The sequence below is a fragment of the Enterobacter sp. Bisph1 genome, assembly GCF_000814905.1.
Taxonomy (GTDB): domain Bacteria; phylum Pseudomonadota; class Gammaproteobacteria; order Enterobacterales; family Enterobacteriaceae; genus Kosakonia.
This window is the reverse complement of sequence record NZ_JXAG01000054.1, coordinates 1-112144: the sequence shown is the minus strand read 5'-3', so window position 1 is coordinate 112144 and position 112144 is coordinate 1. Positions and strand designations below refer to the sequence as shown.

Below are 112144 nucleotides of genomic sequence, written 5' to 3'. Positions count from 1 at the left end.
TGTATGAACCGGCCACATGGGTAACACTTTAAACCGGGCACATGGGTAACAGGTTATAACAGTGCGGTAAGCATCTGATGGAGGTTTACCGTGCCCTGGAATGAGACTGTTACCATGCAACGTTTGCAGTTTGTTGCGGCCTGCCTTGAAGGCAACCTTCCGGTTGCCGAGGTGTGCCGCCGTTTCAATATCAGCCGCAAAACCGGTTATAAATGGCTGGCCCGTTTTTCCCCGAATGATGCCTCCTCTCTTGATGACCGTTCCCGGGCGCGTCATCAACAAAAATGCACACCGGAGTCTATGACTAAACTCCTGCTGGAGACGAAGCAGCAATATCCATTATGGGGGCCTGAAAAAATCAGACAGCTCCTGCTTAACCTGAATGTCAGTAACGTGCCCGCAGCCAGCACGATTGGCGATCTGTTCCGGTTGCACGGTCTGGTTAAAAAACGCAGGCAACCGGCTTTTAAATCCACGCAACGTCCTGAACTGCATACACCTGCCCGACCCAACGATGTCTGGAGCGCTGATTTTAAGGGTAAATACACCCATACCGGTGGGCGCTGGTGTCACCCTTTTACGCTGACCGACAACTGCAGCAGGATTGTACTGGCCTGCGATGCCACCTATATGCCTGATGGCCGGTTTGTTATTCCCTGTCTGGAGCGTGTTTTCCGTGACTGCGGCATGCCTCATGTGCTGCGTACAGATAATGGGCCACCATTTGCTGGCGCAGGTTTGTGGGGGCTGAGCCAGATGTCTGTCTGGCTTATAAAATGCGGCATCCTGCCTGAGCGTATCCGGCCAGGTAAGCCTACGGAGAATGGGCGGCATGAGAGAATGCACCGGACCCTGAAGGATGCACTAAAGGGACATGCAAAGTTCACTTCTCTGGAGGAGCAACAGATCTGGCTGGATGCCTGGCGCGAGGAATTTAATGAAATACGCCCGCACAAGGCGCTGGGCGGAAGAACTCCGCGCTCAGTCTGGTACCCATCAGAACGAATTTACACCGGGCCGCTTAAGACAATGCCTGTGCCGGAGAATGCCCGCGTGCTGCGCGTATCAATTAAAGGTGACTTGTTTTTTAACAGTACCCGAATATTTTTATCGGAGGCGCTCAGAGGAGAATGGGTATGGATGAAGCAGGTGAAAGAAGACCTGGATGAAATTGGTTTTGGTGATCTCATACTGGCCCGGTATGACAGACGAAACCATCGTATAATCCGGGCCGATTAGTTCAAAAATTGTCACCCATGTGACCGGTCAGATCTGTAACCCATGTGGCCGGTTCATACACGGTCCCCCCCTTTTCCCGTTCACGTGTAATGAATCGCAAGTGGCTGCCCAACATAAAGTGAACGGAACAATTCCACTTAAGCGAACGGAACAATCCCACTAAACTGAACGGAACAATTCCACTACACTGAACAATTCCACAAAACTGCTCAACCCCACCCCCATAAAAACAAAAAAAAGCCCGCTTTTCCGCGGGCAAACAATACTGGAAGCAATGTGAGCAATGTCGTACCAAATACCCGAGTCATCGACTCAACTATTCGGTAATGAGAAAGATAATCTTTATCATCAACGCGGTCAACCCCATCTTTCGTACGCCTTCATCCCCCCAAACCGCCCCCTAAAACTACCCACCAAAAAGCAAACGAAACGATAATTCTTGCTCGATTAAGAAGAATGAGTATAGTTCTCATTCTCTTTAGTGTTTGTGGGCGCAGCAAGGAGATTCCCCGCAAAAACAGTAAGTCTTCACTTACAGGGAACACTAAACATCGTGACGAGCTGCGCCGGGTTCACACGGCCCTGATAAACGATCGCGCACCTGATGCGCGGCGCGGCCGCTCGTCTACCTTGATGACATAAACGGTAAAGGATCCTCCCGATGAAAATGAAAACGTCCGTACTGGCTCTGCTGGCAGCTATGGCACTGGCGGGTTGCAGCACACATAACACCACTCAAGCACAACCGGTCGCTCAGGCACAAAAACCGGCGGCGCAGCTGCCTGCAAATGTCGTTAAACGCGAGCTGGCGAGCGGACTGTATGAAATGAGCCTCAGCCCACAAGGCGACGCGCTGTACGTTGCCAGTGCGGAAGGCTTCAAAGATGTGCAGGGCGGGGTGGTCTACAAACTGGATCCGACGACGCTGAAAACCCTCGGCGCAACCCATACGGATTTGAAAAACTTCGGTATGACGATTTCCCCGGATGGCAAAACTGTCTACGTCACTAACTCCCTCGACGGCGGCGTGAGCGCCATCGACACCAGCACCGGCAAAGTACTGGCCCGCGCGCTGTTCCCGGAACGCAACGAGAAAGACAAGCCCTTCGGCGCGCGTGAAATTCTGCTGCATAACGGCAATCTCTATATCGGTGCGGTTGCCGATCCGGCGCTGGTATGGGTCGTTAATGCCAAAACGATGAAAGTCAAAGCACGGATCAAAAACGCCGGCAAATGGGTGACCGGTCTGCATTTCTCCGAACAGACTCAGCGTCTGTACGTGGCGAACGGTGCGGGGGAAATTCTGGTGGTCAACCCGCGTAATAACCGTATCGAACAGCGCTGGAAACCGCTGGGCGATAAACCGGCGCTGCTGCTGAATATTGCTGAAGATGCGGATACCGGCCGTCTGCTGGTAACGGATAACTCAAAAGCCAAAACCACGCTGGTGCTGGATATTCACAGCGGCAAAGTGGTGAAAGAGATTGCGGGCGATGCGCTGGCGGTGAAATTCAACGCCAAACGACATGAAATCTATATTACCCAGCGCGACTCCGGCAAAGTGCTGAGCCTCGATGCAACAAGCTACGCGGTAAAACAGAGCTGGGATCTGCCGCCGCACCCGAACAGTCTGCTGCTGTCCGCTGACGGCCAGACGCTGTTTGTTACCGTCAAACAGGGCTTTAACAAAGATCACTCCACCACCGGTCCGGATAGCGTGGTCAGAATCGATCTCAACAAATAATAACGTCGGCCCGGCAACGGGCCGTTTCTTTGGTCTCTTAACGACGCATCATGATGAATAACAAAAAAAATCCTGCCACACCTTTGCGCAAGACAGTGCTTGCGCTGGTCATCGGTTCGGTTAGCTATAGCGCGCAGGCGGCGACTGACGCCAGCGCGAAGCCCGCCGGGGAAGAGACGCTGGTGGTGCAATCCACCGCGAACAGCGAGTTTACGCCGGGCGGCAATGATCTGGTGCCCGCCTTTTTGGATGGACAAATTGCGCACGGCGGCCGTCTTGGCATGCTCGGCGAGCAAAAAGCAATGGATGTGCCGTTTAACGTTATTGGTTACACCTCAAAGCTGGTGCAGGATCAGCAGGCGAAGACCATTGCCGATGTGGTCAGCAACGACGCCGGTGTGCAGGTAGGGCAGGGCTACGGTAACTTCGCAGAAACCTACCGTATTCGCGGTTTCGAACTGGATGGCGACGATATGCTGATGGGCGGGCTGGCGGGTATCGTGCCGCGCCAGATTGTCGATACCCAGATGCTGGAGCGCGTGGAGATCTTTAAAGGCTCGAATGCGCTTTTGAACGGTTCAGCCGGGTCCGGCGTCGGCGGAATGATCAACCTTGAACCGAAACATGCGGAAGATACGCCGCTTACCCGCGTCGGCGTGGATTATACCAGCCGCTCACAAGTGGGCGGATCGCTGGATGTCGGTCGCCGCTACGGTGATAACAACCAGTTTGGCGTGCGCATGAACCTGCTACACCGCGAAGGCGATGCGGCGGTGGAAAATGATCACCGCCGTACCACGGTAGCTTCTGTTGGTGTGGATTATCGTGGCTCCCGCCTGCGCACCTCGTTGGATCTGGGTTACCAGAACAAAACCGTCCACGGCGGTGAAATGGGCGTCAATATCAGCGCCGTCGATTTCATTCCCACGCTGCCGAATACGCGCAAAAACTACAGCCAGCAATGGGCGTACAGCGATATGGAGAACGAGTTTGGCCTGGCGCGGGCGGAGTACGATCTCACGGATGACTGGACGGCGTATGGCGCGTTCGGTGGCCAGCATGCCCATGAAGATGGCACCTATGGCGCACCGAAACTGTTTAACAACAATGGCGACGCCACGTTTAGCCGTATGGATACGGTGCGAATTTCTGACTCGTGGAGCGGCATGGCGGGGCTGCGCGGCAACTTCGCCACCGGTTTTGTCACCCATAAAGTGAATGTCGGCTACTCGGCCAATATCAAACGCGACCGCGTGGCCTGGACCCAGTCGGATCAGAAAAAACTGCCGGTGGTGAATATCTACGACAACAAGGATATCCCGCTACCGGAGAATGTGACCCACAGCGGCAACTACGACGATCCTCTCACCACTGCGCGCTATCGTTCCCAGGGTTATACCTTAAGCGACACGCTGGGCGTACTCGATGATACGTTGCTGTTTACCGTCGGCGCGCGTCATCAGAAGCTGTGGGTGCGAAACTACAGCAACACTACCGGGGAGGAAACCACCACCGCGCGCTTCACCCAGGATCGCTGGATGCCAACCTACGGCGTGGTGTACAAACCCTGGGACGTCGTCTCTTTCTATGCCAACCATACCGAAGCGCTCCAGCCGGGCGGCGTTGCGCCGAAGACGGCAGAGAACCGTTATCAAAGCGTCGGTATTGCCCACTCGAAACAGAATGAAATCGGGGTGAAAACCGACTTTGGCCGCGTGGGCGGTACGCTGGCCTTGTTCGAGATTAAAAAGCCGACCGGCATTCTCAACAGCACCACCAATATGTATGGGCTGGATGGCGAGCAGCGTAACCGTGGCGTGGAGTTGAATCTGTTCGGTGAGCCGGTGCTCGGTCTGCGCCTGAACGGCAGCGCGACCTGGCTGGATGCCGGGCTGACGAAAACCAAAGATGGCGTGAATCAGGGCAACCGACCAATTGGCGTGGCGAATTTCTATGGCGTGATTGGCGCGGAGTATGACATCAAACCCGTTGACGGTCTGACCGCCACGGCACGCGTGAACTATACCGGCTCGCAATATGTGAATAACGCCAATACTCGCAAACTCGACAGCTACAGCACGTTGGATCTTGGTCTGCGCTATCGGATGCATCTCAACGCCGATAAGAATCAGATGGTCTGGCGCGTCGGCGTCGATAACGTCACTAATGAGAAGTATTGGGCCAGCGTCGAGGACAACGGCACCTATATTTATCAGGGCGATCCGCGGACGGTAAAAGTCTCCATGAGCTACGATTTCTAAGGCCTGGCTGAGCAGGCGGGCGTCCCTCCCGCCTGTTGCAAAAAATGGCGCTTTCGAGCGCCTGACTTTTTTTCGACAACAAATGAGCAGCAGATCGGTTACACTCGCGGCACAGAAAAGCCACATGACAGGAGGTTTATATGTTGGAAAAACTGCGTACCCGCGACGGGAAAAAATTTCTCACCGCGGTGGTGATTGTGTTTCTCATCGCCGTGAGCGTCATTTCGAAAGTGACCTTTGAAGGCGTTGAAGATCAATACAACCTGCCAATGGAAGCCTGGACCGTCACCATGTTTATTATGCAGGGCGCGTGGGTGGCCATTTATAGCCTGATGTTCACCATTATTGGTTCGCTGCCCTTTGGTTTTTACTTTCTCGGCCCGAAAGACGATCGCGGCTGATGCCCTTTGCCCCGGTCTGTCACCGGGGCTGCCTGCTTGACCAACGCGTTCCTTTATCCCACCCCAGTATATTATCCTGTTTTAAGCCTCATTAAAGGTTTTGTTAACTGTCGCTAAAATTCACTGTTTTGCAGCCCATTGTTTCCTCTCAGAAAAGGACGCTTCGACGTCGCAATAACCATTCTATTAACAATTAAAGATCAAAAATTAATCGCCGATAGAGAAAGTTAAGGGAGCCCGTGCTTGAAGGACATTAACGATATAAAAGGCTGACTCCAGGAGAGCCGTAATGGCGAGAGAATCTGTAAGTAAAAAAATGAGCACCCGCGCGCAAATGCTGCTGACGGGCGCCATCACCATCACCCTCGGTTTTGCCGTCACCATCGGTGTGTTGAGCTGGCAGTCCAGTAGCGAACAGAAACATCGCGCTGAACAGTATCTGCAGAAAATTGCCGAAAGCGAGGCGCTGGATATCCAACAGCAACTCAACTATGCGCGCGATGTGGCACATAACCTGGGTCACAGCATGATTGCCCTGCCGGAAGCCGGCATCACCGATCGCCAGGTGGCGGATAAGCTGCTTATCTCCGCCCTGCGCGATAACCCCGATTACCTCTCCGTGTCGGTGATATTCGAAGAAAACGCCTTTGATGGTCGCGACGCAGAATTCGCGGACAAACCAGGCCAGGCACCGAAAGGCCGCTATGCTTTCTTTACCGATCGCGATCAATCCGGTAATTTTAAACTCCATCCGCTGACGTCAATTTTTACGCCGGGTCAGGGTGACTACTATCTGCTGCCGCAGAAAAGCCAAAAAGATACGCTTATTGAGCCCTACAGCTATGCCTATAACGGCGTGCCGACGCTGCTCACCTCTGTGGCCACGCCGATTGTCAGCGGTGGCAAACTCCATGCGGTCCTCACCTCGGATATCTCGCTGGCATCCTTGCAGCAGAAAATCAATCAAATCAAGCCGTGGGAAGGGAAGGGCTACGCGGTACTGCTCTCGACCGCGGGAAAAGTGATCTCCTGGCCGGATAAGAACCTTACCAACAAGCCGTACCCGGGCGACACGCATAATTTCTCCTCAGCAGTGCTGGAGCAGGACGATCCGATCCTCGGCGAGAAAGCGCTAATTACCTGGCAACCGGTGGCTATCGGTAACAGTACCGATAACTGGTATCTCGGTATTGTTGCACCGGTGAGTTCGGTGATGGCGGCGGCTAATCGCCAGCTAACCTACGCGGTGATCCTTGGCTTTATCAGTATCCTGCTGGTGTGCGCGCTGCTCGGCCTGCTCTTTAGCCGCAAAGTGCTTAAACCTATTGGCGGTGAGCCGCTGGAAGGGGCAACTATCGCGCTGGCGGTTGCCGACGGTAAGCTTGATAACCGGATTGTGGTAAAAGAGAACGATCGCAGCAGCCTGTTCTTTGCCCTGCATACCATGCAATCGCAACTGCGGCAGATTGTTGGGCAGATCAAAGAGGCCAGCGACTCCGTGCGCCAGGGGGCGGGAGAGATTGTCAGCGGCAACATAAACCTCTCTTCGCGTACCGAACAGCAGGCTGCGGCGCTGGAACAGACCGCTGCCAGTATGGAGCAGTTTAGCGCCACGGTGAAACACAACGCCGATAATGCGCACCAGGCGACGGCGCTGACCGCCAACGCCACTAAGATTGCCAGCCGCGGCGAAGCGCTGGTCAGTCAGGTGGTAGAAACGATGGCGAAGATCGACGATAGCGCGAAGAAAATTGGCGATATCACCGCCATTATCAATAGCATCGCTTTCCAGACCAATATCCTGGCCTTGAACGCCGCGGTAGAGGCGGCGCGTGCCGGTGAGCAAGGGCGCGGGTTTGCGGTGGTGGCATCCGAAGTGCGTAACCTGGCGCAGCGCAGCGCCGACGCGGTAAAAGATATCGGTGCGTTGATTGAGGAGTCCGGCAAGCGCGTTGAAGCCGGTGTGCAACTGGTAAACGATGCCGGGCATACCATGCAGGAGATGACACAAGCGGTCAATTCCGTGCAGACCATTATCAATGAGATAGTCAGCGCCTCCGATGAGCAGGCCAAAGGCATCGGTCAGGTCACCATTGCGGTTAACGAAATGGACGGTGTAACCCAGCAGAACGCCTCGCTGGTACAGCAAATGACCGCGGCGGCAACCTCGCTGGAAGATCAGGCCCAGCAATTGGCGCAGAGCGTCCAGCAGTTTAGCCTCGAAGCGTAACCTTAACGGGGAGTTCGGCCGAACCGGCTCCCCATCTTCTTTACCCAGCTACCAGTTCGATGCGGTTATTATCCGGATCGAGGATCACCGCTTCATAAAACCCATCTCCTGTCCAGCGTGCGGCGCTGGCTAAGCGGCCCTGCTGGCGAGCTTTTTCCGCCATCTCATTCACGGTGTCGACATTACCGACATTAATCGCGATATGTGCCCAACCGACAAATTCTGCCGTATCTGGCGCATCGGCGAGTTCCGGCACGCTCATCAGTTCAATGGTCGGACCGCTGGCAAGGGATAAAAAGTACGATTCAAACCCGGCGCGGTTTTTACTGACATATTTCTCGTTACTGCTGGCGGCGAAAAAGTCGTGCCAGAAGGTGCGCTGCGCGTCGAGATGGCGTGTCCAGAGTGCAACATGAGCGATATTCAAAAATAACCTCCAGGAAAGGTGCGTTGGATTAATAGATAGCCTGTTTATTCTGCATGATGATGTTAATTGATGCTCGGTATTGATTTATTTGAGCTGTTTAAATGCTCGATTATGTAAGTTTAAACCAGCACCGACACTCTTCACCAGCAAGGAAACGATCGTCTGGCGTTACGGTTCATTTCTTGCCAGCCCACAGCGGAGATGTTAAAAGGTGCCCCTTTAAATAAAACCAGAAAGGGGAAGGACGTGAAAAACGCGTCTCAGGCAGCGGGAAGTACACCCGATGCCGCGTCGGGAGCTGCGCCGACACTACAACGCGGTTTGAAAAACCGTCATATTCAATTAATCGCCCTGGGCGGCGCGATTGGTACCGGGCTTTTTCTTGGTATTGGGCCCGCCATTCAAATGGCCGGACCGGCGGTATTACTCGGTTACGGTATCGCCGGGATTATCGCATTTCTGATTATGCGCCAGCTCGGTGAAATGGTGGTTGAAGAGCCGGTATCGGGTTCGTTTTCCCATTTTGCTTATAAATATTGGGGGCCATTCGCTGGCTTTCTCTCAGGCTGGAACTACTGGGCGATGTTTGTGCTGGTGGGCATGGCGGAACTTACCGCCGCTGGCATCTATATGCAGTACTGGTTCCCGGACGTGCCCACCTGGATTTGGACCGCCGTTTTTTTTGTCATCATCAATGCGGTAAACCTCGTTAACGTGCGCCTGTACGGTGAAACCGAGTTCTGGTTTGCGCTGATTAAAGTGCTGGCGATTATCGGCATGATCGGTTTTGGTTTATGGATGCTGTTTACCGGCCACGGCGGCGAGCGCGCCAGCTTCGATAATCTGTGGCGTTATAACGGCTTTTTCGCTACCGGCTGGCACGGGCTGATTCTTGCGCTGGCGGTGATTATGTTCTCCTTCGGCGGGCTGGAGCTGATCGGCATTACCGCCGCCGAGGCCAGCGAACCGGAGACCACCATTCCGAAAGCGGTAAACCAGGTGGTGTATCGCATTCTGCTGTTCTATATCGGCTCGCTGGTGGTATTGCTGGCGCTCTATCCGTGGATCGATATTAAATCCAACAGCAGCCCCTTTGTGATGATTTTCCACGAACTGGACAGTAATCTGGTGGCATCGGCACTGAACTTCGTCATTCTTGTGGCTTCCTTGTCGGTCTATAACAGCGGTGTTTATTCCAACAGCCGCATGCTATTTGGTTTGTCGGTGCAGGGGAATGCGCCCGCTTTTCTCACCCGCGTCAGCCGCCGGGGTGTACCGGTAAACTCCTTGTTCCTGTCTGCTGCGATCACCTCGCTGGTGGTGCTGGTGAACTATCTGCTGCCGCAAAAAGCCTTCGCCATGCTGATGGCGCTGGTGGTGGCAACGCTGCTGCTGAATTGGATTATGATTTCGCTGGCGCACCTGAAATTCCGTGCGGCGATGCGCCGTAAAGGACGCGAGTCGCAGTTCAAGGCGTTAATCTTCCCGGCCGGTAACTATCTGTGCATTGGCTTTATGCTGATGATTCTCGTGCTGATGTGCACGATGGACGATATGCGTCTGTCGGCGTTGCTGCTGCCGGTATGGATCCTGTTCTTGTTTGTCGCCTTCAAACTGCTGCGCCGCACGCCAGCACGCGCGTAAGGCTTTCTCTGTCCCGGCGGGCTGCCGCTCGCCGGGCCGAAGATGTTGCCTGACGCTAAACTGTGGTAGCCTCAGGCTTTTCCCGCTAAACGCAGAATCAGTTGTTGTTATGTCCATTCAGAAAATTGCCAGGCTGGCAGGTGTCTCCGTTGCGACGGTTTCTCGGGTGCTGAATAACAGCGAATCGGTGAAGCCGAAAAATCGCGAACGCGTCCTGCAGGCCATCAAAGAGAGTAACTACCAACCCAACTTGCTTGCCCGTCAGTTGCGTACCGCCCGCAGCTCAATGATCCTCGTGCTGGTGTCCGACATCGGCAACCCGTTTTGCGCCGAGGTGGTCAAGGGCATTGAAGAGGAGGCGGAAAAGAGCGGTTACCGCATTCTGCTGTGCAACTCCGGCGCGGACATCGCCCGCTCGCGCTCGGCGCTGAATCTGCTGTCGGGTAAAATTGTTGATGGCATCATCACTATGGATGCCTTAGCACGACTGCCAGAGCTGACCACCCTGATAGGCTCTGCCCCCTGGGTGCAGTGCGCGGAATATGCCGACGAGGGAACCGTCTCGTGCGTGGGAATTAATGATGTTGATGCTGCCCGCTGTGTTATTGACCGGCTGGTTGAACGCGGCTGCCAGCGTATTGCGATGATCAACCACGATCTAAGCTATAAATATGCACGGCTGCGTGAAAACGGCTACCTGAGCGGCCTGCAGGCTCATCAACTCGGCTGGCAGAAGGTGGAATATGCCCGTGATTTAAGCTTTAACGCCGGGAAAACGGCCATGCAGAAGCTGCTTGCTGCCCCCCAGCGTCCCGACGCGGTATTTTCTATTTCTGATACCCTGGCAGCCGGTGCGCAGCAGGCTATTCAGGAAGCCGGGCTGAGTATTCCGCAGGATATCGCGGTGGTCGGTTTCGATGGCACCGACCTTGGACAAATGGTCACGCCGCCCCTTAGCACCGTGGAGCAACCTTCGCAGGCGATGGGCCGTGAAGCGCTGCGGCTACTGGTAAACCGCATCGATAACCCACAAGCCGCGCCGGAAAGCGTCTTAATGGCGTGGCGGTATATTTCCCGCGCCAGCGCCTGATAATTCAGGCATCATGCCAACCACGCTTTCGCCAGCCGCCACGCTGGCGTTTTTATTGCCCAGGGAGCTTTGCCATGACGCGACAACGACAAGCCGATCTGTTTTTGGTATTAACGACGTTGATTGCCGCCTGCGGGTGGATCTTCTCCCGCGAAGCCATTAGCGGCATGCCGGTTTTCGCTTTTCTTGGCCTGCGCTTTTTTTGTGCCGCGCTGGTGCTGCTGCCTTTTTGCTATCGACAACGCATTCCGCTGGCAAAAATGCGCCAGGTGGTGATAAGCGGCTGCTGGCTGGCGCTAAATCTCTGCTTGTGGATCTGGTCGGTTTCGACGACGCCGTCGCTGGGCGAAGGGGCGTTTATTATGAGTCTGTCGATGCTTTTCGTCCCGCTGGTGGCGTGGGGGATGATGAAAAACCGCCCGGCGCGCGCCTGGTGGGAGTGTTTGCCCGTCGCCATGATCGGCCTCGCGCTGTTAAGCCTGCAATTTCCCATCACCTTTCATGCCAGCCAGGGCTGGTTTCTACTGACCGCTTTCGTGCAGTCGATCTCCTTTTGTTATACCAGCCGCTGCGCCAGAGAAGTGCCGCTGCTGCCGCTCACGGCGGTGCAGCTGGCGATTACCGGCATTGCCGGGCTGACGATTTCCGCGCTGTTTGAAACCTGGACGCAGCCCGTAAGCAGCACCACGGCGCTGTGGCTGGTGGCCAGCATTTTGATTGCTACCAGCCTGCGCTTTGGCCTGCAGTTGCAGGGGCAAAAATACGCCGCCGTAGCCAGCGCCGCCATCATTATGGTGCTGGAGCCGCTGTTAACAGTCATTGCCGCCTCGATATGGTACGGCGAGCGGCTGCCGTTGCAAAAAATTGTCGGCGGCGTGCTGATATTGCTGGCGCAGATTTGGTTTCGCTGGCGGATGATCGCGCATCTACCAGCGGCAAAACCGTAGCCTTCCACTCAATGCCGGGTATGCGGTAAGCGCGCTTCTTTTCAGAAGCTTGCCGGGCAACGCGGCGCTAATTGCTGCCGCGCGCTGACCGCGGCGAGCGTCAGCATAAGCATCATCACCACTTCTGCTGCCAGAAAGCCCTTCAGCGCGGCGCTGTAATTACCCTGCGACTGGCCGACCAAATGCAGGAATAACCCGCCCAGCACCGCCGGACCCAGGCCGAGGGTTGCCTGTTGCAATGTACTGAGCAGCGCGCTCCCCGCCCCGGCGTCCTGGGAGGTGATATCGCGCATGCCGATGCGGTAAAAACTGTTAACGATCAACGCCTGGCCGTAACCAATCAGTGCCGTAGACGGGGCCAGCGCCAGTGCACCCACCGTGCGACCTGAGAGCTGCAGTGTGACAATCAGTGCCAGCAAACCGCTAACCTGAATCGCCAACCCGGTCAGTAAAATAGTGCGCATGTTATAGCGGGCAATCAGTTTTGGCGCATAGCCTGCAGAAACAAAATAGGCGATGCCAAGGGCGATAAAACTGTTGCCGGATTGATACGGCGACATGCCCATACCGGCCTGCAACGTTAGTGCCATACAGAACATAAATCCTGACCATGCGCTAAAGAAGAGTAACGCTACCAGCAGGCCGAAACGGACGCTGTGCAGTTTAAGTAAACGCGGTGGAAACAGCGGTGTTAATCCGGCCTGCTGCTGTTGCAATGCGCTATTGCGCAGCCACCAGGCCAGCGGCACCAGCGCCAGCAAGGCGGCGTGAGTTGGCCACGGCCAGTGAAGCTCCGGCCCCAGCGCCAGCGGGAACAGCAGGCAGCAGAGGATCAACGCCAGCGCAAGGGTGCCTTGCCAGTCGATGCGCGTGCGCGTTTCGCTGCGGGTTTCCGGCACATAGCGGCGGCTTAGGGCCAGTACCAGCAGGCAGATCGGCACATTGATAAAAAAGGCGTTGCGCCAGCCAAGACCGGCGATATCCGCCGATACCAGCCAGCCGCCGCCCATCTGGCCGATAATAAATGCCACGCCGCCAACGCCGCCATAAAGGCTGATGGCGCGGGCGTGGGCGCTACCTTTTAATGTCACATGCAGGGTGGCGAGGATCTGCGGCACAATCATCGCCGCACCCATCCCTTGCAGTGTGCGTGCAGCAAGCAACGCGGCGACAGAATTCGCCACTCCACACAGCAAAGAGGCAAAGCCAAATAGCGCGACGCCCCAAAGAAAAACCCGTCGGCGTCCCAGGTTATCCCCCAGTTTACTGCCCAGCGCCAGGCATACGGCAAAGGCCACGCCGTATAGTGCGACAATCAACGCCAGCTGGGTCGCGCTGGTGTGCAGCGACAGCGTGATGGAATCGAGGGCGACATTGGTGATTGAGGTGTCGATTAAGGGCAGCATCTGCCCGGTGAGCAGTAATATCAGGCCTGCCCGGCCCGGCGAAACAGCAGACGTTTTCATGGTCGCTCCATTGCGTCATTCATCGGATGGACGTAGCATCGCCTAATGGAAAAACGGGTACCAGTTCTTGCCTATACTGGTACTGACACTACCATGCTGGAGGTTGTGATGACGTTGATGGCCGAAAAACTGCCGGCGCAGGTGGTGCAGGATGAGAACCGCAAACAACTGGGGGCATTTTTACGTGCGCGGCGCGAAAGCCTCGATCCGCAGCGGCTGGGACTGCCGCGCAGTACCCGTCGGCGCACGCCCGGGTTGCGGCGTGAAGAGGTGGCTCTGCTGGCGGATGTCGGCGTAACCTGGTACACCTGGCTGGAGCAGGGAAGGGACGTTAACCCGTCCGCTGCGGTGCTGCAGGCGATTGCCAGCGCCCTGCAGTGTACGCCCACGGAAACCCGTCATCTCTTTTTACTGGCGGGACTGACGCCAACGGAAGCGTTAACCACGCCGCAGTGCGAAGGGATAAGCGAAGGCACCCGGCGCCTGCTGGATAGCCTGTTACCGCAACCGGCAAGTATTCAGAAACCCAATTTCGATATTGTGGCGTGGAATGTCGGTTTTGAGCGGCTGATGGGCGTCACCTTTAACGACATCCCCGAGGAAGATCGTAACTGTATCTATCTCTATCTGACCCATCCGCAATGGCGCAGCCGTCTGGGTTTTGACGACAGCGTGTTAGTGACCTTTGTGGCCTATTTTCGCGCGGCAATGGCGGAGCACCGTGGTGATGCCGAGTGGGAAGCGAAGCTGGCGCGCTTTTGCGCCGCGTCGGCGGAATTTGCCGCCCTCTGGCAGAAGCATCTCGACGTGCGCGGGGTGGAAAATAAGGTAAAAATCTTTAATCATCCCCGGCTTGGCGAGTTTTCCCTGCAGCAGATGTACTGGTATTCCGCGCCGCGCAACGGTTCGCGGCTGCTGGTGTATCTGCCGGTGGATGAGGCGGGCGAAAAGGCGTTGAGCTGGCTGGCTGCTAACCCTTAAGCGGGCGCAGGCGTTTTTGATCTTTACGCGACAGACCGTCGACCACGCAATCCCAGGAGTCCTGAATCAGGCTCGCGAGCAGGGATTCGTCGATATCGTCGCCGGCAAAGACCGAGATCCAGTGTTTCTTGTTCATATGGTAGCCCGGCTCAATGCTGCGGTAGATCTGCTGATTGAGCAGGGATTTTTGCGGCTCGGCTTTCATTGTCACCATTGGTCTGCCGTGGGCGGTGGTGGTCATCATAAAAATCTTACCGGCCACTTTAAACACGTCATGCTCAGGGCCAAACGGCCAGCAGTGTTCAGTAAACGGCAGCTCGAGCGCAATGCGGTGCGCGCTGGCATGTAGCGTTTTACCGTCCATCTTTCTCCTCAATGGCCAGCGCGCGCCACATCGCCTCAAAGCCGAGGCGTTTAAATTCTTTGGCGCGCGACGGGTCGCGGCTGGCAAAACTAATGGTCGTTTCCGCCATCGACAGAAAAATAGCGTCGCCGAAAGGGGAAAACTCCTCCGTCAGAAATACTGGCAGTACCGAGCGGTGGCAAAGCTCATGCAGCTCGGGAAAGATGTCGGTGACCTGCTGGCGGGTGGCGTCGGTGAGTTTGTCGCTGACGGCGATCTGGCGCACGGCGCAATGGCCGTTAGGATGACGGATCCCCCAGTCGATATAGCTGTTCCAAATTGAATGGGTGTGCTGTTTCGGATCCGTAAGCGAACGATCGAGGTTCTCAAGCATGGTGCCGCACAGATCGCTTTTCAGATGCAGGTAAAGTGCGTTGAGCAAGTCGTCTTTGGTGGCGAAGTAGCGAAACAGCGTTCCTTCCGCAACGCCCGCGTTGCGGGCGATAAGGGCGGTGGAGGCAGCGATGCCCGATTGGGCGATAGCTTCGGTTGCCGCATCCAGTAACGCCAGTTTTTTATCTTCACTCTTCGGACGAGCCACTACACTTTTCCTCTTTTACGGTAAAAACCACGATTGAATCATGCCCTTTAAGGCGCTGCAACGTCGAATATCAAAGAATGAAAATGATCTTGACGGTTGAGCAACCCTTTCTATAATGAGTGCTTACTCACTCATAATCAAGTGTTACCAGCATCGTCTCTACGGAAGGGAGCGATTTCGTCGGGTCAGGATATGAAGCGTCTTATTTTCAGCGTGGTTCTTGTTATGCTCGTTGCCTCCGCCGTAAGTTTACCTTTTGTGCTTAATGCCGGTTTTGGTCAGCTCCCGCAGGGCGAACAACTTACGGCAGTAGAAAAATCAGCCAACTACCGTGACGGCAAGTTTCACAACCAGCTGCCGACGCCGGGTTTTACCGGAAAGAAAAATATGCTGGCGGCCTGGTGGGAATTCCTCTTTACCAAACGGGAAAACGCGCGACCGCAGCAGCAATTGCCAACGGTGCACACCGATCTTGCCAGCCTGCCCCTTGAACAGGACACCATGGTATGGATGGGTCATTCGTCGTGGTATCTACAGCTGGCGGGCAAACGCATACTGATCGATCCGATTCTCAGCAACTATGCGGCACCGTTTTCCTTTCTCAATAAAGCGTTTGCCGGTAACGATCTGTGGACGGCGAAAAATATGCCGCCGATCGACCTGCTGATCATCTCGCACGATCACTATGACCATCTCGATTACGCCACCATCAAAGCGCTGATGCCGAAAATTAAGCAGGTGATCACACCCCTTGGCGTCGGTTCCCATTTGCGCTACTGGGGAATGGATCCGGCGAAGATTTATGAAGCGGACTGGCAGCAAACCGTGGCGGTCAGCGAGGATTTGGCGGTGCACGTGTTACCTGCGCGCCACTTTTCCGGGCGCGGCCTGAAACGTAACCAGACCTTGTGGGCCAGCTTTATGCTGGTGACGCCGCAGCAAAAGATCTACTACAGCGGCGACAGTGGCTACGGTCCGCACTTCAAAGCCATTGGCGAACAGTTTGGCGCTATCGATCTGGCGATTATGGAAAATGGTCAGTACGACGAAGACTGGAAATACATTCATATGATGCCGGAAGAGACGGCACAGGCGGCACTGGATCTTAACGCGCGCGGGGTTCTGCCGGGCCATGCGGGGCGTTTTGTGTTGGCGAAACATAGTTGGGACGACCCGTACAAGCGGCTGGCGGTAGCAAGCCGGGGTAGAGGTTATCGCTTATTGACACCGAGGCTGGGCGAACCGGTGCTTGTGGCTGATAAAGCACAAGTCTTCCGCGCCTGGTGGGAATAAACCCGTTTATTAATCGAAGAGCAGAGGGGGAGCGCAGTATGACTATTTCCGCTCAGGTTATCGACACCATCGTCGAGTGGATCGACGATAATCTCCATCAACCGTTACGTATTGATGATATTGCGGCCCACGCGGGCTATTCCAAATGGCATCTGCAGCGCTTGTTCCTGCAATATAAAGGGGAGAGCCTGGGCCGTTATATTCGCGAGCGTAAGCTGTCGCGCGCCGCACAGGATTTAGTAACGACCGATCAGAAGGTTTACGATATCTGTTTGAAGTACGGTTTTGATTCGCAGCAAACTTTTACGCGCATCTTTACTCGCACTTTTAATCAGCCGCCGGGAGCCTACCGGCGAGAGAATCATCAACAGACGCACTGAGACAAAACCGGCCTTTTCTGAGGCCGGTTTTTTTACTCCGTTACCGTTTGTTCGATACCTAAGCGGCTCATAAACCCGCAGATACCTTCACGCGCCAGCAATGTAGCAAGCTGCTTTTGTTCGTCAGGGCTCATGTTTTGCAGCACGTTGATAATTTCGTTAAGGGAGTGATTGCCGCTGGCATAGACCGGCGCGGGTTCAGCCATCGCATAAGGCGATTGATGATGGCGCATGGAGGGCGTTTTCATAATGAAGCTGCGCACCTCTTTGCTGATATGAATCAGCCTCGCGCGTCCGCCTTTCACGCCGGGTAACGGCTCCGTCGGCCAGCCTTGTTGACGGATCCAACGATTTACGGTTTGTTTGGCGACGCCGAGAAAATCCGCTAACTCTTCGGTGGTCATTTTGTTGGGTAGTTTCATCATATTATTTTTGTTCGCGGATCCCGAGACGCTGCAACAGGCCGGTAATGCCGTCGCGTAATAAGAGAGAAGAGAGTTGGTGCTGCTCTGTGGCGGTCATCTCTTTGGCCAGCTGCATTAATAACGTTTCAAGTGAGGAATCACTGGCATCAAGCGTGGCCGTTTGCGGGGCTTCACTGCGCTGCGCGCTGCGGATAAACGCGCGAACCTGTTCATTAACATGGACCAGACGCGCCTTTCCTCCTTGTACGCCAGGCTTTGGCGAGGTGACCCAGCCCTCTTTACGCACCCATTTATTGATGGTTTGCCGGCTGTATCCCGTCAGGCTGGCCAGCTCTTCTGGCGTCATTCGTTCCTTGAGCATGTAATTTCCCGAATGGTTGTAAGGGTAATTAGTGGCGTATGTTATAGCACCATTTTACGGGAAAATGTGACATGTTTAACTACTGGCTGCGAGCCTGCACGCAATGTCTCTTTTTTGCATGCTTTTTCAGCGGTTGGATAATGCGGCGCGATTTTGCCGTTGACACCTGGCAAGGGAATTCATATTATGCCGCCCGTCAACTCGACACGCTTTACGCGATGGGGCTATAGCTCAGCTGGGAGAGCGCTTGCATGGCATGCAAGAGGTCAGCGGTTCGATCCCGCTTAGCTCCACCAAATTCCGCACCCAACGGAATTGGCGCGTAACGACATTGTGGGGCTATAGCTCAGCTGGGAGAGCGCTTGCATGGCATGCAAGAGGTCAGCGGTTCGATCCCGCTTAGCTCCACCACCCTTCAAACCCTCGCGTTTACGCGGGGGTTTTTGCTTTTTATCTCTGCTGTTATCTGCTGAAAAATTAAACGTGGCTGCCCGGTCTGGCGACAGTAATATATGCTTTTCGCGCCGCGGTTAGAGTCTTTGATATTATGATAACTCTTTCATTCGGCTCCCTCTTTTTGACCGGCCAGGAGCGGCTAATTAACGCTGATGAAACAGAGTATTTATAACGTCGTCAGAAAATTTATCCTCGCGTTAATGTTATGCCTGGTAGCGATTCCTGTTTCTCGCATTATTTCTCCCCGCACCCTGATTGAAACCAATGAGGTTTATCTGGCGTGGCTGCCAATAAGCGTGATGCTGGCGGTGCTGTTATTATTCGGACGACATGGAATAGCGCCGATCATTTTAGGCTGTGGGTGGGTAAATGAAGTTCGCTTTCATTTGCCGTACCACGAAGCGGCGGTGCTGTTAGGCTGCCAGTTATTTTCAGTTTTGCTGTGCTGTGGCATTGTGCGCTGGCAGCTGGGTTCGCGCTGGCGATATGGATTGCCGAATAAAAATATGGGCGTGCGCATCCTGTGGTTGGGCTTTATTGCCCCGATGGGAATTAAAGCGTCGATGTATATTGCCGGTGCCTGGTATCACTATCCGGTTAATTTAACGCTGTTTTTTGGCAACGCGTCGGTCATTTATTCTATTATCGATATCCAAAGTCTTATTTGTGCCGCGCTTATTTTTACCCTGCTTGTCTATTACCCACTGCGGATGATTCTCCACCCTCGCTTTGCCCGCACATTATGGCGCAAAAGCGTTAAGCCGTGTTTTTCCAGCAATAAGCGTCTCTTTACGCTGGGCTGGTTTCTATCGTTAAGCATCACGGTTATTATTTTATGTTCGCCCTATAAATCCGCCTATTTTGCCGGTTATCTGGTGCCGGTTACTTTTATTATCTTCACTTTAGGCATCAGCAAATTAAGCCCATCGCTGGTTTCAATAAGCTGGGGCGTTTCGACCTTTATGTTGCTGACGCACAACATTAATCTATTTTACGGCGCGCGTTCGGATTATTCGCTGGCCTTTGTTATGTCAGTGCTTATCTGTTTTACCGTCTGCATGCTGTATATGATGCGCGTTTTTCACCGCAGTGAATGGCTCAAAACGCGCTGGCAAGCACAGGCGATGAGCGATCCGTTAACCCATTTACCTAATTTGCGTGCGCTGGAAAAGCAGGTTGAGCAGCAGCCCAACGCCATTATGTGCTGCCTGCATATGAAAAACCTCGAGTTCCTGAGCCGCCATTTCGGCATGATGATGCGCGTGCATGTTAAACGCAGCGTCACGCGCGAGCTTCAGCCGATGCTGCATAAAGGCGAGCAGTTTTTTCAGCTGCCCGGCAGCGAACTCTTGCTGTTGCTCGAAGGGCCAGAAATCGTGGCGCGTTTGCAGCATATGGTGAACTACCTAAACAGTCGGCGCATTTTCTGGAATAAAGGCGCGCTGGATATCGAATTTGGTATCTCCTGGGGCGAGATGCAGGGAGCTGGCGCGCAGCTGCACCCTATGCTGGGCCAGCTAAGCTGGCTTTCTGAACAGGCGAGCGCGCAGCAGCAGGTACTGGCGCTGACCAACAGCCGGCAAGTGGTGACGCATCAGACCACGGATCGCGTCTTGCTGCTGAATAAGGTAAAAAGGGCGCTCGATGAAAATGGCATCGTGCTGTACGGCCAGCCAATTGTCGATGCGCAAGGGCAGGGTTACCAGGAGATCCTGACGCGGCTAAGGGTTGATGATGAATTGATTCCCCCAAACCTGTTTATCCCGGTTATCGCCCAGTTCAATCTTGGCGCGCGCTTTGATATGCAGGTTACAGAATGTCTGCTCGCGTGGATGCAGGCGCATCCCGGCCAGGGTGAGGGGGCACGTTTTTCGGTCAATCTAATGCCTCTCTCGCTGATGCAAAACGAGTTTGCCGCGCAATGGCTGGCGCTGTTCGCCCGTTTCGCGGTGTCACCGCGCGAGGTCATTATTGAGATCACTGAAGAGCAGGCTTTCTCCCATTCAGAAGCGAGCATTTACAACATTCAGCAATTGCGTAATGCCGGATTCAAAATTGCCATTGATGACTTTGGTACCGGCTATGCCAACTTTGAACGTTTAAAAGAGCTGCAGGCGGATATCATCAAAATCGATGGCTGCTTTGTACGGGATATCTTGCAGGACCCGCAGGATGCGATGATTGTAAAAGCGATTTGCGAACTGGCGAAGCCCCGATCGATGACGGTGGTGGCAGAATATGTGGAAAATGAAGCGCAGCGCGCGTTGCTGCTGGGGGCGGGTGTTGATTATCTGCAGGGCTATTTATCCGGTAAACCGCAGCCGCTTGCTTAAGAAATAAATAACCGGGGAAACCCCCCGGTTATTGAGCATTAAATCAGATAACCAGCGCGGCGATAGCGGCAGAGAGCACGCTCACCAGCGTAGAGCCGTAGACCAGTTTCAGACCAAAGCGGGAAACCACGTTACCCTGCTCTTCATTCAGGCCTTTAATCGCACCGGCGATGATGCCGATAGACGAGAAGTTGGCAAAGGAAACAAGGAATACAGACAGAATGCCTTCTGAGCGCGGAGAGAGGGTCGCGGAGATTTTTTGCAGATCCATCATGGCGACGAATTCGTTCGACACCAGTTTGGTCGCCATAATACTCGCCACCTGCAGCGCTTCATGGGCCGGAACGCCCAGCACCCACGCAATTGGATAGAAGATATAGCCTAAGATCCCCTGGAAAGAGATACCCAGTACGGCGGCGAACAGGGCGTTAAGACCGGCAATCAGGGCGATAAAACCAATCAGCATCGCGGCAACGATAATGGCGACTTTAAAGCCCGCCAGAATGTATTCACCGAGCATTTCGAAGAAGCTTTGACCTTCGTGCAGCTTCGCCATCTGCAGGTTTTCTTCGCTCTCATCCACGCGATAGGGGTTGAGAAGGGAGAGCACGATAAAGGTACTGAACATGTTCAGCACCAGCGCCGCGACGACATATTTCGGCTGAAGCATGGTCATGTACGCGCCAACGATGGACATCGACACCGTCGACATTGCGGTCGCGGCCATGGTGTACATGCGGTTGCGGGACATTTTGCCGAGGATATCTTTATAGGCGATAAAGTTTTCCGATTGACCCAGAATCAGGGAGCTGACGGCGTTAAAGGATTCCAGTTTGCCCATGCCGTTCACTTTCGACAGCACCGTACCGATCGCGCGAATAATAATCGGCAGCACGCGAATATGCTGCAGGATACCAATCAGCGCCGAGATAAAGACAATCGGGCACAGCACTTTCAGGAAGAAGAACGCCAGTCCTTGATCATTCATCTTACCGAAGACGAAGTTGGTGCCTTCGTTGGCGAAACCGAGCAGTTTCTCAAACATTTCGGAGAAGCCTTTCACGAAGCCGAGGCCGACATCTGAGTTCAGGAAGAACCAGGCCAGTAAAACTTCAATCACCAGTAGTTGTATAACAAAACGAATGCGGATCTTCTTGCGATCGCTGCTTACGAGCAGGGCAAGCAGTGCCACCACAGCAAGCGCCAGGACAAAGTGCAAAACGCGGGACATATTTGCTCCAAATATGAGACGGGTAGGATTTTCGTGCACATTCTATGAAACAAGACAAAAGAAAACGAGATCAAACACACAGTATATTAATGAGCTGTGACCGGACTCAAAATTAGTGATCCATCATCTATTCTTGTTATGTTACGTAAAAGCGTGAAAAGTTGTGTCTTGCTGCTAGACTCTTAACATAACGCTGCGGCAAATGTTGTCGTTGCTGTCACCATCCTTGCATTCAACCCTTCTATTGTTTCTGTCTATCAGAGAAATCAGGTGAATCCAAATAAACGATCTTGATAATCATTCTCATTTTGTTAGCATGAAACATAGCAAAGGCTATATTTAGGGGCAAAAAATGAACAGTAGTCGCGTTGAGAATAACAGTGGGCGGGCAGCGCGCAAACTACGGTTTGCCTTGATGGGCCCGGCGTTTATTGCCGCTATTGGCTACATTGATCCCGGTAACTTTGCCACTAATATCCAGGCCGGCGCGACCTTCGGTTACCAGTTGTTATGGGTGGTGGTGTGGGCCAACTTTATGGCGATGCTTATCCAGCTACTGTCCGCCAAACTGGGGATTGCCACCGGCAAGAACCTCGCGGAGCAGATCCGCGATCGCTATCCGCGCCCGCTGGTGTGGTTCTACTGGGTGCAGGCGGAAGTTATCGCCATGGCAACGGATCTGGCGGAGTTTATTGGTGCCGCCATCGGTTTTAAGCTCATTCTCGGCGTTTCGCTGCTGCAAGGCGCGGTGCTCACCGGGGTGGCGACATTTTTGATTTTGATGCTGCAACGGCGCGGGCAAAAACCGCTGGAGAAGGTGATTGGCGGCCTGCTGCTGTTTGTCGCCGCCGCCTATATTGTCGAACTGGTGTTTTCACAGCCTAAGCTCGGGCAACTGGCGAAAGGGATTGTTATTCCCAGTCTGCCGGGCAGCGAAGCGGTATTTCTTGCCGCAGGCGTGCTGGGCGCGACTATTATGCCCCACGTCATTTATCTGCACTCTTCCCTGACTCAGCATCTGCATGAAGGCTCTCGCCGTGAGCGCTACTCTGCAACCAAATGGGATGTCGGCATTGCCATGACCATCGCCGGGTTTGTGAACCTGGCAATGATGGCGACGGCGGCGGCGGCGTTCCACTTTAATGGACATACGGGCGTGGCCGATCTCGATCAGGCCTATTTAACCCTGGAACCGCTTTTAAGCCACGCGGCGGCCACCATTTTTGGCCTGAGCCTGGTGGCCGCGGGGCTGTCATCAACGGTAGTGGGAACCCTTGCCGGCCAGGTGGTGATGCAGGGGTTTGTGCGCTTTCATATTCCGTTGTGGGTGCGGCGAACCATTACCATGATGCCCTCATTTATTGTTATCTGGCTGGGGCTCGATCCGACGCGCATTTTGGTCATGAGCCAAGTGCTGCTGAGCTTCGGTATTGCGCTGGCGCTGGTGCCGCTGCTAATTTTAACCAGCGACAGCAAACTAATGGGTGAACTGGTCAATACGCCGCTGGTGAAGCGTGTCGGCTGGGTGATTGTCGTGCTGGTGGTGGCGTTAAATGGCTGGTTGCTGATTGGTAGCCTGGCTGGCATCTAACCGGTAAGACAGAAAAGAGAAAGGAGCGCGTGCGCTCCTTTCTCGTTTAGTGGCGGTGTTTATGTTTATGCCCGTGACGATCGTCGCGGTCATTCCAGCCTTCGCGGTAGCCGCGCTCGTAAGCATCACGTTTATCCCACCCGCGATGCCAGCCACGATCGTGCGGACGCCAGCGATGGTCGCGCCACTCGTAGTGACGGCCCCAGTAATCACGGTCGCGCCAGCGGCCACCGTCCCAGTAATTACCGTAATTATCGCGATCGCCAATTTGTAATTTTACAGACGGCAACAGGGTGATTTCGCCAGCATTTACGACTAGCGGCGCAGACGCCATTAATACAGCTGCCAGAATCAGTGACCTGAACATAGCTCTTCTCCTTCACGATCGGGCCGAAACGGCCTGTTACAACAATATTACGGGGCGGCGAAACCCCGCATTATTGGCGGAACTCCTAAATCATGAATAGCAGCACGTTTTGCTAAAAAGAAAGTTATTTTGCGCCACGGAGAATGGTCTCAATTTCATTGCATTCCGCCGTGCTGAAATGGCGGTTTGCCAGCATCCCAACCGCATCATCAAGCTGGCTTATCTTGCTGGCACCAATCAGCACCGAGGTCACGCGATCGTTGCGTAACACCCAGGCCAGCGCCATCTGCGACAGCTTCTGTCCACGCCGTTCCGCCAGCGCATTCAGGGCGCGAACGGTGACCAGCTTCTCCTCGGTGAGCTGATCCGGATTAAGAAAACGGCTGCCGCTGGCGGCGCGGGAATCTGGCGGTATACCGTGCAGGTAACGATCTGTGAGTTGTCCGCCCGCCAGCGGTGAAAAGGCGATCGACCCGACACCTTTTTCCTGCAGCACTTCCAGCAATTCCGCCTCCACCCAGCGCTCAAACATCGAGTATTTAGGCTGATGAATCAGGCATGGCGTGCCGAGATCGTTCAAAATGTCGATGGCTTCCCGCGCTGCCGCAGCCGGGTAATTGGAAAGCCCGATGTACAGTGCCTTGCCCTGACGCACAATATGATCGAGGGCGCGCATGGTTTCGCGCAGCGGCGTTTCAGGATCCGGGCGGTGGTGATAGAAAATATCGACATACTCCACCCCCATGCGCCGCAGGCTCTGATCGAGGCTGGCAATCAAATACTTACGTGAGCCCCAATCGCCGTACGGGCCATCCCACATGGTATAACCCGCTTTGGTCGAGATAATCAGTTCGTCGCGCCACGGCAGAAAATCCTCCTGCAAAATACGACCAAAGTTGCTCTCTGCCGAGCCCGGCGGCGGCCCGTAGTTATTCGCCAGATCGAAATGAGTGATCCCAAGATCAAAAGCGTGCCGCAGCAGCTGGCGGCTGTTCTCCAGCAGGGTTGAATCGCCGAAGTTGTGCCATAAACCAAGGGAAATTGCCGGCAGTTTTAACCCACTGTCGCCGCAGCGATGGTAAGTCATTTTTTCATAGCGCGCGGCATCGGCCAGATAAACCATGCAGGGACTCCTTTTATCAGTGTATGCGTTTACACTGAATGAGCTTACACCGCCGCCTGTCGTAAAGCTTGCTTTCCACTTTCAATATCGTGTGCTTTCTGGACTCTCATCACAGTTCTCTAATACTCAGATAAAGTTAGTATTCGGAGACGCGACGCAATGGAAAATAACTATACAGTTGCCGATTATCTGCTCGACAGGCTTGCCGGTTGCGGCATCCACCATCTTTTTGGCGTACCGGGAGACTACAATCTGCAGTTTCTCGATCACGTTATTCAACATCCGGCAGTCCACTGGGTTGGCTGTGCAAACGAACTGAACGCAGCCTATGCTGCGGACGGCTATGGCCGTTGCCAGGGCGCAGCCGCGCTGTTGACCACCTTTGGCGTCGGCGAACTGAGCGCGATTAACGGCATAGCCGGTAGTTATGCTGAGTATGTTCCGGTATTGCAGATCGTCGGTGCGCCCTCCAGCCGCGTTCAGCAGCGGGGAGAGTTGCTGCATCACACCCTTGGCGACGGGGATTTCAGCCCTTTCAGACGCATGTATGAACCTGTCAGCGCCGCGCAGGGGCTGTTAACGGCGCAAAACGCCTGCTATGAAATTGACCGCGTGATCCGCACCATGCTCACGGAGTCGCGTCCGGGTTATCTGCTATTGCCCGTCGATATCGCCAAAATGGCGGCCGTCCCGCCTGTAAACGTTATCACTCCGGCGGCGCTGCAAAGCAATGAAGGGCGGCTGGAACGTTTTCGCCTGACTGTCGAGGCGATGATCGGTGAGAGCTCGCGCGTCGCGCTGCTGGCGGATTTCCTGGCGCAGCGTTTTGGTGTCCGGCACATGCTGCAAGGCTGGATGAAGGACTTCCCCCTGCCGCACGCGACGCTGCTGATGGGCAAAGGCCTGTTTGATGAAACGCAGCCGGGTTTCGTCGGCACCTACAGCGGCGCAGCCAGCCCGCCGCCAGTACGCGAAGCGATAGAGAGCGCAGATACGGTAATCTGTGTTGGCGTGCGCTTTAGCGACACAATTACCGCCGGCTTTACCCAGCAGTTGCCGCCAGGTCGCACTATTGATATTCAGCCTTTTGCCGCGCGGGTGGGAGAAGAGTGGTTTAGCGGTATCACCATGCAGGAGGCGGTGAATATCCTTATTGCGGTTTGTCGCAATAACCCGCGTTGCATGCTCGAGCCTGCACCGGAGCCCGCGGCGAATCATGCGCCACATCAGGGCACACTAAGCCAGCAATCCTTCTGGCAAACCCTGAATGCCTTTATTCGCCCAGGTGATATTTTACTTGCCGATCAGGGCACCGCCGCGTTTGGCGCCGCCTCTTTGCGCTTGCCTGCCCAGGTGGAATTGCTGACGCAGCCGCTATGGGGGTCGATTGGTTTTTGTCTGCCCGCTGCCTTCGGTGCGCAAACCGCTTGCCCGGAGAGGCGCGTTATCCTGGTGAGCGGCGATGGCGCGGCGCAGTTGACCATTCAGGAGCTGGGCTCAATGCTCCGTGACGGTCAGCGACCGATCATTTTATTGCTCAACAACGATGGCTATACGGTAGAGCGGGCGATCCACGGCGCGCACCAGCGTTACAACGATATTGCGCGCTGGAACTGGACGCAAATTCCCCAGGCCTTAAGCCTGGATTGCCAGGCCGAATGCTGGCGCGTCAGTGAAACGGTGCAGCTGGCGCAAGCGCTGGAGGCGGCAGAGCATCACCATCGGCTCGCGCTGATTGAAGTGATGTTGCCGCAGGCCGACTTGCCGGATCTGCTGCGCGAAGTCAGCCATGCGCTGGAGACACGCAATAGCGAATAACTACTTGTCGCGTCGGGGAACCATCATCATCGGTTTCCCGGCCAGCAGCAGCCAGGCGGGCAGCATGACGATGCACAGCAGCGGCAGTAAAGTGGTGTCCGGCACGACGACGGCGGCCAAAAATAGGCTTAACCAGGCATCGCGGGTGACCACTAAAACCAGCCCCAATACGGCGCAAGAAACGGTAACCGCCGCCGGAACGGCGTCGACATGCTCATGCAGCATTAAACCTAACGCCACCCCGGCAAACACCGCCGGAAATATGCGTCCCCCGCGAAAACCGCAGGCGGCAGCAATCACTAACGCCGCAAGTTTCACCAGCGCAAACAGCAGATAATCACTGACCGTTAAGGTTTGCGCGAACGCCAGCTGCTGGATCGCATCCAGCCCGTTAAAGAGCGTCACCGGACCGCCAGCAATGCCGAGCAGACCCAGCAGAAAGCCGCCGAGGGTCAGCGTTAGCAGCGGATTGTTACGCGACATAAGCTGGTGCAGGCGCGGCAAACACCACACCGCCACCATGCCCAGCGCAATGGCGAATACCGCGACCACCGCGCCGCTGAACACGTCCGCGATATGCAGCTGCGGATAATGAGGAATGGGTAATGAAAATGCGGGCTGCGAACAGAGCGCGGAGGTGAGCGCGCCTGCGGCGGCGGCCATTAACGGCGCGAACAGACGATCCCAGAGCGGTACGTCTTCACTGGCTTTTAAGGTTTGCGCGAAGATCAGTGCCGCCGCCACCGGCGCACCAAACAGCGCGCCGAGGGTGCCGGCGGAGGCGAGAATAGTCCAGTCCAGCGGCGCAACGCGGGGAAAGATACGTGCGCCGAGCGCGACCGCAAGGGCGATATTCATCACCATTACCGGCTGCTCAGGACCAAGGCTGACGCCGCCCGCCAGACCTAAAAGCATCGCCAGCACCAGCCCCGGCAGCGCGTTGATCGCTATCGGTGCGCCAATCAGCGGCACGCTGGCGGGATCCGGCCCGCCATGACCGTTGCTGTAACGCACCACTAAACCGACGGCCAGGCCGGTCAGAGTGAGAACAGTCAATATCCACCACGGCGAATCCGCGTCAATACCGAGCCGCCAGGGCAGGCCGCCCCACAACACCGATTGCAACAGGTCGGCAATTTTCATAACCAACGCTAATAGCAGACTTGACGCCACGCCAATGATAAGCGCAGGCAGCGCCAATAACAGTAGCGTTCTCGCACGCGGATGCAGCATCTTTTTATCCTTGCAACAAAGCCCGGCGGCAGAGGATGAAACCAGGCGTAAACCTATAAGGTAATCTGTGATGAAGATCTATAATCCTGGGGCACTCGTGATATGGTCATTGTTGTTAATGCGCCTTGTATTTACAGTGTGCCAAAGATTTATTCTGACTTTAGCGGAGCCGTATAAGAATGACAAAGTATGCTTTAGTGGGAGACGTGGGCGGCACGAACGCGCGCTTAGCGCTGTGCGATGTCGACAGCGGCGAGATCTCCCGCGCCAAAACCTATTCCGGCCTCGACTATCCAAGCCTGGAAGCCGTGGTGCGCGTTTATCTTGAAGAGCACGGCATTAGCGTTGAGGACGGCTGCATTGCGATTGCCTGTCCGATTACCGGCGACTGGGTGGCGATGACCAACCATACCTGGGAATTTTCGATTGCTGAAATGAAGAAAAACCTCGGCTTCGCCCATCTGGAAATTATTAACGATTTTACCGCCGTGTCGATGGCGATCCCGATGCTAAAAGCCGAACACCTGATCCAGTTTGGCGGTTCCGCGCCGGTTGAGGGCAAGCCGATTGCGGTTTATGGCGCGGGCACCGGCCTCGGCGTCGCGCATCTGGTGCATGTGGATAAACGCTGGGTGAGCCTGCCGGGCGAAGGCGGCCACGTCGATTTCGCGCCAAACAGTGAAGAAGAGGGGATTATCCTCGAAGAGCTGCGCGGGGAAATTGGTCACGTCTCCGCTGAACGTGTGCTGTCGGGTCCGGGCCTCGTTAACCTCTATCGCGCCATCGTTAAATCCGACGGTCGCCTGCCGGAAAATCTGAAGCCGAAAGATATCACCGAACGCGCGCTGGACGATAGCTGCACCGACTGTCGCCGCGCGCTGTCGCTGTTTTGCGTGATTATGGGCCGCTTTGGTGGCAACCTGGCGCTGAATCTCGGCACCTTTGGCGGGGTTTACATCGCCGGCGGCATTGTGCCGCGCTTCCTTGAGTTCTTTACCGCCTCCGGCTTTCGCGGCGGCTTTGAAGATAAAGGGCGCTTTAAATCCTACGTTCAGGATATTCCGGTCTATCTGATCGTGCATGATAATCCGGGGCTGCTCGGCTCGGGGGCGCATCTGCGCCAGACGCTGGGTTATGTACTTTAAAGATTCATCAACTGGCGAAACTCTTTAACTTTACTGCGGCTCACGGGCACCTGAAAATCGAGGTCCCGCAGCCGCAGAATATAGGTGTTATTAAACCAGGGTTCGATCTCGCGGATTTTATCCAGGTTGACGCAAAAAGAGCGGTGGCAGCGAAAGAAGTGCGCCGTCGGCAATTTGCTGCAAAACTCGGTGATGTTCATCGGCATCACATAAGATTCCCGCTTCGTATAAACGAAGGTCATCTTCTCGTGGGCTTCCGCATAATAAATATCGTCAATACTGGTGACGATAATACGTTCATCCTTTAATAGATTAATGGTCGCGTTTTCCCGTGAATGCGCGTTTGCCGCTGCGCCCGTTTGCTGCTGCCAGGCCGCTTCCAGCTTTTGCAGCATGTTGATAATGCGCGATTCCTGGTACGGTTTCAGAATGTAGTCGAAGGCTTCCAGCTCAAAGGCTTCCACCGCGTGCTCTTTCCAGGCGGTAATAAAGACGATAAACGGCTTATGGGCAAACTGGCTGATGTTTTGCGCCAGCAACACGCCATCCAGTGAGGGAATATTGATATCCAGAAAGAGGGCGTCGACTTTATTGTGCTGGAGATATTTCAGCACATCGAGACCGTCGTCAAAGGTCGCGACAATCTCCATCTGGCTATGGTTTTTTATCAGCCAGCTTAGCTCCTGTTGCGCCAGGATCTCGTCTTCCACAATGATGACTTTCATTCCATTCTCCTGTCAGGGCAACAAAGGGGCGGGCGTAGGCCGACGCGGCAGATAAAAAGCTATTTCGGTGCCCGGTGTTAAACGACGGATATGCAGCCCTTCGCCATACAGCAGCTTCACGCGCTGATGCACATTCAGCAGGCCTATTTTGTTGCCGGGCATTTCATCGGCCTCAACGCGGGCGATCATCTCCGGATCGATGCCGTTCCCGGTGTCGCGCACGGCGATGCGCACGCGATTGCCGCACTCTTCCACGCTGATGGTGACCACGCCTTTGCCTTTGCACGGCTGAATGCCATGCACAATTGCATTCTCTACCAGCGGCTGGATCAGCAGGCTGGGGATCGCGCAGCTCACCTCTTCGTCAATGTCATAAATCACCGTCAGCTTATCGCCGAAGCGCGCCTGCTCAATGGCAATATAATCTTTGATTTGATAGAGCTCTCTTTTGATATCGATTTGCTCGTCATCTTTTAATTCAATGTTGTAGCGCAGGTAGCGCGATAAATTAAAAATCAGCTGCCGGGCGGTGTCCGGATTAAGGCGAATGGACGAGGAAATGGCGTTGAGGGCATTAAACAGGAAATGAGGATTGATCTTGCTTTGCAGCGCGCGCAGCTCAGCTTTGTTCGCCATCTCCCGCAACTGCTCGGCGCGGGAAACTTCCAGCTGCGTGGAGATAATCTGCGATAAGCCTACCGCCATTTCCCGCAATAACGAGGTGATCTGGTGCGCATGGCAGTAGTAGATTTTCAGCGTGCCGGTGACAATGCCCTGTTCGCGTAACGGGATCACCAGCATTGAATGGATTTGCGGCGTGCGGTGGGCTTCGTCATTGTTTTTAATGATGATTTCACCGCTGTTAATCGCCTGGCGCGTGGTCGGGCTAATAATATCGTCGCTGTCGCGATAATTGTCCTCCCCGACGCCAACATAGGCCAGCACATGATCGACATTGGTAATGGCCACCGCATCGGCATCAATGTCGCGGCGGATAATGTCACACACTTTACGCAGGGATTCGCTATTAACGTTACGAAACAGCGGCAGGGTTTTATTGGCTATATCCAGCGCCAGCTTCGCCTGACGACCGGCAATCGCCTCTTTCTCACCCTCTACGCTTTGCACCAGCAGCACAATAAACCCGATGCAAACGCTGCCGAGAATCATCGGTACGCCGATTTTCGACACAATATCCAGCCCCAGCGCCGTCGACGGTGCCCATAACACCACCAGCGTCATGGTCAGGCTTTCGCAAATCATGCCGCCGATAATGCCGACGCGCCAGTGCTGCGCTTTCGGGACTTTGCGGTTAATAACCCCGGCCATCACCCCGGCGATAATACTGGTAATAAAGCAGGGGATCGCTGTGACGCCGCCAATATCAATCAGGTAACGATGCACGCCGGCAATGACGCCAGTAATAATGCCGACCCACGGGCCGAAGAGAATGCCGCCGGACATCACCGCGATAATGCGCACGTTCACCAGCGAACCTTCAACCGGCACGCCGGACCATGTGCTGAACAGGGCGAAAAGGGAGAAGATGGCGGTGACGCCGAGCAGCTCTTTAGGGGAGTGCGCCGTTTTATGCAGCAGTTCGCGGAAAAGGCGGATGCGGATCAGGAAAAACAGGCAGATCAACATCAGCGCTGCCCGGTCGAACACCGCCAGGAGCATGTCAAATATTTCGTGCACGGGGGACTCATTGCCTGGTGTCAAAAAGCTATGATAAAAAACCACAGCGCATATGACCAGCCAAAGCATTGATTCGCTGAATAGGGAAAAACCTTTTTTGTAAAAGGGGATTAAAAAAGTCAAAAGCCGGGGCGTAAGATCAGGCAAAACGGCGGCCTTTTCAGGTAACTATTTTATTATCATATTGTTAAATCTAATAAGCCGTTTTCTGCTATCTGGCTATGGTAGTTTTTCGCTCTGCGTTCAATGTTCCCCTTTTACCCGGCATCGTTATTTTTTTGTTAACCCCTCGACAGCGAGATTTTTTTCGGGCTATGTTCTAAGCACGCCGCAAGCGCGGCGACGTCGCTCGGACGGTCCGGGCGCTCACGTTACTCCGAGGAATCTATGGCTGACTTCAGTCCTGAACGCCGTTTTACGCGTATCGATCGTCTTCCCCCCTATGTATTTAATATTACTGCTGAACTGAAAATGGCTGCGCGACGTCGCGGCGAAGATATTATCGATTTCAGTATGGGTAACCCCGATGGCGCGACGCCGCCGCATATTGTGGAGAAACTCTGCACCGTCGCGCAGCGCCCGGATACCCATGGTTACTCCACTTCGCGCGGTATTCCGCGTCTGCGCCGGGCGATTTCCCGCTGGTATCAGGATCGCTATCAGGTGGATATCGATCCGGAAACCGAAGCGATTGTCACCATTGGTTCAAAAGAGGGGCTGGCGCATTTAATGCTGGCGACGCTGGATCATGGCGATACCGTATTAGTACCCAACCCGAGTTACCCGATCCATATTTATGGCGCGGTGATTGCCGGGGCGCAGGTACGCTCCGTGCCGCTGGTGGAAGGTGTCGATTTCTTCAATGAACTGGAGCGCGCGATCCGCGAGAGCTACCCGAAGCCGAAGATGATGATTTTGGGCTTCCCGTCGAACCCGACGGCGCAGTGCGTTGAGCTGGAGTTCTTCGAGAAAGTGGTGGCGCTGGCGAAACGCTACGATGTGCTGGTGGTGCACGATCTAGCCTATGCCGATATTGTCTATGATGGCTGGAAAGCGCCGTCGATAATGCAGGTTCCCGGCGCGCGCGATGTCGCCGTCGAGTTTTTCACCCTCTCCAAAAGTTACAACATGGCCGGCTGGCGTATTGGCTTTATGGTCGGTAACTCGGTGCTGGTTAACGCGCTGGCGCGTATTAAGAGTTATCACGATTACGGCACCTTTACCCCGTTACAGGTGGCGGCAATTGCCGCGCTGGAAGGGGATCAGCAGTGCGTGCGCGATATTGCCGCCCAGTATAAACGCCGTCGCGATGTGTTAGTGAAAGGGCTGCACGAAGCGGGCTGGATGGTGGAGATGCCGAAAGCGTCGATGTATGTGTGGGCAAAAATCCCGGAACCCTACGCGGCGATGGGATCGCTGGAGTTTGCCAAGAAGCTGCTGCAAGAGGCGAAAGTGTGCGTTTCGCCGGGTGTCGGTTTCGGCGATTATGGTGATACCCATGTGCGTTTTGCGCTGATCGAAAACCGCGATCGCATCCGCCAGGCGGTGCGCGGCATTAAAGCGATGTTCCGCGCCGACGGCTTGCTGGCGACTGCGCAGAAAAGCCCGGCGGAAGATCTCGAACCATAAGAGTTTTACCTGACAAAAACAAAAAAAGGAGCCTTTTGGCTCCTTTTTTGTACAGCATTATGCTCAGGTTAGATCATCAGGGCGAATGTGCCGGCCCACACAATAACCATCACCGAAATGCCCATAAAGAAATATTTCACGTTCATCGCTCCGCACACCTAAGTATGCATTCATGACCATTCAGGACTGAGTATAGAGAGGTGAAACTACGCCAAATCGAAAATGAGAATTATCTCCCTTTCGGCCACAGCTCCATCTCAGAATTTTGGGTGAATTCATCACCAAACGGGGGCTAATGTACGCCTAATTTTTTGCCCTTACAAGAGCCTTTTTTTCATTTAATTTTAGTGGTTTACGATGTGTCGGGCTTTGGCGACACAATACTTTCATTGCTAAATAAATTGCCGCTGAGCGACGAAAAATACCACGCAGCTGAAACGCTTCATTTCCGCTTGAATAATAAGGCTAATTTTTGAATCAGATCACAATTTACGCAAAAGATGCAGGCGTTGTGCTGCTAAGAGATCGTTCAGCAGGAGAAAGAAAATGGATGAACGTGCAGCCAAAACGACGCCTTATGCGGGTTGACAATTTTTCTATTATGCAAATATATGTCTATACAACCCATGACAAGTGAAGCCGATGACTGACATTACCTCTGCCGATCGTATCTGGCGCAACGCGCGCCTTGCCACAATGGATCCCGCCCAACCCCAGCCTTACGGCCTGCTTGAAGCCCACGCGCTTATTGTGCGTGACGGGCGCATTCGTGCCGTGGTGCCGGAGAGTGAACTGCCCGCTAATGTACTCAACTGCGAGGATCTCGGCGGGCGGTTGATAACGCCCGGGTTAATCGACTGCCACACGCATTTGATCTTTGGCGGCAACCGCGCGCAGGAGTGGGAACGCAGGCTTAACGGTGTTTCTTACCAGCAAATCAGCGCCGAGGGCGGCGGGATTAATTCCACCGTACTTGCCACGCGTAACAGCAGCGAAGCAGAGTTGCTGCACAGCGCGCAACAGCGCCTGCAGCGGTTGATCAATGAAGGCGTAACGACCCTTGAGATCAAATCCGGCTACGGGCTGGATTTGGCAACTGAAGAGAAGATGCTGCGCGTGGCGGGGGAGCTGGCGCAAACGGCGCAGGTGGAAATCAGCCGTACCTTACTGGCGGCACATGCCACGCCGCCGGAGTACAAAGAGCGTAGCGATGAGTACATCACGCTGGTCTGCGACACCATCCTGCCTGAATTGTGGCAAAAAGGTGTGTTCGAAGCGGTGGATGTGTTTTGCGAAAATGTCGGCTTTAGCCCGGCGCAAACCGAGCGTGTGTTCCTGGCCGCACGGGCGTCAGGCATTCCGGTCAAAGGCCACGTTGAACAGCTTTCATCCCTCGGCGGCGCGGAGTTAGTGAGCCGTTATCACGGGCTGTCCGCCGATCATATCGAATATTTAGACGCCGCTGGTGTTGAAGCGATGGCGGCGAGCGGTACGGTGGCGGTGCTGCTTCCCGGCGCATTCTATTTTCTGAATGAAACGCAAAAGCCGCCGGTGGAACAGCTTCGCGAGCACCATGTACCGATGGCGATTGCCACCGACTACAACCCCGGCACCAGCCCGTTTGCCAGCCTGCATCTGGCAATGAACATGGCCTGCGTGAAGTTCGGCCTGACGCCGGAAGAGGCCTGGGCAGGCGTAACCCGCCATGCCGCACAAGCGCTGGGGCGTCAACAGACCCACGGCCAGCTTGCGCCAGGTTTTGTCGCTGATTTTATTGTCTGGGATGCGCAGCATCCGGTAGAAATGGTCTATGAACCGGGGCGCAATCCGCTTTACCAGCGTATTTTTCGCGGGGAGGTGAGCGCATGAATCTTTGGCATCCCGTTGATCCGTCAGTCTGGCAAGGGCGTGATGACAGCGCCGAAGCGGCCAATGCCCTGCGCCTCTTCCAGACTATTAGCCAGCCCGGTGAAATTTCCGTGCAGTCGCAGCGCGGCAAGATTGCCTTGTTGGGCTTTGAGTGCGACGAAGGGGTAAAACGTAATCAGGGGCGGCCCGGCGCGGCGCAGGGGCCGGATATGCTGCGTAAAGCGCTGGCGGGAATGGCCAGCCACAAAGGCCATGACCAACTGGTTGATCTGGGCAATATCCGCGCCGAGCCGGATCGGCTGGAAGAGGCGCAGCAGGCTTTGCACGATACGGTGCTGGCGTGCCAGCAGGCGCGAATGCGTACGCTGGTGTTTGGCGGCGGACATGAAACGGCCTTTGCGCACGGCTCGGCGATTCTGGATGCGTTTCCCGGTGAGCAAATCGGCATTATCAATCTCGATGCCCATCTCGATCTTCGCCACGCTTCCCGTGCAAGCTCAGGTACGCCGTTTCGCCAGTTGGCGTTACATTGCGAGGCGCAGCAGCGCGAATTTCACTATACCTGCATCGGCGCAAGCCCGGCGGCCAACACCCAGGCCCTGTGGGACGAAGCCGCTCGGCGAAACGTGACGGTGATTGAGGATCTGGCGGTGTTAAACGCCTATGAAGAACAGGTAATGCCGGAGATCGCGCGCCATATTGCCCGCTTCGACCGTCTCTATTTGACTATCGATCTCGACGTTATGCCGTCCTGGGAAATGCCCGCAGTATCGGCTCCCGCCGCGCTGGGGGTTCCGCTGGCAGTGATATTACGTATTGTCCAGCCTCTCTGTCGCAGCGGTAAACTGCAGGCGGTCGATCTGGTGGAATTTAACCCGCTATTTGACCCGCAGGGCGCGGGCGCAAAAGTCGCAGCGCGGCTGGCGTGGCAGATTGCACACTGGTGGCAACATTAAAGGCTGCTGTAAATTCACGGTATACTCGCCGCCCAATGCTTTACTTAATTATAAGGAACATTCGCGCTATGTTTTCGCCTCGTCCCCGTTCGGTATCTGCCGGTACGCCGGTGCCGTTTTATGAAAAAGTGAAGCAGGCTATCAGTGAGAAAATCTACGACGGCAGCTGGCGGCCACACGATCGCATCCCTTCGGAGGCCGAGCTGGTGGCGCAGTTTGGCTTTAGCCGCATGACCATTAACCGTGCGGTGCGTGAGCTCACCGATGAAGGCTTGCTGGTGCGCCTGCAGGGCGTCGGCACGTTTGTGGCCGAGCCGAAAGGACAGTCGGCGCTGTTTGAAATCCGCAGCATTGCCGATGAGATTACCGCTCGCCATCATCAGCACCGCTGCGAGGTGTTACTCCTCGAAGAGAGAAGGGCGGATTTTACTCAGGCCGCAGCGCTGGAAGTGGAAGAGGGCACGCCCATTTTTCATTCGCGGATGGTGCATTTCGAAAACGACATCCCGGTGCAGATTGAAGATCGCAGCGTCAACGCCGCTGTCGTGCCAGACTATTTGCAACAGGATTACACCCGCACTACGCCGCACGCCTATTTATCGCTGATTGCGCCGCTTACCGAAGGGGAGCATATCGTCGAAGCCGTGCGCGCCTCGGCTGAGGAGTGCCGGTTGCTCCACATTGATGAGCACGATCCGTGCCTGCTGATTCGCCGCCGTACCTGGTCCACTTCCCACATCGTCTCTCACGCCAGCCTGCTTTTCCCCGGCCACCGCTACCGCTTACAGGGCCATTTCGGCTCCTGATCTCCGGCGTCAGTAAAAGCGTGATTGCTGACGCACTATTATAAAATTGTATCATTTTTGTTAAATCTTGCCTTGCGCGTAATTGTATAGACAAGTATATGTGTTTACCTGATAAGGTCATTTCCCAGGAGACACCGCCATGCCGCACACCCTCAACCGTCAGCAAATCGTCCGTGCCCCCCGAGGCACAACGCTGAATGCGAAGAGCTGGCTTACCGAAGCGCCGTTACGCATGCTGATGAATAACCTCGATCCCGATGTGGCTGAAAACCCGAACGCGCTGGTGGTCTATGGCGGCATTGGCCGCGCGGCGCGCGACTGGGAGTGTTTCGACGCCATCGTTGCGGCGCTGAAAGTTTTAGAGCATGACGAAACGTTGCTGGTGCAGTCCGGCAAGCCGGTTGGGGTATTTAAAACCCACGATAATGCGCCGCGTGTCCTGATCGCCAACTCCAACCTGGTGCCGCACTGGGCGACCTGGGAGCACTTTAACGAGCTGGATGCCAAAGGGCTGGCGATGTACGGCCAGATGACTGCGGGCAGCTGGATCTATATCGGCAGCCAGGGGATTGTGCAGGGCACTTATGAAACCTTTGTTGAAGCGGGTCGCCAACATTACAACGGTAACCTGCAAGGGCGCTGGGTATTAACCGCTGGTCTCGGCGGCATGGGCGGCGCACAGCCGCTGGCGGCAACACTGGCGGGTGCCTGCTCGCTGAATATTGAGTGCCAGCAAAGCCGCATCGATTTTCGTCTGCGCACGCGCTATGTCGATGAACAGGCCAGCTCGTTGGACGACGCGCTGGCGCGCATTAAGAAATATACCGCCGCCGGTCAGGCCGTTTCGATTGCCTTGTGCGGCAACGCCGCTGAAGTATTACCAGAACTGGTGAAGCGCGGCGTGCGCCCGGATCTGGTCACCGACCAGACCAGCGCCCACGATCCTCTCAACGGCTACCTGCCCAAAGGCTGGACGTGGGAAGAGTACCGGCAAAAAGCAGCGTCCGATCCGCAAGGCACGGTGCTGGCGGCGAAGCGCAGTATGGCGGAGCACGTCAGCGCCATGCTGGCGTTCAGTGAAGCCGGGATCCCGACCTTTGATTACGGCAATAATATTCGCCAGATGGCGAAAGAGACGGGTGTCGACAACGCGTTTGATTTCCCCGGTTTTGTCCCGGCCTATATCCGCCCCTTGTTCTGCCGCGGTATTGGTCCGTTCCGTTGGGTGGCGCTTTCTGGCGATCCGCAGGATATCTACAAAACCGATGCCAAAGTGAAAGAGCTGATCGCGGATCACAAATCTCTGCACCGCTGGCTTGATATGGCCCGTGAGCGCATCAGTTTCCAGGGCTTGCCCGCACGTATCTGCTGGGTCGGTCTCGAATGGCGGCAAAAACTGGGGCTGGCGTTTAACGAAATGGTGCGCACGGGCGAAGTCTCTGCGCCAATCGTCATTGGCCGCGATCACCTGGATTCTGGCTCCGTCGCCAGCCCGAACCGTGAAACGGAAGCGATGCGCGACGGCTCCGATGCGGTTTCCGACTGGCCGCTGCTGAACGCGCTGCTTAATACTGCCAGCGGCGCGACCTGGGTTTCACTGCACCACGGCGGCGGCGTTGGGATGGGCTTTTCCCAGCACGCGGGCATGGTGATTGTCTGTGATGGAACCGATGAAGCCGCGGCGCGTATCGCCCGCGTGCTGCACAACGATCCGGCAACCGGCGTTATGCGCCATGCGGATGCCGGGTATGAAATCGCGATTGAGTGCGCCGCTGAGCAGGGCCTCAATCTTCCTATGGTTGCCGCAACGCAGGGACATCGCAACGCATGAACACCTTAACCCTTACTCCTGGAAAACTGACCCTGGCGCAGCTACGCGACATCTATAGCCAGCCTGTGCATTTGACGCTGGATGACAGCGCATTTGCCGCGGTTAACGAAAGCGTTGCCTGCGTCAACGAAATTATGACGCAAGGGCGCACGGCCTACGGTATCAACACGGGTTTCGGCCTGCTGGCGCAAACGCGTATTGCGACGGAAGACCTGGAGAATTTACAACGTTCGCTGGTGCTGTCCCATGCGGCGGGCGTCGGCGCACCGCTGGATGATGCGCTGGTTCGCTTAATGATGGTATTAAAAATTAACAGCCTGGCGCGCGGTTTCTCCGGTATTCGCTTACAGGTAATCCAGATGCTGGTGGAAATGGTCAATGCGGGCGTTTATCCGTGGATCCCGGCAAAAGGTTCGGTAGGCGCATCGGGGGATTTAGCCCCGCTGGCGCATATGTCGCTGACGCTGCTTGGCGAAGGAAAAGCGCGCTGGCAGGGAGAATGGCTGCCGTCAACGCAGGCGCTGGAGAAGGCCGGTCTGCAGCCGATAACCCTGGCGGCGAAAGAGGGGCTGGCGCTGCTTAACGGTACGCAAACCTCTACCGCTTTCGCCTTACGTGGCCTGTTTGAAGCGGAAGATCTGTTTGCTTCAGCAGTGGTGTGCGGTGCGCTCACTACCGAAGCGGCGCTCGGCTCTCGCCGTCCCTTCGATGCGCGTATTCATCTTGCTCGCGGTCAGCGCGGGCAGATCGACGCGGCGGCGCTTTATCGCCATGTGCTGACGGAGGACAGCGCCATTGCCCAATCGCACCACAACTGCAATAAAGTGCAGGATCCTTACTCCCTGCGCTGCCAGCCGCAGGTGATGGGCGCGTGCCTGACACAGTTGCGCTTTGCCGCTGAGGTGCTGTTAACCGAAGCCAATGCGGTCTCTGATAATCCGCTGGTTTTCGCCGCCGAAAACGAGGTGATCTCCGGCGGGAACTTCCATGCAGAGCCGGTGGCGATGGCCGCCGATAATATTGCGCTGGCGATTGCCGAGATTGGATCCCTTGCCGAACGCCGTATCGCCCTATTAATGGATAGCCATATGTCGCAGCTGCCGCCATTCCTCGTGAAAAATGGCGGTGTTAATTCCGGCTTTATGATTGCCCAGGTTACCGCTGCGGCGCTGGCCAGTGAAAACAAAGCGCTGGCGCATCCCCATAGCGTTGACAGCTTGCCGACCTCGGCAAACCAGGAAGATCATGTTTCGATGGCGCCCGCTGCGGGCCGCCGCCTGTGGGAGATGGCCTCTAACACCCGCGGCGTGATTGCCGTCGAGTGGCTGGCCGCCTGCCAGGGCCTGGATATGCGCGAAGGATTACGCTCCAGCCCGCTGCTGGAGCAGGCGCGCAGCCTGCTGCGCGAGCAGGTACCGCATTATGATAAAGACCGCTATTTTGCGCCGGATATTGAATGTGCGATCGATCTCCTGGCCCGGCGTTCCTTAGCGCCGCTGCTGCCTGCGGTTTTGTGATTAAACGCTAATTACGCGTGACCAGGGTGTTGGCTGGTCACGTGCTCCTTATGACCACATCTTTGATGTAGTTATCCTTCACTAGCTTGTCGTATTCGCTGTGATTACGATTTCCGCTACGTCTCTACTCATTTCTATGTTTTAAATCAACGCTATACTGCGACTAATAAATAATTTGCCGGTTGTGTTAATTAGCAAAATATTTCACTGCACAAAGAAGATTCTGTGACACCTTAACTCTGGATGGCAGAGCAAATACCCGGTTTGAATTAAACGAAAATTCTTAATTATTTATTAAACGAAGAATTAAGATCTATTTATTTGATATTTTTTCAAATATTAATCTATTATCTCGGCCGTGAAATACCCAACTTGCTGGCATTTAGCTAACGGCAGCGCAGTCGAAAGGGATGATTGTTAGCACCCCTGGAAGCAACGTCGTATAGATTTCACAGTTGGATTCAGCGGATTTATGTATGCGGCGGTAGGGAGCTATATCATCCAGTGCTGGCAACTGTTTGATTTAAAAATTCGCCATCATCCACCCATGCTGCTTCGGGTGGTATTTATCCTGATCGGTTTATCTGGCTGGCTGAAAACCTGGGAGCCTTATTGGGTGTATGGCAATATCCGAATCAAATAGGCGCATGGGCGACGGTGCATGTCGGCAAATGGGGGCCTGGTCGCGGTTAGTGATGATGACCTTTACGATTACGTTATTTCTCAAGAATATCAAAAAGCGCATTCATATTGCGCAGTAAGTAGAAGGGGAGAATAAGCCACTATCAAACAGAAGTGACATTTTTTAATAATACGCAGTCTCTATTTCGCATAAACACGACTTTGAAAGGGATAGCAAAATGGCAATACCAGGTATGGAACACATATCATCAAATGATAACGTGATATTTAACGTTACGCCAAAATATAAGCTTTACAGCATCGGTGCCATTCTAATCGCCACGCTTTTCGGTTCTGTGCTGGCCGCAGGGTATTTAATTACCTGTAATTATCGACGCTTGGGTGAAAATGCCGCTGCTAAAAAAACTTTTATATTCGCTGCTGGCGTTGATTGTTAATATTATTGCATCTCGCTACTGTTTGTTTTCATGGATACCGTAGCGCCGGGCGCGTTATGAGAAATGTGAAGTGAAGGGGAATAAACCCTGGATCAGGCTTGCGGAAAGTGAGACCGGATTGCAGGTGAAATGTACTGGTGTCCCCTGCAGGAATCGAACCTGCAACTAGCCCTTAGGAGGGGCTCGTTATATCCATTTAACTAAGGGGACAGTGACGACGACGGTATGAAGATTTCCGCATTGGCTCCTATGCTACCGTAACTTTCCGTGATGCTTCAAGTTTTTAGTTCTTTAACTTTCCTGTTTGTTCGTTTGTGGTACGAAATTATCGCTTTGTTCACTTGCCATTGCGTACAGAATGTTAAAATGGTTGTGTACAGGAGTGATACCAAACTGCAAAGCATTAGCGGTAAACCCTATACCGGACCGGCAGAAATAATGGACGCAGAGGGTCTTAGTGCGCGTGTAACGCCAACAGGAACCGTAACATTTCAGTATCGTTATCGTTGGAATGGAACGCCCGTTCGTCTTACGATCGGGCGCTATCCGGCACTATCACTTAAAGAAGCCAGAGTGATGGTTGGCGCTATGCGCGCAATGTACAGTGAGGGGGTTAACCCCAAAATTATTTTGCCCATGAAGATGGCATACTGACGCTCAAAGAATGCCTGGATCTCTGGTGGCATACGTATGTCATGGGGCTAAAAAAATAACACAGACGCTTTACAAATCACTTGGATATAACACGATGTATACACTGTTTGAAAATTATCCGGTGGCGAACATTCAACTATTAGCGTGGGCTCGTTTTTTGACAAACAAGAAAGTCTGAATAAGAAAAAGCACGTGTTCTCCTCCTGCAGCTACGCTCTGTGATGAACTGGTGTATCAGTCGTCATCTACTCTCATCATGCGAGATTTTCAAACTCAATGTAAAAAACATTGGTAAAAAGCCCGAGGCGGGAAGCAGGGTGCTAACTTACACCGAACTGGCAAAAGTATGGCTGGCACAGAAAAATAATAAAATCGTTTCGTCTAATAACGTGCTTCACCAACTGTTATTACTCTGGGGCGTTCGTCTTTCAGAATTGCGTCTTGCTACGGTTTGAAAGTTTAACCAGTGCTGAATATACTTTTGAATATGAGATGGCGACTAATAAAGAAAAATCCAGCTTATCAGGTTTAAAAAAGAGGGGGCCTGCTAAGCCGGATGGATGAAACGAAAGCTGACAGACCGACAAGTGTTGATCTCAGAAGAAATCAGTGGCGCTGAAAGGGTGCCAGCGCCGCTTTTACTATTGTTTGATGATTTTTTGAAACGGCCTATAAAAAAGCAGATTCACAGCTTTTTTCACCTTAACCTTAGGAGAGCGGTTTGAATAAATAGCTTTCCAGGCCGCTGCTTTCTCTTCTTGTGTCTTTTTGTCGCTTCGATTACCGATGGTAGTGACACTCTCATACATACTATTTGTGCTGATATATTCAGGGATAACGCCAAATAATCGGATAAAACCGAACTCTATAAAAGTTTGCCACTGATCCGCTACACACCAAACAGGGAATAGCTTATCAAGGAGAAGGCGTGCTGCGGGTTTGTTTATAATATATGCATGGGAAAAAGCGGCATTGTAAACTTCATGAACCGCATGGCCATTAGATAAATTAAAAATCGTTTTGTCATTATAATGGTTGACGTGAGATAGCAAATAAACGCATGGAGTGTTTTTAGGAATGGTATTTTCTATCTCTTTAATAAACTGAGAAATATCGTCCGGCAAGAATATATCATCTTCAAGTACTAATGCGCAGTCATCATCGGAATCCGTTAAAGCTTTATAAACTGTCAAATGGCTTAGGGAACAGCCAATTTCTCCAGGCGTGACTGCGTAGCTGTGCTCTTTCCTTAAAATTGAGAGCAAGCCGGCAGGAAGGATTCTTCCGTCCACGGCCGGAATAAACTCATAGCGAAGCCCTGAGTTTTTAACCTGGGACTCCATTGATTCTCGCCGATCTTCAGCACTCTCCAGGTTGATGATGTAGGCCTTCATTTATTATTACCTTCTTCTTTCTGACCACAAACTACGCAGGAAAGTATGATTGTTGTAGAGAAAATCACTATTAACTCGATAGAAGTTAATAAAACATCTGTAGCACCATATAACAATATAGATACAGTAGATATGCCTACAGGTCCAATAATAGACGGTTGGCTTACTTTAAAGATAAGCATATAGAAAAAAGAGGCTAGCACAAGTATTCCAAAAATGCCAAATATTGATGCGTACTGAATAAATTCATTATGCAGGTGAATTTGTAAATACTCAGTTGCAGCAGATTGTTCTTTATTATCCTGTAAATAATGAATAATGCTATTATTGCGTTGTACTTCACTCTGACCAAAGGGGGAGTCGCTAAAAGTAATTAACCCCAGCTTCCACATACTGAACCTTACGCCCAGTGAAGTATTGACATTTCCAAGATTGTATTGCGTTATGTCCTGCATGGTAGAATCATATCGCGTTATTAGAATATTTGAATTGGCGACCATCACTACAATCAATGATAAGAAAGAGATAGTTAATACTTTTAGACTAAGAACTTTGTCTTTATACATCCATGTAAGCAGCAAAAATAACCCAAGCACAGGATGAATAAACATGGCTGCACGCGTCTGAGTCAGGAAAATAACATACGTTGAAACACCGAGGATAATAGATTGGAGTATATACTTATGCTTCTTTTTATATGTGAGCGCAATCAAAGAAGAAAAAGATAATGTAAAGGCGCTATACGCATATGCTGTTAACGTTGCCCTGTTAATCCCAAGTAAAATACGCTCGTCACTCGTCAGGCCTTGAATGATGCCAAATATACTTGCAGCGATAAAAGCTAAAGCCATTATGGATATTATTACTTTCGAGCTGGAGAGTAGTTTTAATTTCGTCTTTATATTTAAAATGTACAAGGCAATAGCCGCTGCAACTAACCATCTTTTTCCTGGGGTAAATAAGAGTTCAGAAGTGTCATTGGAAAAGTGTTTAGACAATACGGACCAGCCTAAGAAAAGGCACGTTAGAGATAAAAATACCAGGCTAATATTTTTCTGAGTAAGAGCTAGCTTGATTGTTAAAGCGTTAAACAATAATCCAATTAGCGATGAATAACCGCACCAATAAAATAAAACACGTGCTGTTTTTTCATGAATGAATGCTGTTGGTAGTACTAACAATAACAGTGTGAATGTTATCATATATAGTGCTTTGTTCACTACTTGCACTGGATGCGAACTGGTCATGTATATGCGTATCCTTTTTTACATCAAAATGAATTACTGTTTATTTGTTAATATTGGCACCAAGTTCTCGCATCTTATCGACAACTTTTTCGAGCTCTTCTTCGCTTAAGGCTAATTGTGCAGCTATAAAAAAGAGCATGTGCATTCCCATCACCCTTGGCGATTCACCACCCGTATATTTCCTCCAGTGGTTGCTGCCAGCCAGACCGGCCAGATCTGCCATTTGTGCGCCAGTCCGACCGAGAAATTCTTTCAATTGTGCAAGGTATTCTGGTGATGGTGGTGTGTAATCTTCAATCAATGGCATAACGCACCCGTTAGAAAAAACGATAAGTTTATTTGTCTGAATATGTTTCAGAAGAACCCTTGTACTGGCTGCTACAGCATCGATTATGCCGGATGCCCCATCATCGCATACCAGGCTAATTCCCGGTTACGCGTCGAAGTATCAGCTCTCAGCCTGACAATTTATGCATTAACTTTTGTTAATTATGTCAGGAGGATTTCGCTGGCGTTCAACGTTCTTCCTTGCGGGATGCACGGGTCTCAAATGATTATTTATCCGATGAATGAATGCTAGCCCTTTTGGGGCTTTTTTGTCAATTTAATCATATCTTGCCGGCTTCCGTTTTTAGCCTGAGTAGATCCAAGGAATGGGCGACAGCTAAAACCGGCCATATGACACTGGGCACAATGCGTACTGTTGCGATCCGAAGGCTTTAGGGCGAGTGAAACATCACCGCTACCGAAAAATACCGCTACTAAAAGCGTTAAGCTCCCGGACCGCCAGATGATTAATCTCTCACCGTTTATGCCTCATTTTCTTCGCTATCGCGCTGCCGGGCTTGCTCATCGGCGCGCGCCTTTGCTTCAGCTTTGCGCGCGTTGATCATATCGTTGCGGATTTGCGCGTGGCTGAGCAGGGCGAAAATAAAGGTACCGCCGCAGATATTCCCGGCAAGCGTCGGCAGGGCGAAAGGCCAGATAAACTCGCTCCAGTGCAGCGTACCGTTAAACACCAGATAGAAGATCTCAACCGCGCCCACCACAATATGGGTGGTATCCGCCAACGCGATAAGCCAGGTCATTAAAATGATCACCACGATTTTTGCCGAGCCCGCCGACGGGAACATCCAGACCATGGTGGCGATAATCCAGCCGGAAATAATAGCGTTGGAAAACATCTCCAGCGGCGTATTTTTCATCACATCCATACCGATTTTAACAAAGGCGTCGCGGGTCTGTTCATCGAAGATAGGCATATACTCGAACGCCCACGCGGCAATGGCCGTACCGACCAGATTACCCAGCAGTACCACGCTCCATAAGCGCATTAACAGGCCGGTGTTAACCCAACTGGGTTTTTGCATCACCGGCAGCACGGCGGTAACGGTATTCTCGGTAAACAGCTGCTGGCGCGCCATAATGACAATGATAAAGCCGAAGGTATAACCGAGGTTCTCCAGCAGGAATCCGCCGGGAATGCCGTCGAGTTGCACATGGAAAATCCCTTTTGCCAGCAGCGACGCACCCATTGATAAGCCAGCGGCAATAGCCGACCAGAACAGCGCCATGGCGTCGCGCTCGAGTTCTTTTTCACCGTCCTGACGAATATGTTCATGGATTGCCATCGCTCGCGAGGGCAGGCGCTCCTCATCAAGCTCAATCTTCTTGCCACTCTTCTTCTCGTCGCTCTCTACCTGTATGTCATCGCTGTGTTTGTCGATTTTCTCTTCCTGAAGGTTGTCCACGATGGCCTCGCTATTCTCTCTATCTATTGGCAACAAAATTTAAGCGTAGCGGGTTTCGTCCTGGCACCGGGACGGCATCGTCTGAAATTGGCGTAAAAGCAACAAAGGCAATACGATTTCCCTGAAGAGTGTTTAAAATAGTAAATTAGTCTTATAAGCGTGTTGGGTGCGGCTCAACGACATTCAGTCGTTGAGTAGATATCTGAATACCCACTGAAACAACGCGTCGCACATTACCTGCGCAAGCCGTTTAACGCCAGTGCGTTATTCAGAAAGGCATGTAGCGATGACCATTTTCTCCAGGGAGACACCTATGAAATTTCGCCTGTCAGCGCTTGCGCTGGCAACTACTGTGCTGGTCGGTTGTGCCAGTTCCGGTCAGGATCCGCAGGGACGTTCAGACCCGCTGGAAGGATTCAACCGCACCATGTACAACTTCAACTTCAACGTGCTGGATCCGTATGTTCTTAGACCCGTTGCGGTGGCCTGGCGTGATTATGTGCCGCAGCCAGCGCGCAATGGTCTGAGCAATTTCACCAGCAACCTTGAAGAGCCGGCGACCATGGTGAATTTCTTTTTAAAAGGCGATCCCTACCAGGGGATGGTGCATTTTACCCGCTTCTTCCTGAACTCCCTGCTCGGGATGGGCGGTTTGATGGATGTCGCCGGTGCGGCGAACCCGAAACTGCAGCGCGTTGAACCGCACCGTTTCGGTAGTACGCTGGGGCATTACGGCATCGGCTACGGTCCGTATGTCCAGTTGCCGTTCTATGGCAGCTTCACCCTGCGTGAAGACGGGGGCGATATGGCGGATACGCTCTATCCGGTGCTTTCATGGCTGACATGGCCGCTGTCGGTAGGTAAATGGACGGTAGAAGGGATTGAAACGCGCGCGCAGCTACTCGATTCCGATGGTCTGCTGCGCCAGTCTTCCGACCCGTACATACTGGTGCGTGAAGCCTACTTCCAGCGCCACGACTTTATTGCCAACGGCGGCAAGCTCAAGCCGCAGGAGAACCCGAACGCGCAGGCGATCGAGGGCGATTTAAAAGATATCGATGCGCAATAAGCGCTACCAATAAAAAAGGTGAGCCAGTTGCGCTCACCTTTTTTTATGCCTGATGGGTTATCAGAAGGCGTAGTTAAAGTTCACGCCATACAGCCATGCACGTCCTACAGACTCGAAGCTATACGGGCCTTCGGAGAACTTCACTTTCTGGCCATGCATATAAGAGACGCCAGCATCAACAGAGGCATCTTTATTAAAGGCATAGGTCGCACCGGTGCTCAGCCACAGGCGATCCTGATCCGGGATAGAGATGGAGCGTTTGTCTGCCGGAACCGGGCTGTCATCGTAGGCGATACCGGCGCGGAAGGTCCAGTTATCATCCATGTAATAAGTGGTACCCAGCGCGATGCGGTAAGCATCTTTAAAGCTTTCATCTTTATAGAACAGTGTCTGGCCATTGTTACCGGTGGCTTTCAGCTCCTGGAACTGGCTCCAGCTGGTGTACGTCAGGCTATAGTGAACCGCCCATTGTGGGTCAACGCGGTTATAACCTGAGACTTCCCACATTTCCGGCAGGTGCAGGGAGAGGGAACCATTGGTGGTCGCTCCGCCTGTACCATACGGCAAGCCCAGACCCAGCGCTGCGTTGATCGGATTCAGCGTAGCAGGCAGGCTGCTCTTATAATCGCCATCGAAGTCGACTTTGACTTCAGAGCGGTAGGTAAACCCGTAGCGGTTGTTTTTATCCAGCTCATACAGGATGCCGGCGTTCCAGCCAAAGCCCCACTCATCGCCTTTCAAATGAGCAATTTGTGTATCACGACCGATGCGACCCGCTTGAGAGGCAAGACCGGCGGCTTGCTGCGCGGTTAGCTGTCCAGATTGCACCAGGCCTGGCAGACCGGCACCAATGATTTGCGGCAGATCGCCCGCATAGCGTTCCACTTTCGCCCGTGCGTATACGGCGTCAAAGCCGAGGCCGAAGCTCCAGTGGTTATCCAGACGGTACGCGCCGCTCAGGTTGAGGTTCAGCGTTTCGAGATCGGTTTTACCGCCCATTGAGCCGGCTGCGTAGCTGTCGTTAAACTCCGTCGCCAGACCGTAGTTGGAGGTGACGGACGCGCCCCAGCCAAACTGCTCGTTGATCGGCGCGACAAAGTGCAGGTTTGGCACCCATGCCGTCGGGGCAATATTGTCCTGGCTGGCATTGTTGCCAATAACAGAACGGCCCTTCACGTTAACATCGGGATCGACAAATACCGCACCACCCGAGAAGGTGGGGCGATCGAACATGGTGATAAGGGCAGGGTTGCGGCTGACGTTGCCCGCGTCATCAGCCATTGCGCCTTCACCGGAATAAGCCCGGCCAAGGCCAGAAGCTGAAAACTCATTGAGTTGAAAGCCTGCGGACCAGGCCTGGGTAGAGACGATTGCCACTGCGACTGCCAGAGCAGACTTGGTAAACCGGGTTTTCTGGCTCATGACCATAACCTCATTCGAAATCGATTTATTTTTATTCAAAATTTGTTACGCACCGTAACAGGAGCGCGAAGTGTAGGGTCTGAGGTACTTCTCACAAATCAGACCAGTGGCGGAAGTATAGGTCCGACCAGCGCAAATGTTGCAAGTATGTATATAAGATTTTACCAATGTGATCTTCGAAACGGGATCTGCCCAGCAAAATTGCCCCCGGTGTTAATCAGCCGATTAGATCATTTTTGTTTTAGATCATTTTTAAGTGTGATTTCGGTCACTTAACGCCGCAGGCTGGATTAACGACTGGAGCCCGAATCAGTCGGGGAGTAAAATATGTACAACGTTTATCTGGCACCTTGGGTGCGAATTCAGAGGAAATTTTCAATGAGTAAATGCAGTGCTGATGAAACCCCGGTTTGCTGCTGTATGGATGTTGGTACCATTATGGACAACTCCGACTGCACCGCCTCCTATAGCCGCGTTTTCGCTGACCGTCGCGACGCGGACGAAACCCTGGCCGCGCTGAGCGCCAGAGCGCGTGGCGTAGAGTCCGATCCCTGCAAAATCACCCCGACCTTTACTGAAGTGGCCGACGGTGTGCGCCTGGATATCGATTTTGTTTTCGCCTGCGAAGCGGAAACCCTGATTTTCCAGCTCGGTCTGCGTTAAGTGTCCCGCCAACGCTCCCAATCTTTGGGAGCGTTTTGTTTAACAAACTCTGTGCCTTAGCTCCCATTTCTTTCCCCCTCCCATTGGCGAAATGTAAAAAATTGGTTAAGACTGTTATCAGGTCAGACCACTTAAAGTATTACGCTGTTAACAGGGGAGTGTTATGAAGGCATTACCGCTCGTCACCCGCCAGGGCGACCGCATTGCCATTGTCAGTGGGTTACGTACCCCGTTTGCCCGACAGGCTACCGTTTTTCACGGCGTTCCGGCCATCGATCTCGGCAAGATGGTTGTAGGAGAGATGCTGGCGCGTAGCGAAATTCCCCCCGACGTGATTGAACAACTGGTCTTTGGCCAGGTGGTTCAAATGCCTGAAGCGCCCAATATCGCCCGCGAAATCGTGCTCGGTACCGGCATGAGCGTCCATACCGACGCCTATAGCGTCAGCCGCGCTTGTGCGACCAGCTTCCAGGCGGTAGCCAACGTCACCGAAAGCCTGCTGGCGGGCACCATCCGCGCCGGTATCGCCGGTGGTGCAGACTCCTCTTCAGTACTGCCGATAGGCGTCAGTAAAAAACTGGCGCGAACGCTGGTGGATGCCAACAAAGCGCGCAGCATGGGACAGAAACTGCAGCTTTTCTCGCGCCTGCGTCTGCGCGATCTGCTCCCCGTGCCTCCGGCGGTCGCTGAATATTCGACCGGCCTGCGCATGGGCGATACCGCTGAACAGATGGCGAAAACCTACGCTATCAGCCGCGAACAACAGGATGCGCTGGCGCATCGTTCACATCAGCTCGCCGCGCAGGCCTGGACGGAAGGCAAACTGGCGGACGAAGTGATGACCGCCTACGCGCCGCCGTTTCGCGATCCCGTTGAGAAAGACAATAACGTACGCACCAACTCAAGCCTGGCGGATTACGCAAAGCTGCGCCCGGCCTTCGATCGTAAACACGGGACGGTAACCGCCGCTAACAGTACGCCGCTGACGGATGGCGCAGCGGCAGTAATTCTGATGACGGAATCGCGCGCTAAAGAGCTGGGGCTGGTGCCATTGGGCTACCTGCGCAGCTACGCCTTTACCGCCATCGGCGTGCGTGAAGATATGCTGCTCGGCCCGGCGTGGTCGACACCGCTGGCGCTGGAGCGAGCCGGATTAACGCTGGCTGATATAACCCTTTTTGATATGCATGAAGCCTTTGCCGCGCAAACTTTAAGTAACCTGAAATTGATGGCCAGCGATCGCTTTGCCCGCGAAGTGCTTGGGCGCGCGCAAGCCACGGGTGAAGTGGATGAGAGTAAATTCAATGTGCTCGGTGGCTCTATAGCGTACGGGCATCCATTTGCCGCAACAGGTGCGCGCATGATCACCCAAACTCTGCATGAGCTGCGACGTCGCGGCGGCGGTTTTGGACTGGTAACGGCCTGTGCCGCAGGCGGTTTGGGTGCGGCAATGGTTCTGGAGGCAGAATAATGACCACAACATCGGCATTTACTCTCCACGTCCGTCCCGACAATGTGGCGGTGGTGAACATTGATGTTCCGCATGAGAAGATGAATACCCTGAAGGCCGAGTTCGCCACGGAGGTTCGCGGGATTTTAAAACAGATCCGTGACAATAAAACGCTGCGTGGCGTGGTGTTTATTTCGGCCAAGCCGGACAACTTTATTGCCGGGGCGGATATCAATATGATTGCCCGCTGCCAGACGGCGAAAGAAGCGGAAGAACTTGCCCGCCAGGGTCAGCAGTTGATGGCGGAAATCCATGCATTATCGATCCCGGTGATTGCTGCAATCCATGGCCCTTGCCTCGGCGGTGGTCTGGAGCTGGCGCTGGCGTGCCATCTGCGAATCTGTACCGACGACAGCAAAACGGTGCTTGGGCTGCCGGAAGTGCAGTTGGGCTTGCTGCCCGGTTCTGGCGGAACGCAGCGTTTGCCGCGCCTGATTGGTGTGAGTACCGCGCTGGAGATGATCCTCACCGGTAAACAGTTACGTCCGCGCCAGGCATTAAAAGTGGGGCTGGTGGATGATGTGGTTCCCCAATCCATTTTGCTGCAAGCCGCGGTGGATCTGGTTGCCAAAGGTCGCCCTGTGGCGCGACAGCTGCCGGTGCGCGAGCGTATTCTTGCCGGGCCTCTTGGCCGCAGGCTGCTGTTCCGCATGGTGGCGAAGAAAACCGAGCAGAAAACCCAGGGGAATTATCCTGCCGCTTCGCGCATTTTGTCGGTCATCGAAACCGGTCTTACGCAGGGGCGCAGCAGCGGTTACGACGCGGAAGCGCGCGCCTTTGGTCAACTGGCGATGACGCCGCAGTCCCAGGCGCTGCGCCATCTCTTCTTTACCAGTACCGATATTAAAAAAGATCCCGGCAGCAGCGTTGAACCCGCTCCGCTGAAGGGGATTGGTGTGCTGGGCGGTGGGCTAATGGGCGGCGGCATTGCGTTTGTCACCGCCAGCAAAGCCGGTTTACCGGTGCGCATTAAAGATATCAGCGCCAAAGGCATTAACCATGCGCTGCAGTACAGCTGGCAGCAGCTCGACAAGAAAGTGCGTCGCCGCCACCTAAAAGCCGCCGAGCGCGACGGCCAGATGGCGAAAATCTCCGGCTCGCTCGATTATCGTGGCTTTGCCCATCGCGATCTGGTGATTGAAGCGGTATTTGAAGATCTGGCGCTGAAGCAGAAGATGGTTGGCGAAATCGAAGCCCACTGCGCGCCGCACACTATTTTTGCCTCCAATACCTCATCCTTGCCCATCGGCGATATTGCTGCCAACGCGGCGCGCCCGGAAAAAGTAATTGGTTTACATTATTTCAGCCCGGTGGAGAAAATGCCGCTGGTTGAAGTTATTCCCCACGCCGGAACCGATGAGCAGACGATTGCCACTACCGTGAAGCTGGCGAAAAAGCAGGGCAAAACGCCGATCGTGGTGGCTGATAAAGCCGGGTTTTACGTCAACCGTATTCTCGCGCCCTATATCAATGAAGCCATGCGTCTGCTGAACGAAGGGCAGCGCATTGAAACTATCGATCGGGCGCTGGTGAAATTCGGTTTCCCGGTAGGCCCCATCCAGCTATTGGACGAAGTTGGGATCGATACCGGCACCAAAATTATCCCGGTACTGGAAGCTGCCTGGGGCGAGCGATTTAGCGCGCCTGTAAGCGTTGTGAATGCAATCTTGAATGACGATCGCAAAGGGAGAAAAAATGAGCGGGGTTTCTATCTTTACCCGGCGAAAGGGCGTAAAAGCAACAAACAGCCGGACCCTTCCATCTATCGCTTAATTGGTGTTTCCGAAGGTCCCCAGCTCGCGCAGCAGCAGATCGCCGAACGATGTGTAATGCTGATGCTTAACGAAGCCGCCCGCTGTTTTGACGAACAGGTCATTCGCAGCGCGCGCGATGGTGATATCGGCGCCGTGTTTGGCATCGGTTTTCCGCCGTTTTTGGGCGGGCCGTTCCATTATATGGACGCCCTCGGTATCGGTGAAGTGGTGGCGACGATGCAGCGCCTTCAGGCGCAGTACGGCGAACGTTTTGCCCCTTGCGAACCGCTGAAACGCATGGCGGAACAAGGCGTAACTTTTTGGCCAACTGAGAAACTGGACGTGTCAGTGAGTGTCTAAAAAAGTAATTCTGTTATCCCTCAGGGCCTTTACGGTTATTTAATAATCAGTGATTGACTATACTTGCGCCATTGAGGTAAAAAACAGCGTTTCATTCAACGAATGGATCAGGCACAATGCCCGGCCATTAATATTTTCCGATGTCGTGAAATGATTTTGCGGTGAAAGTATTAATGATTCTGGTTAACAAAAGCGGTGCAATATGCAAGTTTTTATCATGCGTCACGGCGACGCTGCCCTCGATGCAGCCAGCGACTCGGTTCGTCCCTTAACCCCTTGTGGCTGCGACGAAACCCGTCAAATGGCAACATGGTTGAAAGGTCAAAAAGTGGATATCGAACGTGTTCTGGTCAGCCCATTTTTACGTGCTGAACAGACGCTCGATAAGGTAGGGGAGTGTATGAACCTGCCTGATAACGTGGATGTTCTGCCAGAACTTACGCCCTGTGGCGATATTGGTCTTGTTAGTGCCTACCTGCAGGCGCTGGCAAATGAAGGTACTTCTGCCGTGCTGGTGATTTCCCACCTGCCGCTAGTGGGTTACCTGGTGTCCGAGCTCTGCCCGGGTGAAGCGCCGCCAATGTTCACCACCTCCGCCATCGCCAGCGTCACGCTGGAAGGAGACGGTAAAGGTGTCTTTAACTGGCAAATGAGTCCCTGCAATCTGAGGATGCCGAAAGCCATCTGAATCGCCGGACCATGAAAGATAAAGAGCCGCTTTAAGCGGCTCTTGTCGTTTCTGGCGGTTAAAGCAGTTCCGGCGGCTGCCACTCTTCTACTTCGATTAATACCAGGATCGCCGCGTCTCCGCCGTACTCTTTCGGTGCCTGATGAAACGCCATCACATGCGGATGCTGCGCCAGCCACAGCGGCGTTTGCTGCTTAAGGATATGCTTGCCGTGGCCGTGCATCACGCAGGCGCAAAACACATGCTCGCGTCGGCATGCGGCAATCAGCGCGCCCAGCTCTTGCTTCGCCTGCTGCTGGGTTAAACCATGCAGATCGAGAAACAGCTCCGGCGAATAATCGCCGCGGCGTAGCTTCTTCAGCTCAAAATGGCTGACATCTTCGCGCACATATTTCACCGGGCCTTCAGCGTTCAGCAACGGCTGGAATTCGTCGGAAAAATAGTGGCTGTTATCGGCTTGTTCCTGCAATAAGCGTTTTACCGGCACTTCTGTCACTTTTTTGCGTACCGGGCGATGAACCACAGTGTCCTGCTTCATCTGGCGCGTACCCGTCATTAACTGCCGGAACAGCGCCTGTTCCTCCTCGCTCAAGGATGGTTTCTTTTTCATCTGCGCATCTCATCTTCTCTTTCTGTTAGTGTACCCGACTCGTTATGCCCGCGGTGCAGCAAAATCGATTTTTCCCTCACGCAGAGGAGAGAGGATGCTGATTTATCGCCGCCTTCGTGGCAAACTAGCCGCCGAATTTAATGCGTGCATGCGCCTGGGGGATACCATGGATAAAATTTTCGTCGACGAAGCAGTGAACGAACTGCACACCATTCAGGACATGCTGCGCTGGGCGGTGAGCCGATTTAGCGCCGCGAATATTTGGTACGGCCACGGCACTGATAACCCGTGGGACGAAGCGGTGCAGCTGGTGTTGCCTACCCTCTATTTGCCCCTCGATATCCCCGAAGATATGCGTAGCGCGCGCCTGACCTCCAGTGAGCGCCACCGCATTGTTGAGCGAGTGATCCGCCGCGTTAACGAACGTATTCCGGTGGCTTATCTCACCAATAAAGCCTGGTTCTGCGGCCACGAATTCTATGTTGATGAGCGCGTGCTGGTGCCGCGTTCGCCGATTGGCGAGCTGATTAACAATCACTTCGCCGGGCTGATTGACCATCAGCCGCAGCATATCCTTGATATGTGTACCGGCAGCGGCTGTATCGCCATTGCCTGCGCGTACGCCTTCCCGGAAGCGGAAGTGGACGCCGTGGATATCTCTATGGATGCGCTGGCGGTGACCGAGCACAATATTGAACAGCACGGGCTTATCCATCAGGTTACGCCTATTCGTTCCGACGTTTTCCGCGACCTGCCGAAAGTACAGTACGATCTGATTGTCACCAACCCGCCATACGTTGATGAAGAAGATATGGCCGATCTGCCGTCGGAGTATCGCCACGAGCCGGAACTTGGCCTGGCTTCCGGCAGCGACGGGTTGAAGCTGACGCGACGCATTCTTGCCTGCGCGCCGGATTACCTCGCTGACCACGGCATCCTGATTTGTGAAGTGGGTAACAGCATGGTACATCTGATGGAACAATATCCCGACGTTCCGTTCACCTGGCTGGAGTTTGATAACGGTGGCGATGGCGTCTTTATGTTAACCAAAGCGCAGCTTATCGCCGCCCGCGAACACTTCAGCATTTACAAAGACTAAACGACGCTCAACATTAACAAAAACAAGGGAGCCGTGATGGCAGGCAACACAATTGGACAACTTTTTCGCGTAACCACTTTCGGCGAATCCCACGGCCCGGCGCTGGGCTGCATTGTTGACGGTGTGCCACCGGGCATTCCCCTGAGCGAAGCGGATTTGCAGCACGATCTTGATCGCCGTCGCCCCGGCACATCGCGCTATACCACCCAGCGCCGTGAACCTGATCAAGTGAAGATCCTTTCCGGCGTGTTTGAAGGCCTGACCACCGGCACCAGCATTGGCCTGCTGATTGAGAATACCGATCAGCGATCGCAGGATTACGGCGCGATTAAAGACGTGTTCCGTCCAGGGCATGCGGATTACACCTACGAACAAAAATATGGTCTGCGCGACTATCGCGGCGGCGGACGCTCGTCCGCCCGTGAAACGGCAATGCGCGTGGCGGCGGGGGCGATCGCTAAAAAATATCTGGCGCAGAAGTTCGGCATCACCATTCGTGGCTGCCTGACGCAAATGGGCGATATTCCGCTGGCGATCAAAGCCTGGGATCAGGTAGAGCAGAACCCGTTTTTCTGCCCGGATCCGGACAAAATCGAGGCGCTGGATGAGCTGATGCGCGGCCTGAAAAAAGAGGGCGACTCTATTGGCGCAAAAGTGACGGTGGTTGCCGATGGCGTACCAGCAGGTCTTGGCGAGCCGGTGTTTGACCGTCTCGATGCGGATATTGCCCATGCGCTGATGAGCATTAACGCGGTAAAAGGCGTCGAAATCGGCGACGGCTTTGAGGTGGTGAAACTGCGCGGCAGTGAAAATCGCGATGAAATCACCAAAGCGGGTTTCCTGAGCAATCACGCAGGCGGCATTTTGGGGGGCATCAGCAGCGGGCAGCAAATTGTCGCCAATATCGCGCTGAAACCGACCTCCAGCATCACCGTGCCGGGGCGGACTATCAACCGCTTTGGCGATGAAGTCGAGATGATCACCAAAGGGCGTCACGATCCCTGTGTCGGCATTCGCGCCGTGCCTATCGCGGAAGCGATGCTGGCAATTGTGCTGATGGATCACTTTCTGCGTCAGCGCGGACAAAACGCTGATGTGATAACCACTGTTCCACGCTGGTAATGATGAAAAGAACGGCAATTATGTTGTTTGCCCTACTGGCGAGCGCCGCGACCGTCGCGGCAACGCCGTGGCAAAAACTCACCCATCCCGTGGCGGGTCAGCCGCAATCTATTGGCGAATTTGCCAATGGCTGTATCGTTGGCGCTCATGCGCTGCCGCTGCAAGCGGATAATTATCAGGTAATGCGCACGGATCAACGACGCTATTTCGGCCATCCCGATCTGGTGCTATTTATCCAGCGCTTAAGTACTCAGGTGCACGACCTGGGGCTGGGCACGGTGCTGGTCGGCGATATGGGCATGCCCGCCGGTGGGCGCTTTAATGGCGGACACGCCAGCCATCAATCGGGTCTCGATGTCGACATTTTCCTGCAGTTGCCAAAAGCGCGCTGGAGCGCGGCACAGCTGTTAAAACCGCAGGCGCTGGATTTAGTTTCCCTCGATGGTAAACGGGTCGTGCCTGCGCTGTGGAAGCCGGAAATCAGCAGCATGATCAAGCTGGCGGCGGAAGATAACGATGTCACGCGTATCTTTGTCAACCCGGCCATTAAACAGCAGTTATGCCTCGATGCGGGCAACGATCGTGACTGGCTGCGTAAAGTCCGTCCGTGGTTCCAGCATCGTGCCCATATGCATGTGCGCCTGCGCTGCCCGGCCGATAGCCTTGAGTGTAAGGATCAACCGCTGCCGCCGCCGGGCGATGGTTGCGGGGCGGAATTACAAAGCTGGTTTGAACCGGCGAAACCGGGTAGCACCCCGCCTGAGAAAAAGACGCCGCCGCCATTGCCGCCGTCCTGTCAGGCTTTACTGGATGAACACGCGCTCTGATGGAACTCTTTCAACAACTTTTTACGGTGTCGCCGCTGCTGCTGGCGGTGCTTTTCTTTGTCGCGCTGTTAGCCGGATTTATTGATGCGCTGGCGGGCGGCGGTGGGCTATTAACGGTGCCGGCACTGCTGGCAGCGGGGATGACGCCAGCGCAGGCGCTGGCAACCAATAAACTGCAGGCCTGCGGCGGTTCTTTGTCGGCCTCGCTCTATTTTGTGCGGCGTAAAGTGGTCAATCTCGCCGACCAGAAACTCAATATCCTGATGACCTTTATCGGATCCACCAGCGGCGCGCTGCTGGTCCAGCATGTGCAATCCGAGGTGCTGCGCCAGATCCTGCCGATTCTGGTTATCTGTATTGGTCTCTACTTTTTATTAATGCCGCGTTTAGGCGAGGAAGATCGTCAGCGTCGTCTGTACGGGCTGCCTTTTGCCCTTATCGCCGGTGGCTGCGTTGGCTTTTACGACGGTTTTTTTGGTCCCGGCGCCGGTTCGTTTTATGCGCTGGCGTTTGTCACCCTTGCGGGGTTCAACCTGGCAAAATCCACCGCCCATGCCAAAGTATTGAACGCCACCTCGAACGTTGGCGGGCTGCTGCTGTTTATTATTGGCGGCAAAGTGGTATGGGGCACCGGCTTTGTTATGTTGGCCGGGCAATTTCTGGGCGCGCGCATGGGCTCGCGCCTGGTGCTCAGTAAAGGGCAAAAACTCATTAGGCCGATGATTGTGATTGTCTCGGCGGTAATGAGTGCGAAACTTCTCTATGACAGTCACGGCCAGGAGATCCTCCAGTTTCTGGGGGTGAACGTATGACGCACCACTACCAACAGTTAATTGATCTCTTCGACGGCTGCTTTGCCGACGATTTTAATACCCGTCTGATTAAAGGCGACGACGAACCGATCTATCTTCCTGCAGATGCGGACGCGCCTTTCAACCGCATTGTCTTTGCTCACGGTTTTTATGCCAGCGCGCTGCATGAGATTTCCCACTGGTGCATCGCCGGTGCCGAACGCCGCAAACTGGTAGATTTTGGCTACTGGTATTGCCCCGATGGCCGCGATGCGGCAACCCAGGGCAAATTCGAAGATGTCGAAGTCAAACCCCAGGCGTTTGACTGGTTGTTCTGCGTGGCGGCGGGTTTTCCGTTTAACGTCAGCTGTGACAACCTGGAAGGGGATGTTGAACCGGATCGCATCGTCTTTCAGCGCCGCGTTCATCAACAGGTGATGACCTACCTGGAGCAGGGGATCCCGGCGCGCCCGGCGCGTTTTATTAAAGCACTACAGGATTATTATCAGACGCCGCCTTTAGCGGCAGCACAGTTCCCGTGGCCGGAAGATTTTTAAGGCCATATTTTCTAAAGAGGAAGAGAGATGATCGCGGAGTTTGAATCACGCATTCTGGCGTTAATTGATAACATGGTGGACCACGCCAGTGATGATGAGCTGTTCGCGGGCGGTTATCTGCGCGGCCACCTGACGCTGGCGGTGGCGGAACTGGAAGGCGGCGATGACCATGCGCCGGAAACCCTGCACGGCAAAGTCACTACCAGCGTGCAAACCGCGATTCAGGCGGGAGAGCTATCGCCGCGCGATCAGGCGCTGGTGCTCGGCATGTGGGAAAACCTGTATCAGCAGGCAAAATCCCACTAAGTGGCCATTTCCCTCTCTGCTGGAGAGGGAAAACCCTATTTCACCGCTTTGCCCTTCAGTAACTTCCTGACCCACAAACGATTAGGATTCATTGCCGCCAGCGTTTCAGCGTCCAGCGGAATGGGCTCATTACTCATTTGCGATGCCAGAATCTCAGCCGCCAGCGGGGCGCTACATAGCCCGCGCGATCCCAGCGCCCCCAGCATAAACAGCCCCTGATATACCGGCGCGCTTACCGCCGTGGCAGGCTGTTCAGCCAGCGTGGCATAGGCGCTCAGCGTGGCGGCGTAATCCGCGACGTTGCCGACCATCGGCAGGTGATCGCGCGTGGCGCAACGTACGCCGCTGCGCGCCTCGCCCGCACTCACATCTACCTCTTTAGCCCATTCAGCCTGCGGCAAACAGTCGAGCAAACGCTGACGGTTGTGCTGCTGATCGGCCTCGCTGTAGGCCGTTTCTACTGCTCCACGATGATAACTGGCGCCGATACAGTGCTGCTGGTGATGAGGATGTTGCGGGGTCAAATAGCCATCGTAGCAGAGCACCTGGCGCAATGAGGCGAGCTGTGGCGTGGTAGGGATATGGCTGACCTGGCCTGCGACCGGATATACCGGCAGCTTTTCCGTTTGCGCGAAGTCGCTGATACGGTGTCCGTTCGCCAGCACCACCGTTGCATGTTCTCGCTGCTCGCCATGGTGAAAATGGAGCTGCCAGCCATCGTTTTCAGGCATTAACTGCGCCATATCGTAGCCATAATGGATCTGTAAACCTTGCTCACAGGCAAGGGCCAGCACCGCTGCCGTTAACTGCGCCGGGCAGAGCCAGCCTCCGGCGGGGTAAGTGATGCCGCCGCAGCCGGTTTCGACACCGCAAAGGGCTTGCGCCTCTTCACTGTCAACGCGCCGGGCGAGTTCTGTCGGCAGATCCAGCGTCAGCATCTGAACGATTTTATGTTGGCTTTTCTCATCCCAGCCAAGCTGCGTGACACCACACCATTGATGATCAAACTCAATGGGCAGGGCATCGTACAAACGACGAGCAAAGGTAAAGGCCGCCGGGAAGAAACGGGCAAGCGCCGGATCGTGGGCGCTTAACAACGGGTAGAGCGCGCCCTGGCGATTGCCGGAGGCGCCTTGCGCCGGTGCGTCGTCGGCGCAATAGAGGGTGACCTGCCAGCCGCGACGCAGCAGCGCCAGCGACAGCAGGGCGCTGGCAATTCCTCCGCCAAGCACGGCAACCTCACGCTGCGCGGTAGCGCTGCGGGTAAACCATGGCGCACGGGCGGGTGAAGTAAGTTCTTGTTCCATCACCCCGGTCAACATTTCGCGTTTGCGGCCAAAACCTTTGCATTTGTGCAGGGTGAAGCCCGCTTCCTGCAAACCGCGCCGGACAAATCCTGCCGAGGTAAAGGTTGCCAGCGTACCGCCGGGCCTGGCCAGACGCGCCATCGCCTGAAACAGATTCTGCGTCCACATATCCGGGTTTTTCGCTGGCGCAAACCCATCGAGGAACCAGGCGTCAACGCACTGATTCAGTGAATCGTCGAGTTGGTCAGTGAGCTCGTTAATATCGCCAAACCATAAATCCAGCGTCACCCGGCCCTCATCAAGCAGCAGGCGGTGGCAACCGGCGAAGGCAAGCGGCCACTGGGCCTGTAATTTTTCGGCCAGCGGAGCCAGTTCCGGCCAGTGTGCGTGGGCTTTACGCAAATCCTGGAGAGTAAGAGGAAATTTTTCAAAACTGATGAAATGTAATCTTTCCAGGGTAGCGTCGGGGTGCGCTGCGCGAAAAGTCGCAAACGCCTGCCAGAGCGTGAGGAAATTCAGACCGGTGCCAAATCCGCTCTCTGCCACCACAAAATAGGGGCGTGGATGTTCGGGAAAACGTGCTTTAAGACGGTTTCCGGCGAGAAAAACATAACGTGTTTCTTCCAGCCCGTTATCATTAGAGAAGTAGACGTCGTCAAAATCTCGGGAAACAGGTGTACCCTCAGCGTTGAATTCAAGGTTGGCAGATTGTATAGCGGTTTGTTTCACGTAAGTTACTCGTGCATCAGGCAGTGGCACGATCTTAACGAGGGACTAAGAAAGGTGCAAATTTCCTCGGAAAATGTCTGATCGGACTTGTTCGGCGTACAAGTGTACGCTATCTTGCGACTCGAAACTTAATTTAGTGCGACTTAGGGGTATTGAATGAAACGTGCAGTGATTACTGGCCTGGGCATCGTTTCCAGCATTGGTAACAACCAGCAGGAAGTCCTGGCATCTCTGCGTGAAGGACGCTCAGGGATCACATTTTCTCAGGAGCTGAAGGATTCCGGCATGCGCAGCCACGTGTGGGGCAATGTCAAACTGGATACCACTGGCCTCATCGACCGTAAAGTAGTGCGCTTTATGAGCGACGCCTCCGTGTATGCATTCCTTTCGATGGAACAGGCGATCGCCGACGCTGGCCTCGCTGACGAGGTCTACCAGAATAACCCGCGCGTTGGCCTGATTGCAGGTTCCGGCGGCGGCTCACCGAAATACCAGGTATTCGGCGCTGACGCCATGCGCAGCCCGCGCGGCCTGAAAGCTGTTGGCCCGTACGTGGTGACCAAAGCGATGGCTTCCGGCGTTTCTGCATGCCTCGCGACACCGTTTAAAATTCACGGCGTTAACTACTCCATCAGTTCCGCGTGCGCCACTTCTGCACATTGTATCGGTAACGCGGTAGAACAGATTCAACTGGGTAAACAGGACATCGTGTTTGCCGGCGGCGGCGAAGAGCTGTGCTGGGAAATGGCCTGCGAGTTCGACGCGATGGGCGCACTCTCAACCAAATATAACGAAACGCCGGAAAAAGCGTCACGTACCTATGATGCGAACCGCGATGGTTTCGTTATTGCCGGCGGCGGCGGTATGGTGGTGGTTGAAGAGCTGGAGCATGCGCTGGCGCGCGGCGCGCATATCTATGCGGAAATCGTCGGCTACGGCGCGACCTCCGACGGCGCGGACATGGTTGCTCCGTCAGGCGAAGGCGCAGTGCGCTGCATGAAGATGGCGATGCACGGCGTCGATACGCCGATTGACTACCTGAACTCCCACGGCACCTCAACGCCGGTTGGCGACGTGAAAGAGCTGGGAGCCATCCGTGAAGTGTTTGGCAACAACAGCCCGGCTATCTCGGCAACCAAAGCGATGACCGGCCACTCGCTGGGCGCTGCGGGCGTACAGGAAGCCATCTACTCGCTGCTGATGCTGGAGCACGGCTTTATCGCGCCGAGCATTAACGTCGAAGAGCTGGACGAGCAGGCTGCCGGTCTGAACATCGTCACCAAACCGACCGAGCAGAAACTGACGACCGTGATGTCCAACAGCTTCGGCTTTGGCGGCACCAACGCTACGCTGGTGATGCGTAAACTGCAGTAACGTATTACAGATGACTGAGGGGAGCCTGAGGCTCCCTTTTTTTATGCGTTGACAATCCCCATGGCGCGCAGGCAAACTCCTTTCGCAACATTATCATTATGATAATGCGTAAGCGTTCAACGTTAACCAACGCACCTTAATCCTGACACTCAGGTAGAGGGGGCGTGGTATTTTCTCATCCCGCCTTACTCTGCGTTATGGAGTAATGCATGTCTGTTGAAACTCACTCTGTTGGTTCCTCGTCAGCGAATGTCTCGCTGTTTCGTATCGCGTTTGCGGTATTTCTGACCTATATGACCGTTGGCTTGCCGCTGCCGGTGATCCCGCTCTTTGTCCACCAGCAGCTTGGCTATGGCAACACCATGGTCGGCATCGCGGTGGGGATTCAGTTTCTTGCCACCGTCTTAACGCGCGGCTATGCCGGGCGGCTGGCGGATCAGTTCGGCGCAAAGCGCTCGGCGCTGCAGGGAATGTTTGCCTGCGCGCTGGCGGGCGTTGCGTGGCTGCTGGCGGCGCTGTTACCCGTTGAGCCGATAGTCAAATTTCTATTATTGATTGTCGGACGCCTGATCCTCGGCTTTGGTGAAAGCCAGCTTCTGACCGGCACGCTAACCTGGGGGATGGGGCTGGTTGGCCCGGCCCGCTCCGGTAAAGTGATGTCGTGGAACGGCATGGCGATTTACGGCGCGCTGGCAGTGGGCGCACCGCTGGGTTTATTGATTCACAGTCGGTTCGGTTTTGCCGCCCTGGCCGCGACCACTATCGTTTTACCTTTTGTCGCCTGGGCGTTTAACGGCAGCGTGCGTAAAGTCCCGGCCCATGCGGGCGAGCGTCCCTCTCTGCTTAGCGTCGTCGGACTTATCTGGCAGCCGGGGCTGGGACTGGCGCTGCAGGGCGTGGGTTTTGCCGTGATTGGCACTTTCGTCTCCCTCTATTTCTCCAGTAACGGCTGGCCGATGGCGGGTTTTACCTTAACGGCGTTTGGCGGGGCGTTTGTGCTGATGCGCATCCTGTTTGGCTGGATGCCGGACCGCTTTGGCGGCGTGAGGGTAGCGATTGCCTCTCTGACCATTGAAACCGTCGGCCTGGTACTGTTATGGCAGGCGCACGGCGCGTGGATGGCGCTGCTCGGCGCGGCGTTAACCGGCTGCGGGTGTTCGCTTATCTTCCCGGCGCTGGGCGTGGAGGTGGTGAAACGCGTCCCGCCGCAGGTGCGCGGCACCGCACTTGGGGGTTATGCGGCGTTTCAGGACATCTCCTACGCCTTTACCGGCCCGCTGACCGGTCTGCTGGCAACCTCCCTGGGCTATCCCTCGGTGTTTCTTGCCGCGGCCGTCGCGGCGGTAACGGGCATCGTCGTAACGCTTATTGCTTTCCGTTCACCTGCGAAGGTGAGTAGCGAAAGCTAAACTCTGCAACCGGTTTCACAAAACGCGACCGCGGCGATGTCATGTCGTCGCGGGCTTGTTTATCCTTTGTTCACCATTGAGCGAAAGGAGAGAGATATGTCTGGTTTTAAAGCAGACTTTTTATGGGGTGGCGCCGTTGCCGCGCATCAACTGGAAGGCGGCTGGCAGGAAGGTGGCAAAGGGATTAGCGTTGCCGATGTGATGACCGCTGGCGCACACGGTGTGCCGCGTGAAATTACCGACGGTGTACTGCCGGGCAAAAATTACCCCAACCATGACGCCATCGATTTTTATCATCGCTACCAGGAAGACATTAAGCTATTTGCCGAAATGGGCTTTAAATGCTTTCGTACCTCCATTGCCTGGACGCGCATTTTCCCGAAAGGCGACGAACTGGAGCCAAACGAAGCCGGTCTACAGTTTTATGACGACCTGTTTGATGAGTGCCTGAAATACAATATTGAGCCGGTCATTACCCTTTCCCATTTCGAAATGCCTTATCACCTCGTCACCGAATATGGCGGCTGGCGCAACCGCAAACTTATCGACTTTTTTGTGCGCTTCGCGAAGGCCGTTTTCACCCGCTATCGCAGCAAGGTGAAATATTGGATGACCTTTAACGAAATTAACAATCAGGCCAACTACCACGAGGATTTCGCGCCGTTCACCAACTCGGGGGTGAAATATAAGCCCGGTGAAGATCGTGAAGTGACCATGTACCAGGCGGCGCACTACGAACTGGTGGCGAGCGCGCTGGCGGTGGAAGCCGGGCATCAAATCAATCCGGATTTCAAAATTGGCTGCATGATCGCCATGTGTCCGATTTACCCGCTCACCTGCGCACCGAACGATATGATGATGTCGGTATCAGCGATGCACCGTCGCTACTGGTTTACCGATGTGCACGTGCGCGGTTCTTACCCGCAGCATCTGCTTAATTATTTTGCCCGCCGCGAATTCAAACTCGATATCACCGAAGAGGATTTGCAGATCCTCACTCGCGGGCGCGTCGACTATATCGGCTTTAGCTATTACATGTCCTTCGTCACCAAAGCGACGGAAGATAATCCGCAGCTGGATTATGACGAAAGTAAAAGCCTGGTGGCGAATCCCTATGTCAAAGCGTCAGACTGGGGCTGGCAAATCGACCCGGTTGGCTTGCGCTACTCGCTGAACTATTTTTACGATATGTATCAGCTGCCGCTGTTTATTGTCGAAAACGGCTTTGGCGCGATTGATAAGCCGGAGAGCGACGGGGTAGTGAACGATCAGTACCGCATTGACTATATGCGTGATCACCTGCGTGAAATGAAAAAAGCGGTGGTGGAAGATGGCGTTGATTTAATGGGGTATACCCCGTGGGGCTGTATCGATCTGGTTTCGGCGGGCACCGGCGAAATGAAAAAACGCTACGGCTTAATTTATGTCGATAAAGATAACGACGGTAACGGTACGCTGGCGCGCAGCCGTAAAAAATCGTTCTGGTGGTACCAGGATGTGATCAAGCATAACGGTGACAATCTGTAAGTGCGTATCCCCTCCGCCGGAGGGGATTTTTTTAGCTGACCAGCCAGAAGAGAACCGCCACGATCATCAGGACGATAAAGAAAAAACCCGGACGGGTGGAAACCGCTTTAACCGCATCAACAATCGGCGCGACAAACGGCAGGTAGATCGGCTGAACGTCGTGCACCTCAAACATCCCGGACGCCCGCTCGGTGCGGCGTAAAAAGACCTGATTGAGAATGTCCTGCACCTGTGCCGGGGTCAGGATGGTCTGCGGCGTTGCCTGCCACGTTTGCTGCGCATACTCGGTAATACCACGCAGCTCATTGCCATCCAGCGGCTGTTTCAGCACGGTCTGAATAATTTGTAGCGTCGGTGCAGGATGGGTGCTTAACGTCTGTCGCGCCTGCAGCCAGGTCATTAGCGGCGCGAACTGTTTCGCCGGAATCAGCTCTCCGCTTTTCACCCCCGACAGCTCCAGCATTGATTGCCAGATTAGCTTGCCGGATTCCCCCGTCGCCGCCGCCAGCTTGGTGACCGCCTGGTTAAGGGAGTTGTGCTCCGCAGGCAGCAGCGGACGCTCGGTCGCCGGGCGCTGCTGCGGCTGAGGAATGGTTATCTGGTTATTTTGCAGCATCGTCAGCACGGTTTTAAGCTGCTGCGGCGTCAGCTGGCTTAGCGCCGTCTGGCCGAACTGCTGGCGAATGAAATCACTCACCGCCTGGCGATTATTACCCTGACTCAATAGCTCCGTCAGCTGTGATATGACCTGGCGAGTAGCATGATTTTGCGTGGCCGTCTCAACGCGCTGATTGAGGTGCTGTTCCGCCGCCGGAAAATGGCGCGAGAGCAGCGGCGCATCGTTCTTCAACCCTAAATCGTGCCTGATCCCCGCCCATACTTCAGCGCTCTGCTGCTGGGTAAGGGCTATCAGGCGAATAACCAGACGCTCCAGCACCGTGCGTTGCATGGTTGATAACGGCTGCTCGCCAGGGCGATTGGCGTTCTGCACTGGCTCGTGCCCGGGAGGGCGCGCGGGGGCACCCGGAATGGGTTGAATCATGGTTTCCTCTTACTATTCTCGCGTGGCGGTAGCGGCATTGCGGGTATGCCCGGCCGCGAGATTATGGCACACTTGCGCGCTCAACTCCCGTTCTCAAACAGGTACTGAAGCGTGAAAATCCTTGTTGATGAAAATATGCCTTACGCCCACGATCTTTTTCGTCGTTTGGGGGAGGTAAAAGCGGTTCCCGGTCGCCCGATCCCGCTGGCGGAACTGGCCGATGCGGACGCCCTGATGGTGCGATCCGTTACGAAGGTGAATGAGGATTTATTAAAAAATACGGGCATTAAATTTGTCGGTACGGCGACAGCCGGGACCGATCATGTGGATGAGGCGTGGCTGCAACAGGCCGGGATCGCCTTTTCCGCTGCGCCTGGCTGTAACGCCATTGCGGTCGTCGAGTATGTCTTCTCCTCACTGCTGATGCTGGCCGAGCGCGACGGCTTTGCGCTGCAGGATCGCACCGTCGGCATTGTCGGCGTTGGTAATGTTGGCGGTCGTCTGCAGGCGCGGCTGGAAGCGCTGGGGATCCGCACCTTACTGTGCGATCCGCCGCGTGCCGATCGCGGGGACGAAGGGGATTTTCGCAGCCTAGATGAACTGGTGCGTGAAGCCGATGTGCTGACCTTCCATACGCCGCTGTTTAAAGACGGGCCGTATAAAACGCTGCATCTGGCGGACGATGCGCTGCTCTCGCGCTTAAAGCCTGGCACTATTCTGATAAATGCCTGTCGCGGACCGGTAGTAGACAATGCGGCGCTGCTGCGCCATCTACAGGCCGGACAGGCCATCAGCGTAGTGCTGGATGTCTGGGAGCCGGAACCGGATCTCAACGTCGAATTGCTGAGCCGCGTCGACATTGGTACAGCCCATATTGCTGGCTACACATTAGAAGGAAAAGCGCGCGGCACCACGCAGGTCTTTGAAGCGTTTAGCGTTTTTTTAGACCAGCCGCGGCAGGTGGCGTTAGACACGCTGCTGCCCGCCCCGGAATTTGGCCGCATCACGCTGCATGGCCCCCTCGATCAGTCAACGCTAAAAAGGCTGGTTCATTTGGTGTATGATGTGCGCCGCGACGATGCGCTGCTGCGAAAAGTAGCGGGCACGCCGGGTGAGTTTGACAAGCTGCGTAAAAATTATCTTGAGCGCCGCGAATGGTCATCGCTGTCTGTGCAGTGTGATGACGCTAATGCAGCCGCGCTGCTGCAAAAGCTTGGCTTCAACGCCACGCATCACCCGGTAGGTTAATGACATCTTTTTGCTCCCTGCCGAATCGCGGCGGGGACGCTTTTTCTGGAGTAAATCACCATGTCTGAAGGCTGGAATATTGCCGTTCTCGGCGCGACGGGCGCTGTCGGGGAAGCTTTGCTCGATACGCTGGCGGAGCGCCAGTTCCCGGTAGGCGAACTGTATGCCCTGGGCCATGGCGACAGCATCGGTAAAAACCTGCGCTATGCCGGTAAAACCGTACGTGTACAAGATGTCGCTGAGTTTGACTGGACCCAGGCGCAGCTGGCTTTTTTTGTCGCTGGCGCGCAGGCCTCGGCGAGCTGGATTGAAGACGCAACCAACGCAGGTTGCCTGGTTATCGACTCCAGCGGTTTATTTGCGCTGGAGCCGGATGTCCCGCTGGTGGTACCGGACATTAATCCCTTTGTGCTGGCGGATTACCGTAACCGTAACATCATTGCCGTGCCGGACAGCCTCACCACGCAGCTGCTGGTGGCGCTGAAACCGCTGATTGATGAAGGTGGTTTTTCGCGGGTGAACGTCACCAGCATGCTGTCTGTTTCGCGCAATGGCAAACAGGCGGTGGATGCGCTGGCGGGGCAGAGCGCCAAGCTGTTGAACGGTATCCCGATTGATGACGACGACTACTTTGGCCGTCAGCTGGCGTTTAATATGTTGCCGCTGCTGCCGGATAGCGAAGGCAGCGTGCGTGAAGAGCGAGCCATCATCGATCAAACGCGTAAAATTTTGCAGGACGAAGGGCTGATGATCTCGGCAACCTGTGTGCAGTCGCCGGTGTTTTACGGTCATGCACAGATGGTGAGCTTTGAAGCTATGCGCCCGTTGGCGGCGGAAGAAGCCCGCGACGCGTTCGGCCGTTTTGAGGATATCGCCCTCTCCGATGCGACCAGTTTCCCGACCCAGGTCGGCGATGCTTCCGGCCAGGCGCATCTCTCTGTGGGCTGCGTGCGTAACGATTACGGGATGCCGGAACAGGTCTTGTTCTGGTCGGTCGCCGATAACGTGCGCTTTGGCGGCGCGCTGACGGCGGTAAAAATCGCTGAAAAACTGGTGCAGGAGTATCTGTACTGATGCAGGACGAGCTGAAAGCGCCGATCTACAAAATCGCTCTTGGCATTGAGTACGACGGCAGCAAGTATTACGGCTGGCAGCGTCAGCAGGAAGTGCGCAGCGTGCAGGAGAAGCTGGAAAAAGCGCTCTCGCAGGTCGCCAACGAGCCGATTAACGTCTTCTGCGCCGGTCGTACCGACGCGGGCGTACACGCAACGGGGCAGGTGGTGCATTTTGAAACCACCGCGCTGCGTAAAGATGCGGCCTGGACGCTGGGGGTAAATGCGAATTTACCTGGTGACATCGCGGTGCGTTGGGTAAAAAATGTGCCCGATGATTTTCATGCACGTTTTAGCGCCACGGCTCGCCGTTACCGTTACGTCATCTACAATCATCGATTACGTCCGGCGGTGCTCGGCCACGGCGTAACGCATTATCACCAGCCCCTTGACGCAGAGCGGATGCATCGTGCGGCGCAAAGCCTGCTGGGCGAAAACGACTTTACCTCGTTTCGCGCGGTGCAGTGTCAGTCGCGCACGCCGTGGCGCAACCTGATGCACATCAACGTCAGCCGGTTTGGTGCCTATATTGTGGTCGATATCAAAGCCAATGCCTTTGTACATCATATGGTCAGGAATATTGTCGGCAGCCTGATGGAAGTAGGTGCCCACAACCAGCCGGAGAGCTGGATAGCAGAACTGCTGGCGGTCAAGGACAGAACGCTGGCGGCAGCAACGGCAAAAGCGGAAGGGCTTTACCTGGTGTCGGTGGATTATCCCGCGCGATACGAACTTCCCGCTATGCCTATGGGTCCGCTCTTCCTGGCGGACTAGTCGCAATTGAAAAAGGCATAATTCGACATGGACTTAATACACTTCCTTATTGATTTCATCCTGCATATCGATGTGCATCTGGCGGAGCTGGTCGCGCAATATGGCATGTGGGTGTACGCGATTCTGTTTCTGATTCTGTTTTGCGAAACTGGCCTCGTGGTGACACCGTTTCTGCCGGGGGATTCTCTGCTGTTTGTCGCCGGTGCGCTGGCGTCGCTGGAGACCAACGATCTTAACGTCCATCTGATGGTGTTACTGATGCTGATTGCCGCGATTGTTGGCGATGCGGTGAACTACACCATTGGACGCTTGTTCGGCGAGCGCCTGTTCAGTAATCCGAACTCGAAAGTGTTCCGTCGCAGCTATCTCGATAAAACCCATCAGTTTTACGAGAAGCACGGCGGGAAAACCATTATCCTTGCGCGTTTCGTGCCGATTGTGCGTACTTTTGCGCCTTTTGTTGCCGGTATGGGCCATATGTCCTATCGCCATTTCGCCCTCTATAACGTAGCGGGCGCACTGCTGTGGGTGTTACTGTTTACCTACGCTGGCTATTTCTTTGGCACCATCCCTATGATTCAGGACAATCTTAAGCTGCTGATTGTAGGAATTATCGTAGTGTCTATACTTCCCGGTGTGTTTGAAGTTATCCGTCATCGTCGTGCGGCATCGCGGCAGGCAAAATAGTAACTCAGTGGCGGTTCGACCACTTTTTTATCCCAAGTTGCGAACCGTTATGTTTTAATGTGCACCATTTATGGGCTACCAGGTTCATGTATAAAGGTTATCAATGAGCTGGATTGAAAGAATTAAGAGCAATATTACCCCCACCCGTAAGGCGAGCATTCCTGAAGGCGTGTGGACAAAATGCGACAGCTGCGGCCAGGTGCTGTATCGCGCCGAGCTGGAGCGTAACCTTGAGGTCTGCCCGAAATGTGACCACCACATGCGGATGTCAGCGCGTAATCGCCTGCATAGCCTGCTGGATGAAGGTTCACTGGTAGAACTGGGTAGCGAACTTGAGCCGAAAGATGTGCTGAAGTTCCGCGACTCGAAAAAATACAAAGATCGTCTGGCGACGGCGCAGAAAGAGACCGGCGAGAAAGACGCGCTGGTGGTGATGAAGGGCACGCTGCACGGCATGCCGGTTGTCGCAGTGGCGTTTGAATTTGCTTTTATGGGCGGCTCTATGGGCTCGGTCGTTGGCGCGCGTTTTGTGCGTGCGGTCGAGCAGGCGCTGGAAGATAACTGCCCGCTGATCTGCTTCTCCGCTTCCGGCGGCGCGCGTATGCAGGAAGCGCTAATGTCGCTGATGCAGATGGCGAAAACCTCTGCGGCGCTGGCAAAAATGCAGGAGCGCGGTTTACCGTATATCTCCGTGCTGACGGACCCGACAATGGGCGGCGTCTCTGCAAGCTTCGCGATGCTGGGCGATCTGAACATTGCTGAACCGAAAGCGCTGATCGGCTTTGCCGGTCCGCGCGTGATTGAACAGACTGTACGTGAGAAACTGCCGCCGGGCTTCCAGCGCAGCGAGTTCCTCATCGAAAAAGGCGCGATTGATATGATTATCCGCCGCCCTGAATTGCGCCTGAAGCTGGCGCGTATTCTGGCGAAGCTGATGAATCTGCCCGCGCCGGATCCCGAGGAAATACCCGTGAGTACGGTGACTCCTTCCCCGGATAGTCAGGAAGGCGAAGCCTGATAACACCGAAAGGGCAGAGCTTACAGGCTCTGCCTTTTTGCTTATGGAAACGAAGAGAGTAGAGGGAATCATGGAGCCTAAAAACACCCTGCAAGCCACGTCGCCTCTGAACGCGTGGCTTTCTTATATGGAAAACCTGCACAGTAAAACCATCGATCTTGGCCTTGAGCGCGTAGGCCAGGTGGCGGCGCGTCTTGATGTGCTCCGTCCCGCACCCTTTGTTTTTACCGTTGCCGGAACCAATGGTAAGGGCACGACCTGTCGTACGCTTGAAGCTATCTTAATGGCAGCGGGCTATCGCGTTGGCGTATACAGTTCGCCGCATCTGGTGCGTTATACCGAACGGGTGCGCGTGCAGGGCGAAGAGCTGGCCGAGAGTGCGCATACCCACTCTTTCGCTGAGATTGAGGCCGCGCGCGGCGATATTTCCCTGAGCTATTTTGAATACGGCACCCTGTCGGCGCTGTGGCTGTTTAAACAGGCACAGCTTGACGTGGTGATTCTGGAAGTCGGCCTTGGCGGGCGCCTGGACGCCACCAATATTGTCGACGCTGATGTGGCCGCCGTCACCAGCATCGCCCTCGATCATATGGACTGGCTTGGCCCGGATCGCGAAAGTATTGGTCGCGAAAAAGCAGGCGTCTTCCGTGCTGGCAAACCTGCCGTAGTCGGCGAGCCGGATATGCCATACACCATTGCCGAGGTTGCGCAGGAAAAAGGCGCACTGCTGATGCGCTGCGGCGTTGACTGGCATTATCAAGTGAATGCGGACAGCTGGAGCTTTCGCGATGCGCAGGGCGAGCTGAGCGGACTGCCGCTGCCGCGCGTGCCGCAGCCTAATGCCGCGACGGCGCTGGCCGCGCTGCGTGCCAGCAAACTGGCGGTGAGCGAGCAGGCTATTCGGGACGGCATCGCTGCCGCGATTTTACCCGGCCGATTTGAAGTTGTGAGCGAGTCGCCACGCCTGATCCTCGACGTTGCCCACAATCCCCACGCCGCTGGCTATCTTGCCGGGCGTCTGGCGGCACAGCCAAAAACCGGACGCGTGCTGGCGGTGATCGGTATGCTGCATGATAAAGACATCGCCGGGACGCTCGCCTGTCTGGAGCCGGTGGTCGATAGCTGGTATTGTGCCCCTCTGGAAGGGCCGCGCGGTGCGACGGCGGAGCAGCTGCTTGAGCACCTGAAATCCGGTCGTGCATGGCCGGATGTTGCGCAGGCCTGGCGGGCGGCAATGGCGGACGCCGACGCCTGCGATACGGTGCTGGTGTGTGGCTCGTTCCACACGGTAGCGCATGTCATGGAAGCAATGGAGGAGGCGGGGAGAACCGGTGGCAAGTAAGTTTCAAAACCGTTTAATGGGTACCATTGTGCTGGTCGCGCTCGGGGTGATTATTCTCCCCGGGCTGCTCGACGGGCAGAAAAAGCATTATCAGGATGAGTTCGCGGCGATCCCGCTGGTGCCGAAACCCGGCGATCGTGATGAGCCGGATATGATGCCTGCGGCAACGCAGGCCCTGCCGGCACAGCCGCCAGAAGGCGCGGCGGAAGAGGTGCGCGCCGGCGACGCGGCAGCGCCATCGCTGGCGTCATCGCGCCTGGCGGCCAACGGCAGCCCGGAAGCGGTCATTACCAGCCCGCCGACAGAACAGCCGAAGCCAAAAGCGAAACCTGCTGACAAGCCGCAGCCGAAACCGCAGCAGACCCAGCCGCCCGCCGCGCAGCAGCAGACGGCGGCAAGCGAAACGCCGGTGAAAGCGCAGGAGGATAAATCTGCGCCGACCGGCAAAGCGTATGTCGTGCAGCTGGGCGCGTTAAAGAACGCCGATAAAGTGAATGAAGTGGTGGGCAAATTGCGTAGCGCAGGCTATCGCGTTTATACGTCGCCGACGACACCGGTTCAGGGTAAAATCACCCGCATCCTGGTAGGACCGGATGCTTCACGGGACAAACTGAAAGACTCCCTCGGCGAGCTTAAACAGATTTCGGGCTTAAGCGGCGTGGTGATGAATTACAGTGCGAATTGAGGGCTAAACCTCACCGTTTTATAGCGCAAAAAATCCTATAACGCGGCGAGAAAACCCCTTAATCAGCATGCCCAAAGAGGCTAACCTGGCGATGGCGTTGAATATTTTTTCAGCGCCATTTTTATTTCCGCGGGGGAAGGAAATCCCTACGCAAACGTTTTCTTTTTCTGTTAGAATGCGCCCCGAACTGGACGACAGGGCGTAAAATCGTGGGACACATATGGTCTGGATTGATTACGCCATCATTGCGGTGATTGGTTTTTCTTGTCTGGTAAGCTTGATCCGCGGCTTTGTTCGTGAAGCGTTATCGCTGGTGACATGGGGTTGTGCTTTCTTTGTCGCCAGTCATTACTACACTTACCTGTCTGTTTGGTTTACGGGCTTTGAAGATGAACTGGTGCGCAATGGTATTGCCATCGCCGCGCTGTTTATCGCGACGCTGATTGTTGGCGCTATCGTTAACTATGTTATCGGTACGCTGGTGGAGAAAACCGGCCTGTCGGGTACAGACAGGGTGTTGGGGATCTGTTTTGGTGCGCTTCGCGGTGCGCTGATCGTCGCCGCCATTCTGTTCTTTCTGGATACCTTTACGGGCCTGTCGAAAAGCGAAGACTGGCAAAAGTCGCAGCTTATCCCGCAGTTCAGCTTCATTATCAGATGGTTCTTTGACTATCTGCAAAGCTCGTCGAGTTTCTTGCCCAGGGTGTAAGCTCTGCGATGTGGCTTAGAGTTTGGTTAATTAGGCTGTTTGTTGAGCCTCGTTAAACCGGGACAGCGCTAACCCTGTGCGTACTATGGTACGCGTCGGCGGTGGTGCTGTTCTTCGTTAAACGGCTTGCGTTACGCCTAATCAACCAAACTCTTAACGAGGAAAAGACGTATGTGCGGTATTGTCGGTATCGCCGGTTTTATGCCGGTAAACCAGTCGATTTATGACGCGTTGACGGTGCTTCAGCACCGTGGGCAGGATGCTGCGGGCATCATTACCATTGATGCCAATAACTGTTTCCGTCTGCGTAAAGCGAACGGTATGGTCAGTGACATATTTGAAGCCCGCCATATGCAACGGATGCAGGGCAATATGGGAATAGGTCACGTACGTTATCCCACCGCGGGCAGCTCCAGCGCCTCCGAAGCCCAGCCTTTTTACGTTAACTCCCCGTACGGCATCACCCTTGCGCATAACGGCAACCTGACCAACGCCCACGAACTGCGTAAGAAGCTGTTCGAAGAGAAGCGCCGTCACATTAACACCACCTCGGATTCTGAAATCCTGCTCAATATCTTCGCCAGCGAGCTGGACAACTTCCGTCACTATCCGCTGGAAGCCGACAATATTTTTGCCGCCGTTGCCGCCACTAACCGCCAAATCCGCGGCGCTTATGCCTGTGTGGCGATGATTATCGGCCACGGCATGGTTGCGTTTCGCGATCCGAACGGTATTCGCCCGCTGGTGCTGGGCAAACGCGAGATTGGCGATGGGCGCACAGAGTATATGGTGGCCTCGGAAAGCGTGGCTCTTGATACGCTGGGCTTTGAGTTCCTGCGCGATATCGCGCCGGGTGAAGCGGTCTATATCACCGAAAAAGGTCAGCTCTTTACCCGCCAGTGTGCCGATAACCCGGTCAGCAATCCTTGCCTGTTCGAATACGTTTACTTCGCCCGTCCGGATTCGTTTATCGATAAAATTTCCGTCTACAGCGCCCGCGTCAATATGGGTACCAAGCTGGGCGAGAAAATTGCCCGCGAGTGGGAAGATCTGGATATTGATGTGGTTATCCCGATCCCGGAAACCTCCTGCGATATCGCGCTGGAAATCGCCCGCATCCTCGGCAAGCCCTACCGCCAGGGCTTTGTGAAAAACCGCTACGTTGGCCGTACCTTTATCATGCCGGGCCAGCAGCTGCGCCGTAAATCAGTACGCCGCAAGCTCAACGCTAACCGCGCCGAGTTCCGTGATAAAAACGTCCTGCTGGTGGATGACTCCATCGTGCGCGGCACCACCTCCGAGCAAATTATCGAGATGGCCCGTGAAGCCGGGGCGAAGAAAGTCTATCTCGCCTCTGCTGCGCCGGAAATTCGCTTCCCGAATGTCTACGGTATCGATATGCCAACGGCGAATGAGCTGATTGCTCACGGTCGCGAAGTGGATGAAATTCGCCAAATCATTGGTGCTGACGGGTTGATTTTCCAGGATCTGAACGATCTGATTGACGCGGTACGCGCCGAGAACCCGGATATTCAGCAGTTCGAATGTTCGGTGTTTAACGGGATTTATGTCACCAAAGATGTCGATCAGCAGTACCTCGATTATCTCGATTCCCTGCGTAACGACGATGCCAAAGCGGTGCAGCTGCAGAACGAAGTAGAAAGTTTAGAGATGCACAACGAAGGTTAATCCTCGCGCGCCCCTCTCTTGAGGGGCGCAAGCAGTTGCAACGCCCTCTATATTCAGGCAAAGTTCGTCCGATAGCAAAGGGGCAACAATCATGAAACGACTCATTGTGGGCATCTCTGGCGCCAGCGGCGCTCTTTATGGCGTGCGCCTGCTGCAGGTGCTGCAGGATGTCGCCGACGTAGAAACCCACCTGGTGATGAGTCAGGCTGCCCGGCAAACCCTCTCTCTGGAAACGGACTACTCCCTGCGCGATGTGCAATCGCTGGCCAACGTCGTGCATGACGCCCGCGATATTGCCGCCAGCATCTCATCCGGCTCGTATAAAACCGCTGGCATGGTGATTCTGCCCTGTTCGATTAAAACCCTTTCCGGCATTGTCCACAGCTACACCGATAGCCTGTTGACCCGCGCGGCGGACGTGGTGCTGAAAGAGCGTCGCCCGTTGGTGCTGTGCGTGCGCGAGACGCCGTTGCACCTGGGACACTTGCGTTTGATGACCCAGGCGGCGGAACTTGGCGCGGTTATTATGCCGCCGGTACCGGCGTTTTATCATCGTCCGCAGAGCGTACTGGACATTGTCGATCAAACCGTGAACCGCGTGCTGGATCAGTTCGATATTGAGTTGCCGCAGGACCTTTTTACCCGCTGGCAAGGGAGCAATGTCGCAAAATAGTGCGCTGCCCGTCGGCATGCGCTTTTTTGGGGCAATTCTGCAACCGCGATCATATCCTCAACATTTAATTCTCTTTTCCCTGCCTTTCCCCTGCGGTTCGTTCACCAGAGCTGCTATCTTTCATCATTAAGCAACTTTGCAACGTTTTATTAACATATTTAACGCCGTGTTTTACCGCCTGCGGGAAACTGGCATAAGACCTGCAAGGTAATGGCAGCAACACACAACACAACGCAATACACAATAAAAACAGAATACTTGAGGGTAATGTATGAAGAAGACGGTTCTCGCGCTCTCTTTACTGCTGGGCTTGTCAGTAACAGCCAGCGTCTCTGCAGCGCTTCCCCAGACGGTACGTATCGGGACGGACGCCACTTACGCGCCATTCTCATCGAAAGATGCGAAAGGGGACTTCGTGGGCTTTGATATCGATCTCGGTAATGAAATGTGCAAGCGCATTCACGTGAAATGTACCTGGGTAGGTAGCGATTTCGATGCGCTGATCCCGTCGCTGAAAGCGAAGAAAATCGATGCCATTATCTCCTCTTTATCGATTACGGAAAAACGCCAACAAGAGATAGCCTTCTCGGACAAGCTCTACGCTGCCGATTCGCGCCTGATTGCCGCCAAAGGCTCACCGATTCAGCCGACGCTGGAGTCGCTGAAGGGCAAACACGTAGGCGTACTGCAGGGCTCCACCCAGGAAGGTTTTGCCAATGATACCTGGCGCAGCAAAGGCATCGACGTGGTGGCTTATCAAAACCAGGATTTGATCTACTCTGACCTCGCCGCTGGCCGTCTGGACGCTGCGTTCCAGGATGAAGTCGCCGCCAGCGAAGGCTTCCTAAAACAGCCAGCCGGGAAAGAATTCGCCTTTGCGGGTCCGTCGGTAAAAGATAAAAAATACTTTGGCGACGGCACCGGGATCGGTATGCGTAAAGATGATACCGAGCTGAAAGCGGCTTTTGATAAAGCCTTTGCCGAACTGCGTAAAGACGGCACCTACGACAAACTCGCTAAAAAGTATTTCGACTTTAACGTCTACGGCGAATAAGACTGCCGATCCGTGAGGGATCGGAAGGGAAACTCTGCGCCATGTAGAAACTGTGCATGGTGCAGAGATACGGTAAATGTTCCACAGTGGTGCGCAACCTGCTCTTTGATGGTGCATTGATGCATAGTTAAGCAATCACACTGCAAATTAAGCCATTTCCCCGGCATAATCTTTTGCCATGCCGGGCCATATAATGGCACGATAACGCTACCGTATTGTTATAAGAATTCCCTTACATAAGACAGTCTGTTGAGGATAATGATGAAAAAATTGGTGTTATCTCTTTCTCTGCTGCTCGCTGTATCCAGCGTTTCCACAGCATTCGCCGCTATTCCGCAAAAATTACGCATCGGTACCGATCCCACTTACGCCCCCTTTGAATCGAAGAATGCGCAGGGGGAACTGGTGGGTTTTGATATCGATCTGGCAAAAGAGCTGTGTAAACGCATTAATACGCAATGCGTCTTCGTTGAAAACCCGCTCGATGCGCTTATTCCGTCACTGAAAGCGAAAAAAATCGACGCCATTATGTCGTCCCTTTCTATTACGGAAAAACGCCAGCAGGAGATTGATTTCACCGACAAACTCTACGCGGCGGATTCACGGCTGGTGGTGGCGAAAGATTCTGCGGTAGAGCCGGATCTGGACAAATTAAAAGGCAAACGTATTGGCGTGCTGCAGGGCACGACGCAGGAAACCTACGGCAACGTGCACTGGGCACCGAAAGGCGTTGAAATCGTCTCCTATCAGGGACAGGACAATATTTACTCTGACCTGACCGCAGGCCGTATCGATGCCGCGTTCCAGGATGAAGTCGCTGCCAGCGAAGGTTTCCTGAAAACGCCGATGGGCAAAGCCTATAAATTTGGCGGCCCGTCGATCAAAGACGAAAAACTGTTTGGCGTCGGCACCGGCATGGGCGTGCGTAAAGGCGATACCGAACTGCGCGATGCGCTGAACAAAGCCTTTGCCGAGATGCGCGCTGATGGCACTTACGAAAAGCTGGCGAAGAAATACTTTGATTTTGATGTTTACGGTGGTTAATTCCGCCCGTGCTTAACGTGCGACCCCTTCCACTCGGAAGGGGAAGAGACACGGCAAACACCACATACGACAGGACAGGCAGCATGCTGTACGGGTTTTCTCAAGTTATTTTACAAGGCGCGCTTGTCACGCTGGAGCTGGCCCTCAGTTCCGTGGTGCTGGCGGTGGTGATTGGCCTGGCCGGTGCGGGAGCGAAGCTCTCGAAAAACCGCTTTCTGGCGCTGATTTTTGAAGGCTATACCACGCTCATTCGCGGTGTGCCGGATCTGGTGCTGATGCTGCTTATTTTTTACGGACTGCAAATTGCCCTCAACACCATTACGGATGCGATGGGCATGGAACAGCTGGATATCGATCCTATGGTCGCCGGGATAATTACTTTAGGCTTTATCTACGGCGCCTATTTCACCGAAACCTTCCGCGGGGCCTTTATGGCCGTACCGAAAGGGCATATCGAAGCGGCAACCGCCTTCGGCTTTACGGGCCGCCAGACTTTCCGCCGAATCCTGTTTCCGGCGATGATGCGCTACGCGCTGCCGGGCATTGGCAACAACTGGCAGGTGATCCTCAAAGCCACGGCGCTGGTTTCGCTGCTGGGGCTGGAAGATGTGGTGAAAGCTACCCAGCTTGCCGGGAAAAGCACCTGGGAGCCGTTCTATTTCGCCATCGTCTGCGGCGTGATCTATCTCATTTTTACCACGGCTTCCAATGGTGTGCTGCTGCTGCTCGAACGTCGCTACTCCGTGGGTGTAAAGAGGGCTGACCTGTGATCGAGATTATTCAGGAGTACTGGCAATCTCTGCTGTGGAGCGACGGCTATCGAATGACCGGCGTGGCGGTAACCCTGTGGCTGCTGATTTCATCAGTGGTGATGGGCGGCGCAATGGCGGTGATCCTCGCTATCGGGCGCGTCTCCAGCAATAAATATATCTGCTTTCCGATTTGGCTTTTCACCTATGTGTTTCGCGGGACGCCGCTCTATGTGCAGCTGTTGGTGTTCTACTCAGGGATGTACACGCTGGAAGTGGTGAAAGGAACGGAGCTGCTTAATGCCTTTTTTCGTAGCGGCCTGAACTGTACGGTGCTGGCGCTGACCCTTAATACCTGTGCCTATACCACGGAAATTTTCGCCGGTGCAATCCGCTCGGTGCCCCACGGCGAAATCGAGGCGGCGCGCGCGTATGGTTTCTCGTCATTTAAAATGTATCGCTGCATTATCCTGCCTTCGGCGCTGCGCATCGCCTTGCCTGCCTACAGCAATGAAGTGATTTTAATGCTGCACTCGACGGCGCTGGCCTTTACCGCGACGGTACCGGATCTGCTGAAAATCGCCCGCGATATTAACTCGGCGACCTACCAGCCCTTTACCGCCTTCGGTCTTGCTGCGGTACTGTATCTGATTATCTCTTATGTGCTGATTAGCCTGTTTCGCAAAGCGGAAAAGCGCTGGTTGCAGCATATGAAACCCTCTTCGACGCACTGAGAACACGATGTCTGAGAATAAATTAAACGTTACCGATCTCCACAAGCATTACGGCGCCCATGAAGTGTTAAAAGGGGTGTCATTGCAGGCGAATGCGGGTGATGTCATCAGCATCATCGGCTCGTCCGGCTCCGGGAAAAGTACCTTTTTGCGCTGCATTAACTTCCTCGAGAAACCGAGCGAAGGCACGATCGTGGTGAACGGGCAAAATATCACCCTGGTGCGTGACAAAGATGGTCAACTGAAAGTGGCCGATAAAAACCAGCTGCGTCTGCTGCGCACCCGCCTGACGATGGTATTCCAGCACTTTAATTTGTGGAGCCATATGACGGTGCTGGAAAACGTTATGGAAGCGCCGATTCAGGTGCTGGGTCTGAGTAAACAGGATGCCCGCGAACGCGCGGTGAAATACCTGGCGAAGGTCGGCATAGATGCCATGCAGCAGCAGAAATACCCGGTGCACCTTTCGGGTGGGCAACAGCAGCGCGTTTCTATTGCCCGCGCGCTGGCGATGGAGCCGGAAGTGTTGCTGTTTGATGAACCCACCTCTGCGCTGGATCCGGAGCTGGTGGGCGAAGTGCTGCGCATTATGCAAAAGCTGGCGGAAGAGGGTAAAACGATGGTGGTGGTAACCCATGAAATGGGCTTTGCCCGCGATGTCTCCACCCACGTTATTTTCCTACATCAAGGCAAGATTGAAGAAGAGGGCCCACCGGATAGTCTGTTCGGCAATCCGCAAAGCCCGCGTCTGCAACAGTTCCTGAAAGGTTCGTTGAAATAATGCCTCACCACGGGAAGATGACGGTAGCCGCCATCTTCCTGCTTATTTTTCCCGCCGGTAAACCCAGTCGTCGTAATACTCGCCCGCGAGCAGATAAACCCCTTCCAGCACCTGCACGCGGTTAAAACCGCTCTTCTCCAGTACCCGCACGGAGCCCTGATTTTCCGCCAGTACCCACGCGTTTAGCGCAGCCACGTTATGTTGCGAAAAAGCATACTCACAGAGGGCTTGCAGGGCTTCCGATGCGATGCCACGCCCTTGTGCCGCAGGCGCTATCGCATAGCCAATATCGGCCTCATGGGGATTGTGCTGGCTGATACGCAGGCCAATATCGCCCACGACATTATCCCCGTCCCGAATAATAAAGGCGTTGCTGTCGTGCAGACGATCGTCAAACAGGGTACGGATTTGCGTCTGCGAGGCGATTTCCGCCATATAGCGCATGACGCTTTCGTTCGATCGCAGGTGCAGAAAGAACGGCCAGTCGGATTCCTGAAACGAAGAGAGGGTAAAGCGGGGTGTGTACAACGTCATTACATGACCCTTGCAGTGGGAAGCGGTGCTAGCTTACCACCACAAGAGCGGGACGAATGCCACGAAAATTAGGAGGGAACGACATCCCCCAGCGCCTCTTCCAGATCGTACCAGCGAAAGGCAAAACCGGCGGCTTCAAGGCGTTTTGGCAGCGCGCGTTGGCCGCCGAGCACCAGTACGGAGGATTCCCCCATTATCATGCGAATAGCAAACGCTGGCGCGCGCATAACCGCCGGACGGTGCAGTACATGGCCGAGAGTATGGGCAAACTGCTCATTACGCACCGGGTAAGGCGAAACCATATTGAACGGCCCGCGTAAATCGTTATCCAGCAGCCAGAGGATGCCATTGAGCATATCGTCAATATGGATCCACGCCAGATATTGCCGACCATCGCCAATTGGCCCGCCAAGACCGAGGCGAAACAGCGGCAGCAGCTTACCAAGAATGCCGCCTTTAGGCGCGAACACCACGCCGGTGCGCAGCAGGCAAACCCGGGTACGATCGCTTTGCGCTTCGCAGGCGATTTGCTCCCAGCGGGCGCACAGTTTATGGGTAAATTCGTTATGCGGCGGCTCCTCCTCTGTAACCACCACTTCGCCGAGATCGCCGTAATAACCGCAAGCCGAACCGGAAATCAGCACCTTTGGCGGCGTATCGCTGGCCTTGATCAAATCGGCAATGCGCTGCGTAATCTGCCAGCGGCTATTGCACAAACGCTGCTTCTGCTCCTCGCTCCAGCGCTTATCGGCGATCGGTTCTCCGGCCAGATTGATTACCGCATCAACATCGTTCAGGTTGTTCAGATCATTAAGCCCTTTTAACAGGCTCACCCGCGCATCAAGCAGCTGTTGCGCTTTGACGGGGTTGCGCGTCACTACCGTAACGCTATGTTTTAGCTCCAGCAGGCGGGGGATCAGATGACGACCAATAAGACCCGTTCCGCCGGTAATCAATATCTTCATGCTTCCCTCCGGGAGATGTTTGTCTAACATCAGCATAAGTGACTCCGTGCTGCCTGCGTGCGATAGCAGGCACATTTTGCAGCAATTTTTAAGCGGGTTAACCACTTAAGCTTTGGCTCAGACTTGTTGCGCTATCTGCAGCGCCCGCTCCGTGGCCGGGCGCGTACGGATGCGCTCAAACCAGTTAAACACCGCAGGGTAATCCTCCAGCGCGATACGCTGGCGCGCATGGGCGTTTATCCACGGCCAGGCGGCGATATCGGCGATACTGTAATGGTTGCCCGCCAGCCACGGCACAGACCCAAGGCGCTTGTTCAGCACCTGATATAAGCGCTGGGTTTCCACCTGATAGCGCTCAATGGCATAGGGTACCGGTTGCGGGGCAAGGTGATTAAAGTGGTAATTCTGCCCGAGCATCGGCCCAAGCCCGGCAACCTGCCAGAAGAGCCACTGCAGCGTGGTATGGCGTTCCCGCAGTTCGCCGCTGAGTAATGTGCCGGTTTTCTCCGCCAGATAGAGCAAAATCGCCCCGGATTCGAACAGGCTGAGTGGTGCACCGCCGTCGGCAGGAAGATGGTCGACAATGACCGGGATTTTGTTGTTAGGCGCGATGCTCAAAAAGTCGGCACGAAACTGGTCGCCTTTGCTGATATCCACACGGATCAAGCGATATTCCAGCCCGGACTCTTCGAGAAATAGCGTTATTTTATGACCGTTTGGTGTAGGCGCGAAATAGAGGTCTATCATCAAAGCTCCCGTGATGCCTTAAGAGAGAAGTCTGTATGAGTATAGGTGTTACCTCTGGGGCGTGAACTTTCCTCAAGTGACAGGGCGCACAGGACGTTATATTTTGAAAGAAAAACCAACAATCGAACGAGAACATTATGAGCGAATCGGCTATCACTCTCTGGTCTGACACAGCGTATTTTTCCCCCTATGTCCTGTCGGCGTGGGTCGCGCTCCATGAAAAAGGCGTGCCCTTCGCCCTGAAAACCGTCGATCTGGAAAACGGTGGGCAGCAGGCACCCGGCTGGCCGGGATTTAGTCTGACGCAGCGGGTTCCGGTGCTGGAAATTGAGGGTTTTACCCTAAGTGAATCCACGGCGATTGACGAGTATCTTGAGGAGCGTTTCGCCCCGCCGGAGTGGCAGCGTATTTATCCTCACGATTTGCACAACCGTGCACGCGCCCGGCAGATTCAGGCCTGGCTGCGTAGCGATTTGCTGCCCATTCGCGAGGAGCGCTCGACCACCGTCGTGTTTGCCGGTGCGCGAAAGGGGCCCCTGAGCCCTGCCGGGCAGGCAAGTGCCGCTAAACTGTTCACTGTTGCTGATGAATTGCTGGCGCACGGTAAACCTAACCTGTTTGGTGAATGGTGTATCGCCGACGTTGACCTGGCATTAATGCTCAATCGGTTAGTGTTAAATGGCGACAGCGTACCGGAGCGGCTGGCGGATTACGCCACCTTCCAGTGGCAGCGCTCATCGGTCCAGCGCTTTATTGCGCTTTCCGCTAAGCGCGCGGGCTGATAAGCCAGGCGACTTCCGTTATCATGGAGCGTTTTCTTCCGCATGAGGTGCAATGATGAAACTGATGTTTGCATCGGATATTCATGGGTCGTTACCGGCGACGGAACGCGTACTGGAACGGTTCGCGCGCAGTGATGCCCGCTGGCTGATTGTTCTGGGGGACGTGCTAAATCACGGGCCGCGCAATGCTTTACCCGACGGGTACGCACCCGCAGAGGTGGCAGAGCGTTTAAATGAGATAGCCGGGCGGATTATCGCCGTGCGCGGCAACTGCGACAGCGAAGTCGATCAGATGCTGTTGAAATTCCCGATTACCGCGCCCTGGCAGCAGGTTTTACTGCCCGAGCGCCGTCTGTTTTTGACACACGGCCACCTGTTCGGCGCAGACGCCGTGCCGCCGCTTGCGGCAGGCGATGTGCTGGCTTATGGCCACACGCATATTCCGGTAGCCGAGAAGCGCGGCGATATTTTCCACTTCAATCCCGGTTCGGTCAGTATCCCCAAAGGTGGATATGCGGCCAGCTACGGCATGCTGGAGGAGAATATCTTACGCGTTATCGCACTTAATGATCAGCGGATTATTGCGCAGGTAGCGATTAATCCGTAAGTTACCTTTCAACCGAAACGCGCCAAAAGAGCGCCATAGAGAGAAGATTTCCCGATGGTGGAACAGAGTCATTTTGCAGGCATGGAGTGGGTCGATATTGTCAACGAAGACAATGAGGTGATTGCGCAGGCCAGCCGGCAGCAAATGCGGGCACAGTGTCTGCGTCATCGCGCAACCTACATAGTGGTGCATGATGGAATGGGCAAAGTGCTGGTGCAGCGCCGAACGGAAATAAAAGATTTTATGCCCGGGATGCTGGACGCCACCGCCGGCGGTGTGGTGCAGGCGGGGGAAAACCTGCTGGATTCTGCGCGCCGTGAAGCGGAAGAGGAGTTAGGTATCGCCGGTGTGCCGTTTGCCGAGCACGGCCAGTTCTATTTTGAAGATCAACACTGTCGGGTGTGGGGCGGGTTGTTCAGCTGCGTCTCTCACGGGCCGTTCGCCTTGCAGGAAGAGGAGGTCAGTGAAGTTCGCTGGATGACGCCGGAAGAGATCACCGCCCGCTGCGACGAGTTCACCAATGATTCGCTTAAAGCGCTGGCGCTATGGATGACGCGCAATGCCAGCAACGATGTCGCCACGGCCCAGGAAGCGGACTAGCGCCCCTCGCTAACGCTTACAACCTCGGCGCAGCCGGCGTTTTAATGGCTTTGCTGCACAGAAGCAGATATAGAAAAGGCGACTATTCAGTCGCCTTTTTACTGTCGGTCAGCGCAGATTACTGCTGCGAGGACTGAATCGCGGTCAGAGCGATGGTATAGACGATATCATCAACCAGCGCGCCACGAGACAGGTCGTTAACCGGTTTGCGCATACCCTGCAGCATCGGCCCGATGGAGATCAGGTCGGCAGAACGCTGTACCGCTTTGTAGGTGGTGTTACCGGTGTTCAGATCCGGGAAGATGAACACGGTAGCGCGACCTGCAACCGGCGAGTTCGGCGCTTTGGATTTCGCAACGTCGGCCATAACGGCGGCGTCATACTGCAGCGGGCCGTCAATGACCAGGTCAGGACGTTTTTCTTGTGCCAGACGGGTCGCTTCACGCACTTTCTCAACATCGCTACCCGCACCGGAGTTACCGGTAGAGTAGGAGAGCATCGCCACGCGCGGCTCGATACCGAAGGCGATAGCGGAATCCGCAGACTGGATAGCGATTTCTGCCAGCTGCTCAGCGGTCGGATCCGGGTTGATTGCGCAGTCACCGTAAACATAAACCTGTTCCGGCAGCAGCATAAAGAACACGGAAGAGACCAGCGAGCTGCCCGGTGCGGTTTTGATCAGCTGCAGCGGCGGACGAATGGTATTCGCGGTGGTGTGAACAGCACCGGAAACCAGGCCATCGACTTCGTCCTGTTCCAGCATCAGCGTGCCGAGAACCACGTTGTCTTCCAGCTGTTCGCGGGCGACGGCTTCGGTCATGCCTTTGCTCTTACGCAGCTCAACCAGGCGAGCCACATAGCTTTCGCGCACCACGTCCGGATCGACGATTTCGATGCCCGCGCCCAGCTCAACGCCCTGGGCGGCGGCGACGCGATTGATCTCGTCCGGGTTACCCAGCAGCACACAGGTAGCGATACCGCGTTCTGCACAGATAGCGGCGGCTTTCACCGTACGCGGTTCGTCGCCTTCCGGCAGAACCACGCGTTTGCCCGCTTTACGCGCCAGCTCAGTCAGCTGGTAACGGAAAGCCGGCGGAGAGAGGCGACGGCTGCGTTCGGAGGTAGCGGTCAGGGAGTCGATCCACTGGGCATTGATGTAGCCTGCTACATATTCCTGCACGTTTTCGATACGCTCGTTATCGTCAACCGGTACTTCCAGGTTGAAGCTCTGCAGGCTCAGCGAGGTCTGCCAGGTGTTGGTATTCACCATAAATACCGGCAGGCCGGTAGCGAAAGCACGTTCGCACAGTTTATGTACGCTGGCGTCCATTTCGTAGCCGCCGGTCAGCAGCAGGGCACCGATTTCAACGCCGTTCATCGCGGCGAGACATGCAGCAACCAGCACGTCCGGACGATCTGCTGACGTTACCAGCAGAGAACCCGGGCGGAAGTGTTCCAGCATATGCGGAATACTGCGTGCGCAGAAGGTGACGGATTTCACGCGGCGGGTTTTGATATCGCCTTCGTTAACGATGGTCGCATTCAGGTGACGCGCCATATCGATTGCGCGAGTCGCGATCAGATCGAAGCTCCACGGCACAGCGCCCAGCACCGGCAGCGGGCTGGCTTCCTGCAGTTTAGCCGGATCGATATGGATAACTTTCGCTTTCGACGAGTCGTCAAAAATTTCTGACAGGTCAGGGCGGGTACGGCCTTGTTCATCAACCGGGGCGTTCAGTTTGTTAACGATAACGCCGGTGATGTTGGTGTTTTTTGCGCCGCCGAAGCTGTTACGGGTCAGTTCGATACGCTCGTTCAACTGTTCTGGCGTGTCGGTGCCTTGAGACATCACAAACACGATTTCCGCGTTCAGCGTCTTGGCAATTTCGAAGTTCAGCGACTGCGCGAACTGGTGTTTACGGGTCGGGACCAGGCCTTCAACCAGCACCACTTCAGCATCTTTGCTGCTTTCGTGGTAGCGAGCGATGATCTCTTCCATCAGCACGTCTTTCTGGTTGCTGGAGAGCAGCGACTCAACGTGGCTCATTTTCAACGGTTCAGCGGTGGTCAAACCGGAGTTCGCACGCACAATGGTGGTGGTCTGGTCAGGCGCATCGCCGCCGGCGCGCGGCTGGGAGATCGGTTTAAAGACGCTCAGACGAACGCCTTTGCGTTCCATAGCACGGATAACGCCAAGGCTGACGCTGGTCAGGCCGACGCTGGTTCCGGTAGGGATCAGCATAATAATACGGGACACGGTTAATCCTCTTTCGTTACCGTCATGCAAGACGGGTTACAAAACAGCACCGCCAGCGTGGGCTGGCGGTGTGTGTTATCAGGCAGTCAGGCGGCTCGCGTCCTGCGCGATGACCAGTTCTTCGTTGGTCGGGATAACAACAGCCGGGCGGGTGCCTTCTTTGTTGATAAAGCCAGACTTACCGAAACGGGCTGCCAGGTTACGTTCATGGTCTACTTCGAAGCCCAGAACGCCCAGTTTGCCCAGAGACAGCTCGCGTACCATGGCCGCGTTTTCACCGATACCACCGGTGAAGACCACGGCGTCCAGACGACCGTCCATCAGCGCCGTGTAGGAACCGATGTACTTCGCCAGGCGGTGGCAGTAGACATCCATTGCGCGTTTCGCGTCTTCTTTATCGCGGTAGTTATCTTCTACATAACGGCAGTCGCTGGTGACTTCGGTCAGGCCCAGCAGGCCGGACTCTTTGGTCAGCATTTTGTTGATCGCTTCAACGCTCATGCCCAGGGTGTCATGCAGATGGAAAATAATCGCCGGGTCGATATCGCCAGAGCGAGTACCCATCACCAGGCCTTCCAGCGGGGTCAGACCCATTGAGGTATCAACGCATTTACCGTTACGGATAGCGGAAACGGAACCACCGTTACCCAGGTGGCAGGTGATGATATTCAGCTCGTCAACCGGTTTGTTCAGGACTTTGGCTGCTTCCTGAGTTACGTAGAAGTGGCTGGTGCCGTGTGCGCCATAGCGACGAACGCCGTGCTCTTTGTACAGTTTGTACGGCAGCGCATACAGGTAGGACTCTTCCGGCATGGTGGTGTGGAACGCCGTGTCGAACACCGCCACGTTTTTGTCTTTCAGATTCGGGAAGGATTTCAGCGCTTCGGCGATACCGATCAGGTGAGCCGGGTTGTGCAGCGGTGCGAAAGAGGCTGCATCTTTGATACCCTGGATAACGGATTCGTCGATGATCACCGAGCTGGTGTATTTTTCGCCACCGTGCACGATGCGGTGGCCGATCGCCGTCAGTTGTGCTGACAGTTCTGGTTTTTGTGCCAGAATAGTGTTAACGATAAAGTTCAGCGCTTCGCTGTGAGCGGCACCTGCACCTAAAGCCGCTTCTTGTTTACCGCCATCAATTTTCCACTTGATGCGTGCTTCAGGAAGGTGGAAACATTCGGCTAAACCAGAAAGGTACTCGTCACCATTAACTGCATCGATGATTGCGAATTTCAGTGAGGAGCTACCGCAGTTCAGAACCAGTACTAACTTACTCGACATGGAAGTACCTACTTATGATACGTGGCTAAAAAAAGGTCAGTGAGTCGCACAGCGTAGCGCAGGTTGACGCTGACATTTATGATTAACATCATGCCCGGTTTAGTTTCTGGCATGATGAGAAGAATACATAAAATTCTAAGCTATTTTGCGCAATTTTCAGACAGTGGCATAATGAGCTTAAATTTGACGATTTAACGTTTATCGTCTAATGGCCGGTCAGGCCGCCACAGAATACCCGATAGCAAGCGGGAATGACAAAAAATTTTAACGTTGTCATTCACAGTTGTTGTTTTGCACAAAATTTTTAATTTTTATACGTGAAGTTGAGGTAAAGCCATGTCCACTTCTGAGAATCGACCCGCCGGTTTTTTTAGTTTGTTCCGTCGAGGACAGCACTACGCGAAGACCTGGCCTATGGAAAAGCGCCTCGCTCCGATATTCGTTGAAAACCGCGTTATCCGCGCCACGCGCTATGCCATTCGCTTTATGCCGCCGGTAGCGGTGTTTACCCTGTGCTGGCAAATTGCCCTTGGTGGACAACTGGGTCCTGCTGTCGCCACCGCCATCTTTGCGCTGAGCCTGCCGATGCAGGGGCTGTGGTGGCTGGGCAAGCGTTCCGTCACGCCGCTGCCGCCGACGATTCTGCACTGGTTTTATGAAGTGCGCGGCAAACTGCAGGAGGCGGGCCAGGCATTAGCGCCGGTAGAAGGTAAACCCGATTACCAGGCGCTGGCGGATACGCTAAAGCGCGCATTTAAACAGCTGGATAAAACTTTTCTTGATGATTTGTGATTTCGAGCGGGTTTAACCCCCTTTATAAAAGAAGGCATTTTTGCGATGTCTTCTTTTTTATTTTTCATGCTCTTCCACCCAACACCCCCGGCAAATCAAGAAAGCTGTCTTTTCTACCCGCTAAACTCAAGGCATCTTTTTTATTGCGCCGCTGTGCCACAGGAGTCGAAAGATGGAAATGACTAATGCCCAACGTCTGATCTTATCCAATCAGTACAAAATGATGACCATGATGGATCCGGCTAACGCGGAGCGCTATCGCCGCTTGCAGACCATTGTTGAGCGCGGCTATGGCCTGCAAATGCGCGAGTTGGATCGCGAGTTCGGGGAGCTAACAGAAGAAACCTGCCGCATTGTTATCGATATTATGGAGATGTATCACGCGCTGCATGTCTCCTGGACCAACCTGAAAGACGCTAACGCCATCGATGAGCGTCGCGTAACGTTCCTCGGTTTCGATGCCGCGACGGAAGCGCGCTATCTCGGCTATGTGCGTTTTATGGTCAATATCGAAGGCCGCTATACTCATTTCGACGCCGGCACCCACGGCTTTAATGCGCAAACCCCAATGTGGGAAAAATATCAGCGCATGTTAAGCGTCTGGCACTCCTGCCCGCGTCAGTACCACCTGAGCAGCAACGAAATTAATCAGATTATTAATGCCTGAGGAGGCGAGCGTGCAGTGCAAAGGATTTCTATTCGATCTGGATGGTACCCTGGTAAATTCCCTGCCCGCCGTCGAGCGGGCATGGTGCACCTGGGCTGACAGATTTGGCATCGACCATGATGAGGTGCTGAATTTTATCCACGGTAAGCAAGCCATCACTTCACTGCGGCATTTTTTGCCCGGCAAATCCGAAGCGGAAATCGCCGCTGAGTTTAGCTGGCTCGAGCAGCTTGAAGCGTCGGATACCACCGGCATTACCGCGCTGCCCGGCGCGATTGCGTTGCTTGAGCAGTTAGATGAAGCCAGCATCCCCTGGGCTATCGTTACATCGGGTTCCGTGCCCGTCGCTCACGCCCGTCATCGCGCAACCGGTCTGCCGACGCCGAAAGTGTTTGTCACCGCCGAGCAGGTTAAGCGCGGCAAGCCTGAGCCGGATGCCTATCTTCTTGGCGCAGAGCTTTTAGGACTGACGACGCAAGAATGCGTAGTGGTGGAGGATGCGCCTGCGGGGATCCTGTCGGGGCTTGCCGCAGGATGTCATGTGATTGCGGTAAATGTCCCTGCTGACGCGCCGCGGCTCGATGAAGTGGATTTCCGCCTTACCACCCTCGAAGCGCTGATTGTCGCGAAACTGCCGGATGGCAACGTTGAGGTGACGATCAAGGCCTGAACCGATGGTACAACCCTGCGCAAGCAGGGTTTTCGTCGCTTATTCCCACTTTCATTTAACAAGGATGCGTTGTGAACGGTGAACTGATTTGGGTGCTGTGCCTGCTCGGCATCGCGGTGGTGCTTTTCGCGACGGGTAAAGTGCGCATGGACGCGGTGGCGTTGTTTGTCATTGTCGCCTTTGTCCTGAGCGGAACGCTGACCCTTTCTGAAGCCTTCTCCGGTTTTAGTGACCCAAATGTGGTGTTAATTGCCGCCCTGTTTATTATCGGTGACGGGCTGGTGCGCACCGGCGTGGCAACCAAAATGGGGGCCTGGCTGGTCAACATGGCAGGCAGCAGCGAAGTAAAAATGCTGGTGCTGCTGATGGTGACCGTTGCCGGGCTTGGCGCGTTTATGAGCTCGACGGGCGTGGTAGCGATCTTTATCCCGGTAGTGCTTAGCGTCTCAATGCGCATGCAAATTTCACCGTCGCGGCTGATGATGCCGCTGAGTTTCGCCGGGCTTATCAGCGGCATGATGACGCTGGTGGCGACGCCGCCAAATCTGGTGGTTAACAGCGAGCTGCTGCGCGAAGGCTATGCAGGCTTCGGCTTTTTTAGCGTCACGCCTTTAGGGTTGGTTATCCTGCTGCTTGGCATTGTTTACATGCTACTGATGCGTTTTATGCTGAGAGGGGAGAGCGACGCGGCGGCAGGGGGAAGCTGGAAACGTCGCAGTTTTCGCGATCTTGTCAAAGAGTATCGTCTTGCCGGACGCGCGCGCCGTCTGGCGATCCGCCCCGGTTCGCCGATGATTGGCCAGCGCCTTGACGATTTGCAACTGCGTGAGCGCTACGGCGCCAATATTATCGGCGTTGAGCGCTGGCGACATTTTCGTCGGGTGATTGTGAATGTTAACGGGGTATCGGAATTTCGCGCCCGCGACGTGCTGCTGATTGATATGTCCGCCGCCGACGTCGATTTACGTGAGTTTTGCGCGGAACAACAGCTGGAACCGATGATCCTGCGCGGCGAGTACTTTTCCGATCAGGCGCTGGATGTGGGAATGGCTGAAGTCTCATTGATCCCCGATTCGGAATTGATTGGTAAGACGGTGCGTGAAATCGCTTTTCGTACCCGCTACGGTCTGAATGTGGTTGGGCTAAAACGTAACGGCGAAGCGCTGGAAGGCGCGGTCACGGATGTGACATTGCAGCTTGGCGATGTTTTCCTGGTGGTCGGGAACTGGAAACTGATTAGCCAGTTAGCGGCTCATGGCCGGGACTTTGTGGTGCTCAATCTGCCCGTTGAGGAGAGCGCAGCTTCGCCGGCGCACAGCCAGGCCCCCCATGCTATTTTCTGTCTGGTATTAATGGTGGCCTTGATGCTGACGGACGAAATCCCTAATCCTATTGCCGCGATTATTGCCTGTATGCTGATGGGCAAATTCCGCTGTATCGATGTGGAAAGCGCCTATAAATCCGTGCACTGGCCGAGCATTATTTTAATCGTCGGCATGATGCCCTTTGCGCTGGCCCTGCAAAAAACAGGCGGGGTTAACTTGATTGTGAAGGGGCTGATGGATATCGGCGGCGGCTACGGCCCGCATCTGATGCTGATTTGTCTGTTCGTGATGTGCGCGACGATAGGTTTATTTATCTCTAATACCGCTACCGCAGTATTAATGGCACCTATCGCACTGGCGGCGGCTAAATTGATGGGAGTATCGCCCTATCCGTTTGCGATGGTGGTGGCGATGGCGGCATCGGCGGCGTTTATGACGCCAGTTTCATCACCCGTTAATACGCTGGTGCTTGGGCCGGGGCGCTACCAGTTTAGCGATTTTGTGAAAATCGGCGTGCCGTTCACCCTGCTGGTGATGGTGGTATGTGTGGCGCTGATCCCGGTGCTGTTTCCTTTTTAATGTTGCGCCGGGGTTCGCCCCGGCTCAAGGTTACAGCGGTGAATCCTGACTAATTTCATCCAGCGACAGCTGGAAGCTCGGCACAAAAACCTGCATAAAATAGTCCATCTCCGGGCTACGGCGCGCGTCGAGCGTTTTCTCCAGCCGCGATTTAGCTAACGAGAATTCATTATTACCGGCGGAAAGCTCTTCCAGGCATTTTAAATAAGCGCACAGGGCGTCCGCCTGTTTAACTATCGTTTTTTCTTCAACACTGTAGTGATGCTCATCGATCAGCGGCGCGAAAATATCCCGTAGCTCTTCCGGCACCATCTCAACCAGCTTCTGCTGAGCTATCTTCTCGATGGCTTTATACTCTTGCGCAATTTGTGAATTGAAATACTTCACCGGCGTTGGCAAGTCGCCCGTTAACACTTCAGAGGCATCATGGTACATCGCCAGCAGCGCGATGCGTTCGGCATTAACCTGGCCTGAAAACTTGCGGTTTTTAATCACCGCCAGCGCATGGGCGACCATCGCCACCTGTAGACTGTGTTCGGAGACATTCTCCGTGCGCACATTGCGCATCAGCGGCCAACGGTTGATAAGCTTCAGGCGGGAAAGGTGGGCGAAAAAGTGGCTCTGACTCATGGTTAACCTTGTCTGTGACTGCGACCTGAACCATTGTGCGCAGAGAGTGGGGGAAGATGCAAATCCTCCCCCGGCATCGGTTACTGGTGGTAACCGGAGAGGAAACGACCAAAACGCGAAATAGCCAACTCCAGATCGTCTTCACGCGGCAGCGTGACAATACGTACATGATCCGGCCACGGCCAGTTAAACGCCGTACCCTGGACTAGCAGCACTTTTTCCTGTAACAGGAAGTCGAGCACCATTTTCTGGTCATCGTGAATATTGAAGCGTTTAGCATCAATTTTCGGGAACATATACAGTGCGCCGCTCGGTTTTACGCAGGAAACGCCGGGGATCTGGTTAATCAGCTCCCACGCATGATTACGCTGTTCATACAAACGACCGCCGGGCACGATAAATTCGCTGATGCTCTGATAACCGCCGAGAGCGGTCTGGATTGCATGCTGTGCCGGAACGTTGGCGCACAGGCGCATCGACGCCAGCATCTCCAGCCCTTCAATATACCCTTTGGCGTGTTTTTTGGGTCCGCTTAGCACCATCCAGCCCTGGCGGAAACCGGCCACGCGATAAGTTTTGGACAGGCCATTAAAGGTGATAGTAAACAGGTCCGGTGCCAGCGCGGCAATAGAGTGATGCTGCGCCTCGTCATAGAGAATTTTGTCGTAAATCTCATCGGCGAAAATAATGAGGTTGTGCTGACGAGCGAGCTCAACCACTTCCATCAGTAGCTCTTTCGAGTAGACCGCGCCGGTAGGGTTGTTCGGGTTGATAATCACAATACCGCGGGTACGCGGGGTGATTTTGGCTCGGATATCGTCGAGATCGGGGAACCAGCCCGCCGACTCATCACATAAATAGTGCACCGCTTTCCCGCCGGAGAGCGAAACCGCAGCGGTCCACAGCGGATAATCCGGCGCAGGCACCAGCATTTCATCGCCGCTGTTAAGCAAGGCCTGCATCGACTGCACAATCAGTTCTGAAACTCCGTTGCCAATATAGATATCTTCAACGGTCACTTCGCGCATGCCGCGCGCCTGGTAGTGCTGCATGATAGCTTTACGCGCAGAATAAAGGCCTTTTGAGTCACAATAGCCTTGCGCGCTGGGGAGGTTGCGGATCACATCGACCAGAATTTCATCCGGTGCTTCGAAGCCGAAGGGGGCAGGGTTGCCGATGTTGAGTTTAAGAACCTTGTTACCTTCTTCTTCAAGACGCTTTGCCTCTTTCAGAACCGGGCCACGAATGTCGTAACAGACGTTATCTAATTTGCTGGATTTTTCGATGGAGGACATGAACCTGTAACCTTTTAGCTAATATAGCCACTGCCTGCCGTGGAAGTGAGCACGGAATAATGTACTCTCACAACCGCCCCTTTTGAAGGGTTAACAGAAGATCATTTCGCCGCAATGTCTCCCATGCTTAACGATTTTTAAACTGTTTGTCCCGGCGTTTGTTTTTTAATTTATCTGACTTTTAATATATTTTCAGTGTTAAGTTCTGAAATGATTTTTATTTTCATCATTTTATACCACCGAAAAGCTGTCGTTTTTGCCAGATGTACCGAGTAGGCTGAGGGAAAAACAGCCTGCAGGCGGGATCATGAACCTGATAAGGTATGCATATCTTATTCGGCTAATAATAGCGACGGCTGTAAACACAATGTTAAGTTTTATTAATATTTAGGATGCCTTTAAATCTATAGCTATTTAATATTGAGAAAGGTAACGATGACGATCAGTAATATAAATAAGATCTTATTGTCAAAAGGGCCGTAAGTTGACTTTAGTTTGTTCGCAATAATGCTTATAAATATAAAGGTTTTAGGATAAACTCGCAGGGCAAGAAAAGGAACCGGCACGAAAGGCCATACATAAACCAGGGTTTATTCGTTAATATGAGCTAATGGTTATTATTCGCTTTTCATCCAGTCCCGTTATATAGCCCGGTTCTGTTTGCGACAGCTTTGTGTATTAGCCTTTGAACGCTGCGCCAGCTTGCTTTTTTAAAAGGAATAACGCGCTCAGGCTTGTTTTATATATCTAAAAGGAATGGGCGTAGGCGAAATAAAGCCAGTATGTTCAGCTTGTGTTAATCAGCGAACTAAAAATAGCCGAACTTACTACCAGGTTTTACCTGGTGATGTTACTGCTGGATGCATTTTTTAAATGGAATTACTTAATCTTACGAGCACAGCATAAACCCGGGTCACGCCGCGCGAACGACCCGTAAGTGAAAAAATATGATAAATGCAAATCGTCCGATACTGAATCTCGACCTCGATCTGCTGAGAACTTTTGTTGCGGTCGCCGATCTGAACACCTTTGCTGCGGCAGCTGCCGCGGTTTGTCGCACCCAATCCGCTGTCAGTCAGCAAATGCAGCGGCTTGAACAATTAGTGGGAAAAGAACTTTTTGCCCGTCATGGGCGCAATAAACTGTTAACAGAGCACGGTATCCAGCTGCTGGGCTATGCGCGGAAGATTTTGCGTTTCAATGACGAAGCATGCACGTCGCTAATGTTTAGCAATCTTCATGGCGTGTTAACCATCGGCGCGTCTGACGAGTCAGCAGATACGATTTTGCCGTTTTTGCTTAATCGTATTAGCTCCGTCTACCCGAAGCTGGCGCTGGATGTGCGCGTGGAGCGCAATCCCTTCTCCGTCGATCGTCAACCGCAGTATGACGCGGATCTGATGGTGACGACGAATCGCTCAGGCCAGTACGATTACCTGACGCTGCGCACGTCGCCCACGCACTGGTATTGCTCGGCGGAATTCGTGTTGCAAAAAGGCGAGGCGATCCCGCTGGTGCTGCTTGATGAACCGAGTCCGTTCCGCGATATGGTGATTAATGCGCTGCACGCGGCGGATATCCCCTGGCGGATGGCGTATGTTGCGTCGACGCTATCGGCGGTAAAAGCGGCAGTCAAAGCGGGTCTCGGCGTCACGGCGCGACCGGTTGAGATGATGAGCCCCGACCTACGCGTGCTGGGTAGGGCCGAAGGATTACCGCTGTTGCCGGACACAGAATATCTCCTGAGCTACAATCCCCTCAGCCAAAATGAGCTGGCGCAGGTGATTTTCCAGGCGATGGAACACTATCAGAATCCCTGGCATTACGGCGGCGGTACTCCGGAAGGGGGAGGCGATCCACTGATTGTTGAAGGGGATTTTGGCTAACATTCCCTACCAATTCTGGTAACAAAATGTAAGTGCAAAAATGAACCGCTGACGATAAAAAATCGGTTATCGGTTCATTTTTCATACAGATTGCTGCGTAACAAAGTGTTTCCCTCATAAATTATTTCTTCTTTCAATAACTTAACTTCCTTCACGGCATAATCTCTTTTTTTCATCTATAGTCTTCCTTACACGCTGGTCATGTTAAAAATCAACACAGATTGTTGCTGTTTCATCAGATGAATTAACAAAAGCGTGTCTCAGATCAAGAAAATACTCCCGTAGAGGGGGAGGAATCCGCCGAGAATCCTGTCAAAATAAGAGGGTTATATGTGTTAAAACTCACAACGGACACGATTCAACAGCCGGATCTTTCTTGGAAAAATTTGAAGCCGTTCAAGAAAACGGCACTAAATGTTAATGGGTTGATGCCGATGTAAACTAATGTGAGGAAACTTTTGTTAAAGTTGACAAAAGGTTATAGAAAGGAGTAAAAACCCACATCATTTGGCTGCTTTTCGCCTTTTACACAGGTAATGTGTGGTTTTTTATTCCTCCCCGTGAATCGATGTGGCGTCATCTGCCAGCAAGAGCAGAGGAAATAGCGCTACCTTTTGAGTTAAGCAATGCGTATGTCAACATCCACTGAAATCATCGCTCATCACTGGGCATTCGCTATCTTTCTTATTGTCGCCATTGGCCTGTGTTGCCTGATGCTGATCGGCGGTCGGTTTTTGGGCGGTCGCGCACGCGCGAGGCACAAAAACGTTCCTTTCGAATCGGGTATCGACTCCGTCGGTTCCGCTCGCTTACGTCTATCCGCCAAGTTCTACCTGGTGGCCATGTTCTTCGTCATCTTCGACGTGGAAGCGCTTTACCTGTACGCATGGTCAACCTCCATTCGCGAGAGTGGTTGGGTCGGGTTTGTCGAAGCCGCAATTTTTATATTAGTGCTGCTGGCTGGTCTGGTTTATCTGGTGCGTATTGGCGCGCTGGATTGGACGCCCGTGCGTTCGCGCCGTGAGCAAATCAACCCAGAGACTAACAGCTACACTGACAGTCAACGCTAACCGCGAGGCAATAAGATGGATTATACGCTCACCCGCATAGATCCTAACGGTGAGAACGACCGTTACCCCCTGCAGAAACAGGAGATCGTAACCGACCCCCTGGAACAAGAAGTTAACCGTAGCGTCTACATGGGCAAGCTCGAAAACGCTATGCACGATATGGTGAACTGGGGCCGTAAAAACTCTATTTGGCCATACAACTTTGGCCTGTCGTGCTGCTACGTAGAGATGGTGACATCGTTTACGGCGGTGCACGACGTTGCGCGTTTTGGTGCGGAAGTACTGCGTGCCTCCCCGCGTCAGGCAGACCTGATGGTGGTGGCCGGTACCGTGTTTACCAAAATGGCGCCGGTCATTCAGCGCCTTTACGACCAGATGCTGGAGCCGAAGTGGGTTATCTCCATGGGTGCCTGCGCGAACTCTGGCGGCATGTACGACATCTATTCGGTGGTACAAGGCGTCGACAAATTTATCCCGGTGGATGTTTACATCCCAGGCTGCCCGCCGCGTCCTGAAGCCTATATGCAGGCGCTGATGCTGCTGCAGGAGTCGATTGGCAAAGAGCGTCGCCCGCTCTCATGGGTGGTTGGCGATCAGGGCGTTTATCGCGCCAATATGCAGTCAGAACGCGAGCGTAAACGTGGCGAGCGTATCGCCGTGACCAACCTGCGTACGCCGGACGAGATTTAATTTGCGCCTGTGGGTAATGGAAGAATCTTCGCATTTCACTAATCCTATAACGCGAAGCCTTACCCAACAGTCACCACGGACCCTTTGCAATGGTGAACAATATGACCGATTTAACTGCGCAAGAAGCCGCATGGCAGACCCGGGATCATCAAGATGATCCGGTCATTGGGGAATTGCGCAACCGTTTTGGGCCGGATGCCTTTACCGTTCAGGCGACCCGCACCGGGGTACCCGTTGTCTGGGTGAAGCGTGAGCAGTTGCTGGAAATTGTCGATTTCTTAAAGAAATTGCCGAAACCGTATGTCATGCTGTTTGATTTACACGGCATGGATGAACGTCTTCGCACCCACCGCGCCGGGTTACCCGCCGCGGATTTTTCCGTTTTCTACCACTTCATCTCTATCGATCGCAATCGCGACATCATGCTGAAAGTGGCGCTGATTGAAAACGATCTGAACGTGCCGACTCTGACCAAACTTTTCCCCAACGCCAACTGGTATGAGCGTGAAACCTGGGAGATGTTTGGCGTGACCTTCAATGGTCACCCGCACCTGACGCGTATCATGATGCCGCATACGTGGACGGGCCACCCGCTGCGTAAAGATTACCCGGCGCGCGCGACCGAATTCGATCCGTTTGAGCTGACCAAAGCCAAACAGGATTTGGAAATGGAAGCGCTGACCTTTAAGCCGGAAGACTGGGGCATGAAGCGCGGCACCGAAAACGAGGACTTTATGTTCCTCAACCTCGGCCCGAACCACCCGTCTGCGCACGGTGCGTTCCGTATCATTCTGCAACTGGACGGCGAAGAGATCGTCGACTGCGTGCCGGATATCGGTTATCACCATCGCGGCGCGGAGAAAATGGGTGAGCGCCAGTCCTGGCACAGCTATATCCCGTATACCGACCGTATCGAGTATCTCGGCGGCTGCGTCAACGAAATGCCTTATGTGCTGGCAGTGGAAAAACTGGCGGGTATTACCACGCCGGATCGTGTCAACGTGATCCGCGTTATGCTCTCAGAACTGTTCCGCATCAACAGCCATCTGCTCTATATCTCCACCTTTATTCAGGACGTCGGCGCAATGACGCCGGTGTTCTTTGCCTTTACCGATCGTCAGAAAATCTACGATCTGGTGGAAGCGATCACCGGTTTCCGTATGCACCCGGCCTGGTTCCGTATTGGCGGCGTGGCGCACGATCTGCCGCGTGGCTGGGATCGTCTGCTGCGCGAGTTCCTCGACTGGATGCCGAAACGTCTGGCTTCTTACGAGAAAGCCGCGCTGCGTAACTCCATTCTGAAAGGCCGCTCGCAGGGCGTTGCCGCTTACGGTGCGAAAGAGGCGCTGGAGTGGGGCACCACCGGTGCGGGCCTGCGCGCCACCGGCATTAACTTCGACGTGCGTAAAGCGCGCCCGTACTCCGGTTATGAGAACTTCGACTTTGAAATCCCCGTCGGCGGTGGCGTGAGCGACTGCTATACCCGCGTGATGCTAAAAGTGGAAGAGCTGCGCCAGAGCCTGCGCATACTTGAGCAGTGCCTCAATAATATGCCGGAAGGCCCGTTCAAAGCGGATCACCCGCTGACGACGCCGCCGCCGAAAGAGCGCACGCTGCAACATATCGAAACCCTGATTACTCACTTCCTGCAGGTGTCGTGGGGCCCGGTGATGCCGGCCAACGAATCCTTCCAGATGATTGAGGCAACCAAGGGTATTAACAGTTACTACCTGACCAGCGACGGCAGCACCATGAGCTACCGTACCCGCGTACGTACGCCGAGCTTTGCGCACCTGCAGCAAATTCCGTCGGCGATCCGTGGCAGCCTGGTATCGGACTTAATTGTCTACCTGGGTAGTATCGATTTTGTTATGTCAGATGTGGATCGCTAATTATGCACGAGAATCAACAACCACAAACCGAGGCTTTTGAGCTGAGTGCGGCAGAGCGTGAGGCAATTGAGCACGAGAAGCACCACTACGAAGACCCGCGTGCGGCGTCCATTGAAGCGCTGAAGATTGTTCAGAAACAGCGTGGCTGGGTGCCGGACGGCGCAATTTACGCCATCGCCGATGTGCTGGGCATTCCGGCGAGCGACGTCGAAGGCGTGGCCACCTTCTACAGCCAGATCTTCCGCCAGCCGGTGGGCCGCCACGTTATTCGCTACTGCGATAGCGTGGTTTGCCATATCACCGGCTATCAGGGCATTCAGTCGGCGATTGAAAGTCACCTGAAGATCAAACCGGGTCAGACTACCTTTGATGGCCGCTTTACGCTGCTGCCGACCTGCTGTCTTGGCAACTGCGACAAAGGCCCGAACATGATGATTGATGAAGATACCCACAGTCATCTGACGCCGGAAGGGATCCCTGACCTACTGGAGCGGTATAAATGAAAACAATTATCCGTACTCCCGAAACCCATCCGCTGACCTGGCGTTTACGCGACGACAAACAACCGGTCTGGCTCGAAGAGTATCAGAGCAAAAACGGCTATGCCGGGGCGCGTAAAGCGCTGACCGGGATGGCGCCGGATGAAATTGTCAACGCGGTGAAAGACTCCGGTCTGAAAGGCCGCGGCGGCGCAGGCTTCTCCACCGGTTTGAAGTGGAGCCTGATGCCAAAAGACGAATCCATGAATATCCGTTACCTGCTGTGTAACGCCGATGAAATGGAGCCGGGCACCTATAAAGACCGTCTGTTGATGGAACAGCTGCCGCACCTGCTGGTGGAAGGCATGCTGATTTCAGCCTTCGCGCTGAAAGCGTACCGTGGCTACATCTTCCTGCGCGGGGAATATATTGAAGCGGCGGTGCATTTGCGCCGCGCAATCGCCGAAGCAACCGAAGCCGGTCTGCTCGGCAAAAATATCCTCGGCAGCGGTTTCGATTTCGAACTGATCGTCCACACCGGCGCAGGACGTTATATCTGCGGCGAAGAGACGGCGCTGATTAACTCGCTGGAAGGCCGCCGCGCCAACCCGCGTTCTAAGCCGCCGTTCCCGGCCAGCTCCGGCGTGTGGGGTAAACCGACCTGTGTCAACAACGTCGAAACCCTGTGTAACGTTCCGGCGATTCTGGCCAACGGCGTCGAGTGGTATCAGAACATTTCGACCAGCAAAGATGCCGGTACCAAACTGATGGGCTTCTCCGGTCGCGTGAAAAACCCGGGCCTGTGGGAACTGCCGTTTGGTACTACCGCGCGTGAAATCCTTGAGGATTATGCGGGCGGCATGCGCGATGGCCTGAAATTCAAAGCCTGGCAGCCGGGCGGCGCGGGAACCGACTTCCTGACGGAAGCGCACCTGGATCTACCGATGGAGTTCGAAAGCATTGGTAAAGCGGGCAGCCGTCTCGGCACCGCGCTGGCGATGGCCGTCGACCATGAAATCGGCATGGTATCGCTGGTGCGTAACCTTGAAGAGTTCTTTGCCCGCGAGTCCTGCGGCTGGTGTACGCCATGTCGCGACGGTCTGCCGTGGAGCGTGAAGATCCTGCGTGCGCTGGAGCGCGGCGAAGGCCAGCCTGGAGATATCGAGACACTTGAGCAACTGTGTCGACAACTCGGGCCGGGTAAAACCTTCTGCGCCCATGCGCCAGGTGCCGTTGAACCGTTACAGAGCGCCATTAAATATTTCCGCGACGAGTTTGAAGCGGGCATTAAGCAGCAGTTCAGCAATACCCATGCAATTGGCGGTATCCAGCCAAACTTGCTGAAAGCGCGCTGGTAATGGTTCTCCTTTCATCATGCGATGAAGGGACGCGAAGAGAATTTTGATTAACTCCTGGTCGCTGACCAGGACAACTGGAAGCATGCTAATGGCTACTATTCATGTAGACGGCAAAGAATACGAGGTAAATGGAGCGGACAACCTTCTTGAGGCGTGTCTCTCTTTAGGCCTTGATATTCCCTATTTTTGCTGGCATCCGGCGCTGGGGAGCGTGGGTGCATGCCGCCAGTGTGCGGTAAAGCAATATCAAAACGCGGAAGACACGCGTGGCCGCCTGGTAATGTCCTGTATGACACCGGCATCCGACGGTACTTTTATCTCCATTGACGATCACGAAGCGAAGCAGTTCCGTGAAAGCGTTGTTGAGTGGTTGATGACCAACCATCCGCACGACTGTCCGGTCTGCGAAGAGGGGGGCAACTGCCACCTGCAGGATATGACCGTGATGACCGGTCACAGCTTCCGTCGCTATCGTTTCACTAAACGTACGCACCGTAACCAGGATCTCGGTCCATTCATCTCCCATGAAATGAACCGCTGTATCGCCTGTTATCGCTGCGTGCGTTATTACAAAGATTACGCGGACGGCACGGATCTGGGCGTTTACGGCGCGCATGACAACGTCTACTTCGGTCGCCCGGAAGACGGTACGCTGGAGAGCGAATTCTCCGGTAACCTGGTGGAAATCTGCCCGACCGGCGTGTTCACCGATAAAACCCACTCCGAGCGTTATAACCGTAAATGGGATATGCAGTTTGCCCCGAGCATCTGCCAGCAGTGTTCACTGGGTTGTAACACCAGCCCGGGCGAACGTTATGGCGAACTGCGTCGCATCGAAAACCGTTACAACGGCACCGTTAACCACTACTTCCTCTGCGATCGCGGACGTTTCGGCTATGGCTACGTCAACCTGAAAGACCGCCCGCGCCAACCAGTGCAGCGTCGCGGCGACGATCTGATTATGCTTAACGCCGAGCAGGCGATGCAGGGTGCGGCGGACATTCTGCGTCAGTCGAAGAAAGTGATCGGTATCGGTTCCCCGCGCGCCAGCGTCGAGAGTAACTTCGCGCTGCGTGCTTTAGTCGGTGCGGAAAACTTCTATACCGGTATCGCCAAAGGCGAGCAGGAACGTCTCGAACTGGCTCTGAAAGTGCTGCGTGAGGGCGGTATCCATACCCCTGCGCTGCGCGAAATCGAATCCTATGATGCGGTGCTGATCCTCGGCGAAGATGTCACCCAGACCGGCGCGCGCGCCGCGCTGGCGGTGCGTCAGGCGGTGAAAGGCAAAGCCCGTGAAATGGCAGCGGCACAAAAAGTCGCCGACTGGCAGATTGCCGCGATCATGAACATCGGTCAGCGCGCTAAACACCCGCTGTTTGTCACCAACATCGACAGCACGCGTCTGGACGATATCGCGGCGTGGACCTATCGTGCACCCGTTGAAGATCAGGCGCGTTTAGGTTTCGCCATCGCCCATGCGCTGGATGAAGCTTCCCCGGCGGTCGACGGTCTGAGCAACGACCTGAAGAGCAAAGTGGATGTTATCGTTCAGGCGCTGGCCGGGGCGAAAAAACCGCTGATTATCTCCGGGACCAACGCCGGTAGCGCCGCCGTAATAGAAGCGGCAGCTAACGTCGCGAAAGCGCTGAAAGGCCGCGGTGCCGATGTCGGTATCACCATGATCGCCCGCTCTGTTAACAGTATGGGCCTCGGTCTTATCGGCGGCGGCAGCCTCGATGACGCGCTGGCTGAGCTGGAAAGCGGCAGTGCGGACGCGGTTGTGGTGCTGGAAAACGATCTGCACCGTCACGCCTCTGCCGCCCGCGTTGACGCGGCGCTGGCAAAAGCGCCGCTGGTGCTGGTAGTTGATCACCAGCGCACGGCGATTATGGACCGCGCCCATCTGGTGCTTTCCGCCGCAAGCTTCGCGGAAAGCGACGGTACGGTTATCAATAACGAAGGGCGCGCTCAGCGTTTCTTCCAGGTCTACGATCCGGCCTACTACGACAACAAAACCCTGATGCTGGAGAGCTGGCGCTGGCTGCATTCCCTGCACAGCACCGTGCTCAACCGCGAAGTGGACTGGACCCAGCTCGATCATGTGATTGATGCGGTGGTCGAAGCGTTGCCGCAGCTGGCGGGCATTAAAGAGGCCGCGCCGGATGCCAGCTTCCGCATTCGTGGTCAGAAACTGGCCCGTGAGCCGCACCGCTACAGCGGACGCACGGCAATGCGCGCCAATATCAGCGTGCACGAACCGCGTCAGCCGCAGGACAAAGACACCATGTTCGCCTTCTCAATGGAAGGGAACAACCAGCCGTCCGCACCGCGTTCGCAAATCCCCTTTGCGTGGGCGCCGGGCTGGAACTCCCCGCAGGCCTGGAACAAATTCCAGGACGAAGTGGGCGGGCATCTACGTCATGGCGATCCGGGCGTACGCCTGATTGAAGCTTCTGCAACCGGTCTGGATTTCTTTACCACCGTTCCGGCTTCCTTTGAAGCGCAGGATGGCAAGTGGCGTATTGCGCCTTACTATCACCTGTTCGGCAGCGACGAACTGTCGCAGCGTGCTCCTGTATTCCAGAGCCGCATGCCGCAGCCGTACATCAAGCTCAATCCAGCGGATGCGGCGAAGCTTGGCGTTAATGCTGGTGCGCGCATTGCCTTCACCTATGAAGGTCAGACCCTGAGCCTGCCGCTGCAGGTTTCCGAAGGTCTGGCGGCAGGGCAGGTAGGTCTGCCGATGGGGATGCCTGGCATTGCGCCGGTTCTCGCCGGAGCACGTCTTGAAAATCTGCAGGAGGCGCAAGCATGAGCTGGTTAACACCGGATGTTATCGACATTCTGTTAAGCATTCTGAAGGCCGTCGTCATCCTGCTGGTGGTGGTGACCTGCGGTGCGTTCATGAGCTTTGGCGAACGTCGACTCCTCGGTCTGTTTCAAAACCGTTACGGACCGAACCGTGTAGGCTGGGGCGGTTCGCTCCAGCTGGTCGCGGACATGATCAAGATGTTCTTTAAAGAGGACTGGATCCCGCGCTTCTCCGACCGGGTTATCTTTACCCTCGCGCCGATGATCGCGTTCACCTCGCTGCTGTTAGCCTTCGCCATTGTGCCGGTCAGCCCGACCTGGGTGGTGGCCGACCTGAATATCGGGATTCTTTTCTTCCTGATGATGGCGGGTCTGGCGGTTTACGCGGTGCTGTTCGCGGGCTGGTCGAGTAACAACAAATACTCCTTGCTGGGTGCGATGCGTGCGTCTGCCCAGACCCTGAGCTATGAAGTGTTCCTTGGCCTCTCCCTGATGGGCGTGGTCGCGCAGGCCGGTTCATTCAATATGACCGACATCGTCAACAACCAGGCGGGTTTGTGGAACGTGATTCCGCAGTTCTTTGGTTTCGTGACGTTTGCTATCGCCGGCGTGGCGGTGTGTCACCGCCACCCGTTTGACCAGCCGGAAGCCGAGCAGGAACTGGCGGATGGTTACCATATCGAATACTCCGGCATGAAGTTCGGTCTGTTCTTCGTCGGTGAATACATCGGTATCGTGACGATTTCCGCGCTGATGGTCACGCTGTTCTTTGGTGGCTGGCAGGGTCCGTTGTTACCGCCGTTCATCTGGTTCGCGCTGAAAACCGCCTTCTTTATGATGATGTTCATTTTGATTCGCGCCGCGCTGCCGCGTCCGCGTTATGACCAGGTGATGTCCTTCGGCTGGAAAATCTGCCTGCCATTGACGCTGATTAATTTGCTGGGAACGGCGGCTGTCATTCTCTGGCAAGCGCAATAAGGGGTGAAAAGACCATGACTTTAAAAGAATTACTCGTGGGCTTCGGCACCCAGGTTCGTAGTATCTGGATGATTGGCCTGCATGCGTTCGCCAAACGCGAAACGCGTATGTACCCGGAAGAGCCGGTTTATCTGCCGCCGCGCTATCGTGGCCGTATCGTGTTAACGCGCGATCCGGACGGTTCAGAGCGCTGCGTAGCCTGTAACCTGTGCGCCGTTGCCTGTCCGGTTGGCTGTATCTCGCTGCAAAAAGCGGAGATGCAGGATGGACGCTGGTATCCGGAGTTTTTCCGTATCAACTTCTCACGCTGTATCTTTTGCGGCCTGTGTGAAGAAGCGTGTCCGACCACGGCGATTCAGCTTACCCCGGACTTCGAGCTGGGCGAGTACAAACGTCAGGATTTAGTGTACGAAAAAGAGGATCTGCTGATCTCCGGTCCGGGCAAATACCCGGAATATAACTTCTACCGGATGGCAGGTATGGCAATCGACGGCAAAGATAAAGGTGAAGCGGAAAATGAAGCTAAACCTATCGACGTCAAGGGCCTGTTACCGTAAGGAGAGGGGCAATGGAGTTCGCTTTTTATATCTGTGGCCTGGTCGCCATCCTGACGACGGTACGCGTGATTACGCATACCAACCCGGTACACGCCTTGCTGTATTTGATTGTCTCGCTGCTGGCGATTGCCGGGGTCTTCTTTTCCCTCGGTGCCTACTTCGCCGGTGCGCTGGAGATCATCGTCTACGCCGGTGCCATTATGGTGCTGTTTGTCTTCGTGGTGATGATGCTTAACCTCGGTAATAGCGTGGTCGAGCAGGAGCGCAACTGGCTATCACCGCAAATTTGGGTCGGCCCGGCGCTGCTCTCCGCGGTGCTGCTGGTGGTGATGATTTACGCCATCCTCGGCGTCAACGATCAGGGTATTGAAGGCAACGCGATTAGCGCGAAAGCCGTCGGTATCACGCTGTTTGGTCCTTACGTACTGGCGGTGGAACTTGCTTCCATGCTGCTGCTGGCGGGGCTGGTTGTGGCCTTCCATCTGGGGCGCGAAGACCGTCCAGGCGAAGTGCTGAGCAATCGCGCGGAAGACCGGGCGAAAAGAAAAACGGAGGAGCGCGCATGATCCCGTTGCAACATGGATTGATCCTCGCGGCAATTTTATTTGTGTTGGGGCTGACCGGTCTGGTTATCCGCCGCAATCTGCTGTTTATGCTGATTGGGCTGGAAATCATGATTAACGCCGCCGCGCTGGCTTTTGTGGTCGCCGGCAGCTATTGGGGTCAGACCGATGGACAGGTGATGTACATTCTCGCCATTAGCCTCGCGGCTGCGGAAGCGAGCATTGGCCTGGCGTTGCTGTTGCAACTCCATCGTCGTCGCCAGAATCTGAATATCGATTCAGTAAGTGAGATGCGTGGATGAACATGCTCGCCTTAACCATAATTTTTCCTTTGCTTGGCTTTGTCCTGCTGGCGTTCTCCCGTGGCCGCTGGTCGGAGAATCTCTCCGCAACCATCGGGATGGGTTCGATTGGACTGGCGGCGCTGGTTACCGCCTGGGCTGGCGTTGATTTCTTCAGCAACGGTCAGCAGCCTTTCGTTAAACCGCTGTGGACGTGGATGGCCGTTGGTGACTTCAACATCGGCTTTAATCTGGTGCTCGACGGCCTGTCACTGACCATGCTGTCGGTGGTCACCGGCGTCGGCTTCCTGATCCATATGTTCGCCTCCTGGTATATGCGTGGTGAAGAGGGTTACTCCCGCTTCTTCGCCTACACCAACCTGTTTATCGCCAGCATGGTGGTTCTGGTGCTGGCGGATAACCTGCTGCTGATGTACCTCGGTTGGGAAGGTGTGGGCCTGTGCTCCTACCTGCTGATTGGCTTCTACTATACCGAGCCAAAAAACCTTGCCGCGGCGATGAAAGCTTTCGTGGTTACTCGTGTTGGTGACGTGTTCCTCGCCTTTGCGCTGTTCATTCTTTACAACGAACTGGGCACGCTGAACTTTCGCGAAATGGTGGAGCTGGCACCGCAGCACTTCGCTAACGGCAGCACGACGCTGATGTGGGCGACGCTGCTGCTGCTGGGTGGCGCGGTAGGTAAATCTGCGCAGCTGCCGTTGCAGACCTGGCTTGCGGACGCGATGGCGGGTCCGACGCCGGTTTCTGCGCTGATCCACGCCGCAACCATGGTGACCGCAGGCGTCTACCTGATTGCGCGTACTCACGGCTTGTTCCTGCTGACGCCGGAAGTGCTGCATCTGGTGGGTATTGTCGGGGCGGTCACGCTGCTGATGGCCGGTTTCGCCGCGCTGGTGCAGACCGATATCAAACGCGTACTCGCTTACTCGACGATGAGCCAGATTGGTTACATGTTCCTGGCGCTGGGCGTGCAGGCGTGGGACGCGGCGATTTTCCACCTGATGACGCACGCGTTCTTTAAAGCGCTGCTGTTCCTCTCGTCGGGTTCGGTTATCCTCGCCTGTCATCACGAGCAGAACATTTTCAAAATGGGTGGCCTGCGTAAGTCGATTCCGCTGGTATATGCCTGCTTCCTGGTCGGCGGCGCGGCGCTCTCTGCCTTGCCAATGATCACCGCGGGCTTCTTCAGTAAGGATGAAATTCTGGCGGGTGCCGTGGCGAATGGTCATATCAATCTGATGATTGCTGGCCTGGTTGGCGCGTTTATGACCTCGCTGTACACCTTCCGACTGATTTTCATTGTTTTCCATGGCAAAGAGCAAATTCACGCCCACGCAGGGAAGGGGATTACCCATCATCTGCCGCTGATCGTGCTGCTGATTCTCTCCACCTTTGTTGGTGCGATGATCGTGCCGCCGCTGAAAGGCGTGCTGCCGGAAACCACCGAACTTGCGCACAGCAGCGTGATGATGCTGGAAGTGGCATCCGGCGCGGTGGCGATTATCGGCATCCTGCTGGCAGCGTGGCTGTGGCTGGGCAAACGCACGCTGGTGACTTCGGTTGCCAACAGCCCGCTCGGTCGTTTCTTTGGAACCTGGTGGTTCAATGCCTGGGGCTTCGACTGGCTTTACGATCGTGTCTTCGTTAAGCCCTACCTCGGTGTTGCCTGGTTGCTGAAGAGCGATCCGCTGAATGCCCTGATGAACATTCCGGCTATTCTTTCCCGCTTCGCAGGCAAAGGTCTGCTGTTTAGCGAGAACGGTTATCTGCGCTGGTATGTCGCATCAATGAGCATTGGCGCCGTCGTGGTGCTGGGTCTGTTGATGGTATTGCGCTGAGTTTGTCGACTGGCAGAGCGCGCTGCGTTTCGCCAGTCTGCAACCGAAAGAGAATTTTTAGAAATTCGTTGAAAATCTGGTCCGAATGGACAGGCGTTATCGGCGAAGTCAGGGTGGACACCGCCTGCGCAGAGCAACCGGAGCGTACTAAAGTACGTGAGGATTGCGAGCACAGCCGGGGTTCACTATGACGAGTAAGATAGCCTGAGCCGGACTTAAACAAGGAACACAAATCGCCATGTTACTACCCTGGCTAATTCTGATTCCCTTTATTGGCGGCTTCCTGTGCTGGCAAACCGAACGCTTCGGCGTGAAAGTGCCGCGCTGGATAGCGCTGATCACCATGGGACTGACGCTGGCGCTTTCTTTGCAACTGTGGTTGCAGGGTGGCTATTCTCTGACGCAATCCACCGGTCTTCCGGGCTGGCAGGAACAGTTTAAACACGACTGGATCCCGCGCTTTGGCATCAGCATTCACCTGGCGATGGACGGATTGTCGCTGCTGATGGTGGTGTTGACCGGCTTCCTCGGCGTGCTGGCGGTGCTGTGCTCGTGGCGTGAAATCGAGAAATATCAGGGCTTCTTCCACCTGAACCTGATGTGGATCCTCGGCGGCGTTATCGGCGTGTTCCTTGCCATCGACATGTTCCTGTTCTTCTTCTTCTGGGAAATGATGCTGGTGCCGATGTACTTCCTGATCGCGCTGTGGGGCCACAAAGCCTCCGACGGGAAGACGCGTATTACCGCGGCGACGAAATTCTTCATCTATACCCAGGCGAGTGGCCTGGTGATGCTGATTGCCATCCTGGCGCTGGTGCTGGTGCACTACAACGCGACCGGCGTATGGACATTCGCTTATGAAGATCTGCTGAAAACGCCGATGTCCCATAACGTTGAATACCTGCTGATGCTGGGTTTCTTCATCGCCTTTGCGGTGAAAATGCCGGTGGTGCCGCTGCACGGCTGGCTGCCGGATGCGCACTCACAGGCACCGACCGCCGGTTCCGTTGACCTCGCAGGGATCCTGCTGAAAACCGCCGCTTACGGTCTGCTGCGCTTCTCGCTGCCGCTGTTCCCGAACGCGTCCGCAGAGTTTGCGCCAATCGCCATGTGGCTTGGCGTGATCGGTATCTTCTATGGTGCGTGGATGGCGTTTACCCAGACCGATATCAAACGTCTAATCGCCTACACCTCCGTTTCCCATATGGGTTTCGTGCTGATTGCTATCTACACCGGCAGCCAGCTCGCTTACCAGGGCGCGGTGATTCAGATGATCGCCCACGGTCTTTCTGCTGCGGGTCTGTTTATCCTCTGCGGCCAGCTTTACGAACGTCTGCACACGCGTGATATGCGTATGATGGGCGGTTTGTGGAGCAAGATTAAGTGGCTGCCTGCGCTGTCGATGTTCTTCGCCGTTGCGACGCTGGGGATGCCGGGTACCGGTAACTTCGTCGGGGAATTTATGATCCTCTTCGGCAGCTACCAGGTGGTGCCGGTTATTACGGTTATCTCCACCTTTGGCCTGGTGTTCGCCTCGGTTTACTCGCTGGCGATGCTGCATCGCGCCTACTTCGGCAAAGCGAAAAGCGAACTCGCCAGCCAGGAACTGCGCGGGCTGTCACTGCGCGAGCTGTTTATGATCCTGATCCTGGTTGTGCTTCTGGTACTGCTTGGCTTCTATCCGCAGCCGATTCTGGATACATCGCATGCCGCGATGGGCAATATCCAGCAGTGGTTTGTTCATTCTGTTACTACTACAAGGCCGTAAATCGCCATGACGATAACTCCACAACACCTGATTGCGCTGCTGCCGCTGCTAATCGTCGGATTGACGGTGGTGGTTGTGATGCTCTCCATTGCGTGGCGACGCAACCATTTTCTCAATGCCACTCTGTCGGTTATTGGTCTGAACGTCGCGCTGCTCTCTTTGTGGTTCGTCGGCCAGGCGGGGGCGATGGATGTCACCCCGATGATGCGCGTCGATGGCTACGCCATGCTCTACACTGGGCTGGTGCTGCTGGCGAGTCTCGCCACCTGCACCTTCGCCTATCCGTGGCTGGAAGGGTATAGCGATAATAAAGAAGAGTTTTACCTGCTGGTTTTGATTGCCGCCCTCGGCGGGATTCTGCTGGCGAACGCCAATCATATGGCCTCGCTGTTCCTCGGTATTGAACTGATCTCGTTGCCGCTGTTTGGCCTGGTGGGCTACGCCTTCCGCCAGAAACGTTCGCTGGAAGCCAGTATCAAATACACCATTTTGTCCGCTGCCGCCTCTTCGTTCCTGCTGTTCGGTATTGCGCTGGTCTATGCGCAAACCGGCAACCTGTCGTTTGTGGCGATAGGTAAAAGCCTCGGCGAAGGCATGCTGCACGAACCGCTGCTTCTGGCGGGGATGGGCATGATGATTGTAGGCCTGGGCTTTAAGCTGTCGCTGGTGCCGTTCCACCTGTGGACGCCAGATGTTTACCAGGGTGCGCCAGCGCCGGTCTCGACTTTCCTCGCCACCGCCAGCAAGATCGCCATTTTTGGCGTGCTGATGCGTCTGTTCCTGTATGCACCGGTAGGCGAAAGTGAAGCGGTGCGTCTGGTGCTGGGTCTTATCGCCTTTGCCTCTATCATCTTTGGTAACCTGATGGCGCTGAGCCAGACCAACATCAAGCGTCTGCTCGGTTACTCCTCCATCTCGCACCTCGGCTACCTGCTGGTGGCGCTGATTGCCCTGCAGGGCGGCCAGATGTCGATGGAATCCGTTGGCGTTTACCTGGCGGGTTATCTGTTCAGTAGCCTTGGCGCGTTTGGTGTGGTCAGCCTGATGTCCAGCCCGTACCGCGGGCCGGATGCCGAGTCGCTGTACTCTTACCGTGGTCTGTTCTGGCACCGTCCGATCCTCTCTGCGGTAATGACGGTGATGATGCTTTCGCTGGCGGGGATTCCGATGACCCTTGGCTTTATCGGTAAGTTCTACATTCTGGCCGTCGGTGTCCAGGCGCACCTGTGGTGGCTGACCGCCGCCGTGGTAGTCGGTTCGGCGATTGGTTTGTACTACTACCTGCGTGTCGCCGTCAGTCTTTACCTCAACGCGCCGCAGCAATTGAATCGTGATGCGCCGTCGAACTGGGCCTACAGCGCCGGCGGGATTGTGGTGTTGATCTCCGCGCTGCTGGTGCTGCTGTTGGGTATCTACCCGCAGCCGTTAATCAGCATTGTGCAACTGGCGATGCCGATTATGTAAGCCTCG

The 112144-nt window shown here is 54.7% G+C and carries 99 protein-coding genes, 3 tRNA genes and 3 pseudogenes; 76 read left to right on the top strand and 29 right to left on the bottom strand.

All coding sequences use genetic code 11. From position 1 onward, the window contains the following. The first annotated feature begins 90 nt into the window (after positions 1 to 90). The 5 genes from RW65_RS21365 (at position 91) to RW65_RS21345 (ending at position 7875) form a co-directional block, all read left to right on the top strand. Positions 91 to 1239, top strand: coding sequence for an integrase core domain-containing protein (locus RW65_RS21365; RefSeq protein ID WP_039055493.1), 1149 nt, complete (start codon positions 91 to 93; stop codon positions 1237 to 1239). 661 nt (positions 1240 to 1900) lie between these two features. Further along, entirely contained in the window at positions 1901 to 2983 is a 1083-nt protein-coding gene (locus tag RW65_RS21360) for a YncE family protein (protein WP_039058873.1), read from the top strand. Positions 2984 to 3033: 50 nt separating this feature from the next. Next, positions 3034 to 5244 carry a TonB-dependent receptor gene (locus tag RW65_RS21355; RefSeq protein WP_082022474.1) on the top strand — a complete coding sequence of 737 codons (2211 nt, stop codon included), beginning with the start codon at positions 3034 to 3036 and terminating at the stop codon, positions 5242 to 5244. Positions 5245 to 5384: 140 nt separating this feature from the next. Then, a complete protein-coding gene (locus RW65_RS21350) occupies positions 5385 to 5645 on the top strand; it encodes a DUF2534 family protein (RefSeq protein ID WP_039058872.1) in 261 nt (86 codons plus the stop codon). A gap of 289 nt (positions 5646 to 5934) precedes the next feature. Further along, positions 5935 to 7875, top strand: coding sequence for a methyl-accepting chemotaxis protein (locus tag RW65_RS21345; protein WP_039058871.1), 1941 nt, complete (start codon positions 5935 to 5937; stop codon positions 7873 to 7875). A gap of 40 nt (positions 7876 to 7915) precedes the next feature. On the opposite strand, the gene RW65_RS21340 is transcribed toward RW65_RS21345, so the two are convergent. Then, positions 7916 to 8302 (bottom strand): VOC family protein, encoded by a 387-nt coding sequence (locus tag RW65_RS21340; protein ID WP_039058870.1) that lies wholly within the window; start codon positions 8300 to 8302, stop codon positions 7916 to 7918. Between the two features lie 246 nt (positions 8303 to 8548). On the opposite strand from RW65_RS21340, the gene pheP reads away from it, so the two are divergent. The 3 genes from pheP (at position 8549) to RW65_RS21325 (ending at position 11983) form a co-directional block, all read left to right on the top strand. Then, on the top strand, positions 8549 to 9946 hold the full coding sequence (gene pheP / locus RW65_RS21335) for a phenylalanine transporter (protein ID WP_039058869.1): 1398 nt from the start codon (positions 8549 to 8551) through the stop codon (positions 9944 to 9946). Between the two features lie 109 nt (positions 9947 to 10055). Continuing rightward, on the top strand, positions 10056 to 11036 hold the full coding sequence (locus RW65_RS21330; protein ID WP_039058868.1) for a LacI family DNA-binding transcriptional regulator: 981 nt from the start codon (positions 10056 to 10058) through the stop codon (positions 11034 to 11036). 74 nt (positions 11037 to 11110) lie between these two features. Continuing rightward, entirely contained in the window at positions 11111 to 11983 is an 873-nt protein-coding gene (locus tag RW65_RS21325) for a DMT family transporter (protein WP_039058867.1), read from the top strand. A gap of 41 nt (positions 11984 to 12024) precedes the next feature. Here RW65_RS21325 and RW65_RS21320 read toward each other — a convergent pair whose 3' ends face one another. Beyond that, positions 12025 to 13449, bottom strand: a complete 1425-nt coding sequence (locus RW65_RS21320; RefSeq protein ID WP_039058865.1) for an MFS transporter — start codon at positions 13447 to 13449, stop codon at positions 12025 to 12027. 108 nt (positions 13450 to 13557) lie between these two features. On the opposite strand from RW65_RS21320, the gene RW65_RS21315 reads away from it, so the two are divergent. After that, positions 13558 to 14430, top strand: coding sequence for a helix-turn-helix transcriptional regulator (locus RW65_RS21315; protein ID WP_039058864.1), 873 nt, complete (start codon positions 13558 to 13560; stop codon positions 14428 to 14430). Here the strand turns inward: RW65_RS21315 and RW65_RS21310 are convergent. Together RW65_RS21310 and RW65_RS21305 are read right to left on the bottom strand one after the other, a co-directional pair. Beyond that, on the bottom strand, positions 14420 to 14794 hold the full coding sequence (locus tag RW65_RS21310; RefSeq protein WP_039058863.1) for an MmcQ/YjbR family DNA-binding protein: 375 nt from the start codon (positions 14792 to 14794) through the stop codon (positions 14420 to 14422). The genes RW65_RS21315 and RW65_RS21310 overlap by 11 nt on opposite strands. Beyond that, complete coding sequence (locus RW65_RS21305) at positions 14784 to 15374, bottom strand: TetR/AcrR family transcriptional regulator (protein ID WP_039058861.1); 591 nt, start codon at positions 15372 to 15374, stop codon at positions 14784 to 14786. Before RW65_RS21305 ends, RW65_RS21310 begins: the two co-directional genes overlap by 11 nt. A gap of 192 nt (positions 15375 to 15566) precedes the next feature. Between RW65_RS21305 and RW65_RS21300 the strand changes: the two genes are divergently transcribed. Together RW65_RS21300 and RW65_RS21295 are read left to right on the top strand one after the other, a co-directional pair. Next, the gene (locus RW65_RS21300) at positions 15567 to 16667 is read left to right on the top strand and encodes an MBL fold metallo-hydrolase (RefSeq protein ID WP_039058860.1); all 1101 of its coding nucleotides are present in this window, start codon (positions 15567 to 15569) and stop codon (positions 16665 to 16667) included. A gap of 38 nt (positions 16668 to 16705) precedes the next feature. Next, positions 16706 to 17047, top strand: coding sequence for a RamA family antibiotic efflux transcriptional regulator (locus tag RW65_RS21295; protein WP_039058858.1), 342 nt, complete (start codon positions 16706 to 16708; stop codon positions 17045 to 17047). Positions 17048 to 17079: 32 nt separating this feature from the next. On the opposite strand, the gene RW65_RS21290 is transcribed toward RW65_RS21295, so the two are convergent. Further along, a complete protein-coding gene (locus tag RW65_RS21290; protein ID WP_039058857.1) occupies positions 17080 to 17472 on the bottom strand; it encodes a YfeC-like transcriptional regulator in 393 nt (130 codons plus the stop codon). Between the two features lies 1 nt (position 17473). Further along, positions 17474 to 17833 carry a YfeC-like transcriptional regulator gene (locus RW65_RS21285; protein WP_039058856.1) on the bottom strand — a complete coding sequence of 120 codons (360 nt, stop codon included), beginning with the start codon at positions 17831 to 17833 and terminating at the stop codon, positions 17474 to 17476. Positions 17834 to 18053: 220 nt separating this feature from the next. Between RW65_RS21285 and RW65_RS21280 the strand changes: the two genes are divergently transcribed. From RW65_RS21280 to RW65_RS21270, 3 genes are all read left to right on the top strand, one after another. Then, positions 18054 to 18129 (top strand) — tRNA-Ala (locus RW65_RS21280). Between the two features lie 39 nt (positions 18130 to 18168). Beyond that, positions 18169 to 18244: transfer RNA gene (locus tag RW65_RS21275), tRNA-Ala, on the top strand. 197 nt (positions 18245 to 18441) lie between these two features. Continuing rightward, positions 18442 to 20622, top strand: a complete 2181-nt coding sequence (locus RW65_RS21270) for an EAL domain-containing protein (RefSeq protein WP_039058854.1) — start codon at positions 18442 to 18444, stop codon at positions 20620 to 20622. Between the two features lie 43 nt (positions 20623 to 20665). Here the strand turns inward: RW65_RS21270 and RW65_RS21265 are convergent, their stop codons facing one another. Beyond that, complete coding sequence (locus RW65_RS21265; protein ID WP_039058853.1) at positions 20666 to 21853, bottom strand: NupC/NupG family nucleoside CNT transporter; 1188 nt, start codon at positions 21851 to 21853, stop codon at positions 20666 to 20668. A gap of 352 nt (positions 21854 to 22205) precedes the next feature. Here RW65_RS21265 and RW65_RS21260 point away from each other — a divergent pair, with 352 nt between their 5' ends. After that, on the top strand, positions 22206 to 23444 hold the full coding sequence (locus RW65_RS21260; RefSeq protein ID WP_039058852.1) for an Nramp family divalent metal transporter: 1239 nt from the start codon (positions 22206 to 22208) through the stop codon (positions 23442 to 23444). Between the two features lie 46 nt (positions 23445 to 23490). Here the strand turns inward: RW65_RS21260 and RW65_RS21255 are convergent, their stop codons facing one another. Together RW65_RS21255 and mgrA are read right to left on the bottom strand one after the other, a co-directional pair. Further along, entirely contained in the window at positions 23491 to 23811 is a 321-nt protein-coding gene (locus RW65_RS21255; protein WP_039058851.1) for a DUF2502 domain-containing protein, read from the bottom strand. Between the two features lie 124 nt (positions 23812 to 23935). Beyond that, positions 23936 to 24934 carry an L-glyceraldehyde 3-phosphate reductase gene (gene mgrA, locus RW65_RS21250; protein WP_039058850.1) on the bottom strand — a complete coding sequence of 333 codons (999 nt, stop codon included), beginning with the start codon at positions 24932 to 24934 and terminating at the stop codon, positions 23936 to 23938. 159 nt (positions 24935 to 25093) lie between these two features. Between mgrA and RW65_RS21245 the strand changes: the two genes are divergently transcribed. Next, positions 25094 to 26752, top strand: coding sequence for an alpha-keto acid decarboxylase family protein (locus tag RW65_RS21245; RefSeq protein WP_039058849.1), 1659 nt, complete (start codon positions 25094 to 25096; stop codon positions 26750 to 26752). On the opposite strand, the gene RW65_RS21240 is transcribed toward RW65_RS21245, so the two are convergent. Beyond that, entirely contained in the window at positions 26753 to 27985 is a 1233-nt protein-coding gene (locus RW65_RS21240; RefSeq protein ID WP_039058848.1) for an ion channel protein, read from the bottom strand. A 179-nt stretch (positions 27986 to 28164) separates the two neighbouring features. Between RW65_RS21240 and glk the strand changes: the two genes are divergently transcribed. Beyond that, entirely contained in the window at positions 28165 to 29130 is a 966-nt protein-coding gene (glk, locus tag RW65_RS21235) for a glucokinase (protein WP_039058847.1), read from the top strand. Here glk and RW65_RS21230 read toward each other — a convergent pair. Together RW65_RS21230 and RW65_RS21225 are read right to left on the bottom strand one after the other, a co-directional pair. Continuing rightward, positions 29127 to 29855, bottom strand: coding sequence for a LytR/AlgR family response regulator transcription factor (locus RW65_RS21230; RefSeq protein WP_039058846.1), 729 nt, complete (start codon positions 29853 to 29855; stop codon positions 29127 to 29129). The two genes, glk and RW65_RS21230, sit on opposite strands and share 4 nt — an antisense overlap. A gap of 12 nt (positions 29856 to 29867) precedes the next feature. After that, the gene (locus RW65_RS21225) at positions 29868 to 31553 is read right to left on the bottom strand and encodes a sensor histidine kinase (protein WP_072037807.1); all 1686 of its coding nucleotides are present in this window, start codon (positions 31551 to 31553) and stop codon (positions 29868 to 29870) included. A gap of 387 nt (positions 31554 to 31940) precedes the next feature. On the opposite strand from RW65_RS21225, the gene alaC reads away from it, so the two are divergent. Then, a complete protein-coding gene (gene alaC, locus RW65_RS21220; RefSeq protein ID WP_039058843.1) occupies positions 31941 to 33182 on the top strand; it encodes an alanine transaminase in 1242 nt (413 codons plus the stop codon). Between the two features lie 68 nt (positions 33183 to 33250). Here alaC and ypdK read toward each other — a convergent pair whose 3' ends face one another. Beyond that, positions 33251 to 33322 (bottom strand): membrane protein YpdK, encoded by a 72-nt coding sequence (gene ypdK, locus RW65_RS22810; protein ID WP_099458783.1) that lies wholly within the window; start codon positions 33320 to 33322, stop codon positions 33251 to 33253. A gap of 410 nt (positions 33323 to 33732) precedes the next feature. Here ypdK and hutI point away from each other — a divergent pair. The 7 genes and pseudogenes from hutI (at position 33733) to RW65_RS21185 (ending at position 41240) form a co-directional block, all read left to right on the top strand. After that, positions 33733 to 35051: pseudogene (hutI, locus tag RW65_RS21215) on the top strand (imidazolonepropionase). Beyond that, entirely contained in the window at positions 35048 to 36007 is a 960-nt protein-coding gene (gene hutG / locus RW65_RS21210) for a formimidoylglutamase (RefSeq protein WP_039058841.1), read from the top strand. The pseudogene hutI and the gene hutG overlap by 4 nt, the downstream one beginning before the upstream one ends. A 68-nt stretch (positions 36008 to 36075) precedes the next feature. After that, positions 36076 to 36813, top strand: a complete 738-nt coding sequence (locus RW65_RS21205; protein ID WP_039058839.1) for a histidine utilization repressor — start codon at positions 36076 to 36078, stop codon at positions 36811 to 36813. A gap of 139 nt (positions 36814 to 36952) precedes the next feature. After that, entirely contained in the window at positions 36953 to 38644 is a 1692-nt protein-coding gene (hutU, locus tag RW65_RS21200) for a urocanate hydratase (protein WP_039058837.1), read from the top strand. Then, positions 38641 to 40161 carry a histidine ammonia-lyase gene (gene hutH, locus RW65_RS21195; protein ID WP_039058836.1) on the top strand — a complete coding sequence of 507 codons (1521 nt, stop codon included), beginning with the start codon at positions 38641 to 38643 and terminating at the stop codon, positions 40159 to 40161. Before hutU ends, hutH begins: the two co-directional genes overlap by 4 nt. Before the next feature lie 460 nt (positions 40162 to 40621). Further along, a pseudogene (locus tag RW65_RS22500) lies at positions 40622 to 40922 on the top strand (DUF817 family protein); the annotation flags it as partial. A 99-nt stretch (positions 40923 to 41021) separates the two neighbouring features. Next, the gene (locus RW65_RS21185; protein ID WP_039058835.1) at positions 41022 to 41240 is read left to right on the top strand and encodes a hypothetical protein; all 219 of its coding nucleotides are present in this window, start codon (positions 41022 to 41024) and stop codon (positions 41238 to 41240) included. 135 nt (positions 41241 to 41375) lie between these two features. On the opposite strand, the gene RW65_RS21180 is transcribed toward RW65_RS21185, so the two are convergent. Beyond that, positions 41376 to 41450, bottom strand: a tRNA-Arg gene (locus RW65_RS21180). A 162-nt stretch (positions 41451 to 41612) separates the two neighbouring features. Between RW65_RS21180 and RW65_RS23430 the strand changes: the two are divergent. Continuing rightward, a pseudogene (locus tag RW65_RS23430) lies at positions 41613 to 42343 on the top strand (integrase arm-type DNA-binding domain-containing protein); the annotation flags it as partial. Positions 42344 to 42535: 192 nt separating this feature from the next. Here RW65_RS23430 and RW65_RS21170 read toward each other — a convergent pair. The 4 genes from RW65_RS21170 to RW65_RS21155 all read right to left on the bottom strand — a co-directional run bounded on the left by RW65_RS21170 (position 42536) and on the right by RW65_RS21155 (position 46286). Beyond that, entirely contained in the window at positions 42536 to 43288 is a 753-nt protein-coding gene (locus RW65_RS21170) for a glycosyltransferase family 25 protein (RefSeq protein ID WP_039058833.1), read from the bottom strand. Further along, positions 43285 to 44535 (bottom strand): O-antigen ligase family protein, encoded by a 1251-nt coding sequence (locus tag RW65_RS21165; RefSeq protein ID WP_052250355.1) that lies wholly within the window; start codon positions 44533 to 44535, stop codon positions 43285 to 43287. The genes RW65_RS21170 and RW65_RS21165 overlap by 4 nt, the downstream gene beginning before the upstream one ends. A gap of 40 nt (positions 44536 to 44575) precedes the next feature. Beyond that, entirely contained in the window at positions 44576 to 44842 is a 267-nt protein-coding gene (locus tag RW65_RS21160) for a hypothetical protein (RefSeq protein WP_039058831.1), read from the bottom strand. Positions 44843 to 45344: 502 nt separating this feature from the next. Further along, positions 45345 to 46286, bottom strand: coding sequence for a formate/nitrite transporter family protein (locus RW65_RS21155; RefSeq protein WP_039058830.1), 942 nt, complete (start codon positions 46284 to 46286; stop codon positions 45345 to 45347). 313 nt (positions 46287 to 46599) lie between these two features. Between RW65_RS21155 and mlaA the strand changes: the two genes are divergently transcribed. Further along, complete coding sequence (mlaA, locus tag RW65_RS21150; protein ID WP_039058829.1) at positions 46600 to 47355, top strand: phospholipid-binding lipoprotein MlaA; 756 nt, start codon at positions 46600 to 46602, stop codon at positions 47353 to 47355. A gap of 60 nt (positions 47356 to 47415) precedes the next feature. Here mlaA and fadL read toward each other — a convergent pair whose 3' ends face one another. After that, a complete protein-coding gene (gene fadL, locus RW65_RS21145) occupies positions 47416 to 48783 on the bottom strand; it encodes a long-chain fatty acid transporter FadL (protein ID WP_502685569.1) in 1368 nt (455 codons plus the stop codon). Positions 48784 to 49155: 372 nt separating this feature from the next. Here fadL and RW65_RS21140 point away from each other — a divergent pair, with 372 nt between their 5' ends. The 4 genes from RW65_RS21140 to sixA all read left to right on the top strand — a co-directional run bounded on the left by RW65_RS21140 (position 49156) and on the right by sixA (position 53752). Beyond that, complete coding sequence (locus RW65_RS21140; protein ID WP_039058827.1) at positions 49156 to 49440, top strand: YfcZ/YiiS family protein; 285 nt, start codon at positions 49156 to 49158, stop codon at positions 49438 to 49440. A 163-nt stretch (positions 49441 to 49603) separates the two neighbouring features. Beyond that, positions 49604 to 50911: an acetyl-CoA C-acyltransferase FadI gene (gene fadI, locus RW65_RS21135; RefSeq protein WP_039058826.1), complete on the top strand. Its 1308-nt coding sequence runs from the start codon at positions 49604 to 49606 to the stop codon at positions 50909 to 50911. Then, a complete protein-coding gene (gene fadJ, locus RW65_RS21130) occupies positions 50911 to 53064 on the top strand; it encodes a fatty acid oxidation complex subunit alpha FadJ (protein WP_039058824.1) in 2154 nt (717 codons plus the stop codon). The genes fadI and fadJ overlap by 1 nt, the downstream gene beginning before the upstream one ends. A gap of 202 nt (positions 53065 to 53266) precedes the next feature. Then, complete coding sequence (gene sixA / locus RW65_RS21125) at positions 53267 to 53752, top strand: phosphohistidine phosphatase SixA (RefSeq protein WP_039058823.1); 486 nt, start codon at positions 53267 to 53269, stop codon at positions 53750 to 53752. 58 nt (positions 53753 to 53810) lie between these two features. On the opposite strand, the gene smrB is transcribed toward sixA, so the two are convergent. Continuing rightward, positions 53811 to 54362, bottom strand: a complete 552-nt coding sequence (smrB, locus tag RW65_RS21120) for an endonuclease SmrB (protein ID WP_039058822.1) — start codon at positions 54360 to 54362, stop codon at positions 53811 to 53813. 166 nt (positions 54363 to 54528) lie between these two features. Here smrB and prmB point away from each other — a divergent pair, with 166 nt between their 5' ends. From prmB to RW65_RS21090, 6 genes are read left to right on the top strand one after another with little or no spacing between them, the layout of a single operon-like run. Next, positions 54529 to 55461 (top strand): 50S ribosomal protein L3 N(5)-glutamine methyltransferase, encoded by a 933-nt coding sequence (gene prmB / locus RW65_RS21115; RefSeq protein WP_039058879.1) that lies wholly within the window; start codon positions 54529 to 54531, stop codon positions 55459 to 55461. A 36-nt stretch (positions 55462 to 55497) separates the two neighbouring features. Further along, a complete protein-coding gene (gene aroC, locus RW65_RS21110) occupies positions 55498 to 56583 on the top strand; it encodes a chorismate synthase (RefSeq protein ID WP_039058820.1) in 1086 nt (361 codons plus the stop codon). Between the two features lie 2 nt (positions 56584 to 56585). Further along, positions 56586 to 57410: a penicillin-insensitive murein endopeptidase gene (gene mepA, locus RW65_RS21105; RefSeq protein ID WP_039058819.1), complete on the top strand. Its 825-nt coding sequence runs from the start codon at positions 56586 to 56588 to the stop codon at positions 57408 to 57410. Then, complete coding sequence (locus tag RW65_RS21100; protein ID WP_039058818.1) at positions 57410 to 58222, top strand: sulfite exporter TauE/SafE family protein; 813 nt, start codon at positions 57410 to 57412, stop codon at positions 58220 to 58222. The genes mepA and RW65_RS21100 overlap by 1 nt, the downstream gene beginning before the upstream one ends. Continuing rightward, positions 58219 to 58758, top strand: a complete 540-nt coding sequence (locus RW65_RS21095; protein ID WP_039058817.1) for an elongation factor P hydroxylase — start codon at positions 58219 to 58221, stop codon at positions 58756 to 58758. The genes RW65_RS21100 and RW65_RS21095 overlap by 4 nt, the downstream gene beginning before the upstream one ends. Positions 58759 to 58785: 27 nt before the next feature. Beyond that, the gene (locus RW65_RS21090) at positions 58786 to 59064 is read left to right on the top strand and encodes a YfcL family protein (protein ID WP_039058815.1); all 279 of its coding nucleotides are present in this window, start codon (positions 58786 to 58788) and stop codon (positions 59062 to 59064) included. 35 nt (positions 59065 to 59099) lie between these two features. On the opposite strand, the gene mnmC is transcribed toward RW65_RS21090, so the two are convergent. Then, the gene (gene mnmC / locus RW65_RS21085; RefSeq protein ID WP_039058814.1) at positions 59100 to 61100 is read right to left on the bottom strand and encodes a bifunctional tRNA (5-methylaminomethyl-2-thiouridine)(34)-methyltransferase MnmC2/FAD-dependent 5-carboxymethylaminomethyl-2-thiouridine(34) oxidoreductase MnmC1; all 2001 of its coding nucleotides are present in this window, start codon (positions 61098 to 61100) and stop codon (positions 59100 to 59102) included. A gap of 156 nt (positions 61101 to 61256) precedes the next feature. On the opposite strand from mnmC, the gene fabB reads away from it, so the two are divergent. The 3 genes from fabB (at position 61257) to RW65_RS21070 (ending at position 65410) form a co-directional block, all read left to right on the top strand. After that, positions 61257 to 62474 (top strand): beta-ketoacyl-ACP synthase I, encoded by a 1218-nt coding sequence (gene fabB / locus RW65_RS21080; RefSeq protein WP_039058813.1) that lies wholly within the window; start codon positions 61257 to 61259, stop codon positions 62472 to 62474. A gap of 209 nt (positions 62475 to 62683) precedes the next feature. After that, positions 62684 to 63883: an MFS transporter gene (locus RW65_RS21075; protein ID WP_039058812.1), complete on the top strand. Its 1200-nt coding sequence runs from the start codon at positions 62684 to 62686 to the stop codon at positions 63881 to 63883. A gap of 96 nt (positions 63884 to 63979) precedes the next feature. Then, positions 63980 to 65410 (top strand): 6-phospho-beta-glucosidase, encoded by a 1431-nt coding sequence (locus RW65_RS21070; RefSeq protein WP_039058811.1) that lies wholly within the window; start codon positions 63980 to 63982, stop codon positions 65408 to 65410. Between the two features lie 31 nt (positions 65411 to 65441). Here RW65_RS21070 and flk read toward each other — a convergent pair whose 3' ends face one another. Further along, positions 65442 to 66449, bottom strand: coding sequence for a flagella biosynthesis regulator Flk (flk, locus tag RW65_RS21065; RefSeq protein ID WP_039058878.1), 1008 nt, complete (start codon positions 66447 to 66449; stop codon positions 65442 to 65444). 114 nt (positions 66450 to 66563) lie between these two features. Here flk and pdxB point away from each other — a divergent pair, with 114 nt between their 5' ends. From pdxB to hisP, 15 genes are all read left to right on the top strand, one after another. Further along, on the top strand, positions 66564 to 67700 hold the full coding sequence (gene pdxB, locus RW65_RS21060; RefSeq protein WP_039058810.1) for a 4-phosphoerythronate dehydrogenase PdxB: 1137 nt from the start codon (positions 66564 to 66566) through the stop codon (positions 67698 to 67700). 60 nt (positions 67701 to 67760) lie between these two features. Further along, positions 67761 to 68774 carry an aspartate-semialdehyde dehydrogenase gene (locus tag RW65_RS21055; protein WP_039058809.1) on the top strand — a complete coding sequence of 338 codons (1014 nt, stop codon included), beginning with the start codon at positions 67761 to 67763 and terminating at the stop codon, positions 68772 to 68774. Next, positions 68774 to 69586 carry a tRNA pseudouridine(38-40) synthase TruA gene (gene truA, locus RW65_RS21050; protein ID WP_039058807.1) on the top strand — a complete coding sequence of 271 codons (813 nt, stop codon included), beginning with the start codon at positions 68774 to 68776 and terminating at the stop codon, positions 69584 to 69586. Before RW65_RS21055 ends, truA begins: the two co-directional genes overlap by 1 nt. Before the next feature lie 27 nt (positions 69587 to 69613). Beyond that, entirely contained in the window at positions 69614 to 70273 is a 660-nt protein-coding gene (locus tag RW65_RS21045) for a DedA family protein (RefSeq protein WP_039058806.1), read from the top strand. Positions 70274 to 70376: 103 nt separating this feature from the next. Then, a complete protein-coding gene (gene accD, locus RW65_RS21040) occupies positions 70377 to 71291 on the top strand; it encodes an acetyl-CoA carboxylase, carboxyltransferase subunit beta (protein WP_039058804.1) in 915 nt (304 codons plus the stop codon). Positions 71292 to 71361: 70 nt separating this feature from the next. Continuing rightward, a complete protein-coding gene (folC, locus tag RW65_RS21035) occupies positions 71362 to 72633 on the top strand; it encodes a bifunctional tetrahydrofolate synthase/dihydrofolate synthase (protein ID WP_039058803.1) in 1272 nt (423 codons plus the stop codon). Continuing rightward, positions 72623 to 73318, top strand: a complete 696-nt coding sequence (gene dedD, locus RW65_RS21030) for a cell division protein DedD (protein WP_039058802.1) — start codon at positions 72623 to 72625, stop codon at positions 73316 to 73318. Before folC ends, dedD begins: the two co-directional genes overlap by 11 nt. 220 nt (positions 73319 to 73538) lie before the next feature. Next, positions 73539 to 74027, top strand: a complete 489-nt coding sequence (gene cvpA / locus RW65_RS21025) for a colicin V production protein (protein ID WP_039058801.1) — start codon at positions 73539 to 73541, stop codon at positions 74025 to 74027. Between the two features lie 171 nt (positions 74028 to 74198). Then, entirely contained in the window at positions 74199 to 75716 is a 1518-nt protein-coding gene (gene purF, locus RW65_RS21020; RefSeq protein WP_039058800.1) for an amidophosphoribosyltransferase, read from the top strand. Positions 75717 to 75807: 91 nt separating this feature from the next. Further along, entirely contained in the window at positions 75808 to 76389 is a 582-nt protein-coding gene (locus RW65_RS21015) for a UbiX family flavin prenyltransferase (protein ID WP_039058799.1), read from the top strand. Positions 76390 to 76660: 271 nt separating this feature from the next. Beyond that, the gene (gene argT / locus RW65_RS21010; RefSeq protein ID WP_039058798.1) at positions 76661 to 77443 is read left to right on the top strand and encodes a lysine/arginine/ornithine ABC transporter substrate-binding protein ArgT; all 783 of its coding nucleotides are present in this window, start codon (positions 76661 to 76663) and stop codon (positions 77441 to 77443) included. A gap of 261 nt (positions 77444 to 77704) precedes the next feature. After that, positions 77705 to 78487 carry a histidine ABC transporter substrate-binding protein HisJ gene (gene hisJ, locus RW65_RS21005; protein WP_039058797.1) on the top strand — a complete coding sequence of 261 codons (783 nt, stop codon included), beginning with the start codon at positions 77705 to 77707 and terminating at the stop codon, positions 78485 to 78487. A gap of 83 nt (positions 78488 to 78570) precedes the next feature. Beyond that, positions 78571 to 79257: a histidine ABC transporter permease HisQ gene (locus RW65_RS21000; protein ID WP_039058796.1), complete on the top strand. Its 687-nt coding sequence runs from the start codon at positions 78571 to 78573 to the stop codon at positions 79255 to 79257. Then, positions 79254 to 79970, top strand: coding sequence for an ABC transporter permease (locus RW65_RS20995; RefSeq protein ID WP_039058795.1), 717 nt, complete (start codon positions 79254 to 79256; stop codon positions 79968 to 79970). The genes RW65_RS21000 and RW65_RS20995 overlap by 4 nt, the downstream gene beginning before the upstream one ends. 7 nt (positions 79971 to 79977) lie before the next feature. After that, positions 79978 to 80751 carry a histidine ABC transporter ATP-binding protein HisP gene (gene hisP / locus RW65_RS20990; protein WP_039058794.1) on the top strand — a complete coding sequence of 258 codons (774 nt, stop codon included), beginning with the start codon at positions 79978 to 79980 and terminating at the stop codon, positions 80749 to 80751. A 42-nt stretch (positions 80752 to 80793) separates the two neighbouring features. On the opposite strand, the gene RW65_RS20985 is transcribed toward hisP, so the two are convergent. From RW65_RS20985 to yfcG, 3 genes are all read right to left on the bottom strand, one after another. Next, entirely contained in the window at positions 80794 to 81285 is a 492-nt protein-coding gene (locus RW65_RS20985) for a GNAT family N-acetyltransferase (RefSeq protein ID WP_039058793.1), read from the bottom strand. A 68-nt stretch (positions 81286 to 81353) separates the two neighbouring features. Further along, the gene (locus RW65_RS20980) at positions 81354 to 82250 is read right to left on the bottom strand and encodes a TIGR01777 family oxidoreductase (protein ID WP_039058877.1); all 897 of its coding nucleotides are present in this window, start codon (positions 82248 to 82250) and stop codon (positions 81354 to 81356) included. 117 nt (positions 82251 to 82367) lie between these two features. Then, positions 82368 to 82997 carry a GSH-dependent disulfide bond oxidoreductase gene (gene yfcG, locus RW65_RS20975; protein ID WP_039058792.1) on the bottom strand — a complete coding sequence of 210 codons (630 nt, stop codon included), beginning with the start codon at positions 82995 to 82997 and terminating at the stop codon, positions 82368 to 82370. A gap of 137 nt (positions 82998 to 83134) precedes the next feature. Here yfcG and yfcF point away from each other — a divergent pair, with 137 nt between their 5' ends. The 3 genes from yfcF to yfcD are packed head-to-tail and all read left to right on the top strand — an operon-like array spanning position 83135 to position 84986. Then, positions 83135 to 83779 (top strand): glutathione transferase, encoded by a 645-nt coding sequence (yfcF, locus tag RW65_RS20970; RefSeq protein WP_039058791.1) that lies wholly within the window; start codon positions 83135 to 83137, stop codon positions 83777 to 83779. 52 nt (positions 83780 to 83831) lie between these two features. Then, the gene (gene yfcE / locus RW65_RS20965; RefSeq protein WP_197058915.1) at positions 83832 to 84386 is read left to right on the top strand and encodes a phosphodiesterase; all 555 of its coding nucleotides are present in this window, start codon (positions 83832 to 83834) and stop codon (positions 84384 to 84386) included. Between the two features lie 54 nt (positions 84387 to 84440). Further along, entirely contained in the window at positions 84441 to 84986 is a 546-nt protein-coding gene (gene yfcD, locus RW65_RS20960) for an NUDIX hydrolase YfcD (RefSeq protein ID WP_039058789.1), read from the top strand. 118 nt (positions 84987 to 85104) lie between these two features. Here the strand turns inward: yfcD and pta are convergent, their stop codons facing one another. Both pta and ackA read right to left on the bottom strand, forming a co-directional pair. Beyond that, entirely contained in the window at positions 85105 to 87243 is a 2139-nt protein-coding gene (gene pta / locus RW65_RS20955; protein ID WP_039058788.1) for a phosphate acetyltransferase, read from the bottom strand. Positions 87244 to 87321: 78 nt separating this feature from the next. Continuing rightward, entirely contained in the window at positions 87322 to 88524 is a 1203-nt protein-coding gene (ackA, locus tag RW65_RS20950) for an acetate kinase (RefSeq protein ID WP_039058786.1), read from the bottom strand. Positions 88525 to 88860: 336 nt separating this feature from the next. Here ackA and yfbV point away from each other — a divergent pair, with 336 nt between their 5' ends. The 4 genes from yfbV to RW65_RS20930 all read left to right on the top strand — a co-directional run bounded on the left by yfbV (position 88861) and on the right by RW65_RS20930 (position 92557). Further along, positions 88861 to 89316, top strand: a complete 456-nt coding sequence (yfbV, locus tag RW65_RS20945) for a terminus macrodomain insulation protein YfbV (protein ID WP_039058785.1) — start codon at positions 88861 to 88863, stop codon at positions 89314 to 89316. A gap of 172 nt (positions 89317 to 89488) precedes the next feature. Beyond that, the gene (locus tag RW65_RS20940) at positions 89489 to 89983 is read left to right on the top strand and encodes a YfbU family protein (RefSeq protein WP_039058783.1); all 495 of its coding nucleotides are present in this window, start codon (positions 89489 to 89491) and stop codon (positions 89981 to 89983) included. Then, complete coding sequence (locus RW65_RS20935; RefSeq protein ID WP_072037805.1) at positions 89976 to 90653, top strand: sugar phosphatase; 678 nt, start codon at positions 89976 to 89978, stop codon at positions 90651 to 90653. The genes RW65_RS20940 and RW65_RS20935 overlap by 8 nt, the downstream gene beginning before the upstream one ends. A 71-nt stretch (positions 90654 to 90724) precedes the next feature. Further along, positions 90725 to 92557 (top strand): SLC13 family permease, encoded by a 1833-nt coding sequence (locus RW65_RS20930; protein WP_039058781.1) that lies wholly within the window; start codon positions 90725 to 90727, stop codon positions 92555 to 92557. A 30-nt stretch (positions 92558 to 92587) separates the two neighbouring features. Here RW65_RS20930 and yfbR read toward each other — a convergent pair whose 3' ends face one another. Together yfbR and RW65_RS20920 are read right to left on the bottom strand one after the other, a co-directional pair. After that, entirely contained in the window at positions 92588 to 93187 is a 600-nt protein-coding gene (yfbR, locus tag RW65_RS20925) for a 5'-deoxynucleotidase (RefSeq protein ID WP_039058780.1), read from the bottom strand. 80 nt (positions 93188 to 93267) lie between these two features. Then, positions 93268 to 94482, bottom strand: coding sequence for a pyridoxal phosphate-dependent aminotransferase (locus RW65_RS20920; protein WP_039058779.1), 1215 nt, complete (start codon positions 94480 to 94482; stop codon positions 93268 to 93270). A gap of 947 nt (positions 94483 to 95429) precedes the next feature. Here RW65_RS20920 and lrhA point away from each other — a divergent pair. The 14 genes from lrhA (at position 95430) to nuoN (ending at position 112138) form a co-directional block, all read left to right on the top strand. Continuing rightward, a complete protein-coding gene (gene lrhA, locus RW65_RS20915; protein WP_039058777.1) occupies positions 95430 to 96368 on the top strand; it encodes a transcriptional regulator LrhA in 939 nt (312 codons plus the stop codon). A 626-nt stretch (positions 96369 to 96994) separates the two neighbouring features. Beyond that, positions 96995 to 97438, top strand: coding sequence for an NADH-quinone oxidoreductase subunit NuoA (gene nuoA / locus RW65_RS20910; protein ID WP_017458599.1), 444 nt, complete (start codon positions 96995 to 96997; stop codon positions 97436 to 97438). A gap of 15 nt (positions 97439 to 97453) precedes the next feature. After that, positions 97454 to 98128: an NADH-quinone oxidoreductase subunit NuoB gene (gene nuoB, locus RW65_RS20905; protein ID WP_039058776.1), complete on the top strand. Its 675-nt coding sequence runs from the start codon at positions 97454 to 97456 to the stop codon at positions 98126 to 98128. A gap of 89 nt (positions 98129 to 98217) precedes the next feature. Continuing rightward, a complete protein-coding gene (nuoC, locus tag RW65_RS20900) occupies positions 98218 to 100020 on the top strand; it encodes an NADH-quinone oxidoreductase subunit C/D (RefSeq protein ID WP_156124041.1) in 1803 nt (600 codons plus the stop codon). Between the two features lie 2 nt (positions 100021 to 100022). Beyond that, a complete protein-coding gene (nuoE, locus tag RW65_RS20895; protein WP_039058775.1) occupies positions 100023 to 100523 on the top strand; it encodes an NADH-quinone oxidoreductase subunit NuoE in 501 nt (166 codons plus the stop codon). Beyond that, complete coding sequence (nuoF, locus tag RW65_RS20890) at positions 100520 to 101857, top strand: NADH-quinone oxidoreductase subunit NuoF (protein WP_039058774.1); 1338 nt, start codon at positions 100520 to 100522, stop codon at positions 101855 to 101857. The genes nuoE and nuoF overlap by 4 nt, the downstream gene beginning before the upstream one ends. A gap of 88 nt (positions 101858 to 101945) precedes the next feature. Continuing rightward, complete coding sequence (gene nuoG / locus RW65_RS20885) at positions 101946 to 104672, top strand: NADH-quinone oxidoreductase subunit NuoG (RefSeq protein WP_039058773.1); 2727 nt, start codon at positions 101946 to 101948, stop codon at positions 104670 to 104672. Next, positions 104669 to 105646 (top strand): NADH-quinone oxidoreductase subunit NuoH, encoded by a 978-nt coding sequence (nuoH, locus tag RW65_RS20880; protein WP_039058772.1) that lies wholly within the window; start codon positions 104669 to 104671, stop codon positions 105644 to 105646. Before nuoG ends, nuoH begins: the two co-directional genes overlap by 4 nt. Before the next feature lie 14 nt (positions 105647 to 105660). After that, the gene (gene nuoI / locus RW65_RS20875) at positions 105661 to 106203 is read left to right on the top strand and encodes an NADH-quinone oxidoreductase subunit NuoI (protein ID WP_039058771.1); all 543 of its coding nucleotides are present in this window, start codon (positions 105661 to 105663) and stop codon (positions 106201 to 106203) included. An 11-nt stretch (positions 106204 to 106214) separates the two neighbouring features. Further along, positions 106215 to 106769, top strand: coding sequence for an NADH-quinone oxidoreductase subunit J (gene nuoJ / locus RW65_RS20870; RefSeq protein ID WP_039058770.1), 555 nt, complete (start codon positions 106215 to 106217; stop codon positions 106767 to 106769). After that, positions 106766 to 107068, top strand: a complete 303-nt coding sequence (nuoK, locus tag RW65_RS20865; protein WP_002463445.1) for an NADH-quinone oxidoreductase subunit NuoK — start codon at positions 106766 to 106768, stop codon at positions 107066 to 107068. Before nuoJ ends, nuoK begins: the two co-directional genes overlap by 4 nt. Next, a complete protein-coding gene (gene nuoL / locus RW65_RS20860) occupies positions 107065 to 108906 on the top strand; it encodes an NADH-quinone oxidoreductase subunit L (protein ID WP_039058769.1) in 1842 nt (613 codons plus the stop codon). Before nuoK ends, nuoL begins: the two co-directional genes overlap by 4 nt. A gap of 238 nt (positions 108907 to 109144) precedes the next feature. Continuing rightward, positions 109145 to 110674 (top strand): NADH-quinone oxidoreductase subunit M, encoded by a 1530-nt coding sequence (gene nuoM / locus RW65_RS20855; protein WP_039058767.1) that lies wholly within the window; start codon positions 109145 to 109147, stop codon positions 110672 to 110674. Between the two features lie 6 nt (positions 110675 to 110680). Beyond that, entirely contained in the window at positions 110681 to 112138 is a 1458-nt protein-coding gene (gene nuoN / locus RW65_RS20850; protein WP_039058766.1) for an NADH-quinone oxidoreductase subunit NuoN, read from the top strand. The last annotated feature ends 6 nt before the right edge of the window (positions 112139 to 112144 follow it).

Coding starts and splice junctions, on each gene's coding strand:
- RW65_RS21165 (WP_052250355.1), bottom strand. CDS start 44,535: ATGACCAGTTCGCATCCAGTGCAAGTAGTGAACAAAGCACTATATATG.
- nuoM (WP_039058767.1), top strand. CDS start 109,145: ATGTTACTACCCTGGCTAATTCTGATTCCCTTTATTGGCGGCTTCCTG.
- hutU (WP_039058837.1), top strand. CDS start 36,953: ATGCCGCACACCCTCAACCGTCAGCAAATCGTCCGTGCCCCCCGAGGC.
- RW65_RS21100 (WP_039058818.1), top strand. CDS start 57,410: ATGGAACTCTTTCAACAACTTTTTACGGTGTCGCCGCTGCTGCTGGCG.
- ackA (WP_039058786.1), bottom strand. CDS start 88,524: ATGTCGAGTAAGTTAGTACTGGTTCTGAACTGCGGTAGCTCCTCACTG.
- nuoN (WP_039058766.1), top strand. CDS start 110,681: ATGACGATAACTCCACAACACCTGATTGCGCTGCTGCCGCTGCTAATC.
- mlaA (WP_039058829.1), top strand. CDS start 46,600: ATGAAATTTCGCCTGTCAGCGCTTGCGCTGGCAACTACTGTGCTGGTC.
- accD (WP_039058804.1), top strand. CDS start 70,377: ATGAGCTGGATTGAAAGAATTAAGAGCAATATTACCCCCACCCGTAAG.
- RW65_RS21000 (WP_039058796.1), top strand. CDS start 78,571: ATGCTGTACGGGTTTTCTCAAGTTATTTTACAAGGCGCGCTTGTCACG.
- RW65_RS21045 (WP_039058806.1), top strand. CDS start 69,614: ATGGACTTAATACACTTCCTTATTGATTTCATCCTGCATATCGATGTG.
- nuoL (WP_039058769.1), top strand. CDS start 107,065: ATGAACATGCTCGCCTTAACCATAATTTTTCCTTTGCTTGGCTTTGTC.
- prmB (WP_039058879.1), top strand. CDS start 54,529: ATGGATAAAATTTTCGTCGACGAAGCAGTGAACGAACTGCACACCATT.
- RW65_RS21345 (WP_039058871.1), top strand. CDS start 5,935: ATGGCGAGAGAATCTGTAAGTAAAAAAATGAGCACCCGCGCGCAAATG.
- RW65_RS21170 (WP_039058833.1), bottom strand. CDS start 43,288: ATGAAGGCCTACATCATCAACCTGGAGAGTGCTGAAGATCGGCGAGAA.
- RW65_RS20935 (WP_072037805.1), top strand. CDS start 89,976: ATGCCTGAGGAGGCGAGCGTGCAGTGCAAAGGATTTCTATTCGATCTG.
- RW65_RS21315 (WP_039058864.1), top strand. CDS start 13,558: ATGACGTTGATGGCCGAAAAACTGCCGGCGCAGGTGGTGCAGGATGAG.
- yfcF (WP_039058791.1), top strand. CDS start 83,135: ATGAGCGAATCGGCTATCACTCTCTGGTCTGACACAGCGTATTTTTCC.
- cvpA (WP_039058801.1), top strand. CDS start 73,539: ATGGTCTGGATTGATTACGCCATCATTGCGGTGATTGGTTTTTCTTGT.
- RW65_RS21350 (WP_039058872.1), top strand. CDS start 5,385: ATGTTGGAAAAACTGCGTACCCGCGACGGGAAAAAATTTCTCACCGCG.
- RW65_RS20920 (WP_039058779.1), bottom strand. CDS start 94,482: ATGTCCTCCATCGAAAAATCCAGCAAATTAGATAACGTCTGTTACGAC.
- RW65_RS21295 (WP_039058858.1), top strand. CDS start 16,706: ATGACTATTTCCGCTCAGGTTATCGACACCATCGTCGAGTGGATCGAC.
- sixA (WP_039058823.1), top strand. CDS start 53,267: ATGCAAGTTTTTATCATGCGTCACGGCGACGCTGCCCTCGATGCAGCC.
- RW65_RS21360 (WP_039058873.1), top strand. CDS start 1,901: ATGAAAATGAAAACGTCCGTACTGGCTCTGCTGGCAGCTATGGCACTG.
- RW65_RS21355 (WP_082022474.1), top strand. CDS start 3,034: ATGATGAATAACAAAAAAAATCCTGCCACACCTTTGCGCAAGACAGTG.
- nuoH (WP_039058772.1), top strand. CDS start 104,669: ATGAGCTGGTTAACACCGGATGTTATCGACATTCTGTTAAGCATTCTG.
- RW65_RS21290 (WP_039058857.1), bottom strand. CDS start 17,472: ATGATGAAACTACCCAACAAAATGACCACCGAAGAGTTAGCGGATTTT.
- mgrA (WP_039058850.1), bottom strand. CDS start 24,934: ATGGTTTATCTGGCCGATGCCGCGCGCTATGAAAAAATGACTTACCAT.
- RW65_RS21240 (WP_039058848.1), bottom strand. CDS start 27,985: ATGCTGCATCCGCGTGCGAGAACGCTACTGTTATTGGCGCTGCCTGCG.
- smrB (WP_039058822.1), bottom strand. CDS start 54,362: ATGAAAAAGAAACCATCCTTGAGCGAGGAGGAACAGGCGCTGTTCCGG.
- yfbV (WP_039058785.1), top strand. CDS start 88,861: ATGTCCACTTCTGAGAATCGACCCGCCGGTTTTTTTAGTTTGTTCCGT.
- RW65_RS21310 (WP_039058863.1), bottom strand. CDS start 14,794: ATGGACGGTAAAACGCTACATGCCAGCGCGCACCGCATTGCGCTCGAG.
- fadI (WP_039058826.1), top strand. CDS start 49,604: ATGAAGGCATTACCGCTCGTCACCCGCCAGGGCGACCGCATTGCCATT.
- RW65_RS20985 (WP_039058793.1), bottom strand. CDS start 81,285: ATGACGTTGTACACACCCCGCTTTACCCTCTCTTCGTTTCAGGAATCC.
- nuoG (WP_039058773.1), top strand. CDS start 101,946: ATGGCTACTATTCATGTAGACGGCAAAGAATACGAGGTAAATGGAGCG.
- RW65_RS21260 (WP_039058852.1), top strand. CDS start 22,206: ATGAACAGTAGTCGCGTTGAGAATAACAGTGGGCGGGCAGCGCGCAAA.
- hisJ (WP_039058797.1), top strand. CDS start 77,705: ATGAAAAAATTGGTGTTATCTCTTTCTCTGCTGCTCGCTGTATCCAGC.
- RW65_RS21285 (WP_039058856.1), bottom strand. CDS start 17,833: ATGCTCAAGGAACGAATGACGCCAGAAGAGCTGGCCAGCCTGACGGGA.
- yfbR (WP_039058780.1), bottom strand. CDS start 93,187: ATGAGTCAGAGCCACTTTTTCGCCCACCTTTCCCGCCTGAAGCTTATC.
- RW65_RS20980 (WP_039058877.1), bottom strand. CDS start 82,250: ATGAAGATATTGATTACCGGCGGAACGGGTCTTATTGGTCGTCATCTG.
- RW65_RS21090 (WP_039058815.1), top strand. CDS start 58,786: ATGATCGCGGAGTTTGAATCACGCATTCTGGCGTTAATTGATAACATG.
- RW65_RS21265 (WP_039058853.1), bottom strand. CDS start 21,853: ATGTCCCGCGTTTTGCACTTTGTCCTGGCGCTTGCTGTGGTGGCACTG.
- nuoJ (WP_039058770.1), top strand. CDS start 106,215: ATGGAGTTCGCTTTTTATATCTGTGGCCTGGTCGCCATCCTGACGACG.
- nuoA (WP_017458599.1), top strand. CDS start 96,995: ATGCGTATGTCAACATCCACTGAAATCATCGCTCATCACTGGGCATTC.
- RW65_RS21055 (WP_039058809.1), top strand. CDS start 67,761: ATGTCTGAAGGCTGGAATATTGCCGTTCTCGGCGCGACGGGCGCTGTC.
- RW65_RS21320 (WP_039058865.1), bottom strand. CDS start 13,449: ATGAAAACGTCTGCTGTTTCGCCGGGCCGGGCAGGCCTGATATTACTG.
- hutH (WP_039058836.1), top strand. CDS start 38,641: ATGAACACCTTAACCCTTACTCCTGGAAAACTGACCCTGGCGCAGCTA.
- purF (WP_039058800.1), top strand. CDS start 74,199: ATGTGCGGTATTGTCGGTATCGCCGGTTTTATGCCGGTAAACCAGTCG.
- alaC (WP_039058843.1), top strand. CDS start 31,941: ATGGCTGACTTCAGTCCTGAACGCCGTTTTACGCGTATCGATCGTCTT.
- RW65_RS21270 (WP_039058854.1), top strand. CDS start 18,442: ATGAAACAGAGTATTTATAACGTCGTCAGAAAATTTATCCTCGCGTTA.
- fadJ (WP_039058824.1), top strand. CDS start 50,911: ATGACCACAACATCGGCATTTACTCTCCACGTCCGTCCCGACAATGTG.
- nuoB (WP_039058776.1), top strand. CDS start 97,454: ATGGATTATACGCTCACCCGCATAGATCCTAACGGTGAGAACGACCGT.
- mepA (WP_039058819.1), top strand. CDS start 56,586: ATGAAAAGAACGGCAATTATGTTGTTTGCCCTACTGGCGAGCGCCGCG.
- yfcD (WP_039058789.1), top strand. CDS start 84,441: ATGGTGGAACAGAGTCATTTTGCAGGCATGGAGTGGGTCGATATTGTC.
- lrhA (WP_039058777.1), top strand. CDS start 95,430: ATGATAAATGCAAATCGTCCGATACTGAATCTCGACCTCGATCTGCTG.
- RW65_RS21330 (WP_039058868.1), top strand. CDS start 10,056: ATGTCCATTCAGAAAATTGCCAGGCTGGCAGGTGTCTCCGTTGCGACG.
- nuoE (WP_039058775.1), top strand. CDS start 100,023: ATGCACGAGAATCAACAACCACAAACCGAGGCTTTTGAGCTGAGTGCG.
- glk (WP_039058847.1), top strand. CDS start 28,165: ATGACAAAGTATGCTTTAGTGGGAGACGTGGGCGGCACGAACGCGCGC.
- argT (WP_039058798.1), top strand. CDS start 76,661: ATGAAGAAGACGGTTCTCGCGCTCTCTTTACTGCTGGGCTTGTCAGTA.
- RW65_RS21140 (WP_039058827.1), top strand. CDS start 49,156: ATGAGTAAATGCAGTGCTGATGAAACCCCGGTTTGCTGCTGTATGGAT.
- RW65_RS21070 (WP_039058811.1), top strand. CDS start 63,980: ATGTCTGGTTTTAAAGCAGACTTTTTATGGGGTGGCGCCGTTGCCGCG.
- fadL (WP_502685569.1), bottom strand. CDS start 48,783: ATGGTCATGAGCCAGAAAACCCGGTTTACCAAGTCTGCTCTGGCAGTC.
- RW65_RS21185 (WP_039058835.1), top strand. CDS start 41,022: ATGGCAATACCAGGTATGGAACACATATCATCAAATGATAACGTGATA.
- fabB (WP_039058813.1), top strand. CDS start 61,257: ATGAAACGTGCAGTGATTACTGGCCTGGGCATCGTTTCCAGCATTGGT.
- RW65_RS21205 (WP_039058839.1), top strand. CDS start 36,076: ATGTTTTCGCCTCGTCCCCGTTCGGTATCTGCCGGTACGCCGGTGCCG.
- nuoK (WP_002463445.1), top strand. CDS start 106,766: ATGATCCCGTTGCAACATGGATTGATCCTCGCGGCAATTTTATTTGTG.
- hutG (WP_039058841.1), top strand. CDS start 35,048: ATGAATCTTTGGCATCCCGTTGATCCGTCAGTCTGGCAAGGGCGTGAT.
- yfcE (WP_197058915.1), top strand. CDS start 83,832: ATGATGAAACTGATGTTTGCATCGGATATTCATGGGTCGTTACCGGCG.
- yfcG (WP_039058792.1), bottom strand. CDS start 82,997: ATGATAGACCTCTATTTCGCGCCTACACCAAACGGTCATAAAATAACG.
- RW65_RS21245 (WP_039058849.1), top strand. CDS start 25,094: ATGGAAAATAACTATACAGTTGCCGATTATCTGCTCGACAGGCTTGCC.
- RW65_RS21160 (WP_039058831.1), bottom strand. CDS start 44,842: ATGCCATTGATTGAAGATTACACACCACCATCACCAGAATACCTTGCA.
- nuoI (WP_039058771.1), top strand. CDS start 105,661: ATGACTTTAAAAGAATTACTCGTGGGCTTCGGCACCCAGGTTCGTAGT.
- RW65_RS21075 (WP_039058812.1), top strand. CDS start 62,684: ATGTCTGTTGAAACTCACTCTGTTGGTTCCTCGTCAGCGAATGTCTCG.
- hisP (WP_039058794.1), top strand. CDS start 79,978: ATGTCTGAGAATAAATTAAACGTTACCGATCTCCACAAGCATTACGGC.
- folC (WP_039058803.1), top strand. CDS start 71,362: ATGGAGCCTAAAAACACCCTGCAAGCCACGTCGCCTCTGAACGCGTGG.
- RW65_RS21095 (WP_039058817.1), top strand. CDS start 58,219: ATGACGCACCACTACCAACAGTTAATTGATCTCTTCGACGGCTGCTTT.
- truA (WP_039058807.1), top strand. CDS start 68,774: ATGCAGGACGAGCTGAAAGCGCCGATCTACAAAATCGCTCTTGGCATT.
- aroC (WP_039058820.1), top strand. CDS start 55,498: ATGGCAGGCAACACAATTGGACAACTTTTTCGCGTAACCACTTTCGGC.
- nuoF (WP_039058774.1), top strand. CDS start 100,520: ATGAAAACAATTATCCGTACTCCCGAAACCCATCCGCTGACCTGGCGT.
- RW65_RS21255 (WP_039058851.1), bottom strand. CDS start 23,811: ATGTTCAGGTCACTGATTCTGGCAGCTGTATTAATGGCGTCTGCGCCG.
- RW65_RS21230 (WP_039058846.1), bottom strand. CDS start 29,855: ATGAAAGTCATCATTGTGGAAGACGAGATCCTGGCGCAACAGGAGCTA.
- nuoC (WP_156124041.1), top strand. CDS start 98,218: ATGGTGAACAATATGACCGATTTAACTGCGCAAGAAGCCGCATGGCAG.
- RW65_RS21015 (WP_039058799.1), top strand. CDS start 75,808: ATGAAACGACTCATTGTGGGCATCTCTGGCGCCAGCGGCGCTCTTTAT.
- RW65_RS21300 (WP_039058860.1), top strand. CDS start 15,567: ATGAAGCGTCTTATTTTCAGCGTGGTTCTTGTTATGCTCGTTGCCTCC.
- RW65_RS21325 (WP_039058867.1), top strand. CDS start 11,111: ATGACGCGACAACGACAAGCCGATCTGTTTTTGGTATTAACGACGTTG.
- RW65_RS20940 (WP_039058783.1), top strand. CDS start 89,489: ATGGAAATGACTAATGCCCAACGTCTGATCTTATCCAATCAGTACAAA.